We start from the raw sequence: 115343 nt of genomic DNA, 5'->3' as shown, positions 1-115343 counted from the left end.
GACGCGCCCTAACCATCTGGCACAAGAGGTGGTTGATAACAGCGTGGATGAAGTATTGGCAGGCTTTGCAAGCAATATACGTGTCACACTTCATGAGGATGGTTCTATTGAAGTAGAAGATGATGGTCGCGGTATGCCAGTCGATTTACATCCACAATTAGGCTTAAGTGGTGTTGAAGTCATTATGACTCGCTTACATGCTGGAGGTAAATTTTCTGATAAAAATTACAGCTTTTCTGGTGGATTACATGGAGTCGGTGTTTCTGTAGTAAATGCCCTTTCTGAGCGTCTTGATGTCACAATTAAACGCAATGGAATTATTTATCAAATGTCTTTCGCCAATGGCGATAAATTGTGCGAATTAAATGAAGCCGGCCTTACTAAAAAAAGGGATACAGGTACAATTATCCGCTTTTGGCCCAATGCCAAGTATTTTGATACCACCCGTATTTCAGTAAAACATCTTACTCATGTGCTTAGAGCAAAAGCCGTGCTTTGCACTGGTTTGGCCATGACTTTTGTCAATAAGACAAGTAATGAAGAAATGCATTGGTGTTATGAGCAAGGACTTATTGATTATTTAAATCAATCATTACCCGATGGAGAGTACTTGCCTGAAGAACCCTTTACAGGCGAATTCAAAAGCGATGAAGCAACTGTTGACTGGGCTTTGGTTTGGTCTAATGGTGCAAACAGCAGTTTTAATGAAAGTTATGTGAATTTAATTCCAACTGTTCAGGGGGGTACTCACGTCAATGGTTTACGATCCGGTTTATTTGATGCCATGGCGGAATTTTGTGAACTAAGAAATCTACTGCCCCGAGGAGTAAAACTTACCGCAGATGATCTGTGGGAGCCCTGCCAGTATGTATTATCAGTTAAAATGAAAGAACCTCAATTCGCAGGCCAAACTAAAGAACGCTTAAGTTCCCGTCAAATTTCAGCCTTTGTCAGTAATGTGGTTAAAGATGCTTTTGCATTGTGGCTCAATCAACACCGCAACCAAGGTGAAGCGATTGCTTCTTTGGCAATTGACCGTGCACAAAAACGTTTAAGACAAGCAAAACAAGTAGCACGCAAGCGGGTAAGTCAAGGACCCGCTCTCCCAGGTAAATTGGCTGACTGCTTACTTACTGACTTAAGCCAAGCTGAATTATTTTTAGTAGAAGGCGATTCGGCAGGCGGCTCAGCAAAACAAGCACGTAATAAAGACTTTCAAGCAATTTTGCCCTTGCGCGGAAAAATTCTTAATTCCTGGGAAGTGGATTCATCACAAGTCTTGGCATCCCAGGAAATTCATGATATTTCCGTAGCCATTGGGGTAGATCCTGGTTCTTCTGATCTAAGTGGGCTTCGTTACGGTAAGATATGCATTCTCGCGGATGCAGACTCCGATGGAGCACACATTGCAACATTGATTTGTGCCTTATTTTTACGCCATTTTAAACCCCTGGTTCTATCAGGACATGTATTTGTTGCCATGCCCCCACTTTATCGAATTGATGCAGGCAAAGACGTTTATTATGCTCTGGATGATGAAGAGAAAAATCGCATCCTCAACCACTTGGCACAAACAACCCGAGCTAAAGCAAATGTTCAACGCTTCAAAGGCTTGGGTGAAATGAATCCTATCCAATTACGTGAAACAACCATGGATCCCAACACCAGACGCTTGATTCAATTAACCATGGATGATGAAGAAGGAGCTGAAGCAATTATGGATATGATGTTAAATAAAAAAAGAGCAAGCGACAGAAAAGTCTGGTTGGAGTCTAAAGGAAATTTAGCTGAAATTTAATTTTTCCTAGGCATAATTCCTATTAGTAGCCTTGGTGTCTGAGAAATCGGCAGCAAAGCAATACAAAAAGATATTAAAGTGCATAGGCCAATTTTTTGTTAAAGAACAAAGAATTTCAGGAAGAAAGCTTCTTTTGCTGTTATTAACTGTTCAATTTCTATGGTTGACTCAATAACCCCATGAGTCATTGTAATTTTCTTTTTATCTGCTACTATTTCGCCGCCTTAATAATCATTCATTACGCAGAGACTGCAAAATGCCCTTAACCACCCAAATCAGAACCTCCTCTAACCAACCAGTTAATTATAGGATTCATAAATTCTCAGGAGAGACATTACTTGGTCCACGCACAGAGGTGAGGGTTTTTGTAAATGGCAAAGAGATTGGTTATATGAAGTATTCTATCCAGGAAAATTGCCTTTATATCCATCGTATGGATAATTATACGATTAATTCTGATGCTCCATATAAATATGTTGGTTCTCTTTTGTTTGAATATGCCTTTCACAAGAGTATCCAAGCTGGTAAAGATGGTCGTATCGAGCTAGATGCTATTGATAATTCACCAGCCGCCTATTTTCATATGGGACTAAGGAAAAAAGGAACCGGGGCTATGTGGTTACACAAAAAAATATCTGAATATCAAATTACTAAATCACCCGCTATAAAACGTGAAATTGAAAAAGATTCTTTTTACCAGTCCTTAAAAATAGATGCTGAGACATTTGCCAGGAAAAAGGGTTTAACATCACTTTCTTTTGAAGAGATATTGAAATATGGTGATTACAGTGCCCAGAATGATGAGTTTGCTAACAGAATTGCCAATGCTAAATCTTCCGGTAAAAAACTAACCAATTTGGACTCATTACAATGTTACATGCATGGCCTCATGTATCTACCTCCTGAGATCATAGCCGCCAAAAAATTAGAACTATGCCAATTTAAGCCCATTGGGAGTAATACGTTTTTTAGCAAAGACTGTGCTCGCGCCAGAGTAAAAAACTCCACACTCATTGAACTGGTCAATAGCGGAAAACTCGACTCATCTAATGCCGTGGAAATTGATGCAAAACTATCAGACAATCCCAAACTTCAACCATTAGTCAACCTGCTCGTGTCACCTCGTGGCTTAAAAATGATGAAAAAAAACTACATCTCAGGTTGGTTTGCAATAATCTACTTTAATAAGAGTTCACTGGAGCATATTATATCCGCCAATGGTTTAAAGTTGTTTGAAAATAACTACATTAATTCCATGAGGCAATTAACTAATCTTCATCCTTCATACTATCCAAAATTGTTTAGTGATAGCGGATTGAAAGCCTTTGAAAGTGGAGAATTATTGATGTCTGAGGCAGGCTATTTAAAAGATGCCCAAGAAGAATTTTTAGATAATAGTCAATTTGAATTGTTACTTGAACGTGTTGCAGCAAAGGATAGTATTTTTCACCCAGTTGCCAATAATTATTCATAACCACCTTTTCTCTAAGACTTTTACTTGTTTGAAATTAGGATTAAAACTCATTCTCAAATTGATTTTACAAACTGCATACTGCATAACAGATCCGCATAATATTTTGGGAAATACTATGCGATCATAAACCTCATGCAGTCAATAAACCACGCTCCAAACTCCCCTATATGAGCAATAAATAATAGCTACCACTTGAACAATGGGATTAAGTTAGAATAATCATCCGTCCATAAAAACTGCTCGTCACTGGTATTAAAGTGCCAATGAGTCCCTTTCATAATTTGAAAAGCCAGATTTTCATTAGAAGTCAAAAAAGCCCACTGAGAATCAAACTGACCTAATGACAGAAGGCCTTTATTATTTAAATAAAGCACCTTCAACGCCAAAGACCTACCAGCAGCATTGATCACAGCGAATAATTTCATATGCCGATTACTTAAATGAATCAATATGCCCCCGTCTTCGGTAATTTTTTGTTGATATAAAGTAAATGCTTCAAGAGTTAATAAATGTACAGGAATTGCATCTGAGCTAAAGGCATCAATGACTAATAAGTTTTGGGAATGATCCGGTAATTGTTCTACAGCCAATCGTCCATCATTTTTTATAATGGAGACACGTGGCGCACAATTATGTAAGTAAGTAAATAATTGGGGATTTTTTGCGAGATCAATGACCTGATTATCAATCTCAATTACTTTAATCTGATCTTCTTTTCGAAATTGACAGATCATAGTACCAATACCTAAGCCTATAATTGTTACGGATAAAGAACTCCATTTTTGTTGCATGGCATCCACCAGGGGTTTAACCGCTCCATAATAGGAAGTCAGTCCAGTAGGTTTTTTCTCTCCTGAAGCCTGCAATCCATGCACTGTAGACTGATTGATCAGGACATGTGTTCCCTGTTTATTTATTACTTTTTTTACCCCATAAAAATTGCGTACCTGGATTAAAATTGAGTCATTTTGCAAGAGTGGTGAAAAAATAAACCCAAATAAAATGAATAACGATAAAATCAAACTGGTTTTACTTTCTTGCCAGATAACGATAACAATTAATGCCAAAATAGCGCAGATCTGAAAGGATGAAAAACCTCCAGGCCAATAAATACCGCGAAGAGTGTAATGAAGAAGCATAAGAGCCAGGACAACTACAGGAACCCACCAGCCATACTTTCTTGGGACTTGAGGTAAAGCAAAAAGACTTAGGAGGATTGCCAAAGGATATTCATAAATCTGGTTGAACCAACGGGGTGCTAAAATTCCATTGAACACCCCCGCCATTACCCCCCCAAGAGCCAAACAAAAATAAAATAAAGTAAGAGACTGGGGTTTAGGCCTGCTGAAAAATAACTGACTATGGCAAAGCAATGCTAATCCGAAGAAACTCAACAAATGAAACAAGATACCTTGCCAAGCCTTTATTTGTCCTGCATTTAAAATAAAGCCAATAATTGGAAAAATGAGAAAAAATACACTATTTCGTGCTATCCAGGGAAATGAAATTAGGGGTTTGTTAGTAAACACAAGCACAAAAGTAAGCAGATACAAAGCCAAAGGCAATACCCAAAATAAAGGGGTTGCTGCGATATCTGTAGTAATATACAAAGTCACTCCCAGCATTAAACTGCATGGAACAAAACTAAAAAAAATCCAATACAGTATTTTCTGCCAAGACCAGACTGCAGCGAATTCATTTTGTTTTTCAAGCGGCTGATAACGATTAGCAATGAGAATAAAAAACAACAGAACTACATAGACTACATAACCTATGTTCCATAAATAAAATTGATTTTTTAACCCTATAAAACGTTCTATTACCCAAGGATAAAGTAATAAAGACAAGAGACTACCCAAATTAGAAGCAGCATATAAAAAGTAAGGATCTGTGGCGCCTTTTTCTTTAGTCTGGCTGTACGCAAACTGCAATAAAGGTGCTGAAGCACCAATAACAAGTAAGGGCAATCCCAATTGGGTGAATAAATTAGATAAAATGCTCCATTCAGGAGATTCATGAAGGATCAAGGGTTGAAATACAAGCGGTAAAGTAATAAAACTCAAAAAAACAAATGCGGCGTGCATCATTCGCCATACACTTGGTTTATTAAAAAAACCAAGCACCACGGCATATCCATAAGCAATCAGCAATACAACCTGAAAAAAAAGCATGCATACGGTCCAAACTGCCGGTGTTCCACCATAAACAGGTAATAAAGATTTAGCAACCATAGGTTGAATGCTAAATAAAAGAATGGCGCTTAAGAACAAACTAATAGGAAATAAAAAACGCACTAAGCATCCTTGGCTAGAAAACTCCACCTATAAAAATCCATTGTAAGATTACCAAAACGGTTATTCAACTTATTGTGGCAAGGTCTGTTAAAAGATGTAAGCAAAGGTTATATTTACCGTTATTTTCCATTATTTTCGGGAGTAGCTATGGATGGTTTTCCTAATGTAAGTGTAAATAGTTATGAACAAATAAGAGATACTATCAAAACGGGAGATCTCCTATTTGCTTCGGGAAACTCCTTAATGTCTACTATGATTAAAGGGGCAACAAACAGCGTGTGGAGTCATGTTGCATTTATTGTGCGCCTGGAATCCATTGATCGAATCATGATTATGGAAAGTGTTGAAACCCTTGGGGTACGTACAGTGCCCTTAAGCAGTTATGTACGTAATTATAATGGAAGCGGTCAGGGATATCCTGGAAGGTTAATGCTGGCTCGTCATCAGGATTTCCCTACAGACTCTCTTGCAAATCTCTCAAAACAAGCAGTTGATTTACTTGGATATCCTTATGATACTGAGGAAATACTCAAAATTGCTGCGCGAATAGGAATGAGTGCTTTTGGTTTTGACAAAACAAGTCCCGAGGTTATCTCACAACATGCATTCATTTGTTCTGAATATGTCTTCATTTGTTATAAATCCATTGGTATTACAATAAACTACAATCCAAAAGGCTTTATTGCACCGGCAGATTTTGCGAGTTCACCCAAAGTGAAACCCATGTCGTATATTGTATCGTAACCGCTCACACTATTGAAATAATTAGCAAGTAGATTGGATCAAAATGATCTGAGTGATCGTCAGTTTTGAGAAACCCCCACTAAATTTTTCGCCTACCTACCGCGCTTAATTTCTTCGTCTACGTACCGCGCTTTATGCGCGGTATCCAGGGGATCTTGCTCTAGAAATGCTCAGCGGCATCTTAAAATATCGTTCTGGATACCGCGCATAAAGCGCGGTACGTAGGAAAGCAGTACGTAGAGAAACTTAAGTGGTACATAATAAATTTAAAAAACTGACGATCGTTCAGGCATAAAACACGGTATGTAGGCGAAAAAATTAGTGGATGTTTCTTATCAAAAAACTGACGATACCTCAGGTCAAAATGACCCAATCTTGCAACTCTCCAAGGAAGACTAAAAGCCAAAGCGCGCACAGCGAATGTAAATTAAAAAAGAACACAGCTGAGAGTGTCATTCCCGCGTAGGCGGGAATCTATCCATCATATTAATTCATTACTTTGTTTGTGAGATGGATTCCCGCCTGCGCGGGAATGACTGGGATTTAGATCAAAATGTATTGTTACTATTAATATTGATTATTAGAAATTCTTGTGTATAAAAAAATGCAAGACAGTTGCACACCATTTATCAATAAGCGAGAACAGAGTTACATTGTATCATTACACTGATCTATCTTGATTCATTCTTATTGGATGACTCGCCAATTCGTTTAAAATCTTTTTCGCCAAAAATGGCCGAGCTAAATAGATAATATTTAAATTCCAACAAATTATTGCTGGGATCTTTCAAAAAAAAGGATAGATGTTCAATTCGACTTCCACTAAATCGTGTTTTCAATGGAATTTCAAAAGAAACCTGCTCCCTTTTAATTTTTGTCAAAAAAGCCTCAAACTCATGTCGCTCGAGAAAAATTAAGCCGAAATGTCTTGGGTAAATACCTTCTTGTGAAGGAAGGATGGTATCCACTTTATGTGCCACAATTTGATGATTGTCGAATTCTAAAATCAGTGCATGCTCCGATTCACGTCCTAATGAAAAACCCAATTTATGGTGATAGAAATCTTTTGCGAGAGCAAGATCATGCACTGGGAATGCGAGATGAAATAAAGTATTCATGAATTTAATTTCTTAATCGTTTTTTGTTTTTTCCATATTCCATTCTTCTGAGCCATACATACTCCTTGTATTGGTCTATTCTATAAGAATAGCAAAAGCAGGCACGCTGGAGATATAAAATTTATATTAATTAAGAAATAAGTATGTAAGAATATTTACTTTATTTAATCCAATTTCAATATAAAATGCTTTTAAACACTATTTTTGATTATATTATTCATATTGATGTTTATCTAAATGCCATTGTTTCAAACTATGGATTTTGGACTTATTTGCTTTTATTTGCAGTGATTTTCTGCGAAACCGGACTTGTTGTGACCCCTTTTTTACCGGGAGACTCGTTACTTTTTGCTGCAGGCAGTATCGCAGCGCAACCTGGGAACCCATTAAATATTTCAATTTTGTTGCTGCTGCTTTTTCTTGCCTCAGTTTTGGGAAATCAAATCAATTTCTTGATTGGTCGTTTACTAGGTCCTCGTATTTTTTCTACCGATAAATCCTGGCTGCTTAATAGAAAACACTTAGAGGAAACCCATGCATTTTATGAAAAACATGGAGGTAAAACGATAATTTTTGCACGTTTTCTTCCAATCATACGTACTTTTGCACCTTTTGTTGCAGGTATAGGGACAATGCGAATTGTTCATTTCTCATTATACAATTTGATTAGTGCCTTAATATGGATCGTCAGCTTGTTGAGCTTAGGTTATTTTCTCGGCTCCATTCCATTAGTCAAAGAAAATTTCACTGTAGTAATTTACGGGATCATTTTTATTTCAATATTACCCCCCCTTCTTGCTTTATTAAGTCGAAAACGAGCCTACTCAGATGAATAAATGCCGCCTTACTTCATAAGGTATTTGTGACTCTTAGTAGAACGTCAGATTTGCGCTGAGGTTGAACGAACAAAATATGGCGTTCCAGCGTGGACGCTTACAAAGAAATTACCAGTTCATCAGGAATTAACTCCTCTTGAAACTCCTCTAAAAGTACTGAATAATTTTTAGAAACATATTTTAAATCTTTTTTATGATGCGGGTCATTTGCAGCTAATAACCCTTGTAATAACATAGTCCTGAATGAATGAGGATGAGTATTGCCGTTTTTACTATCTTCTAGAAAATCCATTAACATATTCTTGGCCTGCTCAAGGTCTTCAACTAAGGAAAGCTGTTCATCAAACTTACTGGCTCTTGTCCTCCCGGATGCGCCATGTCTGTGAAAAAGTGAAAAAATAATTCCATCACTATAGGTACAATATGCTATTACTGCTCGATGGACTATATGAATTAATCGATTTAATTCTTTTTGATCTTCCTTTGAACTCATTGACGTTAAAGGTATCTCATCACTGTGATTAAAAAGAGTTTGGTTATAAATAGAGTATTGAGGCTGTCTCTTCATTACTTGAGGTTGAGTTTTCTTTTGCGTACCTACTTCTGTTTTTTGGAAATTTTGATCTTGGATAGGTGATTTTTTTGTAACAGTATCTTTTTTAAGTGGCTTAGGTTCTGTTTCTAACTCAATTATTTTCTTACTGCTTAAACCGGGTAGCGAACTGACCTCAAGGAGTTTAGTGGGCTTTGCTAAAGCTTTTGACATTTTTTTAACTATTGTCGCTTTTGTAGTCCAATGGATGTTACTCTCGTTATATAAGGTAATCACAGGGTAAGAAGGTTTATCACGTCCATTCACCTTACCGACTACATGGAGATTTACATGAAGTTGATCTGCAATTTCTTTCAAGTCATAATGAGTTGCCCATCTTCCTTTTTCTTTAATCTTTTCAACGCCTTTTAAAATAACTGAATCCGGATTTGCTTTCCTGTCCACTACTACGTCTTTTAGTAATGCCTCTTTGACATGAGTATTTTGTATTCTTTTTGCTTCCTTCTCGCTTTTATCTGTTATCAGTGGTACTAGCGATTGAGCAGTTTCTATTGCCAACTCCTGGACTTCACGAGAAAAAGCTAATTCGTTAAACTGGCTTATCTTGGCAAGTGAATCGCCTTTTCCTAAGAAAAAATCTACCAATTCCATGAACTTACAAAATATTGGAGTGGCTTCAATATTGGCTCGCCCATCTTTTAATACGGCTTCTGTTATTATTCTGTTAATGGGTTCGTCTTTATAGATATTACAGGCAATAGTTCGTAAAGACATTTGTAACTTGAACAGGAGCTCTTGGAGTTCTTTCCTATAATTTCCACGTGAATGATATAATTCATTTAAATCAATGCCAAGAATCTCTTGAAAACTGATGTGATAACGACTTTGGATCTTCCATTGATCATAAGTTTTGCTTGTTCCGGTAAGTGCATGCTCTTTTTGAATAATATCGATTAAACCTATAGCAAAAGCATAAAATCCGCAATCACCACCACCTGGATTATCGATTATCCTTTCTTGCACTTCCACAGTAAGAGTATCATCGGAGACTTCGGAGCTCGGATAAGTCATGGATGGTCCCTTGTCCATTTCAATTTTGGTTCCAGACATTGATATGCTCCCCGGTTGCACTTTATAGAATTTGACCTCTTCGGAAACTCTACTGTAGCGACGTCTTGCTTCGTCGATACGGTGCTCGAATCCTCATGTACTTGCTTGCGTGTACACTCCAGTTTTGCGACGCTCCATGTCTCCTCGCAACTCCCCTCTCCAGCGAGTTTCCAAAGAGGTCTAAAACAAAAATGTTCACATATTATGCTACGAGAGAATTTAACTCGCAATAGGAAGTATTTATTTGAAAAAAGCAACTAATCGGCAATCAATAATTGCGATAGCATACCATTTTGAATCCAACCTTTGAGAAAAGAAGCAGCCTTCATCCCCACCTCTTCCGGCTTTATCCACTGACAAAGCCCTTCGCAAAGTGCACCAAAAGACAGTCTTTGTGTTAAGTTGTCTAAAGCCCAACCTTCTTCATCAGACAAGCTATAAAATTGAATTATATATTCTGGTGAGCGCCATAAAACCCAGGATGTAGGTATTGAGTTTTGTTGCAATTCCGGAAGCTCTCGTTCGTGAGTTAAAGCCTGCCAAAGAGGAATTGTATTTCCCAAATAATTGGCTCGCTGCAGTGATGGGTGGAGAACAAATTGAAGATTGGGCCAAGCCTCAGGTGGAATAACTGCCATATCCTCAACTCGTACTATCTGTTCATCAGCAGCATCAAATGCCAAACCCATTTTCCACTCAAAATCAGCAAGCTCATATAAATACGGATATTGTGGATAATTATGTTTAATGAAATCTGGTAATAAATCACCAAACCAACGAATGGATCGATAATAAGAAGGATGAGCATCAAGGTAATAAGTTGCTAACTTATTAAATTCTTCAGTTCCTAAATAAGCATACAACGCCGGGAAATTAGTACTCAAACTTTCAATAAGCCGAAGTTTATAAGCATCACGATAAATGCCTAAACGAATATCCACTGATACCAAATCGGTTTGTACTATAGATCCATGAATCGCAGCGTGCCCTGATAATAAAAATTTTTGAAACTGATCTTGTAACTGAGAAAGCGTGATCATACAAATACCTCTTCAACCAATATTGATTCCGCAATTCGCCGTGCGCGATTGATTTCTGCGAGCAACTCTGAGAAAGGAGGCATATTGTCATCCCGTTCAATCATAGATGATATTGGTCCCAAACGTTGTAATGCTGCAGCGTAAAGATCCCAAACAGGTTGAATTACTGGTGCATCATGCGTATCAATAATGTAATTTCCATGATTTGAATGACCAGCTAAATGAATTTGGGCTACACGCTCAGCGGGCATGGCCATAATATAATCTATAGGATTAAACTGATGATTTACAGAACTCACATAAATATTATTTATGTCTAATAAAATATAACAATCCGCTTGTTTTACAATTTCCTGGATAAACTCCCATTCAGTCATTTCAGATTGTTTGTAAGTAAGATAACTGGAAACATTTTCAATTAAAATGGGACGTCCTAAAAAATCCTGTACTTGCTGAATTCGTGATGCAATGTGGTTTACAGTTTCACGTGTATAGGGAACGGGTAACAAATCATGGGCATTAATGCCGTTAACCCCAGTCCAGCATAAATGATCAGAAACCCATACTGGCTCGACACGAGCGACCAAAGCGTTTAACTGATTTAAATAGTCTCGATCTAGAGCATCTGTGCTTCCTAATGAAAGAGACACCCCATGCATCACTACAGGATAGTGGGCTCGTATTTGATCAAGATAATAAAGTGGTTTGCCGCCTGGAACCATGTAATTTTCGGTGAGTATCTCCAACCAATCCAAGTTGGGTTTTTGTTCTAAGATTTCTTCATAATAATCAGGTCGTAATCCCAATCCAAAACCTAAAAAAGGCATTTTTTCAGTTACTTTATACTTTGGGATATCCATATTCAGTCCGGGGAAAAATGTGAAACCAGGCATGCAAACATGCCTGGAGTTACGCGAAATTCAGATGAAATTTATTGAACAACAGTACCACCAGCTTTTTGGCAGTCTTCTTGAGACATTTCAGCCACACCTTTGCCTTTACAAGCGTTTTGGCCTTTACAAGCGTTATCTGCAGTTTTGCAAGCGCCTTGTCCTTTACATGCATTACCACCTTGGCATTTTACCATGCCAGCAGAAGTATCAGCAGCAAAAGCAGGGGTCAAAGCAAACATAGAAGCAGCACCCATTGCAAGAGCAACGCCTGTTAATTGTAATTTGTTCATTACTAAATTCCTTTTAGAGTTAGTTAAATATAGCTATAAGGCAAAATATAATTTAGCCCTTCGCATTTTAGAAATTTATATTTAATTTTGTCAAGTTCACCTTTGAAAAATAATGGTTTTCCTTAGTGTTTAGCCAAATCGCAGGAATAACGGCAATAAGCGGCCTCCACTCATCCCTACTCCCAAAACAAAGTCTATAATAGAAATAATTAATTTAATCTTGATTAACAATAAAATATGGATCAACCCTTACTTACACCCAAAGAAATTTTTGAATTCATTAAACAGCATGAGCCTTTTAGGTTTATGAGCGATGCATGCCTTGCAAAACTTTCTCGTGTTTTGGAAATCGAGTCTCGAACCGGTGATTCCCTTTTGATAAAAAAAGGGGAAAATATGAATGATCTTTACATTTTAATTAAAGGTCGTCTTTACTATCAGATAACCGATATTGAAGGAAATATAACGTTTCAAGGCGAGTTACATGAAGGGTCAATTATAGGCGAAATGGCTCTTTTATCTGATTTACCACGCTCTGCGAATGTCTATACCTTACGCGACAGCATTATATTAAAATTATCGAAAAAAAATTTTTTGAAATTGTGCAAAACTTTTCCTGAACTACTGAATAAAATAACCCAATTCACCATTCAACGACTAACCAATTCACTGCAGGGAATTCATAGCGCTGCTGCACGTGATAAATCCATTGCTCTAATCCCTGTAAGACCAATACAAGACCTCGAATTTCAATTGCAAGAAATGATTCGTCGTTTCTCTTATGGAGAAAAAATTCTTTTATTAAACAGCAGTTATCTGGAAAATAAAACAAATCTGCTGGATGTAAATGGAAATATGAGTAATGAAGGGATTTTATGGATTAACCAACTAGAAAAAGAATACTCCTTTATTTTCTACCTAGCCGATGAAACAATAACAAGCTGGACTAAATTTTGCGTTCGTCAAGCTGATTCGCTCGCTTTTTTAGCGCTTGCAGAAGAACATGATCCTGCGTTATCTGAGGTAGAAAATTACATCTTAACGATGCAGAGTAATTTTATTAAACGAAACGTATTAGTACTTCTTCATCAAACTGCAAACCCACCAAACAATACGCAAAACTGGTTAGAAAAACGGCCCTCTGTCAACAGTCATTTCCATGTTCGAAATAATACAGAGGAAGGTACTTCTCGAATGATGCGTATCCTTACTGACAATACTATTTCCTTAGTACTCAGTGGCGGCGGAGCACGAGGTCTTGCCCATATAGGGGTTTATCGCTTATTAGAAGAACGAGGAATACCTGTAGATTACATTGCCGGAACAAGCATGGGGGCAATGCTCGCGGCTGCTTTTGCCATGGGATATTCCTCCAGTGATGTTTTGAAATATGTGGAAGAGCATTTAATTAAAGGCGCCAAGATTGACTTTACCTTTCCCTACATCGCGATTGCTACAGGCAGAAGAGCCACAGACAGTCTTATTGAGCTCTATGGTGAAAACAGTCAAATCGAAGATTTATGGCTTAACTATTTTTGCGTATCAACAGATTTAATCAGCAAAAATTTATATGTCCATGATAGAGGACGATTATGGGAATCCATTCGCTCCAGCATATCCCTGCCTTTTATTTATCCGCCAGTGTCTTTTAATGACAAACTTCTGATTGATGGCGGGATACTCAATAATATCCCTACTAATATCATGAGACAGTACTCTCATAGCAGTAAAATTATTGCTTCCAATATCAGCATTAACAACATATTTAAATTAACACCATTACCCTATTCACTTTCTGGTTGGAAACTGCTGTACAATAAATTTATGGGGAAAGAGTCCATATTACCTATTAACCTAGGTGAGTTGGTATTGAGGCTATTAACCATAAGCTCTCATCAAAATACTTCGAAAATGATGGCCATGGCAGATTATGGTATTACTTTAAAAATAGACCAATACGGCATTCTGGATTTCAAAAAATACAAAGAAATTGCTGAAGCGGGTTATGTACAAGCAAAAGCTCAGTTTACTGCTCAAAATTTAGCTGAACTATTACAAAGCACTCCTCAATATGATGCGGATAAACTCATATAAGGTAATCTTTAAAGGGTTATTTTTTATTCTTTCGTGCCATAGCCTGATCAAAGAGAGCTCTTTTCTCTGGAGGTAACGATTCTCGTCGTAAAGCCATCATTTCTTCAACTGTACCTTGTATGCAATCTGGAGTAAGTCGATCGATAATTAGAAAGCCATTTAAATGATCAATTTCATGTTGTAAAACCCGAGCATAAAATCCTTCTTCAATTTGTTGATGAAAATCGCCTGACTCATCATAATAACTCACCGTGATTTGCTCATAACGAGGAACTTTCCCAGATTTGCTGGAAACAGAATAGCAACCTTCAAAATCTTGGTGCATCCCAGAAGCTGCCATCGGTTCGTAATTTGGATTAATCATAATATGCATAGGATAGAACTTTTTAACATTATCACGCAATAAAGTCGCTTCTTCGGGAATATAAACAGCAATTATTTTTTTTGCACAGTTTACCTGGGGCGCGGCCAAGCCAACCCCGCCCAGTTCATGCAATTTCGTCTTCATTGCAGCAATTAACTCTTTATCTTCCTGGCTTAAAGGAAACTGGACTTCTTGAGCCTTGCTCTTTAGAACCTGGCGGTATTGAGGTTGTTCTACAGTTACTATGTCCATAGCCATACTCGCGGTACTCCCTAGTAAGAAAAAATATAATGTGAGCCCCAAGCACACCTTATCCATAGATTTAACTCATTTTCTTTATATTTGCTGTTTGAACTGCAAAATAATCTTTAGCCTGATAAATATGATCCGCATCAATACCAACGCGTAGCGCTTCGACCAAATCCTCTTGGTGCTGGCTAATAACACGAAGTTCTGAAACAGGTACATCTGTAAATTGTTTCGTAACCAAATAATTGAGTAACGACATCGTTGAGCTGGGATCAACCGTTTGGTTTTCCTCTTGTGTTTTAAATAGTTGGTAACGGTAAGATAAACAAAGAAATATGCCCGGAGCAATTTCAACCGGCTCTTTGTCTTCCTTAATACTTAAATCAATATTTCGATAAAATTTAATGGATGGATAGGCTTTTCGCAACATATTGAGAATCTGTAACACATGCAATTCATTGGTGTTCGCAATGAAATAAATAGGATCTCTTTTAGGCTTAGACTCAACTGCTTGTGAAACTTCTGCATTTAAATCGCTTCCCTCCGCTTCATGAATTAATGCTGAGAGATAATCTGCCTTTGACTCATCCCATTCAACTTGTGAATTCCAAGCATTTTCTAAAAGCATCCTTGCAAAAGTATTGGAATACAACTGCTTGCCTTTTAACTCCTCCATCTCCCCTTCTTCAGGAGTTGCATCCTCAAGAAATGAAAAAATCTTCAATAAACGCTCCAGAAACTGCTCTGTGGTGAGCTTGCCTAAGCGATAAGGCTGAATCAATTTAGAGTCATTTCTACCCAGTTGATACATAAGCCAAGCATAATTTGTCCATGATTGAAAGAAACTGGAACAACAACTGAAATACCCAGTAGAATAACGATCGCAAATATCTTCAAATGCTCGAACACAGGTGCTGATGGGTTTCAAGGCATGTATGGCTGATAAATTGACAATAAGTGGCATGAGTTCAATTACCTGGGTATTTTTTTGCCGATTCTATCCCAAATAATAAAGTGATTCAAATGAAGAACTTACTTTGCAATTCAAACCAGTTCCGTCGTATTTGCAAACTCCAGGTAAACCCTAAACTCCTAAATGATAACTGTGATAATATGTTCGCTTTCTCAAACATCTATACTTATGCAAACACCAAATACAATACTGCTGCGTACATTAAGTCAGCATGATGAAGTCAATTTTCTCCTGAGCATGCAAAAAAGCCGGGACTTTCACTATCCTTTTGTTAAGGCGCCCCAAACTTCTGAGGAGTTTCAAGCCTATTTCCAAAAATATCAGCACGCGGATCGCCGATGTTTTTTAGCATTAAACCAAAATGAAGAGATTATCGGTGTATTCAATATTAATGAAATGATACACGGTATGTTTCAAAGTGCGTATATGGGTTATTTTGCATCGGTAACCTATGCTGGCCAAGGACTAATGAGTCGAGCATTAAAACTGGTTTTAAAAGAAATTTTCTTAGAATTAAAACTGCATCGCATAGAAGCAAACATCCAACCTACTAATACGGCATCCATTCATTTAGCCACCCAAAATGGCTTTCTTAAAGAAGGATTCTCCCCAAGATACTTAAAAATAAACGACGTATGGTGCGATCATTTCCGCTTTGCTTTAACCTATGAAGATTGGTTAGCAAATCAATAAAGCCGCGCTCAAAGCCTTGTCTTCTGAGTGAATGTAGCGGAACCAGAAGTTTTAGCCCATGGATTTTCCCTAATTTTGCTACGTTCCCTGGCTATATGAATACTCCTTACCAGACTCTAGCCAATAACTGTCTATAGCCTGTAATGACTTTATCCGCAATTAAAAACTGATGTCTGTCATAGGTTGTCATCAAACCAATTACTTGCATCCCTGCCACTTTAGCTGCTTTGACTCCATGTAATGTATCTTCGATGACCAAACAGCGTCCAGGAGCAACCTTTAAACGTTTGGCTGCTAGCAAATAACCTTCAGGGGATGGTTTGCCGCTCTGCACATCTTCTGATGTAACAATGGTATCAAAATAAGCCTGTAATTTTCCCTTTCTTACTTTAGAGAGTACCGCGGTGATTTCGGGGCGGCTGGATCCGCTACAAATGGCAATTTTATTAATTTTAAAAGAAATTTTAAAAATAAATTGCTCAAAATCTACAATCAGAGGTATGGAATCTCGATGATGAATAATATTGATATAGGCCATGGCTTTTTGCTGGATCAACTGTTTGATTTCTTTATCCGAACAACGAACTCCCTCATTGTGCAATAACCTTGGAAACATGTCTTTATCAGAAAAACCCAAGTATTTTTTCATATATTCAGAATAGCTTATAGTTATCCCTAATGACTTAAGTACATGACAGCATGCTTCATAGTGAAGAGGTTCGCTGTCTAAAATAACTCCATCAAAATCAAAGATAATCGCGTCATACATGATAGTTCAGCTCCATTTTATCTTCTTGTAGTTCATAGGGGATTGCTCATTTTTTATTATATTTAACCTTTACAATTAAAAAAATATAATAACTCATTTGGTACTGAATGTATTATAAAATAGTCACTAAACATTGATCTGCATGCAAAAGAACTTCTTTACCAAGAGGTAATACACATCGCCTAGAAAAATGTCCGTACGGAAAATTTTTAATACAAGGTACGTTCATCCGCAATGACCATTCTTCAATCACATCCTCAACAATCCCATCACGCTCCGGAAAATATTTTGCGACGCAGCGAGCAAATTGTCCAAAAATAACACCATTAACTTCCCTAAAGACTCCAGCCATATCAAGCTGAGATAAACGGCTATCTACCTGATAAGGCTCTGCACCTACGTCTTCTAACAATAAAATACAGTCCTTTATTTCGGGTTGATAAGGTGTCCCCATTAATGAAATCAAGGCCTCCAAATTGCCACCAATCAATCTCCCTTTGGCGATACCCGGTTGCACTGTTTGCCCTTCTTTGATTTGAAATGATTCTCCTGCAAGACATGTCCATAGAGTCTGCTCAATTAAAGAATCGAGTGGACCATCTCCTAAATCACCAAATACAAATCCTGTACAAGAAATCATTCTCGCCTTCTTAAGTAAAGCCACGTGTAAAGCGGTAGTATCACTAAACCCGCATAAATATTTGGGCCGAGTTCGAATAAGATCATAGTCAAGAAGAGGTAGTATTCGTTGCGCTCCATAACCTCCGGCAATCGCCATGATCACTTTAACCTCATCATCCATAAAAAAACCCATAACATCTTTTGCCCGGAATTCGTCTTCACCGGCTAAAAAACGATCAGTAGCACGCACATACTGTCCCAGCTTCACTTGAAACCCTTTTTGCTGTAGGTAGGAAGTACCAACTTCCAATATGCCCGGGATCATGGGACTGGATGGAGTAATCAGCCCAATGGTATCTCCAGGTTTTAGTGGTTCAGGGTAAAAGTAACGCATCCTTACTCTCCGGCAGGCTCCTTCCAAAAATGCTGCTTATACGATTATCTTGGTTATTTCAAAATAACCTCCAAAATAATACTTTGTTTTTTTCAATCAATCGAGCCTGATTTGATAAACTTGACAAAGCGGGAAGATGAACCAAAATTTAAGAACCATAAAAGGGGAATTATTTTGATGTTATGAAAAAACATCCATGCCTATCATCTACAACCAATTCATCGCCCCAGAAAAAGGAGTTCTTATGTTGGTCATGAAAAACAAGCACAACAACCTCGAAGAAATCGTATTAAAAAATGTGTTATTTTTCTTGTGATTGTAAGATCACAGGGTTTAAACGGAGAAAATTATGGCTACTTCAAAAAAACCTAAGGAAGAAAAAGCCCTAATGCACGAAATTGAAATAATTTACAAACGCCGATCCATACGTAATTACACATCAAAAAAACTTGATCCGACAACCATTAATGCATTACTTGATGCCGCAGTTCAAGCGCCTACTGCCATGCATGAAGAACCATGGTCTTTTGCTGTAATTCAAGATCAGGATACATTAGATCGTTTATCAGACAGTGTGAAAGCACTCATTTATTCAGAATCCCTTAACTATTCAAAAATACAGATGAAATATCTGCAAGAACTTATAAATGATCCTGATTTTCATGCATTTTATAATGCAAACACCCTCATCATTATTTACAGTAAATATCATGGCCATTTTGTAACTGCAGATTGTTGGTTGGCAGCCGAAAACTTAATACTCGCTGCGTGTGCTCAAGGACTGGGAACCTGTGTTATCGGCCTTGCGGTTTCGGCATTAAATACCCCTGAATGGAAAACAAAACTGAATATTCCCTCTGATATAACAGCAATTGCCCCCATTATTGTAGGGTTTCCAGCTGCCCCTCAACCGGTAGTACCGCGCAAATTACCAGAAATTCTCGTATGGAAATAAAAGTATAAATATTGTTACCGAAAAGTATACTAAACATACCTGTACTAGCTGTATTCATCTGCCACAGTTAAGGATGAAGAACAAATAACGGACTTTGTAAAAGCCCATAAAAAGCTTCCTCCGTTTCCCATTAAAGTGCTCAAATTTCCCATTTATTGTGAGCTCTCTTTAATCTGCAAGCAAATCATGAGTTGCTTTTTGATAAGTATTTAAAAAATCATCTTGAACAACTACAGCCATATGATCAATCGCATGTACTGCGCCCGCTTTCTTAAGAATCCCTGTTTTAAATTGCCAATGGGCAGGCAACTTCAGTTTTGCACCCAACTGAGCTAGAGATTGTTCTGTTTGTGGTACTTTTTGCACACTATAGGATTGCATGACAAACACATTGCCTTTGGGGTCAATGAGTTCATAAACAGGTTTTCCCGCATCATAAATCCACGTTGTTGTTCGAGCGACATCCCGCAGCTTATAAGGGGCATCTAATAATACATCCCTTAAACGAATATAGAGTACTCCCGCTTCGCGCATAGCCAACCCATTAAATGTCATGATATCCGGATTAACTAGAGCAGAATTTTGCATTCCATCAATTGTCCAGTAACGAGGACCATTCAAGTAAACATGGGTTGATCCTGTAGCTTTTTCTACATCCTTTGGTGTTATCTTATCCCAAATATTTTGTGGGCAATTATTAAGTCCAATCGTATTATACACTGCATAATAACCAATACTTTTAGAAAAAATAATCTCGCAATAACGCATATTCCGCAGATTAAATTTTTGTGCTGCTGAAGAAACAGCTGGGATAATCAATAAAATCAATAAAACAGCAATAAAAGCGTTTGAATAACTCATTCGACAACGCATAGTTACTCCTCCCTGTAGCTTAATTTATTAGAAATCTTCCTACAAAAAAATGATAAATATCTCTAACCCATAATGTAACCCGTTCAAAAATTCAAATAACATCTCAATTTTAAATTTTATTTTTTGTTGTCCAAAGTAAGCAAAAATGGCAGATCATAACGCATACGAATCCTACGAGACCTCCCAATATAACGTGAGTAAAGCGCTCTGAAGCAATACTCACTGAATGAGTCGCCAATATCACAGCTGTTGTAACAAAGAAGCACCGAAAAGTATATGCAACTGCATAACGACGAAAAGCCACTAAAGTTAAAAAAACACCACACACGTTAAACGTCAAATCAAAAGGGGTATTGGGAATGAACTGACCTAATAAAATACCTAATGGTACACCAATGGAGACTCCAGTAACGCGTTGACGTAATTTTTGTGGGGTTGTCGTTATATTACCGGTCACAACACTTGCCGCCCCCCAAATCATCCATTGCCCGTTTTCCATTTGCACATACTCAACTAAAAATGCAGAAATAAAAACAGCAAGTGCTATAGCGATCATGCTTTCAAGATAAGGCTTTTGTTCTCCGAAATCACCTAACCCTCCTAATCGCAAGGGATGATAATGGGTGATACGCTTTTTATAAAATGCTCTCATTTTATCAATCTGCGCAATCAATAAAGTAGGAATTAATGCAAACACTAAATACGGTAAGAATTGAGGCGCTTGATAAAACATTGTTGCGGGCTTAGTCTCAGCTGCAAACTCCGTAGCAAGAATAATGGCAGGAATAAAAGTCCAACTTCCCAAAGGACGCAACTTCTCTCCTTTTATTGTTACCCAGATCACAATCGTTGCCGCAAGGGAACATGAAACAACATACAGCATAGGCGTTATTTGGGTTAAAAAAAGCAAATAAAACATTGCAATAATCATACTGCCATGGAGTAACACACCTAATGCAGTCAGCGCCAGTCGTTCTTCGACAATTAGGGTCGCCATAGTCAAAACGGACGACTGGAGCCAACGTGGATTATTGGTGCTCAAATAAAGAAATGCGAAAGGCAATACTACACTAATACCTCTTAACAACGGCCATATCAGAATCTCATCTTTTATTGTTTGTATTGTCTTAGAAATAACCTGCATCAAATCCCTTTTAATTCATTTACCGTTACAATTTGTGCTATTTTTTGCATTAATTGGATGGAAAATTGATGTTCCTCCTGATTCGCCGCTGCACAAATATCTTCAACGATACACACATTATAATCACGATCATGGGCATCTCGGGCAGTGCTTTGCACCGCCCAAGAGGTGCTTACTCCTCCGATAATAAGCCGTTCAATTTGATTTGCTCGCAATGCTGCATCAAGTGCCGTTCCATAAAAGGCACTAACTCGAGGTTTTACAATGACTAAACTATCACCAATTTGCAATTCCGGGTGAAATTCAGTTCCTTCAGAACCTAACTTAAGTGCACCCAATTCATGAACTTTACCAAAAATAGGAGAGTGTTTCGGTTGCTCCATATAATGTGCACTAAAACCTACTTTAACCATTATGGGTAACCAATTTTTTAGTTTTGCAATTTCCAGAACCTTATTTACCTTTTTAATTACATCTCGCTCCTGTGCATGTGAAGCGGAACGCGCGATTTTACCTTGAGGATGCATGATATCAATAATATAATCCAAACCGATAAATGCAGTACGCATAGTATTACCTCCATCAAATACTTTTGGATATCAATAAAACTAGAGCAATATTAATCTACTTACTTATGCTTACATATAGGGCATACATAGCAGCACATCAAATCACATCATTTTGGGCAAGAAGACTGGAATTGTTCTACACGTCTAGTTTTTTTATCAAATAACAACCTATAGAATTATTGGCATGGTCGGATCGTTCATAACTCTATAGAAAAACCCAATTTTTGGTACCAGACACATGCCGGCCAATCTTTTAAAGTAAAAACTGTCATCATGTTACATCCCTTATTTTTCGCCCATTCTTCTGCTTTAGCAAGTAGTGCTTTTCCATATCCTTGATTTCGAAATCGCTCATCGACCTACAAGCCACCAATTTCAGCTGGGCCAAAATTATCAAATCCCGAGATTGCAGCAATAATATTGTGATGCGCGTCATACGCTGCATAAAAATAACCACCTGTTCCTGCAAGACCAATTTGGGCGGCGTACTGATCTATCCCCTTGCAAATGGCGCCGTGATCCTCTTCACTTGGATTTTCTATAAAAACGATTGGATGCATTTATTAATTCCTAAAACATTCATTTTTACCCATTGATTCATATGGGAAAATCCCTCCTTTAATATATTGTTCTTCTGCAATAAATCAGACATAATTTCATCAATTATCGAAGAGTAATGATTTAATTATGCCAAATAAATATACAAAAAAGAATAATCATCCCCCATAGCACAACAGGAGCGCTGAAAAACTCAGGTTAATTCCGTACATTTCAGTTCAGCAGGCAATAGAAGATATCACTCTGAAGTAACTACTAGAAAGAGATAGGTTTTAGAAAGGACAACTTTTTATGCAATGGAAAGTAATACTGCATTTTTGTTTTAGCTTAGCATTCTTATTGGCTGCTTCCTCAGTACTTGCTTATGATCAACCCGTTGTTAACCTGGGTTATACCAGTTTTTATGATGGGAGTCCTCCTTCCGGCCCAGGTTTTTATTTCCAAGATTATTTTCAGTACTACACTTCCAATCGGTTTAATGATAACCAGGGTAATAAGCTTCCTCTGCCACGTACTGAACTTGATGTTGTTGCAAATGTGACTCAGTTCATCTATGTAACGACAAAAAAAATATTCGGAGCTAATTTAGGTTTTGCCACACTTTTGCCTTGGGTAGTTAATGCCCGTGTGGATGACGGATTAGATAATAGGATTCTAAAAGCTGAAAATGGTCCTGGAGATTGGTGGGTCGGGCCTGCGCTGCAATTTGATCCAATTATGCGAAAAGACGGCAAAGGGCCTTTATTTGTTCAGCGCTTTGAACTGGATGTAGTTATACCAACAGGACGATACAGCAGTCTCAATGCAATTAATCCCGGGAGCAATTTTTTGTCGTTAAATCCCTACTGGGCTTTTACGTTTTGGATGACGCCTAAATTATCCGCTGCGGCACGCCTGCATTATCTATGGAATGGTGTCAATCATAGTCCTAACGTTGCTTTTGGACCTAATGTCCATTCCACCCAAGCAGGACAAGCGGTTTTTGGGGATATTGCAGTAGGATATGCGGTAATAGAGAAGCTCACTGTGGGCTTAAATGGCTATTTTTTCAATCAGATTACCGACACTCTGGTAAATGGTATTGATGTTCCCGATCGCAAGGAGCGTGTTTGGGCAATTGGTCCAGGGATGGTCTATAGTCTTAGCAAAAACCACTTTATTTTTTTAAATGTGTACTCTGAACAAGGTGCCCGAAATCGCGCCCAAGGTACAAATGGAGTACTGCGCTTTGTGGCACATTTTTAATAGAATTCGCGCCAAACTGTAAAGAGACATGATCGAAGAAAAAATATTGGAAAGCGCGCGGTATATACTAATAGTACTAAGTTAACGAGTAAAATCCTTTTCATCCACGTCCGCGGCTTTTCCGGGGGATCCAGGATCCGGCAGAATAGATCGCCTGGATTCCGCGAACAAGCCGCGGAACGTCGAAATGAGTACCATTACAGTGTACATGGTTTTTGAAGGCATTTTTTTGCAGCTGGGGTTATCGTTTACCAAATCCCCCGCCTCCAGGCGTTTCAATAACGAAAACATCACCTGGATGCATTTCTATACCTGCACAACTCCCTAATTCTTCTACATGACCATTTGCACGTTGAACCCAATTGTGTCCAGGTTTACCCGAAGCCCCTCCTTGCACCCCATAGGGAGGAATGACACGATGACTGGAAATAATATTTGCAATCATCTTCTCTAAAAAACGAATTCGTCGAACAACACCGTCCCCACCACAATGTAAACCGCCCCCCCCGCTTCCTGTGCGAATGGAAAATTGCTCGAGCAGAATTGGGAAACGCAACTCTAGAATTTCTGGATCGGTAAGATACGTATTCGTCATATGAGTATGGACTGCAGAAGCTCCATCAAAATCAGGTCCAGCTCCAGCCCCGCCACAAATCGTTTCATAATATTGATATTTTTTATTGCCAAAAGTAAAATTATTACACGTTCCTTGGGATGCAGCGACTACTCCTAATGCACCAAACAAGGTATCAACAATGCATTGGGAAGTTTCAACGTTACCTGCAACAACCGCAGCAGGATAACTTGGATTTAAAATACTTTTTTCAGGAATAACGAGTTCAATCGGCACAAAACAACCACTATTTAACGGAATATTTTCAGCAATCAGGCAGCGTAGAACATATAAAACAGCAGCCTTACAAATTGCTGTGGGTGCATTAAAGTTGCCCGGATGTTGATTGCAACTTCCGGTAAAATCAATATGCATCCGTTTTGTTTGTTTATTAATACTCAATGCGACCTTAATTGGGCTGCCATCATCTAATGCATAAGTAAAATGACCATTACCCAGCTTACCTAATAAACGCTCTACTGATGAAGTCGCATTATCACGTACGTATTTCATATAAGCATGCACTACGTTCAAACCGAACTGCGCAATTAAATCCAATAAACTCTGTACACCCGAGGCATTTGCTGCAATTTGAGCCTTAAAATCCTCTAAATTTTGATGAGGGTTACGCGCTGGATATTTTGCTTTGGTGAGCAGATTTAATGTGGCCTTTTCTAAAAAACGGCCTTGATCCATGATTTTAAAATTATTGATCAGTACCCCTTCTTCCTCGACAATTTTGCTTTCCGCAGGAATCGATCCAGGAGTAATCCCGCCAATATCTGCATGATGCCCGCGTGAACCAACTAGAAATAACAAATTACTTCCTTGTTTATCAAAAACAGGAGTGATCAAAGTGATGTCCGGTAAATGGGTCCCGCCATTGTAGGGGGCATTCAAGACATATACATCATGAGGATGAATCCGCGGATTGTCCTTTAAAATGGATTTAACGCTCTCGCTCATTGAGCCTAGATGTACCGGAATATGAGGCGCATTGGCAACGAGCTCGCCTTCCTCATCAAAAATAGCGCAAGAAAAATCGAGTCGTTCTTTGATATTAACCGAACTTGCTGTTTTACGTAAAACCTCGCCCATTTGCTCCGCGATACTCATGAAGCGATTATTAAATATCTCTAATAGGGCAGGATCAATTTGAGTCGTTACTTCTTTAGCAGCCGGGGTTTGATATCGTGTTAATAATAAGTATTTTTGTACAGTCACTTCAGCCTGCCAGCCTGGTTCCACAATGGTGGTCGCATTAGCCTCGATAATGACGGCGCAACCTTTAATGCAATCCCCAGGAATTAATTCACCTCGATCATATACGGAAGCTTTATGGTAAGAATTCTGAGTAAAAATTTTAACGGTTTCACGTTGTGGAATTTTATTTTCAGGACGGTGCTTAAATGGTTCTTCAGTCAATTCAATAGAGGTTTTACTAGGAACGGCACATTCCAGAGAAATTGCTTCAGCAATCAGTTTTTTTCTGGATGAGGCAAATCCAAAAGTTTTACGATGTTGCTCTATAAATCTCTGCCGCATGGATTTAATGGTTCCAAATGCAACGAGTAATGTAGTATCTGAGCCTTCATAACGTAAGTGCACTTGCCGTTTGCATGCCACAGCTTTATTGGTTAATCCCTGGGATTTTAATGCCCTATGTGCCTTTTGCTCTATTTTTTTAAAATTTGAGCGCAAAAAAGAAAGAATACCGCGCTGCAATGCTCTTTCAATTGCTTGTTCATGCATGACGCTGATTTCTGCCAATCCCATTCCGTAAGCAGAAAGCACACCTGCCAGGGGATGAATTAATATCTTTTGGATTCCTAAGTTATCAGCAACCATGCATGCGTGCTGTCCTGCAGCCCCACCAAAACAATTTAATACATACTGCCGCACATCATAACCACGTTGTATGGAAATTTTTTTTATCGCATTCGCCATATTCTCCACTGCGATGTTGAGATAACCTTCTGCAACTTCTTCAACTGTTTTTTTCCTTCCCGTTTCTTTTTGAATTTTTTCTGCTAAAGCCTGAAAATGCTCATTCACTACGAGCGCATCAATTTCTTGATTGGCTGCAGAACCAAAGATTTTAGGGAAAAATTGAGGTTGTATTTTACCAAGCAACACGTTGCAATCAGTTATAGTGAGCGGACCACCCCGACGATAACAGGCAGGCCCTGGATTTGCTCCTGCTGACTGAGGTCCTACAGTATAACGTTGGCCATCAAAATTAAGAATTGACCCTCCCCCGGCTGCTATAGTATGGATAAGCATCATTGGCGTTCGGATATGTACACCACTGAACTCATAATCGTAGCTGCGCTCATATTCGCCTGCGAAATGAGAAACATCAGTTGATGTTCCCCCCATGTCAAAGCCAATAACCCGATTAAAACCAGCAAATTGGCTGGATTTAATCATACCAATCACTCCTCCGGCTGGACCTGAAAAAAGACTGTCTTTACCCCGAAAAAGTTTTGCATTCACTAACCCCCCATTGGATTGCATAAAAAACAATGGGATTTTTCCTAACTTATTTTGCAGGCTTTGAATGTAGTGTTGTAATACTGGAGAAAGATAAGCATCAACAACAGTAGTCTCGCCACGACTTACCACTTTCATTACGGGTGCGACTTCATGACTCACCGAAATTTGGGTGAATCCTATTGCCTCAGCAATTTCCCTTAATTTTTTTTCATGCTGATTAAAGTGATAGGCATGCATCAATACGATAGCAAGCGTGCGATATCCTTGAGCAAAAGCTTGTTCCATTTTTTTTCGCGACGCTGCTACATCTAAGGGCTGTAAGACTGTGCCTTTTGCATCAATTCGCTCCTTAATTTCAATCACTTCTTCATAAAGTAAGGTAGGTAATCTAATATTGAGTGCAAAAAGTTCGGGGCGATTTTGATACCCAATCCGCAATGCATCAGCATAGCCTTGAGTAATCGCTAACAGGACTTGCGCTCCTTTTCGCTCAAGTAAGGTATTCGTTGCTACTGTTGTTCCCATTTTAATGAATGCAATGTCATCCGCTGGAATAGAAGTGCATTTGAGGATGTCTTGAATTCCCTGAACGGCCGCATCTGGATAGCGTTCAGGATTTTCAGAAAGTAATTTATGGCTACTTACACGCCCTTCAGGACTGCACGCGACAACATCGGTGAACGTGCCGCCTCGATCGATCCAAAACTCCCATTTATTTTTTTCCATCTTGCCGCCTAGGTCCATGGCCGCTCATTGTTATTAATTATACTACACAACATCCTATACAGTGCCCTGGATTTAGGAAGTGATTTTAAAAAAGCAACGGAAAAACCGAATAACACTACTACAATCTGGATGACATGAGTAGAAATAAGCAGAAAAGCAATTATTTGAATGTTTATTTTGGACATCTCATTTTTCCCCGCCTAAAATTACAATGATTGCATCGTTTTAAGCCTCGATAAGGACAAATTATGTGTCGATTCGTAGCTTATATAGGAAAAGAAAATATTTTATTAGCGGATCTTTTAATAAAGCCGAATAATTCGCTTATAAAACAAAGCCTCCTTGCCCGTGAATCACGTACTTTGACTAATGGTGATGGGTTTGGATTAGGGTGGTATACTTCATTCTCTAGAGCACCGGCTTTATTCACATCGCTTTACCCTGCATGGAACGATCAAAATTTAACCTATTTGGCAAAAAAGACCCAGTCGCATTTGTTTTTTGGCCATATACGTGCAGCAAGTACAGGAGGGATCTCTCAATTTAATTGCCATCCTTTTATATATAAAAAATGGTTATTTATGCATAATGGGTGGATACCCTACTTTGAAAAAATTAAACGTCAAATTCATAATTTATTGGACAATGATATTTATAATTGGATTAAAGGCAATACCGATTCAGAATTGATTTTTGCATTATTTTTGCAATTAGCAAAAAATGTAAAAATAAAAAATGCTTATGATATATACGATACGTTGCTAAAAACATTGAACATAATTAACGAATTAGTAAAAAAATATCATGAAAAAGGAGTATCCTATTTTAATATTTGCATTACAGATGGAAAAAGGATCGTTGCGTTTCGTTCATGTACTTCTCCATGCATTAAACCTGAAACGATGTACTTCTCCGTAGGAGAAGATCCTGTACAAAAAACAACAAATGAAACCATTTACAAATACATCATCATTGCTTCTGAAAAGTTATCAACCAATAATGGATTTAGATGGCAAATTATTCCGGCGAACCATTGTTTCATGGTTGAAGCAAATTTAAGTATTTCATTACAAAAGCTTTAGTTGTAAATACTAAGGACTATGCAATGCGCATTAAAAAAATTGAAAACTATAAAATTGATTGTGAATTATTTGAAAAAAATTTAATTGCTGAAACCCAGCTTTTAGAACAATGGTTTACAAAAAATTATTTTAAATCTGAACGGATGAATGCAGGCGCAGAAATTGAATTTCTTATCTTGGATAAAGAATATCAATTAACGCCTCATAATATTCTTTTTACTAAAAAATTAAAAAATCAAGACCTGGTAAGAGAAGCAGGAGGTACTCAACTGGAAATTAACACTCCAGTTTTTCACTTAAGAGATAATTTTTTATCTCTACTGCATCAAAATATTTTAACTACATGGAATAAATGTTGTGAAGTCGCGCTTAATACCCAGCATCACTTGGCGCTCATAGGTTCAATACCGCAAACAAACCCTGCACTTTTTCGATCTTCCTATATTACGCCTAAGAATGCTTTTCTTTTAATGAATGAGTTTGTAACCAAATATCGCAAAGAAGAGCCTTTATTTATTCATATCAAAGGAAATGAACAGCTCCAGTTATCTCCAGAATCTTTAGCTATAGAAGGTTTAATATGTGCTTTGCAACTTCATATCGAAGTTCCCCAAGATCAATTAGTTCATTATTTTAATATTATTCAAATATTATCCGCTCCCTTATTAGCCCTGAGCAGTAATTCGCCTTACTTTTGTGGGAAAAATTTATGGAGCGAGACACGAATTGGTATTTTTGAACAACTTTATACATTTCCTTATCCATTGCAAAAAACCGTTTTTTTTGAACCTAGTTATATGCAAGAAACTCTATTTCCTATTTTTGAAAATAATTTAAACAATTTTCCTTATCTCTTGCCTTTAGCAGCTTATGAAGAACCCATTGATAATATGTTCCATGTCCGATGTCAAAATAGTTGTATTTTTCGGTGGAACAGACCTATTTTAGATTTTAATAAACAGAATGAACCTTATCTGAGAATAGAACACCGGGCATTATCTACAGGCCCAACTGTAATCGATATGATAGCAAATGCTGCGTTTTTTTATGGCATCACTTATTATTATGCAAACACATCACCTTCTTTGACCTCTTTAATAACTCATGAATCTACTTTAAAAAATTTTTATGCGTCAGCCCGTTATGGATTAGAGGCGAGATTAAATTGGAATACAGGTAAGATTAAGGCCAGAACCCTTTTAAAAAACTTATTACCCCTGGCTTTAAAAGGACTTGAAGATTTAGGAATAAGCTCTGTTGATGCTCATTTTTATTTAGATATCATTAAAACCAGGCTTTATAAAAATCAAAATGGAAGTATCTGGCAAAAGAATCATCTTGCAAAACATAAAAATGATTTTAATTATATGCTGGAACAGTATATTAAAAATCAATATTCAGAAACACCGGTTGCTGATTGGAACTTGAATTAAAAATACCTTTATTCCGGTTGCGTGTAACTATCTTTAGCCACGCCCCTCGTAAGCCGGGGGACGTCGAAATAGAGTTGGACTGATTCTTCGGGGATGTGTATCGGATTCAATTTGCACGTAACTGGGTTACCCGCGCAGAAATAAACAAAAATCTATTTTCCTTTTCGCAAAACTATGGCAAAACGTAAGAACGTATCGTTTTTTTGAGAAATCCAATGACCTTTCCATTTAAGATCGTTGACATGACCCATACACTTTCGCCAGAAAGTCCCTCTTGGGATATAGGCTGCGGCTTTAGTCATAAAACAATCCTAAATTATGACGAATGTTCTACTGCAGTACAATTTAAAGTGCAAGAAATGAGCATGCCAGCAGGAATTGGCACCCATATTGACGCTCCAGCCCATTGCATTAAAAACGGGCTTCACGTCGCCGAGCTCGATCTTATCGACCATCATTTAATTACCCAATGTGTGGTGATTGATGTAAGTCATCAGTCTCATGAGCGCTACAGTATCACCGGGAAAGATATCCTGGATTTCGAGAAAAAATATCGAACAATTTCCGAACATTCATTTGTAATTTTTTATACTGGCTGGGAAAAGCATTGGCATGATACCCAGCAATATAGGAATAATTTGGTTTTTCCCTGTATTAGTGAAGAAGCCGCACACTTAATTCTGGAACGAAATTGCGCAGGTATCGGGATTGATACCTTGTCTCCGGATAGGCCAGAAAATGACTATATCGTTCACCAGCTGATGCTCGAAAACAACAAATATATTGTTGAAAATGTTTTTAATGCAACAAAATTACCTGCAGTAGATGCCTTCAGCATGATTTTACCTATGAAAATCGCTGATTTAACCGAAGCCCCTGTGCGTTTAATTGGTCTTTATTGATTTTGTTTTGTTACTTTATATAATCCATCGTATTCATTCAATTTCCTGGAAGGAATTACATTGAAAATCGCTATTATTGGAGGTTCTATAGCAGGTTGTACCTTAGCCTTATTATTGAAAGACCAGTTTCCGGTCACTGTTTTTGAGCGAGAACCTGATTTAAAATCACGTGGGGCGGGTATTACCCTCTCTATTGAATTACTCAACACCTTAATCGCCCAAAATATTATTGACCCAGATACATTAGCTCATACATTCACCACTCGCAGTTTTTATTGCCAAGCGGACAATGAGCCGGTTTATGGAAAATTTTTATGGAAACAGGGAATTTCCATGGCAAGCCTCCACTGGGATACTTTATTCACTAACTTAAGAAAAAGATTACCCAACTCGATATATCATCATGGAGTAAAAGTCATTGATGTGCAACTCCATGATAAAGGCCCAGCTCAAGTCACTTTAGAGTCGGGGGAAGTACTGTACTTTGATCTCATTGTTTTTGCTGATGGCGTTCATTCACTGGGAAGAAAACTGATATCCAATGTGCAGCCGGAATATTCGGGTTATGTTGCATGGCGTGGAACACTGGAATTGGAGAGGATAAAAAATAAAACTCTTTTCAATGATCAGGGGCTTTATTACTGCTATAACCAAGGACATTTATTAACTTATCCGGTATATCATCATCAAACGAATAAGTTAAACTGGGTTTTTTATGAAAAAATGGCGAGTGAAAATCTTGAGAATTTAGGGTCAACCTCTTTAATCGACTTTTCTGCAAAAGCAAAAGAACATCTACACCAATTAGCTCGTAATCAATTACCTGAGGTCGCGGCACAAATAATTCTTGATACGCCATCTCCTTTCATGCAGAAAATTGTTGATGTTTGTGTCAATCGTCTTGCAGTTCCGGGAGCTCTCTTATTGGGTGATGCAAGTGCAGTATTACGCCCTCATGTAGGAAACGGTGCTTCTTTAGCCATTCAGGATGCGCTAAGTCTTAGTGAACATCTCATGAAATGCGATGATTTTCAGCAAGCAATTGCAACATGGGAAAAAGATTCCCTTCCTAAACGTCTTGCCATGTATGATTTATCAAAACGAATGGCTGATGCTTTGGTATTACATCCTGTTGAATGGCACGAAATGAATGAGGAAAATATGTCTGCCTGGTGGGAACAAATTATTCTTGGAGAAAAATGGTATACAACTATCACTCCAAAAAAAAATCTTTAAAGAATTCATATGGATATGATGTTGATTGATTTAATCCCCAAATCCCCCCTGCAAGTGAATTATTTCATTTACCAAGTGATACAATATCCACAAACCTATCGGTATTAGATCGGATTAATTCTCGCCATAGTAAATCTGACCTGAGGTATCGTCAGTTTTTTGATAAGAAAACTCCACTAATTTTTTCGCCTACATACCCCCCTTAATTTTTTCGCCTACGTACCTCCCTTAATTTTTTCGCCTACGTACCTCCCTTAATTTTTTCGCCTACCTACCGCGCTTTATGCGCGGTATCCAGGGGATGTTGCTATAGAAATGCTCCGCGGCATCTTAAAATATCGTTCTGGATACCGCGCATAAAGCGCGGTACGTAGAGAAATTTATGCGGTATAGAGTAATTTATGCGGTAGGTAGAGAAATTTAAAATGAAAAACTGACGATCCCTCAGGTAAATCTGCCCCTCAGTCCCCAAAGTAACATGCCACAGACAATAACCATTGCAAATGACAAAGAAATTAATCCGGATTTGATCAGTATTTCTTGCCAGCCAACCCCATGAAAATCCCCTCCGGCAATTGGCATCATGTCTGCGCCGATGCCCCAAATCCCTGCGAACAAAGTGGTTGCCCAATTGGTATAGGTTCCAAATAGAGAAAGAACGAAACCCCAATTCAATGTACGTTGTGATAAATGTAATTGAGGCCATATTAATCCTAATAGAACTAAGAACATACCATTGAGGATCCCTTCAAGATGGCTGGAGAGACCCATTCTAGGATTATGCATTAGAGGTAATGTAAAGCCGGTGAGTAATCCTAACAAAAAGAGAAAAATACCATATCTTATCAATTTGCGACTAAGTTTTATTCCAGTATTTTTGTTCAATATTATCCTCTCAGGTATAGAGTCAACCATTTTTAATAGTTCAACTCCAACTATAAACTATTGGGTCAAAGTAGCTCTTTCTTTAAGGGGTAAAAGAAAATTAAGCCTTATCAAAATCCGCTGGATTGCTCTTGTTCCATTGACTCCATGTCCCTTGATACCCTTTCAAAAGCTGCTGAGCAAACTGATAAAAATGTGAAAGAAAATGAAGCCTCTGTTCATAATAAGGGGTAAGGAAAGGATCAGCTCGATTCACTTCAAACAAATTATAATAGGGCGGTATTGAGGCATGTCGCGCAACAATTTCTTCAAAACTGACTTTGTCTGCATTTTTTAACATGTCGTACATTACAAAAAAGCTTGTTGTCCTGCCTTTTCCTCCCCGGCAATGGATATGAAACCACGTATCTTTAGGTGCTTTTTTAATTAGGGTCAAAAACGCATCAACTTCTGAATCAGAGGGTGCAGCATGATCGGTCACATAGAGCCGATGATATTCAAAACCTAATCTAGAAACTAAATCTTTTTCATTTTTTACTACTTTAACAGGGATGGTTTTACCATTGGAATATTCCTTAGCGGCAAACTGTTGTGAGGATAAAATTCCTCTTATCTTGTTCTGAACTCTTAATGATTTAAGCCAATCTTCCTGATCGCTAAGACTTTGGCTATTGCTTTTCCCTTTATTTATCCAATCATATTCACTCACTAACGTAATCGCTTTACCATTAAGATAACCATGGCTCTCCTGACGCAAGTCCAATACCAAAACAGGTTGATTCCTTGAATTCTTATGCCTGGAAATATAATCAGAGATATCTTTCCATCCCTTTTCACTTGGTTCTTCACTACCAGAAATGGCCAGCTCTTTAATGCCTGCTGTATTCCCTTGGTAGGCATCGGCAATCATAGAGGCATGACGCAATAGCTTTAATGGAGAAAAAGAATACTCAGTATCCTGCACAATACAAGGATTATGCATGCTTGCATCGCATATCCGAGTTTCAGTATTTGGTTTTGCTAAAACCAATCCCTGAGCCAACGATAGACTGAGGGAAGCTACAATAGGCTTCAAATAGGTCATCCATAACCCCTTAACAAGAAACATAATGCATTCTATGTTACTTTTTTTTCCTACCGCAAGATCTATTGGATCAAAAAAAGTTACCCAAATTAACGTTTTGCAGCGTTTTGCATGCTAGGGACACAATACGTATTAATAAAATGAATAACGATTTGAGCAAAATGTTCATCCCATAAGTTATGATGCCCTCTATCAGCAAATTCAATCCATTTTTTTGGCTGGTTTGCCTGATTGAAAAGGGCTAAACCCTGATCGTAAGGTACAACCTCATCCAATTTTCCGTGCAACATTAAGACGGGAACATGAATGTTTTGAATACGCGATAAAGAATCATACTTATCAATTACAGGCATGAGCACCCAGGAATAATGAAATCGAGCCATAGCGGTTAATGAAGTATAAGGGGATTGCAAAACTAAAGAGCAAACAGGAAATTCTGTTGCCATTTGTGTCGCTATCCCAGTTCCTAATGACTCTCCATAAAGCACAATATTATTTGCCTGAATGCCCTGTTGTTGTAAAAACTTCATTGCCGCTCGAGCATCCTGATACAATCCTGATTCGGTTGGCTTTCCTGGATTTCCCCCATATCCACGATACTCAAGTAATAACACGCCAAACCCTTGTGAAAGGAACTGGCGAGCCAAATTCATACGATAACCAATATGCCCCGCATTTCCATGTAGATAGAGGATCGTCGGCTTATTATCCACTGCGGGTTTATACCAAGAACTTAAAAGCAACCCATCAGCAACAGGTATCTTGATGATGTGCATGTCTTCGGCTTGAAAGTTACTCAAATCCGGTTTTTCAGCGGATGGGAAATAAATGAAATGGCGTTGAAAAAAATACGCTAGAGTAACCAGTAAAATAAAAAGAAAAAGAACCAGTAATAATTGTTTGTGCATCATCTTATTTGTCTTCATTCATTCGAGGATAATCAGTGTAACCTTTTGTACCACCACCATATAGAGTCGCACGATCTAATTCATCCAATGGAGCATTTTTTTTAAATCGCCTAACCAGATCCGGATTGGAAATATAATATCGCCCAAAAGCTACGAGATCTGCATAACCACTGCTGACCGCTTCGGTTGCCATTTCTAATGTATAACCATTATTTACCATCCAAGGTCCGTTAAATTCTTTTCGTAACGCGGAGAAATCAAGACCATAATTCTCTCTTGGTCCTTGCGTTTCTCCTTCTATGACATGAATATAAGCCAGATCGAATCGGCTCAATTCCCGTACAAGCGGGAAAAAAACAGCAGCAGGCGAAGTATCTGAAACTCCATTGGCATGACTTACTGGAGCAAGACGAATTCCCGTTCGATTTGCACCAATTTCAGATACAATAGCACTGGTCACCTCAAGTGCAAAACGCAACCGATTAGCAATCGAACCACCGTATTGATCGGTGCGATGATTTGTTCCATCACACAGAAATTGATGAATAAGATATCCATTGGCTGCATGAATTTCAACACCATCAAATCCGGCTAAAATGGCATTTCTTGCAGCTATTCGATAATCTTCAATAATACTTGGAATTTCACTAAGCTTTAAGGCACGCGGATTTCCAACTTCGACAAAAGTCCCATTTTCAATAAATGTGCGCTGCCCTGTTGCCGCAATAGCAGAAGGGGCTACGGGAGCAATACCTCCTGGCTGCAGAGAAGGATGTGAAATTCGTCCTACATGCCAAAGTTGCAGATAAATAACCCCGCCCTTTGCATGGACTGCGTTTGTTACTAATTTCCATCCGGCTATTTGTTCTAAGGAATAAATTCCTGGGGTCCAAGCATATCCTTTTGCAGTCGGTGAAATTTGTGTCGCCTCGGCGATGATTAAACCTGCATCTGCTCGTTGCGCATAATATTCCGCATTAAGTTCTGAAGGAGCATCCATTCCATGAATGGAACGATTCCGCGTTAGTGGAGCCATCACGATGCGATTTTTTAAAGTTGAACCTCGCAAATTAAATGGAGTAAACAGAATTTCATTATTCGTAGTCATTCTTTGCCTCATGCAATTTTTATACACAAAAAATAATTCATTGTATTTTTTATAATTAAAAACATTCTATAGGGTCTGCGGTCAATTCGCTAGATTAATCAAAATGATGTGATTTTAGAGCATAGAAACGCAAGCGGATTGGCAATAGCCCTAGGTTTCATTCTAGATTATAGGTAAGATATTCCAGAATGTAAGGGTAAAGGCATCTAATTTTTGAACATAAAAACCGCTCTTTGGGCCTACTTGCCGCGCTTTATGCAGGGCATCCAGTCAATCGTGCATGAAGACCGGAGCTGTATTCCGTATTAAGAGCGGAATATAGGCCTTTTGATTTAAATGCGTTTACCACTGGAATCAATTTACTTTCATAAGGAAATAATAATGTATCATAATATCTTAGTTGCAATTGATGACAGTACTACATCAATGCAAGCCTTCCATGAAGCCATTAAGCTGAGCAAAGTGCATCAGGCAAAATTACGCATCGTACATATAGCAAACGAATTTTATGCTCCTTATGTTGGAACCGGTGTTGATTATGAGAAGTTGGAAGCTTCATTCAAAGAATATGGTCAAAAATTTCTGGACAAGATGCTAACCATTGCACGCGAAGACCATGCAGATTGTGAAGCACATTTACTTGAAATAAATCCTTCTAAAGAAAAAGTGTCCGAGAAAATCATTGACGCAGCAAAAAATTGGCCAGCCGATTTGATTGTCGTAGGAACGCATGGTAGGCGAGGCTATCAGCATTTATTACTTGGTAGTGTTGCAGAAGGGGTTATCCGTAATGCACCGATGCCAGTTCTCCTTATCAGAGGCAAACAATCCTGAATGAATGAACTTTAGTAAACTAAGAATTATAGCGAAGGATTACCCATATACTGGACGCTCTTTCGCTGTGCTTCGTTTTAGCATTCTACTTAAATAAGATTTCCTCCTTTTTCAATACATCATCCTCTCATGAGTTTGTTATAATGCAATAAAAAATTACTTATTGGATTTATTTTAATGCAAAAACTGATTCATGATTTTCATGAGATGGAAAGATGCTTTTTCTCTCTTATAAGTTTGAATTGCCTTGATTATCAAACAATAACTGCTTTTGAAACTGGAGTGCTTGCGACGGGTTTGAACCCTGCTTTTGCTATCAAGACAGATACAGATAAGGAATTTTTACATGATCTCGCAAAGTGCAGATCATACTTTGCGCAAAAGAATTTACCATGGGCAATTATTGTTGCAGAAGATACACCAATTTTTTCAGAACACGATAATCAATTACGCCAAGATTATGAATTAACTGATACGGGCGTAGGTATGGCGTTCAATCTTATGGCGAATTCGCTAAACATTCCGGATAACCCGCTTGAATTTAGGGAAATGAATGAGGATTTACCTACCTGGAGTATCCCCCTTATTCATGGGTTTCAATCAACACCGGAAATTACCCATGTTTATACCTTAAGACATGATGAGGCATTGAAAAAATCGAATGACATGTATCATTTTTCAGGTTTTTTTGCAGGAGAAGCAGTTGTATCGGTAACCTTAACCGTAAAAGACAATCTTGCCCGCATCGATGACTTAGCTACGATACCGAGCTTTCAAAAACGCGGCTGTGCCAGCGCAATGATGGTTTATGCCTTGAAAAAAGCTTTGGATTTAAAAGTTCAAACATGCTTTTTAGAAGCCTCCGCAGCTGGCCTTAATCTTTACACACGCATTGGCTTCCAATCCCTTTTCACAAACCATTATTATGAGCTAAGTACGATGTAGCCCGCTACATTCAGATTACATATATTTAGATAAGGATAATCATGTTGTACTGCATATTTGTTTTTTTATATCTCTTATTTTTTCCTGGTATTTTATTTGCCAATCTTGATTTAATCACTTGGAAAGGAATTTATTATCAAGCAGTTCCGAATAAAAAAGGAGTCACAAAAAAATACTGTAAGGAACATAACCCTGGCACCTTTATTCACACCATAAATGATGGAATTGATAAGCCTCTAATTACCAATAAGGGGATTAAACTAAAACAAATATCATTTAAAAGTGATAAAGTAGACCGTATTTATCTCATTCACGGCAGTTTAATTGCATCGGGGAAGACAGCAAAAAATTCCTGGCATGATCAGATCAATTATTTTTTATATAAATACAGTGAGGCAGGAATTACAAAAGGCATTTGGTATAGCACGCAGTGCAAAGGATTATATAAAGGGGTTGTTTTAAATAATATGAATTCGACATAAAAGGCATGGGAATGTCGTGTAGGTGCATTTATTTATATGGGATCCAGTTCTAAACAGAAAGAGCATATGCATAAAGTGCTCTGCTGCCAGCCAGGACCTATTTCGTTTATTAAAAAATTGTTTGTTTTATTTTGTGTGAAGCAGATAAATCCATTAGCTCATATTCCTCTCCAATCTCTACTATCGCATCAAATCGTTCGTCAATAATCGCTTTCAGGTTATCACGAGAGGATAGCGTTTTATCATTGTATTGCATCAATTCTTCGAGAATTACAGGACTCGTTATCTCGTTAACCACTTTTTCAATTGGTTGTAAAATGCCTGAGTCAGCAATCAATCCTCGCAATCGTTTCAGTAATAATTGGCTTATTGGCACTTCTTCTTCAACTTCAGCCTTTTCATGTAAACCGTTCCATTTGGTATTACTGGTTGTTGTCGAAGCAATTCGCATGCTCGAACGAGATAAAGTAGAAATCACATCTTCTCTTCGTTCCGCCTTTACACACGCTTTGCATCGTATTAATTCCTGAGCATCTTCATAGGATTGGTCAATGAATTGTTGAAATTTATAATGTTCGCCTGATGAAATTTCAATAAGTTCAGCTTGATTAAGCACAGGAAGTATTCCAAAGACCTTTTGCACTTGCTGTGCTTGTTTTTCGGTTTTAGCAATAATCCGCAAAGATAAGGTATTCTCTGCATGCCATAAAAAACCAACATCTATTTTAGGATCCGATGGCGTATTATGCTGGTTCAGTAAAAAGGACATATTAGGAAAAGTAACAAATTTATAGGTTGGTTTAATTAACAACATCTCTCTTTTTTGATTGTATTTAAACTCAACGGTTTCCATTAATTTTAAAAGTTGTTTGGGCATAATACTGCAGCTTAATCCTTCATCGCTGTGAACACACTCAAGCGCAAACTCCTCTTTCAATTGATGGGCAATTTTTTTATTCGTTGTAGTTAGGGTATAAGTTCCATTCTCTTCTTTTTTTAATTGAAATGGAATTCTGCCACTTTGTGGATCAAGACGCATGGTACGTAAAAAAACTGCTCCATCATGCGACATGACTGATGTAGGTGAAAAATATTTTTCTAATTTATCGATTAAATCGATTTCCGGTGACATTAACACCATTCGTTTTTGGAATTTAGCCAATATCTGTTGATTGCTGTTATGGGCTGTTGCTGCCATATCATTAATAAACCCTAGATATCCCTCAAGTTCTTCATAAGGCATGTCATTTTTTATGCCCATTTCGATTAAATCAATTTTTATTTTAGTAAAATAAAGATCAAAATTTGATAATTTTCCTGTCCATATTTTCATAATATCGGTATCGATTAGAGCCTGTAATTGACTTCCTTCTCTACAGTTCCTCCTAAGTCCTCCTAAAGAGCCTAATAATTCTTCATAGGAAGGGGTACTTTTTTCAATACGCTCTAATTCCTGTCTAAGCTCTGGATAACTTTCAATCACTTCGTCACTGGGGTTTTCACCAGTGATCATCTTTCTGAGCAAATGGAACCCAACCATGCGTTCAGACAAGGTAGTATCATAAAAAACGCTGTAGTTTCGATACATAAAGTGGCGGGCAAAACCAATTGTTGAAGAGCTTCTAAAGAGGGAAGGTGCTTTAGCGAAACTGTCCTCAAATGAAAAATCGTCACTTAAGCTTGAGCATACGCCTTCGCCTTCATAAGGTTTGCCATAATCAAAACCGTAAAATGCATCGTCCGCAAAACCTTTATTTTGCGCATCCTTACCCATGCCATCTCGATCACCAATTGCAATGCCAAAAATTAAATTTTTAGCTAATCCAGCAATGTATTTGGAGCGTTTGATTGAGGCCTGCTTATCCTCTACCAAGACACCATTATAATCAGGCTCAGAACCGCCATATAGAAAACTTGTTAACTCCCGCAAACCATTTTTCCAGCCGCACGCTAATAATGCATGAACCCCTTTTGAACCATTTTTTACCCAGATAAGTTCCTGCTTTTGATTTTGCGCACTAAAAATCCCGGCCAAACGGGTGCCAACAAACTCTCTTATTGCTTCTTTGTTGGCTTTAATTCTGTCTTTTTGCCCTTCGGCATAATCAAGTTTATACATCCAAGCACTTAAGCCATTGTTCTTGGCAACAGCTTCTTTTATTTCATTGCATAGCCATTGAATGCCAGGAACCACTGTGCTTTCAGGATGGGGACCTTTTATATGCGAATTGATAAAAACTGAAAATACAATTCGCTTTTGCTCCACACTTTTTACATTCTTTAAGTCATCTCTTAATTGAATAAGTTTTAATCGTTCTTTATCCGGGACTCGCTCTGAAGAGGGCAAATGTTCTGCAGCTAAAATTGAATCCAGTTCCTGAAAAAATAATTTATCTAAATCGATCGCCCTAAATCCTGGCTCTACACCACTAGGTTTTTTTGCATAACAAAACTGTTTTGCACCAAACATACTGCCTAATCGAGTTAATTCTTTAGTTTTGCGAACGGTGAATTGGCCTATTTCCTCTGTCTCTGTGTCGAGAATACTTAATGAAGAAGATACTCTGGGCCTTGACTCCATTTGCACGCTGAGTATTGGTTCGCTCTTTGAGACAGAACCCAATTCGGTTGTTCTCCTTCTGATAGGTGGCAGCAAACTTTCTTCCTCTATCTCCTGGGACTCAGCTCTTATCTGATCATTAAAAATATGCATCATTAAACCATCTGGTTTTATACGATATAGAGGCGCTTTACCTAATTCGACACCAAAATTTTTTGAGCAGAAATTTTTAATAAGAGTACCTAATTCACTGTATGAGCCCCCAAATGAATTTAAAATAACAGCATATTCACTCACGAAGACATCCAAAAGTGCCATAATTTTTGCATCAGAAGATAGAGAATCATTTTCCTTTATTTTAATTATTTCTTGACTCATGCGATTCAGGCGCGGGGTATCCATTTGCAGCCCCGAAATTTTTTCGATGAGCTCTTTATATTCCTTAACAAAATGATCTGTTGTGATACCTACAGCGTTGTGTTTTTTTAAAATTTCACTTTTAGATATCATGTCATCTTCCTCTTTAAAGAGTAATGATTGGAGTTGCAGTTAAAAATAAGAAAATTTAATTCTTCTTCATTAATATTTTTTCTTTCCTCCTTTAACTTTATTCCTTTAAAATTAAGAGACTATTAAGCAGTTTGTAAAAATAATGCAAAGGTATGTTGCATTAAATAAAAAAAGTAACTAATTTTTCAGGAGGCTTCATGTCACTAATTAAGAGTATTTAGTGTTTTCATTTTTGACACGATTTGAGCACTAAAATAGTCCCTATTAAAAAAGGCTTACGCTTTATGACAAATAAAGAAAAAGGGAAAAAACCCCTGCCCTTTACCTTATTTCCTGTACAACAACGACAGGGTTCAATTGTGTACTATGTCTCTGATTTTTCTGAAGAATTAGGCGATTCTGTTTATAGGGGGTATCAGTGTACTTTAGTCAACGCAAATCCCATTCATTTAAAACCGCGACATGTAAAAAAAGAAGAATTGAAAATTGACCACAATAGCCCGGTAGCCATAAAGCTCTATGATGGCAAGCACCATCCCTCCCCTTTTCAATTTTATGCTTCAGAGATAGCTGTCTTAGATATTAAAGGTAGAGATGTGCTCATCATGGATTACATCGACGGGTTCCATATTTATCCGGATGCTCGCGATAATCCTGAACTAAATCAATTAACTTTTTTGCAAGTGGTAGAGATCTCTTGGCAATTAATTCTTCAGCTTAATACGCTTCATTATAGGAATACCAGCGGTCCTGCGATCGTTCATGGCGATATTAAAGGGGAAAATATCAAAATAAAAATTAAAGAAATTGAGACTCCTGAGGGGAAAAAATATAAAGTCGACGTGTCATTCCTGGATCTCGATTATGCCAAACTCATCACTGATATGCCGCAAATCCCTCAAGGAACCCCAGAACATGTTGCCATCGAAATATTAAACGGCAACTACTCGGAATCGAGTGATTTTTTTGCATTGAGCCCGCTTTTATTAAGTCTATTTGGTGCACATAACCCCTTAAAAAAAATTATTGAATTCAGAAATAACAACATGCATATGAAGCGAGATGAACTAATAAGAACATTTCGCGACATTGGTTTTTGCACTGAGGGCCTTTTTGAACATTTTAAAGAAAAACCTGACCTCTTTGTTTGTGAATTAGTTAAAAAGTTCATCCTGAATATGGGGAAAAAAAACAGGGAGGATCGACCTTCGCCCAATGCCATACTTGAATTTTTTACTGCATTAAGGCAATTAAGCCTACTCGAGGAGTCCAATAACTTCGATATAGAAAAGAAGAGCTACTTTTTGCGTCTTTCCATAGCAGCACAAGAAGAACATTGGTTAACCGAGAAAAAATATCAAACATTATTTTTCCATTTGGATGAGCATTTGCAAAATAGATTAATTACCTTAATGAGTATGAATCAATGCGTTCTATTCTACAAAATTGCCCAAGAAAGCAATGCACCCGCACCACTGATAAACCAATTGCGAAGAGCTGTTGCGGACCATCTGGCGGAACAAATTTGTTTTTTAAAGAAACCTTCATGGACGACTTCCTTTTTTTCTTCGCCACCAACATCAAAAGACATACAATGGTTACTCTACTGCTATGAACATAATGATTCTGCTGATTTTTATTCTACTTCACATGAAAAAACACGAAAAAAACTCGAGCAATGCAGCAAAAAAAGCTTAGCACCTTTAATTTCAATTATTACAGAAGGGCTAACCCAAAAGATAGATTCACCGCTCTCCTCAAACTTAAGCAACTGAATTCATGAACAATAAATCACTCGCTCTTCTAATTCAAAAGATGTCTTAAAATCCTGAGAGCATTGAATAAGATTGTTCATCATCCATTGACACTCTTCGTTACTTGCGTAGTGCAATTTGAAATTTTTTCTTATCATTGCGACTAATTCCAATTGCGTCAATCGCAAATTTGGGTCAAAAGAGAAAAAATACATCAATGACAAATCACTTTTAAAGTGCTCCCAGCCACTGATACCCTCATAATCATTAATCAAATCCCCACAACCATAAAGAATCAAGCCCTGATTGTGCCATTCAATACCCATTGGGTGATGTGAGGAATGACCATGGATCACATGAACACCTAATTCATCAATGAGTGTGTATGCAAATTGCTGATGTTGGGCGGGAATGTTATAACCCCAATTTCCTCCCCAATGAATACTAACGATGCATAAATCTCCAGTTTTTCTATAATACTCAATAACTTCCTTGACTCGCTTTATGGAGTCTTCACTTAAATCAGTCAACAACCATAACCCAGGTTGTTCCTGAGTGGCAGCCCACTCATTTAAAATACCGCTGGAATAAAGCCCCATCGAGAACACGAGAACTCTTCCTTTAAAACCTGGAATAAAATGAATTGCAGGTGCAGTCGCTTTCTGAATGTTTTTTCCTGCACCTGCATAAGCTATTCGAGCATTATCCAAAGTCAACAATGTCTCTAAAAACCCCTCTCTTCCCCAATCCAATATATGATTATTTGCTAAAGCACACACATCAATATGTGCCGAAGTAATAGCATCTATGTTCTCAGGATGCATGCGATAATTAATCCCCTTAAATGGCCATGGAGTATTGCTGCGGGTAATGCTTGTTTCCAGATTAATTAAACGGAGATCAGGGTTTCTTAGTTTTAATTCGATTAAACCATCACCCCATATATAGGCTCCTTTGTTGCCCAGCGGAATCGTGCCATTAATCCTTTCAGCAAGCCAGACGTAATCACGTGCATCTTTAACATAGGATTCATAAATTTGCGGCTCACACGGATGAGTTAAGATTTGATCAATCCCTCTCCCCGTCATGACATCACCACATAAAAAAATATGGAATTGGGGTAATACTGATGACATGAGCCTTCATCCTTTAATTAACCTGAAAAATAGTTCATTTTTTTCTACTAATAATAGTCGTAAATTAAAGAATATGTGACAATAAGCGATGGATGTTTCGCGCGCTGAATATTGATTCTGCGCGCACTTTCTCTATTGTTCAAAAAATATTTTTTGGGTTTGAGACTCATCCTGCGGCAGCGATGTTTCAGGCTCAGCTTTTCTTTTTTTGCTCTCGTCTGACTCATCTTGCGGCAGTGATGTTTCAGACTCAGATTTTCTTTTTCTGCTATCGTCTAAAGTACTTAGAACTCCCAAGCCACTGCTCGATAAAGTTGGTGTGGTTGTTTTTTTTCTCCAGTCGAAAACATCAATTTTTAGATCCTTTTGTAAATCTTGGGAAATCTTAAATTTAACAAAATGAGGAGCAACTTTTTTACAATGATTTTCAAAGGTTTCACGACAAAATGGATCGGTTAAATCCATCGCAAGGTACTCTGAAGGGTCATCTTTTAACTGTTCAAGCCGTTCTTCCTCCGTCTTTTTGAACCAATTTTCTAATGACTCTTTATTTGCATGAAATTCTAGTGGATAAAAACCAAACTTATTATAAACGGTAAGTGATTCTGCTGAAGGAGCGACGGCCATATTTTTCTGACCGCTATTTATGAAAAAATCCAGAGCATAGGCCATCATTAAATTACTAAGCCCTTTACGACGATATTTCTCACTTACGAATAAACTAAATAACTGAGATATGTTTTCTGTATCTTTAGTTAGTCTTAATTCAATAAAACCAACGACTTTTCCATTGTCACGTAAAACAAGCATTAAATCACATCTATTGTTCTTGTTATGTAACAATTTTCCATTATTTTTAAATAACAGAATCGTTTCCTCATCTAATTTTTCAACATCATTTTCAAAATAAATTTCAGCCATCGCATCTTCGTGCCGGACATAATTTAAAAAGTCAGATAAATCATCTTTATTAGGATAATCAAGAACATAAGATTCGTTAGGAAGTGTGTTAGTCGTACTCTCTACAGCTTGATACATGAATTAATGCCCGTTACGGATCGATAGCCTAATTATAATTAAAAATGAATCAATATTCAACAGTATGTGCATTTTTAGAAAATTAGATTCAGTTAAGCTGAGTTTATCCTTCTTCAGCAGAAGCACAGCCTGAAAATATGGAAGGGGCTAATACTGATGACTTGATCATTCATCCTTTGGTATATACTGTATAAAACCAGTTCGTTTTTTCTACTAATAAAAGGATGGCCATAAATTGGGGGAAGTGGTGGAAAACAAACAATGGCAGTTTTCGCTCTGGTATTTTTTGATAATTTTCTGGATTATCATCTTATTCCAGAACTTTTTTTTCGCAGCCCACCCTGTAAATATTGCTTACAGTGATTTTATAAAACTGTTGAAAGCCGATAAGTTAAATAATGTCTTACTTGCTGAAAGCTACATTACCGCAGATGTAAAAACTGAAGGTTTATCAGGATTACTCACTGAAGATAAATTTAATGAAATAAAAGAATATGGCGGCAAAAATCCCCAAGTCACTACGGTCCGCATTAATGATCCGTCCCTTATATCTACTTTGGAAGCAGCAAAAGTGAAATTTAATGGACAAGCTGAAAACAAATGGTTAACCCTGATATTATCCTGGATTATTCCTGCATTGCTCTTTTTTGCTCTGTGGAGTTTTTTACTAAGACGCATGGGTTCTACAGCTGGGGGAGTTTTGGATGTTGGAAAAAGTAAAGCAAAAATCTACATGGAAAAAGAAACACATGTCTCATTTCAAGATGTTGCAGGAGTAGATGAAGCAAAAGCCGAGCTTATGGAAGTGGTTGAATTCCTTAAAAACCCGCAACATTATACTCGTATTGGCGCTCACATACCTAAAGGCGTACTTTTAGTTGGCCCACCTGGAACAGGAAAAACATTACTTGCACGAGCTGTAGCAGGCGAGGCGGGAGTACCATTTTTTTCAATTAATGGTTCAGAATTCGTAGAAATGTTTGTTGGCGTTGGTGCTGCACGAGTACGTGATCTGTTTACCAATGCCCGAGAAACCGCTCCAACAATTATTTTTATTGATGAACTTGACGCCTTAGGCAGAGCACGTGGTGCTTATCCTATTGGCGGAGGACATGATGAAAAAGAACAGACTTTAAATCAGTTGCTTTCGGAAATGGATGGCTTTGATCCCAGTGAAGGATTAATACTCCTTGCCGCTACCAATCGACCGGAAATTCTTGATCCCGCATTATTACGGGCGGGACGTTTTGACCGCCATATACTTGTGGATCGACCTGATAAAAAAGGCCGGATAGAAATTCTCAATGTTCATCTGAAAAAAATACAGCAGGGTCCTGATATTGATCCGGAAAAGATTGCGGCCTTAACACCAGGTTTTTCTGGAGCCGATTTAGCGAATCTGGTCAATGAGGCAGCCTTGCTGGCTACGCGTCATAATGCCGATTCTGTAAGTATGGATGACTTTACCAACGCTATTGAACGCATGGTGGCGGGGTTGGAAAAAAAGAATCGCTTACTCAATCCTGAAGAGCGTAAAGCAGTAGCTTATCATGAAATGGGACATACCCTGATAGCACTGTCCTTGCCTAATGTAGACCAGGTACACAAAGTCTCAATTATTCCCCGCGGGATAGGTAGCTTGGGTTATACCATTCAACGTCCTACCGAAGACCGTTATCTTATGACAGAAGAAGAATTAAAAAATAAAATGATGGTTTTGCTCGGAGGTAGAGCAGCTGAATTTGTTGTTTTTGGTCGATTCTCAACGGGGGCAGCAGATGATCTTGCCAAAGCTACTGATATTGCACGGAATATGGTCATGCGTTACGGTATGGATAAAGAACTTGGACCTGTAACGTACCAAAAAGAAAACTCACCCTTCCTGGAAGCTCCTATAATGCACCACGAACGTGAGTTTAGCGAGGAAACTGCATGTGAGATTGATGCAGCAGTTCGCAAAATAATTCAAACTGCCTTTGATGATGCTGTGGATATCATCAAAAAGCGCATTAAAATTTTAGAGAAAGGTGCGCAATTATTATTAAAAAAAGAAACCTTAAATGAAGAAGATTTAATTGCATTAAATATCAAGTAAAAAACCTAGTAAAAGTAGCCTGGATGCAGGCTACCGTTTTACCTTATTCATGAGTCATGAGCGGCTCTTAACTTAAAGGCTGTAAAGCACTTGTTTTATCAAAATGAATCAGCCCATCAAATTGATAAGGCAAATGTGTAAAAAAATAATGGCTAAAACGTTCCGTCGCCGGAAGATAAACCACACCTATAGCCCGTTGTAAGCGAGGAATGTTTAAATAATGTTCCAATTTCTCATTATTTAATAAATTCAAGAAAAAATTCTTGTGCTTCAGATGATGAAATAACTCCTCATAGCTTCCTTGCATCCCTGGTTGCACTGATTTTTTCTCTCCAGGCATTCCCCAATCGGATGCAGCCATTACGGTTCCTTCATAAGTAGAAAAACCAAGAGAATAAGAATGTTGTCCATATTGCTCGCGTACTAATTGACCCAAATTAAATTCATTACGATCCCCCATCTCCGTAGCACGTGAATCCCCAAGATGCGAGTTATGCGCCCAAATAATAATTTTAGCAGGTTGATTAAATCGCATTTCCAAATGATCAGCGAGTACATTGAGTGTTTCCATCATATGACTATCCCGAATATTCCATGCAGACACCCTCCCTTCTAACATGGAACGGTAATAATTTTCTGCATTTTTTACCAAGCGAGCATTTTGTGTTGCAAAAAAATATTCATCTTCAACAGTGACTCCGTCACGATGAAGATACTCAAAAGCACGATGCTGTAATTCTACTAATTGTGCTACCGCTTCATGAATACAGGCCTTTTTAATCCCGGCATTAATTAGATAACCATACATTTGAGGATCCTGATTTAAATGATCAAAACAGGCATAACGTTGTGCGGCACGTTGTGCTGCTTCAGGATCGATTTTATTTAAGAAATCAATAACTGCCTGCATCGAAGAGTTTAAACTGTATAAATCAAGACCATAAAATCCAATTTTTTGTGCTGCAGGCAAGGCATCATTGTGTTGACGTAACCAACTCAGGAATGGAGGAAGCGTTGAATTACGCCACATCCATACTGGAAATCGCTGAAAACCATTCAAGGCTCGCTCACTGTCGGTTACATTGCCTTTCCCTTGTAAATAACGATGAACACGATGTGCATCAGGCCAATCCCCTTCAATAGCAATAGCCATGAATCCATGCTCTTTAATAAGACGTTGCGATATTTCGATGCGTGTTTGATAAAATTCGTGCGTTCCATGAGTTGCTTCGCCAATCATCACAAATCGAGCATCTCCAATTTGTTTGATTATTGCATCATAATCTTCACCATCAGGTTTAAGTGAAACTATTGCACCATTGAGTTCATCTATTAGCTTTTGCAAAGCATCCTTATTCATAAAAGCCTCCTTACTATCCAGCACAATACTCATCAAACCATTCTTTGGCCAAGTTTGAGACCTCATGTAATTTTCCAGGCTCCTCAAATAAGTGAGTTGCTCCAGGAACTATTTCCAAATGTGTGGTACAACTCATTTGGGATATCGCTTGCTGGTTGAGTCCTATCACCACTTCATCATCACCGCCCACAATAAGTAAAGTGGGCGTCTTGACCTGAGGCAAATAGTTTCCAGCCAAATCTGGCCTGCCGCCACGCGATACAATCGCATTGACTAACTTAGGTTCCTGGGCTGCAGCTACAAGTGCGGCACCCCCGCCAGTACTTGAACCAAACAAACCAATTGGAAAATGAAATTCTGCAAATTCTTTTGTACACCAATGAATGACATCAACAAGTCGAGAAGCTAATAAATGAATATCAAAACGATATTCGCGAGTGACATTATCAATAACATCTTCTTGTGAGGTAAGCAGATCAAAGAGCAACGTAGCATATTTCCCTTCATTCAAGGTGCTTGCCACATATTGATTGCGGCTGCTGAAACGGCTGCTTCCGCTGCCATGCACGAAAACGACCATTCCTTTAGCTTTTTCAGGGATAAATAAAAAACCGTTGAGATAAACATTTTTACTGGGGATAGTTACTGGATGTTCAATGTCTGGTGTATAGGTATTCATGGGTATTCCTTTTTCCTGAGCCTATCATTCTTCCAAGTATAGACTTATTCTTGAGGTTATAGCTGAGTCTTAATCCTGCTGTATAACTCAGGTAACATGAGTTGGGATTGTTGCATAGTAAAAAAAGAGCCTATATGATTAGATTGCCTTAAAATCATATCAATTTGATGTTGTAAATGAATAACTTAGGGATAAGGAATTACAATGGGCAAAAAGGATAAGCAGAAAACTTCAATTGAAAAAGGGAACAATTTTGGTATTCCTACAGGATTAGTTGCTCAAAGGAGGGCAGAATTAATTGCCGCAAAAGAACGTTCTCGTTTGAGTGCGATATCTCTTAATACAACTTACCTTGATACGATACCTCTTAATGCTAATGGGATACCTCATAATCCACCGATACCCCTTAATCCAACATCGATTAATGCGATACCTCCTGGTAAAGCATCCCTGACTCATGTTACCAAATCAAGGCCCAAAATTGAGCATAGAAATCCTTCACGTCCCCAACGCAAATCGAACTCATTCCCGCAGGATTTTTTTAAAAAAAATGAGCCAAAACACAGTGAATCAATTGATGCAGACTTAACTAAAGACTGGCTCAACGTGTTGAAGAAGACAATAGGAAATGCACAGATCGCTTACAAAAAATACTATGAACTAGGTATCAATACTCGCCAACCTAATGGATGGTTTAGTTGGTGGCGCCACGGGCCTGATGGGCAAAAAAAAGCAGAACTGGTTAAAGCCGAAGCGGAAGCAAGCCCAAACATTGATGCAATTATGCAGCAAATGCAGCGGTTTTTCGAAGATCCTGATACTCGATGTGAAAACCACTCTTTCGCCTCTTATTTATTTGCAGAATTCAATTGCCTAGTGCAAGGAGATGAATATAAACCACAAGAAGAAACAATCTATGACAAAGAGTATTGGTATACCGTTGCGAAACAATTGCGCCTATTAATGGATAAAGAAGAATACGCGCATGGCCCATCTCTACCAGGGCTGTGATACTCAGTTTAAAAATCGGGTAATAACTACAAAATAAGAGTGCTATTCATGCAAAATACAAATCCCTGGGCTTTAGAACTCCCCATTGATACCTTTTTCTTTGATTGCGACGGGACACTCTCTCTAATTGAAGGCATTAATGAATTAGCAACCATGAATGGGGTTGCCCAACAAGTACATGAAATTACTGAACGATGTATGGGGCAAACCGGCATGACCCCTAATGATTATCAGCAACGTTTGAGCTATGTTCAACCTACACGAGAACAAATAGAAGAGCTGGCCGAGCGCTATAAACGCAATATTGCTCCCGGAGCACAAGAACTCTTTCAGTTATTGCATCATTTTAATAAAAAAATCTATATCATTTCCGCAGGGATTAAAATGGCCGTAGTTCCCTTTGCTGAGGATCTCCGAGTTCCCTCAAGTAATGTGCTTGCAGTAGAAGTGTATTTTGATAAACAAGGGAACTATCAAGACTTTGATAGACAAAGCAATATGACTCAGGGCAATGGTAAAACATTGGAAATTGCCTCAATACTTAAACCAGGTGAACGATCCCTACTGATAGGTGATGGAGTAAGCGACTGGGAAGCTCGAGAAACAGTAACACGATTTATTGGTTTTGCTGGTTTAAATCCTAAAGAATGGGTGAAAAACCATTCCGATTTCTATATCACCAATACCAGCTTTTACTCAATAATCCCTTTAGGATTAACTCAAGATGAGTTGAAACAATTGCCCTCACAATATTATGCTTATTATGAACAAGGACTTGCAGAGATTTATAATTCTATTGTTTTGATCAAGGGAGATGCGCATGTTCACCATTCAAATTCTTGATAATATATCTCCTCAGAGTTTGAGCTTGTTTCACCCTGACGTTTATCAATTAGGTCTTAATCCCATCGACCCGGATGTTATTTTGGTGCGCTCCCATAAATTACATAATCATCCATTTTCAAAAAACTTAAAAGCAGTAGCGCGGGCAGGAACAGGTATTGATAATATTCCCATCGATGTGCTGACCAATATGGGTGTCCCGGTATTTTATGCACCTGGAGCAAATGCCAATGCAGTGAAAGAATTGGTAATGGCAGCCATGATAATAGGCTATAGACATTTAGATGAAACACGCTCCTTCATTACTGAATTAGCAAAAGAAGATAACCAACTATTTCATCGAGAAATAGAAACGAAAAAAAAGAAATTTGTTGGCCATGAAATTTCAGGTAAAACTTTGGGCGTTATAGGTTTAGGTAATATAGGCGTTAAAGTGGCTAATGCTGGATTAGCCTTAGGAATGAAAGTATTAGGTTTTGATACCAATATGACTCTGACAAATGCTCTAGCATTGATGCCCGGAGTTGAAAAAGTCATTGATATGAATGTATTGCTTGCCCACACAGATATTATTACGCTGCATATTCCTTTAAATGCAACAACCACCCATTTAATCAATGAAGAAAATATTGCCCTAGTGAAACCCCATACCCTGTTACTTAATTTTTCACGCGAACAAATAGTAAGTGAAGCAGCTATTTTACAACAATTAAATAATCAGAAACTCATGGGTTATATTACAGATTTTCCAACAATTAACTTGGCTGATCATCCTAATGTTTTGAGCTTTCCTCATTTGGGGGCAAGTACCCAGGAGGCGGAGCAGACCGCAGCAGAAATGGTAATTCGCAATATTTGTAATTATTTAGAACATGGGATCATTGAGTATTCTATTAATTTTCCAAATATCTCCCTTTCTACTACTCAAGTCCCTAATTGTTACCGTATATTGGTTATCAATAAAAATACTCCAGGAGCGATGGGTAAGATCACCCAGAGCATATCAAAGCTAAAATACAATATTGAACAAATGGAAAATAAATCACGTGGATTAATTGCAGCGAATCTTATCGATATATGCGGTCCTCAAGAATCACTACCCCAGCTTTGTGAGCAATTAAAACATATCTCCAATTTAATGGCTGTGCGGCTGATTTCGGATCCTCAAAAACAATAGAGTACGTTTTTTTTTGAAAAACTCGATTTTCTCTACTAAACTTTCAAATGTTATTCCCTTATTTGGATATTTCTAGTCTATTTAATAAGGATTGCTGTGCATAATATCGAGCTACTGGCCATCCGCCATCAAAAAACAAATGGAATGGCCGTTTGTTTAAAGCCAAGAATTCCTTACATTATCACTCCTTCTCTGGTGCTTGAAATTCGTAAGCTGCAAAATCAAATAGCAGAGCAGTACTACAAGAACCCATGGGATGGAATTTATTATCTTCTGTGGTACTTACATTCCGATACCACACCCTGGAAAGGCCTTGATTTTCATTTTATCCATAAAGCATTGCTAAGCCATCGTGAGCACGCAATAGAACATTATATTGAAAATTTATTTGAATTGCTTTTTATTAATTACGTAGGCTTTGGCCTTCCCGTAATTAACTGCTCTATCGTAAACAGAAAACTAAGTGGAATCTCACAAGATTTTTTCTATCTAAATCAAATCAACTTCATAAAGCGATACAAAGAATTGAATTGCTTCAGTCAAAATAAATTGCCTTTTAGTAAATTAAATTTTAGCCCCGAAATAAGAAAAACATCATTCCCTTTTAAGATTTACACCCGCAATAATTTTTATGTCTTTGATTCTATTAATTTGAACTCAATGAGAAAAATACTTGGCGCCTATCGGTATTCCCCTATATACCTGCCTCAACAAAATGAAATAAAGCTTATTTTCAAGCAAAAAAGACAGGAAACGATTGCAAAAATTTATCAGCTGGCCTCAAAGAACATCAATTTAATAGAGCGTTTTGCCTTAATTCAGTCTTTAAACGGCTCACATCACAACAGCAAAAAAGCTTTGTAGCCTGGAAGTACCGCATTTCTATAAAGCCTCTCAAATTCCGAGTTATGGTTACGTTCTTCACTAAGCTATAATCCCAAAGATTCGAACAGCGCATTCCATAGAATAAAAATAAGAGGAGAGGCTCACATTTTAAATGCAATAGAGTATAATATGTAAAATTTTTATACAGCCAGAGGATAAATAGATGTTCGGCATGAACGACAGTGTAGGAAAGTCTTTTTTTAAAGAAGCAAAGCCGGACGAGCTTTTTATTACCAGTCGTTTTTTTACCTTGCAAGGAGAAGGACCTTTTCGCGGCCATCCAGCCTATTTTATTCGTTTGGCCAAATGTAATTTGGCATGTTCCTTTTGCGATACTTACTTTGATACTGGTGAATGGAGAAGCTTTAAATCATTACTCGAGGAAGCAGATAGCGTCATTGCTGCGTTTTTTCAGAGTCGTAATCTTCCAACGCCCTACTGGGCAAAAGGCCTGGCAAAAAAAATGGTCCTCGTAATTACAGGGGGAGAACCTTTATTGCAACGAAATTTATCGTTATTTTTAGAAGAAGCCAAGTCGTATTTCCAAGACACTCAAATTGAATCGAATGGTATTTCCATTCTAGCAGACCTTCCTAAAAGCACCACCTTGGTAGTTAGCCCCAAGTGCCTGGAAAAGGATGGGAAAGTTATTCGATACCTGAAGCCGAATGCAAAAATGTTGGAACGTGCTGATTGCTTGAAATTTGTCATGTCAGCCCCCGAAGAGAACAAGTATGTACCTTATAGTGAAATACCAGCCTGGGCACATAAATGGGCCGAAAAAACAAAGAAACCGGTATTTGTGAGTCCTATGAATAGATACCAAAAAGAGCCTCAACGTGTTAGCACAATTCGTGATAAAGGACGTGATCTTACTTTAGCAGAGCGTTCTGAAATCAATGAAGTAGTCAGCTTTTGGGAACCGGGGCTTTTAGATATGGAAAAAAATCAACGTAATCATGAATATGCAGCAGAATATTGCATGAAATATGGATTTATTCTTAACTTGCAAATCCACCTGTTTGCAAGCTTGCCCTAGAGCGATTTGTCAGAAACTGCTGCTTCATGCTTGAATGGCAACCTGTTTGCAAACAACTGACTCTTGATCACATCTCTGCATACGTCCGCGGGGTTCGGTGCTCATTAGCGCAGATCTTCTGCGTCTCGCGGACACCCCTGCGAACAAGTCGTGGGGGCGGGACGTAGGGGGAGCGATCGACGTTTTTTTCAGCGATGTGTGAAAGATTCGCTAAAAACTTTCAATTAATCCGAGCTTACCATATCGTGACCACAACATGTTGGTGATTTAATTTGTCCACACCCATTAGGACATTTTGCTACTTGAACCTTCCCATTATCGGTTTTAACAACATCACTAACCAGTAGTGCATTGCATTTGCTACACATTAAGTTTTTCACTCCCATTCCACATTTATGGCATTTGTATTCCATTATCTTTTTCTCCTTGTAAAATAAATCTGTTTCAACCTAGAAAAAAACAGTTGAGGCCGTAACGAACAAACTAAAAGTGTTATAGATCTTGGTTAAATATAGGGACAAATTATGGACTTGTAAATTGCGGTTTATTAAGGGTTTACCTTAGTGCCGCACGCAATGCTTCTTCAATATGGTTTTCATCAAATATTTGAATGCCATGCTCCATTAATAATGCGGCAGTAACGCCTTCCCCTTGCATCAATGAACGCGTAAATGTTCCATCATAGATTGTATTCGATCCGCAAGAAGGACTTCTGGTTTTTAAAATAGCAACACGTATGTGATGCTTCTTTACGAGTTCCAGTGCTCTTTGGGCACCTTCAAGAAAAAAGTCAGTAACATCTTGATTGTTCTTGGTTTTGACTAAAGCATTTTTCTTTAATACATCGATGCCTGATTTTCTGCCTTGAATCTCAGCAGGGGGTCTGGGGGTAGGTAATCCTCCTGCCATTTCCGGACAAATAGCAATTATTTTTCCTTCTTTAAACCATTGCTGTAAAAGCGGATGGTTCTGCAAACAATCGCCTCCATCATAACGAACTTTTTGACCAAGAAGACAGGCACTCATGAGTATTTTAGACATAAAACCTCTGTATCAACCAAATAAAACGACACTATAGTTTATAGCACCTGTTGAAACCAGGCAGTCTTATAGCCTGACTCTCCTTAATCTAAGTGCATTAATAATTACCGAAACAGAACTTAATGCCATCGCTGTTGCGGCAATAATGGGATTAAGCAATAATCCCATCACTGGATACAATACTCCGGCAGCTAAGGGCACACCTAATCCGTTATAAATAAAGGCAAAAAATAAATTCTGACGTATATTGCCCATTGTCGCTCGAGATAGATGATATGCTTTAACGATGCCACGCAAATCACCATGCAGTAAAGTAATTCCAGCACTCTCAATGGCAACATCAGTACCTGTACCCATTGCGATACCAATATCTGCGATAGCCAAAGCGGGAGCATCATTCACCCCATCTCCTGCCATTGCCACAATAAAGCCTTTATCTTTCAACTCACTCACTATACGACGCTTATCCTCGGGCATAATTTCAGCAATCACATTTTTTATACCTAAACGACTTGCCACTGACTCTGCAGTTCTTTGACTGTCCCCAGTGAGCATATATACTTCAATCTCATTTTTTTGCAATTCGAGGATGGCATCAGGCGTACTCGATTTAATTGGATCTTCAACTGCCAGGATGCCAATGATTTCATCGTCGACAGCCACAAACATTACAGTTGCTCCCTGAGCTCGTAATTCATCAGCATTCTCGTCGAGCGATGTATTATTTGCCCCATATTCTTTCATTAATTGCCGATTCCCAAGTGCAACTTTTGAACCACTAACCTTACCTATAATACCTTTCCCTGCAATTGCTTTAAAATCCGTTGCTGTAGCAAATGACAGCTGTTTCTCTTTTGCCGCAGTGATGATTGCGTTGGCAATCGGGTGCTCGCTCTGCTGTTCCAATGCAGCAGCTAAAGCAAGTATTTCATCAGCTTCATATTCTTTTTCAGAAATAATTTGAGTTAGTTTTGGATGGCCAAGCGTTAGAGTACCCGTTTTATCAACAACGAGTACTTTAACTTTCTCCATGTGCTCCAGTGCCTCAGCATTTTTAACTAAGACTCCATTCTGAGCACCTTTACCAACACCCACCATAATGGACATCGGTGTTGCCAAACCTAACGCACAAGGACAGGCAATGATCAGCACGGATACCGCCGCAAGCAAACCATAACTAAATGAAGGTTGTGGACCTAAGAAAAACCAGACAGTAAACGCCGCTAGTGCAATCAAAATCACCGCGGGTACAAACCATCCTGAAACTGTATCAGCTAATCGTTGAATTGGGGCTCTACTTCGTTGAGCATCACTCACCATTTGTACAATATGAGAAAGTATGGTGTCACTACCCACATGTTCAGCTTTCATTATAAAACTGCCATTCTGGTTTATTGTCGCTCCAATCACTTTTGAGCCAGCCACTTTATTTATTGGCATCGATTCCCCAGTAACCATGGATTCATCCACATTACTGCCTCCCTCGAGTACCTCACCATCTACAGGAATTTTTTCGCCAGGACGGACACGAAGCATATCCCCTACCTGGACTTGATCCAGAGTTACGTCTTCTTCATTGCCCTCCTGATCAATTCGACGGGCGCTTTCAGGAGCTAAATTCAATAAAGCACGAATGGCTCCGCCCGTCTGCTCTCGTGCTTTTAACTCCAGAACTTGTCCGAGCAAAACCAGAGTAGTGATGACTGCAGCTGCTTCAAAATAAACATTGATTACTCCTTGGTTACGGAAAGCAGCAGGAAAGAGTCCAGGAAACAATAGAGCTATAGTACTATAAACCCAGGCAACCCCTATCCCCATAGCGATGAGTGTAAACATATTCAGTTGACGGGTTTTCAGTGAAAGAAAGCCGCGCTGAAAAAAAGGCAAACCACACCATAAAACTACAGGAGTTGCTAATACAAATTGAATCCAGGCAGAAGTATTGGCCGCAATGAAATGGAACAGATGACCGCCCATTTCTAATACAGCTACAGGGATACTCAAAATCAGTGCCACCCAAAACCGGTATTTCATGCTTTTGTATTCAGGATTTTCTTTTTCTGCGGAAACGGTTTCCGGTTCTAAAGCCATGCCGCAAATAGGGCAATTTCCTGGATCCGATTGGCGAATCTCTGGATGCATAGGACATGTATAGATTCCGGTCTCAGTTCGATGATCATCCGGATGACTAGGAAGCTGCCTATGCATAGGATGTTGATGACAGGCCTTATGCGCATTCATTGGTTCTGGTGGCGTTTTTTTATGCTGTTCGCGATCACAATGCCCATGTTTCATAACTCACTAATCCCTATAATTTCGTAACGTTACACGACCTGTCTTAGATTGAAATTGAAGGGTAATGGATTTTTTTTCAATCTAGATATACATCATTTTAAACAGATTATATAAAAATTATACTTTTTGTTTTAAAGAAAATCCACCTTTAATTGTCTATAAGATTGGCCTATTATTGAATTAACTCATCAACTGTATACTCATCACTTTCTAGTAACTTAGCAAGAACCTGATTAAATTCATGAGCAATTAAATCCTTGCACTGAGTTGTTATCGGCCCATTAATCGAAATTAAATACTCACCTTCCTGATTTTTTGAAAACAAAACCCATAAAGAGCGACTGTTTACCGGACGATCCTCGCTGCCAAAATGATTGGCATATCGATATTTAAGATGGGTAACACTCATATCCCGTACTGCTTTACTGAAAAAAGAAGGGGTAATATTTACAAGAACTCTTAACCGCTCTGGTTTTTGCAGAGGTATATTTAATTTAAATAATTTATTAAATTTTCTTTTGAGTGACGTATTAAAACCTAGTGCTTCTGCCCAACTTAAGTACTTGAGATAAAAATCAATCATCACTGAATTAAGCTTGCTCTTTCTAAATTGCTTGGTTAACCACAGTTTATTCCACCTATAAAACAAATAATGGCTCACTGTGAATCCCGAGTCTTTAAACTCACTGTTTTTAATTACATGAGAACATTTTTGAAAAGAAGCTGTTTTTAATTGCTGCTCTTCAATGGCCTTAATAAAATCAATGAAAGTATATTGGGTATCTAAAGTAATATTGAGTCGTTTATATTCCGAAAACAAACCGACAATAGAATTATATTGGCTGCCTTCCCTACCACTATGAATCTGAATAAATGGTATTTTCTTTTGGCGGCTGAGTTTGTAAAAAACAAGATGGCATGCAGCAATTAATCCGGTACTTACATTGATATTTTTAGCTCTATGCCATTCAATAAATTGTTCTGCTCGCTGCGAATCAATAGGATAATGAAATAAATATTTTTTTTGACGTTCTATGGACATAAAGTATTTACGTCCGAGATACAGCATTTTAAAACCTTTATTATAATTCTGCCAAAATTTAATTTTATGTTTTAAATTCGCTGTATAAAGATGATTATTTTTTTTGACAAAGTTAAGAAATGAATCTTTTTCTGGTTCAAGAATCAATTGTTTGCCTTGAGCAAGCATTCCGTAGAATTTTTTAAATTGGCTCAATATAAGATCGCATGAAGGTCCATCAACGATGATATGAGGAATAATTAGGTGCAGTTCATGCAGATCACTATTTATCTTATAAAGAGATACCCTAATGAGTGGCTGTTGTGTTAATGGAATCTCCCACATCATATTATTTTGAAACTCTTGATTGAGCACCTTCTCTTCGTTATTTAAGGAGATGTCTTTATAGATTAATTCAAATTGACCTTTTTTCTTCAACACTTGAATGGGTACTTCCGTCTCGAAGCTCAACCAAAAAGCACTATTCTGTTTTACTACTGCATCAAATGCCTGGGCTACATAATCCTTATTCAACTTGCCTTGAATCTGTAACTGCGTGCCAATATTATACGGATAATCTTGCCTGTTGAGCACCCAAAAAACAAATTGAAAATCACATAAAGGGACTTCTTCCCCAACTATGTTTATCGCTGCCTGATTTGCAGTTTTATGATCAAAATCAAATAAATTGTGTAATTCATTCGTGATGTTTTTAGCAATCTTGCTAATACTTGGCTCATTAATAAAGTATTCTATTGATAAGTTCAGGGTGGGGCTTTGTAATTTATCATGAATGCGATTGCGAATTTCTATAGCCATCAGGGAATCCAGGCCCAAAGAGAATAAACCATCATCCAACTTAATCTGCTCTACATCATCTAACCCTAAAACATCTACGGCAATTTCGCGTAAAACCTGACTCAGTATGGTGATACACTCTTCCTTGGTGTGTTGGCGAAGAGAGTTTAAAAAGTGCTGATCGGCTGGAAGCGTATGCTTCATAAGCTCCACTAGCCATGCCTGTTTCGGTGAATATTTGAAATAAATATCCCAGTTAATAGGACATACAGCAATTTGCGCCAACTGAGTTCTTAACAAAACATCAAGAACATCAATGCTGTCCTTGTCTAACAAAGTAAAGCCGCGTTGTTGAATTGCCTGGCTCAGATTTGCAGTCATTCCCATTGAATGAAAAGGTCCCCAATTGATTGACAATGCGGGAAGTCCTTCGTGCTGACGCAGATAGGCTAATCCATCTAAAAATCCATTGGCTGCAACATAGTTTGCTTGTCCTCTAGCACCTAATACAGAAGCTGAAGATGAAAATAAAACAAAAAGATCCAGTGGAATATTTTTGGTTAACTGATGCAGAATCAATGCACTTTCCATTTTTGCACTTAATACACTTTGCATCTCTTCGTCATTTAAATTGATCAATAAACCATCTTGCACAATGCCGGCGAGATGAAATACGCCTTGAAGTGTCTCGGAACTCTGTTCAATTTCTGTAATGACATGTTCCATTTGCTGATAATTACTGGCATCAGCCTGATAATGTTTAATGAATACGTGTTTTTTCCGGGCGAGATCAATCAGAGCTTTAGTATCCGCAGAGCATTCAGACCTACTCGTAATCACAATATGGTGTACCCCTCGGTGAATAAGGTACTCAATTAATGTTTTTGCCAAACCGCCTGTACCGCCAGTGATCAGGTAAGTTGCATCACTTTTAAATAACATCTCTTGTTGTGCAAGAGTTGCCGAGAGCTGTGCTTTCTTTAATCTGGGAATATAAATCGCATCTCTGATGGCGAATTGATTCTCAACACAGTTGGCAGCCAAAAGGTACTTTAAAATCTCTGATAAGGCACTGTGGGTGCCCAAATCGATGGTGTAGTTTTTGGTAAGTTCAAGCTCATTGCTAAAGGTTTTCCAAAAAGCGCATGCCATAGTGTGGTAAGGATTTACCTTATCAGAATCCTGAATCGCATATGCATTTTCTGTGACCAATATGAAGCAATTAGGCCGTGACTTAAACATTTTTTGACAACAATAGAATAACTCGTTGAATTGATCCTGACTGTATAAAAAAATTATATTTTTATTTTCAATATGCTCCAGCTCATCCAGATCGCGTATCAGCCGATAATCCACATCACCCAATACTGTTTTTGCCTTATCCGGTTCATTTGTTATCACAAACAACTCGGGCAACTGCTTTTGAGTGAATAAGTTCGACTTAAATGGGATCCAGCGAATTTGATACAGCTGTTGGAGATAAGATTCATAAGGAATGAAATGACTTTGGGTCACTCTTCTTAGCTTCAACTTCTCAATTGCACCAATCAATAACCCTGAAGTATCATAAAATTTAACATCAAAACACAGTTCACTCTCATGCTCTGAAATTCTTTGAATTAAATGAACCCACACACTTCGTGGTGCTTCCTGAATTGTAGTCATCCGTGCAAATGTATAGGGCACATAAGTAGAATGTTCAACCTGATTGCCTCTGAGCAACAAAATACTTTGCATCACACCATCAAGCAAAATAGGGGGATAATAATAGCTAATGCTCTGAGTGCTTTTAGTCATTACCTTCGATAGAACGTTGTCGGCATGAATATAACTCTCTTGTAGCACTTGGAATTCAGCGCCATAAAATAGAGCCTGCCTTTTAAAATGTTCATAAATTTGTGATAAATCAAATCGACGTTTAAAAGTCGATTTTAAATGATCAATATCAATAGATTCAGCTATTGAGGGTGATTGCAAATTAATTTCCATTTCCGAATACAATTGCCAATTATCATCTTGTTTTGCAAAAATATTGATTTTGTATTGTTCTTCATTTTTCGGTTTGACTTGAACCTGAAGCTCTTGATCGTGTTTCGGGTAAAACGGACGTTCAATATGAAATTTTTCAATAGAAAAAGTATTGCGCTTCAATACAAGTTTGGCAACCGCCAAACCCGACTCAATAAATGCTGTTGCCGGGAAAACAACCTTATTAAAAACAAAGTTCTGGTTGATATAAGTTAAATTTTCTAAATCCAGCTTATTACTAAATAAAAATTCATTGCCAGGGAGTGAAAACATCTGTCCTAAAAGAGGATGGAGAACATCTGCAGGGGTCCGGGTAGAGGTTTTTTTATCAATCCAAAATTCAATGGGATCAAATACATAATGGGGTACGTTGACTTTGTTAAATTCAAAACCACTGTTTTTATAATATAAGCCCCAATCAACTTGTTTTCCTTGCATATAGTCTGCCAATACTGATTTAAGCGCAGGATCATTCTGTATTTCAAGTGCATTCATTTTTCCATGAGATAATGCAAACTGCCCTGTTTCTAATAGTTGGCATGCTTCTTGAGCATCCTGAGCAATTAAAGCCAATCGATAAGTATACTGCTCGCGGCAGGTAGCTGCAGTAAAACAGATATCTCCAAAATCATCAGATGTTGTTGCCAAATACTGTTGATAACTTTGAGCTAAATGTTCCAGGGCTGTTTGCGAATTCGCAGAGAGAACCAACAGTTGAATTTTAGAGGGCTTAGTTGCCTTATGCTCTTCAGCTTTGGGAAATTCTTGTAAAAGAAGATGAGCATTAGTGCCGCTAAATCCAAAGGCATTAATACCGGCACATCTTAATTTGGAATCGGGGTTCCAATCAATTTTTTGCACTGCCAGGCGAGTATCCCCCAGATGAATATGGGGATTTAATTTGTTGAAATGAAGCAACTTATAAATTTTTTTCTTTTGCAAACTGATAACCGTTTTAATAACACTTGCTACTCCAGCAGCGCTTTCAAGATGGCCAATGTTGGTTTTGACTGCACCAACATATAAAGGATTATCCTGAGTACGCCCCCTTCCATAGATTTGATTGATTGCATGAACTTCTATCGGGTCACCCAAAGGTGTACCTGTTCCGTGTGCTTCAATATAGCTAATGTCATTACTGGATAAATCGGTTTGGCTTAAAGCCTTTTGCATCACTTCTTCCTGGCTTTTACCATTGGGAACGGTCAAGCCCGCTGATTTCCCATCACTATTTACCGCGGACGCTTTAATGACTGCTAAAATGGTGTCTTTATCGCGTAGCGCATCGGATAATCTTTTAAGAAAGAGTATGCCGCAGCCTTCTGCACGGGCATATCCATCGGCTTGCTCATCGAATGTTTTGCAGTAACCATCCGGAGCTAAAGCTTTGGCTTTGCACAAAGTAATATTTGCTTCAGGCAATAACAGCACATTGACACCGCCAGCCAATGCATAATCAATTTCCCGATTTTTTAAACTTTGACATGCATAATGAATGGCAACCAGAGAAGACGAACAGGCGGTATCTACACTAATTGATGGGCCTTTAAAGTCAAAAGTATATGCTACACGACCAGGAATAAGATTGGACACATTTCCGGTAATCGAATAGACGCTGAGCTCTTCGTTAGAAAAACCGGACTTCTCCAGTTGCGCATAGTATTCATTGGGGCCTACACCTGCAAAAACTCCCGTCAAACTACCCCGTAATGACTCAGGCAAATAATTTGCATTTTCTAATGCCTTATAGGAGCATTCTAAAAAAATTCGTTGCTGAGGTTCCATCAATTTTGCTTCACGAGGACTAATGCCAAAGAAGTTCGCATCGAAACATTTAATATTTTCGATTAATCCAAGTTTATTGACATAAGATTTTCCTGGAGCGTCCATATCGGGATCATAATATTTTCGATTATCCCATCGATCGGATGGAATTTCCTTCATGCCACTTTTGCCTTCTTCAAGCAGCATTTCAAAAGCAGTAACATTGGGAGCATTAGGAAAAGTACAACTCATACCAATAATAGCAATTGAATCATCAGTCTTTTCTGCCACTGGTTTTGGCGATTGCTTGATAACTAAATGTTTATCCAATTCAGATTCTATATACCGAACCAGTTTGTTAATTGATGGGTAATCAAAACCTATGGTGGCGGTCACTTTAATCATTGGTGCCAGCTTTTCTTTAAGTTTGGTTGCCATTTCAGTGATCATCAATGAATCGAAACCAAGTTCAAAAAATCCTTCATCTGCATCCAGATCCTCTGCATCGGTTAGTTCAAGGATCTCATTACAAATAGCGCACACCATATCTTTGCAGGCTTGGAATCGATTCTTTTCGTCAATTTCCAGGTAATCATTAAGCCATGATGACAAATTCTTATCAGCAACTTTTTCTGTTATTGCCAGATCATCTGCTAAATATTTATGAAAAGCAGGTACAGGTTTAGGAACAAAATCAAGCATGAATTTGAGGTATTCCGGTGAAATAATGGCTACATGGCTTAATTGATCATTAATAAGAATTTTAATAAATGTCTGGCCTTGTTCATTACTGACTAAAGATTGTTTCAAACTTTGGTCTTGAGATCTTTTTTTGGCCATCCCAACCTCACCCCAAGGCCCCCACTCAATCGCGGTTCCCACTAAGCCCAAACGTTGACGTTCAGCAATCAAAGCATCTAAGAAACTGTTTGTACCACTGTAAACTGACTCTTTATTGCTTCCAAAAACTGAAGAAATCGAAGAATAGACAACAAAGAAATCCAGATCGAAATTTTTACTTAACTCATGCAAATACCAACTGCCTTGGACTTTGGCAGAAAATAAATAATCTACATCCTCGTTTGTATGCTCCAGTAATGGGGCTTTAAGCGCCGTACCAGCTGCATGAATAATGCCTTTTAACAACCCATCAGCATTCAATTCAAGAAGCAAGAGACGTAATTTTTCTTTGTCAGTAACATCCAAACTCACAGGACTAATGGTGCGGCCAGTATAATTATATTTAATTTTTTTAATTGCTTCTTTTACTGCAGGTTTATCCACATTTCTTGAAGTGAGGATAACTTCTCTGGCACCGGCTGAAAGCAAAGCTTGTGCAGTGACTAAACCTAAACCGCCGCAACCACCGGTAATTAGATACCGACCTTCACCATATAAAGATCGCCTCCTATCCACCAGTTTGGCTTTCTTCAGCCGTGCAACGAAGCGTTTTCCTTCACGATAGGCAACTATATGCTCATAGCATTGATCAAAATTATGCCGGATTTCATCCACGATTTGCCCAGCATAGTCTTCATCTTCCGTTTTTCCCGTATCAATCAAAATAGTATTTAATTGCGGTAGCTCTAAAACCAAAGTTCGGCAAAATCCAACAAGCGGGCTATTACTCAGATTGAGTTCACCTGCAGCAAGTTCAGCGATTGCATTTACAGTAAGTACAATTAATTGCAATTTTGCGGCTTCATTACTCAATTCTTTAACCAGAGTTAATAATTTCTTGAGTGTTTTCTTTTGAAAATCGATGCTGGATTCAATATCGGTTGTTAAAGGGTTATCGAGTCCCATTGCAAAAATAATCCCATCCAGTTGCCCTAATGGATAGTTTTCATCCTCTAAAATAATATCTAATCCCTGGGCACTAAGCCGGGGGGCTAAATGTTGGGCTCCTATAAGTAGCCAATTATTACCCTGAGTTTTGCGATTATTTCGAGTACAAAGTTGCTGCTGCCATTGCAATTGAAAACTCCAATCTTTAGGAAAAGGGGCATCTTTGAGTTTATCTTTCGTTTCAAACCAATGCTCTTCGCGAGCAAACTCATATAAAGGGAGTTTAACTTTTCTAAACTGGGTATTTAGGGAACGATAATAATCGCTCCAATCAATAATAACTCCTGCTTGATAGTCCTCCTGTAAGTGCACCAATGATCTGGGTTGTTGCAAAGTCATAGGATTGTTTATTTCTTTTTTAATCTGATAGATCGTATAGTTATTCTTTTCAATAACTGCAGCGGCTTCTTTTGTTGTCTGTGCCTTAATCGTTACACGAAATAAGAAATGACTGCGACAGGTTGCGGCGGTATAGCAGATATCCGCAAATTCCTCCGGCGTATTCGCTAAATACTTTTGATAACTTGCTATAAGTAATTCAAGAGCGGGCTTACTTTTTGCTGAAAGCACTAATAAGGATTCTTGTGGGAGTATGCGCTTTTCTATTTTTCTTATAGGGGGTGCTTCTTGCAATACGACATGCGCATTGGCTCCACTAAACCCGAATGAACTAACGCCAGCACATCGTAACCCCTCTTCTTTAGACCACTCCATAGTGCTCAAAGGAATTACCGTATTTTTTAACTCGATCGCAGGATTTAATTTTTTGAAATTAAGATGCTTAAATAATTGATGTGTTTGTAAGCTTAAAACGGCTTTAATTAAGCCGGATACACCCGAAGCACTTTCGGAATGGCCTATATTCGTTTTTACTGAGCTGACGTACAGGGGCCTCTCTGTGCTGTGAGCTTCACTAAAAATTTTCGTCAGCGTATTTACTTCGATTGGGTCAGCTAATGGTGTACCTGTGCCATGTGCTTCGATGTAATCAATATCCACGGGCAATAATTTTGCTTTAGCAAGTGCGCTGCGAATTACTTCCTCTTGAGCAGTACCATTAGGAACAGTAAAACCACCGCTTTTACCGTCACTATTAATTGAAGTGCCTTTGATTACTGCAAGAATCATATCATTGTCTTTTAAAGCAGTGCTTAACCGTTTTAAAACAACAACACCACATCCCTCGCTGCGTGCATAACCGTCAGCATCCTCACTAAATGTCTTACAGCGACTTTCGGGAGATAACATTCTGGCTTTTGAAAGGGTAATGTTGGAATCTGGAGCCAGCAAAATATTCACCCCTCCCGCAAGTGCCATATCACAATCACCATTTTGCAAACTCAAACATGCATCGTGAATCGCGGTCATCGATGAGGAACATGCTGTATCAATGGCTTGTATTGGTCCATGGAAATCAAATGCATAAGCCACTCGGCCAGGTATCGCATTTAACACATTTCCAGTTGCAAAATAAATGTTTAGATCTTCTAAACCTACACCAAGACCCGCTAATAACCGTGGATATTCATTCGTACCACAACCAACAAAAACTCCAGTTTTACTGTCTTTAATCGAAGCTAGAGGTAAGTTTGCATCTTCCAAAGCATGGTAGCTAGTCTCCAGAAACACCCGTAATTGCGGCGACATGAGCTTTGCTTCACGTGGACTAATATTAAAAAAATCTGCATCAAAATTTTTTATATTTTCAATTAATCCAAGTTGTTTAATATAGAGTCGACCCAAAGCATTCACATCAGGATCATAAAACTTCTCATTATCCCATCGCTCTAAAGGGATATCAGCCATACCGCTTTCGCCGCGTTCCAATAAGGATAAAAATTCATGGATATTCTCTGCTTTGGGAAAACGACAACTCATTCCAATAATTGCGATAGGTTCGTTGCTGAGTACATTCACTATAGGTTGGCGAGAAACGGGTTCTGGCATCTGAATTTGTTGTATGTGTCTGGCCAACTTATCCAAAGTTAGAAAAGCAGGAATGGACACTTTATAAGAAAAGAGTTCATAAACGATCTGCTCTAGTTCGGTCAGTGACTCCTGATTGAAACCCAGAGAACCGAAATCCTGATGTTCTTCTAAGTGTTCTCTTTTTAAAAGAGATTGTATTTGAGCGGCAAGCCTCTCCTTGATTGCTTCTACTTGCTGCTCTTTGGGTTGCAGGCATAAAGTATTTAACCCATTCTTTTTTCTGGGCTCATGCCAATAAGGTTTTCTATCAAAATAATAAAGGGGTAAATCTGTTTTATTGAATTGAACATTATTTGGATCGATTTTTATATTAAATCCTGCAAGATACGCCTCATAAATCTGATGTGCATCAGGGGTTATTTTTTGAATCTCTTTTTTTACCGTGATCTTTTGCAGCTCATAATCGCCAGACTCAATCTTTTTGATCAATGTTTCTTTATCTTGAGTAACAATGGCACAACGATATTTATAATGATCCCGACAATTGATGAGTGTAAAACAAATATCATGCAAACTCGCCATACTCTCGCGAAGATACAGTACATAACGTGCTAACATCTGCCTTAATGAATACTCACTATTTGCTGAAACAACAAAACATTTTGTTTGCCCATCATCTAATGGTACCGAGGGTAATGCATCATTGTCTGCTTCTTCAATGATCGCGCTTACATTAGTACCCGTAAAACCGAAATTAGATATCTGCACATGTCTCTTTTTATTTTTTTGCTTCTTAAAAGCAATTGCTTGTATTGGTAAAAGCGCGGGTATGCTTTCAGGATCTATCGTTTTGTTCGGTTGTGTATAATGTAAATTGGCTGGAATTGTTTCATGTTTCAATGCACCGATTGCTTTAATCAGTGAGGCAACTCCAGATGATGAAATACTGTGCCCTATGTTACTTTTTACTGCGCCAATAATCAGAGGCTTAGCTTGGTTATGATGGCCTTTATGTATGTGTTGGATCGCATTAAATTCAACTGAATCACCCACAATTGTACCCGTTCCATGAGCTTCAATATAATCAATATCACTTGGGGCTAAATGAGCTTGTGCCAGCACTTCGTGGTGCATTGCAATTTGTGCCTTAATATTTGGAGCAACCAAAATCGTTCCATCATCACCATCCTGATTCATGACAATACTTTTGAGGACCGCATGAATTGTATCCTGATCTTTAATGGCATCACTTAAGCGTTTTACAATAACGACACCACACCCTTCGCTGCGAACATAACCATCCGCATTGATATCAAAACTTCTGCATTGGTCCTGTGCAGATAACATTTTTGCTTTAGTCACACTGATAAAACTTTCAGGGCAAAGACTAAGGTGAATCCCACCAACAATGGCCATAGAACATTGCTTCATTCTCAACGAGGTTGCCGCAACATAAAGCGCTGCCAGTGAAGAAGAACAGGCTGTATCTACAGCCATACCGGGTCCCTTTAAATTGAGAAAGTGCGACAGTCTTCCTGCTGCAGCACTGCTGGCTGCACCAATCTGGGTATACGCATTAAATTCGATATGGTCTTTATAATTGAGTTGGCTGTAATCCTGCGTTGAACTACCAAAGAATACTCCGGTATTTGAATTATTTAATGAGTCCAGTGGAAGGTTGGCATGATTTAAAGCACGAATCGCTACCTCTAAAAAAAGACGATGTTGCGGATCCATTTGTTTGGCTTCGACTGTAGATATTTTAAAAAAAGATGCATCGAATAACTGAGGGTTATTAAGAAAACCTCCTTTACGACCAATTATTTTATCGGTTTTCTCACGATCAGGATCATAATATTCATCAACGTCCCAACGATTTTTTGGCATTTCCTTAATAGGCGAAAGTCCCTTGAGCAGCATTGTATAAAATGCCTCAACATCTTCTATATCCGAATCAACCCCAGGAAATTGGCAATTCATTCCAATGATTGCAAGAGGTTCATTAAGAATGTCTTTTGGATTACGTTCCTGGTTTTTTTTCACCACTTTAAAATACTCCCATACCACCAGAGACAATACCATGAAGTTAAGAAACCAAGTGCCTTACTTACGTTCCGTGCTTGTCCGAGAAATTCAGAAACTCGCGACATTTCTGGATCCTGCGGAACCCCGGAGCTGGCCGTGGAGACAGGACGTAGGATAAAGGGCCAAAAGTCATTAACTTAATGGCAGTGACCACCAGAGGTAGTACACAAAATTAAAATAAAAAATAGCAATAATAAGGACTTATAACAAGACACAAATTTTTTGCGTGACGGGACCCACACCTTGATTTTGTTTATTACTGAATACCATGTTCTTTTATGTGCTTATTCACCATATCCCCACTACCTTTATTTCATATGAAAACAATAAGGTCATAGCCCAAAAGTTTATTTACAAAGTGACTCGAAAGGGCATCATGACACTTATACTTATTTAATAGCACAAAAGATTCAATAGAACAAAAAACGAGGCAAGATTACTTCTTCATTTCAGTATTGGCGGGTACTGCATTTGATTAATACAACACTCCATGCTACGTTATTTATTATGCATTTAATCACGGAAAATAACATTAAGACGTACGGCCAGGCTTTAAAACAACTTCGTTCATTATTGAGACTAGGGAATCTTCATCCCTCAGAAGTAAAATTGATTAAAAATCAGGTTCAAGAGAGCTATAAAAGTTTTGCACATATTATTTTTGATAAATCCTTTTTGAATTGGGGTTTATGGAATAAACAAGTATATAATGAATATGCTGCATTGAACTTTAATTTTTCAAAAATATGTAACATACAAGATATTTATTCTCCCTTACTTCTCTATCATCTGATAAGACCGTTAGTAAGAATGCAATTTTTTGATAAAAAACTGCTTGAAGTTGGGTGTGGTAATGGTATTGGGTTAAAAGTTAGTTCCGAATTACTCAAAACAAAATACGCTTTAGGTGTTGATTTAACAAAAGAATTAGTACAACATGCTCATCATAATTTCTACAAAGAAAACAAGATCAATTATATTCAATCCGATGCGGAATATTTACCTTTTGAAAATAACAGTTTTGATATTATAACAAACCTTGAGAGTTCTCATCTTTACCCACAAATTGAGCTATTTTTCACAGAAGTAGAGCGTATTTTGTCTCCTAATGGTTTTTTTTGTTATTCTGATATAAATATTAAAGATAAATTACAAGCAAAAAAATTAGAAGAATATCTTAAGACAAGCAAAGCTTTAAAAATAATTCAAAAAGTAGATATAACTCGAATGGTTCAATCGGCTATTTATCATCGCTTAATCGTAAATGAGAAAAAAATATTACCCTATATTGATTCGATGATGAATGATGATGAAGAACTTCCAGATTTCGTTAGTTCCATGGGATTAGCTTTTCTTCCCTGGTGGTTTTTTCTGTTTAAAAAATCAGCTCTACGCCATATTGCAAAAAAAGAGCGCAAAAAAACCCTTCTCTACGGTAAAAAATATTATTTTTATTATTTAATTCAAAAGGTCAATCAATGAAGATAAGGGATGTTAAGACCATAGATTATTTTTATGGCGACGAAGAGGAAATCAAGAAAATTCTATACAAATCTACGGAGCCCCTACTCATAAAAATAAAAAACTTTAGGGGTAACTTTACTTTAGATTATTTTGAACAACACATTCATGCAGACACCACCTATGCAACTTTTGAAAATAATCGTCGCGTCGCACATCAACCTGCTGATTTTGGTACAATAATAGCTAAAATAAAACAAAATATGCCCTACCGAATCTTTGGCCAAATTCTTACGGAAAAACAGTCTGCTGAGATTGAAAAGCATATACCCCTTTGGCAACATATTCCCTTAAGACCTAGATACTTTAATAAAACTTTAAAAGTAATCTATTTTTTTGGTGGCCAAAACACTCATACATATATGCATTATGACAGAGAGCATTGCTCCAATCTTCATGTATGTTTAAGCGGGAAAAAGAGATTTTTATTATTTACTAAAGATCAGAGCGAAGCGCTTTATAAACTTCCTTTTGTGAGTGATACCTTGATTGATTTTAGCACTCCTTTAGAAGAAATTAATAAGCAATATCCAAGAACACAACAAGCTGAAGGGTACAGGGTTACCCTGGAAAAAGGGGATATGCTGTTTATGCCAAGAAATTGTTGGCACTATACTGAATATCTCGAACCTTCTTCTTCTGCATGTTATATTTTTTATCCTAAAAAAATACTGCAGATTTATGGGTATTTTACAGGATATTTTTTCCTCGGGTTTAAAGAACCAACCGGTTTTTTAATTAGTAACTGGCCGATTGTTAAAAAGTTTAGTGAACGTTATGCTTTATCGACTGGAGTTAAAAAATATCTGATGAGAATGATTGAATTTATAATATTTCCAATCATATTACCTATTATAAGTATACTTGCCCTTATTGCTCATAAGTTAAAACCCCGCCGTGTTTATTAATGGAAATCATTGGGCATTCAATGAAGGGGTAATTTCGGGAAAAGCAGTCGTGGGCTCGTAGCAAGCAAAAGGAGCTGTGGTTATACCTCTATAGGTCAGAATGAATTTCAGCTAATTGCTTTCTAAGATCCTCTAATTTTTTACCAATTGGCAAAATACATTCATCATCGCCATTTGCTCGACATTCGTAGGAATAGTTTCAAGTAAAAAAGGAGAATAAACAACAATTGCCAGACACTGAGCTCTTGAAACCGCAACATTTATTCTGTTTTTATCAAAAAGAAAATTAAGCCCTCGAGGAGATTCATCTGCATTGCTCGCACACATGCTCAAAAAAACAATGGGCGCTTCCTGTCCTTGAAATTTATCCACACTTCCTACTTTAGCCTGTTCACCCAGTGCCATTTTCAGTTTATTCACCTGATGATTGTATGGGGCGACAAAAAGGATATCCTCCCAACTGATTGCTTTTTGCGACCCATCTTTTGCCTTAAAAGTCCGACCTAAAAGCTCCCTGGCTAATAAGACAATTTGTTCTACTTCCTCATCGCTGGATTGCGTATTTCCCTCATGCATGACTGGTACAGAAATAATTCCGGCTTCTTTATTCAGCACACCTTGATATCCCTTTGGGATGCTTATTGCTTGATGGGCATTTTCAGGAGCAGTTTCCAGTTTTCCCTCATAAATCGCATCACTAACCAATTGATTTACCGCGGGATGCATTCTATAGGTAGTCCCTAGAAAAACCCCCATGGAATCTGGAATTGTTGGCGTTGTATGTAACAAGTATTCTAAGATAGATAAACCACTTTCTTCTGGATGGCTTCCTTGGGAAGGCTGACCCAACTGCATTTGATCACCCATGAGTATCATGTTGCGGGTTGAACGACTCATGGCAATCAAGTTTGCAACACTGACTTGTCCTGCCTCATCAATAAAAAGATAATCAAAAGCATCAACGAGTTCTTCTCTGGTAAATCCCCAAGCTGTAGCCCCTACAACACATCCCGGTTGAATAAAATCAACAATTTTTTTATTCTCCAAAACTGTAATGTTTAAAGCTTCAATTTCTCCATCTGTATTACGAGCGCATGCAAAATGTCCCTTAATCCCTTCCTTATGGCAATAGGTAACTGTATTCAGCAATAAGTTATTGATTGCTTTATGACTATTGGACGAGATACCCACTTTTTTTCCTCTCCGAATGAGTTCTGCGATTAAATGCTTTCCAGTATAGGTTTTACCTGCACCGGGAGGACCTTGAAGAGTAAGATAACTATTATTTAAATTTAAAACAGCACGAATAATTTCAGTTAATCGTTCTTCAGGATGATGACTTGGCGCAATCGCGAATCCTTGAGGATGATCTTTAATTCGCGGATATGATTTGCTCAGAAAATCCAATATCGCAGTATTTTCAAGCATGCCTTGCTCAAATAATGCAGCCTGTTTTGCAATCGCATCAGGAATCGAATGGGGATCTACATATTCATTAGGAATTAAAGTAATTGGATCAGCCAATTCATTTTTCATTTGCAAGACAATAATCCCATGCTCCAGATCGCTGTCTTCTTCATAATAATTTGCGGTAACCGTCTTACCGTCTTCTGTTTCTTTATCTAAAATGAAATATTGCTTGGCAGCTCCTTTAAACTCCTGTTCCGGATCAAAAAAATACTCATAGGCCATATTGCGTGATTTTGGCGAGGGCTTGTAGGGTGGTTTAGCGGTTCGTCGGCAATAGGCCAAACAATCAATATCATCGAGTAGATCCTCTCCAGTTAGCCCCAATCGCTCAAACATACGCCAAAACACCGGTTTCGCTTCACGTCGGTGAAATTCTATAGACCATGCAAAAATCAAATGTATTTTCGCTAATTCTATGTTCCCTTCAGACTTTAAACGTTCTGCTTGTGCCAATAATCGATCGCGCAATTGAACACGCTCACTGACCTCTTCCTTAATCTCAAGCTCAACACGCTCAGTTTTACCTAAGTAGTATATACCTTCTTCCTTTTGCCGCGCCCTTAGCCAATCCACCAGTTCCTGAGTGGAATTACAATCATCCATATTATAAACGCGGATGTCATTTAATATTTTGGACGTGTGCCAACTTGCCCCATCTGGATTTTCCCGCCAATGTTCATAAACAACGACTGAGTCGCCCCCGGACCCCACCTCTGTATCTCGTTTCCCTCGATATAAATGCTCTATATTTTTGATGGAATAGCGTGGCTCGCCAATAATTAGAGATGTTTTAACAATTTTATATAAATCAACAAAAACTTCATTACGTAAGAGCTGATCCACTTCATCCTCACAAACACCATACCGCCCCATTAATTTGCGGCAAGCAGAAATTTCATAATTGGCATAATGATAAATATGCATGTGTGGATCTTCTTGCCAACGTTCATAAGCCCACTTCACAAAAGCTTGAAAACTTTCTTTTTCCTGCTCTGCATCATGAGCCCAAAAATCCTTATATTGGCGCTGGCCATTTTCATCAAAATAAGCAATACCCCAAAGATATTCCAGCCCCCCTTCCTCAAGAGGAAAACCTTCAATATCAAAAAATATATCGGACAGTGATGCAGGAGGCAGCAGCGCCAAGCCTTGCTTTTGTCCCGGGACATGAGGAAGTATCTGATATAACGGAGTATCTTTGCCGCTACTTTTCTTTTGGATTTTAGCTTGTGCTTGCAAACGTGCAAAACGTTCCGGTTTAATCCCTTTGATCCAGGAACAATTTGCATGAGCCAATGCAGTCATGGTTTTAATTCCTGCTTGCTGCAGTTTTTTGATTTGCCCTGAGGTAATGGTTGCGACCTGGATCAAATGATCTTCTTTAGCTAATAACTCCTCAGCATAAGTACTCCATCTGCCCCAACTTTTAGATACAGCAGGATCAGGGCAGGCATTAAGAGCAAAATTTTGATGCGCCAATAAAAACTGTTGTTTCAGATTTTGATAAAAATAAAAATAATCGGCGGTACGAAAGCGTCTTTTTTCCTTATTACCTAAAGTTATCGTAATGTATTCTGTTCTACTGCCCTGCATTGCTTCAAGCATTTCCGCATAGCAACATAATTGCAGCAGAAAACCTGGTTTTACCGATCGGGAAAGCTTAGTATCCCAAACTTCATAGTAATAATCACCCAATCGACTTTTACCTGCTTTCTTTATTAGAAAATCAGCGTATCCCTGAAATGGAGGCAATTGCAAATGCGCCTGATATATCACATCTACTCCATCATTCATGGCAGTTAGGGTTGCATCATAAGAGTTGGGATGTCGATGCAAATTAGCAACGGATAATCCCTGCTCTTCAAATAATGCCAAGAGTTCCAATTCGTGCTGGTTTCCCAAATGTTGCAATACATCAATTAATTCGTCTTTTGCATCGGGTTTAGGCAATAAATCAGGGTGCACCACTGCAAGATGTTCTATCCAAGATACAAAAGGACTCTCCATAAATTGGGTAAGATCGGATGGCGAGAAAATTAATTGGCCGGATTTGATGTACATGTCACACAGATTTAATATTGGATTCATCTAAAGTATATCAAAACATTCGTTCTGTGAAATAGATTAACCTCTCTGATCCCAAGTCCACACGCAATAACAAATAATGAATTGAAATTAATATAAATTTTATTCATAATGCCACTTTTATTTATTAACTGGGTACTAATAATGAAATTTGAAAGAATTGAAGCATTTCTTAATAAGGCAGGGTTCATGTTTATGAATCAAGGAGCAGGAGTTGGAATAGTAGAAGGACGTCCTTCTTACCTATACCAAAAGAATATTACAGGAAGCAGATCGCAAATGATTCAATTAGCTGTTTCGAGAGAAAATAAAGATGACATACACCTAATCTTTAGTAATAACGTGCCTAGACAGGTTCGTGACTCAATATATAAGATTATCAATGAGACCACATTAGACAGCGAAAATACAATAAACATCGGTCTTTAAATATTTGGTTAGAAATGAACTCCAGTAACGAGCCAGATGATATAAAATCAAAAAGGCTACATTCCGCGTTTTTATACGCGGAATCCAGCTCCGCTCTTCATGCGTAATAGAACCCTTTATCCCGATCATTCCATGGCTAATATCCATACCCTCTTAATTTGTCGTTAATGTTATTCATTTATAATAGTACAATAATTATACAAATAAGTGCTTGACGCGCATACCCCACAGATTTGTTTCAGGTATCTTATTAATTTTCGAGACAGTAACTTTTAGATAGTGAATAAATGAAACCTGAGATACAACTGATTATAGATGCTTTAAATGCAGTAATTGACGAGACCGAAGATTTTGGTTACTACCAAGATAAAATAGAGTTTTTAGAAAATGAAAACTGTCTTTTGATTTTTAGCAAAATTGAGCATGGTAATGTTGAGGCAAGCAGGATCAATAAATATAGATTACGCGATAATTTCTTTAAAAAGTATTTAGGTGTTTCAGTAGAAAATATAGACGGCAATTTTGCGTTTAAGATCCCTATCGATGAGTTACTCAAAGTAAAGCTCATCACCCATCAAATAAATGCCTTGCAAAATCCCCCTGTAAAACAAGATCCCCCAAAAAGCTTTGAAATGAGAAGAACCCAACATGATTTACAGACATTAGTAGACATTGTGACCCCCTCACAAAAGGTATTATCCAGGTTTGGAAGTGAACTTCATTTCATTCGTCTTAAGAGTCCGTCTGATGTGATACCCAAAGGACGGGACTTTATAACAAAAGCCGTTGATGAGGTGTTTAGGGACAACACACATGCTGTATTAGCCGAATTAAATACGCAACATAGGCTCGACAATACATTGTTTATAAACTTTACCGGCCATGAAGCCCCTGTTGCAAGCGCATTATATATGAATGGTGTTGATTGCATTTGGCAGCTATCCATAATGAATGATCAAACTTCCCAAACACGGATAATGGATCAGCTACAAGACGCTTTACCGCGTGACCAACTGTTATCACAATCACCTACATCACATGACGCTTCATTAGGTTTAATCCTCGAACCCAATCATGGATTCACTGCCATTGACGCTACAAAACTACCAACATTGGGGCAATTAAAAGAATTTGGAATCAAGCAGGTGGTCGTATTAACCGAGAAAAACTATAACCAGGGGAAATGTATTTATCCGCTTGAGGATAACTACTTCAGACGCGAGATGACATTTTATCACTGGCTTCAATCATTATCACCAGATTTGAATCTGTTAATCGCTGGAGTATCTAACTTCGAGCAAGCCCAGGAAGAAAATTGCCAATCTATTGAGAACGCTCTGCAAAAAAAAGATACCGTTTCTGCATCAACCTATAAACTTCCGAATTTTTATACTCTTTTTAAAAATGTACAGCAGTATGGTACTCATATTTCACCATTGGGTTTCAATGGAGTCAGAATAACAACTAAGAAGGATGATACGGACCAAAACTCTTTGGAAGAATCGAACAGCTTGAATTAAGCCAGCGAGTCTACCAGTAATTACATCACTATGAATCCAATTTTGTTGCGATAAGAAATGACTAGGGGTAATAAATTTGTATTGGGTTTTTCTTTCTGTCTACCACCGCAAAGGAAGTTAATTGATGAGGATTCGCAGTGGTTTTGTTCATAATATCCCAAACCGCATAATCTCGAATCAACTCTGCATCAGCAATAAGCGAGCGATGACATCGCCAGGGCACTGCTTCAGCGCACAGGATCGCCACCTTAGTGCTCTTCTTAATTAAGTTATTTAATTCACTAAGGCCTTCGAGAAACCTCTCAGTTTGCATGTAATCAGCAAATCCTCTAAAACTTTCATTTTTCCACCCCATATTGATGGAGTTTTTTTCAACTTTACGTAACCCTCCTAATTTAGGTAAGTGTGTATAAGCAATTTTTTCTTTTTCAAGCGATTTCTTGAATTCCTCTTTATTAAACCAAGGAACCTTGCGCGATTTGGGTATGGTTCGCACATCAACAACATGAGTTATTTGATGGGCATGGATTATTTCAAAAAACTCCTGCAAAGTATGCGTTGAGTGGCCAATCGTAAAAAGCTCAGACATAATTATATCTTCCTTCTGGATTGCTTTTTCCTCTAAATATCGCGAACAAGATGCTGTTCTAATTGCTTAGCTCCCGACCATCTTGGGAAAAAGGGACCTAACTTTTTAATAAAATCATAGGCCATGAATAATGCACCTAGAGCAAATACGACATCTCCGGGCAATCGCAACCATTGCCATAACAATGTTGTATTATAAAATTCAAGGCTTCTTGCATGGGCAAAGCCATGTTCATAAACATCCATTAATTGCGCCCAACCAATAGGAAAGAAATTCAACACAATCCATAAAACAAGACCTAGGTTATACAACCAAAATGCCCAAGTTCCTAAACGATCACTCCAAGCAAACCGATCACCAGCCGCATAGCGCAAACAAAAATAAATTAAACCTAGGCCAAGCAAACCAAATGCACCAAATAATGCGGTATGCGCATGGTTTAAAGTAAGGAATGTCCCATGCTCATAATAGTTTATAAGTGGCGCATTGAGTGTCCCCCCACCAAATACTCCTGCACCAACAAAATTCCAAAAGGATGCTCCCAAAATATAGAGAAAAGCCAAATTATAAGTAAATGCACGTTGGCCCTTAATCAATTGATGATGTTCGATGGCATCAATAATGAGGAGAACCAAAGGCAATACTTCAATAAAGGAAAACATAGTTCCTAGTGGTACCCAGATATCCGGCGTCCCTGTCCAATACCAGTGATGGCCAGTTCCAATGATCCCGCCTAAAAAGATTAAAATTGTTTCAAAATACATTGTACGTTCTGCTAGAGAACGTGAAACCAATCCTGTTCCCATTAAAAGATAAGCAGTGGCGCACGCAGCAAAAAATTCAAATGACTGCTCCACCCAAAGATGAACTACCCACCAGCGCCAAAAATCAGTGATTGTGAATGATTTTTCAATTCCCGTTAAAGGGATCATTCCAAAACAATACAATACAGCAATATTCATCGTGCTTGCCCAAAAAAGATGCTCTAAACGAATACGCCCAGTCCAAAACTCAACAGTAGCAGTTTTTAAGCCATGCCAGGTAGGCCACATACCACGAAAAATAATAAAGCTCCACAGAAAAAGCCCTAAACAAAATCCAATTTGCCATAAGCGACCAAGCTGTAGATAGGACAATCCCTGATTGCCGATCCAAAACCAGGATTCATTCACATAACCCATAATCCCCAAATAATTGCCAACAAGCGCTCCGCCAACAATAAACAAGGTGACCCAAAACAAAAGATCAACTAAAAAGCCTTGTCTTTTCGCTTCCTTTTTACTGATGAGAGGAGCCATAAAAACAGCAGCGCTCACCCATGAAAGAGCGATCCAAACGATTGGTGTTTGAATGTGTACATCGCGCAAGAAATTAAAAGGTAAATAATCATTAATATTAATTCCATAAAAACCCGTTCGCTCTGTATAGTAATGCGCCATAATCACACCCACAGTGATCTGGATCAGTAAAACAAGTGCAACGACAACAAAATACTGCCCTACCTTACGCTGACTTGGTGTCAGCGGCTCAAACCCTAAAAACACGGGAGTTCTCAATGCATCATCAGGCACACTCAAATATCGATGATAAATATAAAGTATTGCTCCAAACCCCAGAAATACAAAACAAAACGATACCCAAGTCCAGTAAAAGGTATTGGCTGTTGGCGTATTTCCCATGGTGGGTTCATAGGGCCAATTATTGGTATAGGAACTATTTTGCCCGGGTCTATGCGCAATCGTAGTGAGCGAAGAATAAATAAGGAAATCTGCCGTTTGTAAAGCACTTTGCTCATTTAAGCTATAAGCTTTGGTCCAACCTGTTTCTGGATCATGATTAAGTAGATTGTGTGAAATTTGCTTACGCAGTTGCACAATTGCATCGGCTACTGGCTGTGACAAAATACTGATTGGCTGACTCAGATCAGTTTTCTGCAGATCCTGTTGCATCGTTTGACGCACGGTGTATTGTTCTCCTACAGTCAGACTCATGAAGGGCTTACCGAAATGTTGTTGTGCTATTTTATCTTCGGTGAGTCTACCAAGACTGACTAAGTATTTTGCAGTATAATCTTCTCCAAAATAAGAGCCCATTCCATAAAGACTTCCATAATCCATAAGGTCAGCGCGTTGAAAACCCGCTTTACCAGCCACTATATCCTCTGCGGTCATCACGATTTGTCCAGAAGGGGATTGAAATTGCTGCGGTAAAGGAGGGGCAAGCTGATAGGTTTTATAAGTACCCCAAATCAGCACGATGAAACAGATAATTGCAGTAATTAAAAGAATCCATTTTAAGACATTAGATACTTTATCAAAGTTCGTAGATTCCATTGAGCTTTGAGGTTTATTATTCATTCACATTCCTTATGCGCTTTTTAATTTACTCACGAAACTGATCTTGTACTTTTATAAAAAAAAATTATTATAAAACAAAATTTCTTTTAAGTATGGCTATTTTAGGATTCTTTTATCATACAAGCGCTGTAATAATAAATGGAAATAAACTAATCCTGCGTAGGGATGCCATTTGGCAGTAATTTCCGCTGTTTTCTTATAATCAGGTTTCTTATCAAGATGCAGCAATTGGTATAAATTATTCTGTGCACCAATATCGTCGCCAGGAAAAGTCTCGATCCTCCCCAAACCACGCAACAAAACATATTCTGCAGTCCAACGCCCTATTCCTTTAAAACGGCATAAAAAATCGATTACCTCTCCATTTGCTTTGTTTTCCAAAGATCCAAAACTTGATTCTTCTTCCATGATTGCCACTGCTAATTGCCTTAATGTTTCACTTTTATGGGTGCTATAGCCTATTTTCTTTAAATCAGAAACAGTGCAATGAGCAACTTCTTCTGGTCTTGGAAATGCATAGAGAATGCGCTCCTTTTCCTTTATTCTCATGCTCAGAAATTCAGCCAATCGATTTTGAATGTGCAATCCTGCATCAAGGGATATTTGCTGGCAGGAAACCGCATTAACCAGCGCTTCAAAAAGAGAAGGAAATCGCGGTGGTTTAACTCCCTTAAATTGAACAACAAGTGGATTTAATTGAGCATCATGTTGTGTCAGGTGATAAAAATCGTTTAGATCCCATTTTATACCCAGCATTTTCTCTATTTGAGATGCGATTTGATTTTGAGATACCTCGTTTTGGCTGTCAATGGATAAAAGTAATTCTGGTTTATTAATTTCTTTTTGCTCAACGACGACTTTAACAAGCACATTCTCTATGACCAATAATCGCGTATAACGGTGCCCATCCCAAAGATCAACATTATTTTTGCTTCTTCGACGCAACGCAAGGACTGTATACTCCAGCTGGAATGGAGCTACTGGATGTAAGCTAAACGTGGTCTTCATCTCAAAATTAACCTATTAAATAAAGTAGCCTTACTCATAATTGGAGCAAGAAACAACAAATAATACTTAATCCTTTTAATACACTATGCAAATAAAGCTATAATTTCAACTGAAAGGGATCGTACCCACTTATTCTGACATGGAGAAAAAAGCATGACTGCTTTTTATGAGGACCTGATTTGTTATAAACAGTTGCAAATAACTCATGATGGGAAACTCAAATTTTTCCTTGAAAAACATAGTACTAAAGAGGGAACTTGGGGCAAGTTGCAAATTAATACTGGTGAAATTGATTTTCTTTTTCTTGATGGAAATGGACAGGAATTATCTCGCCACCATTTAAATGAAAAAAATAATCACCTCGTCATTCCCCCCGCATCCTGGCACAAAATAATCCCCATTAGCGCTGTTTTTAATGCATCTTTGGATTTTTATTGTAAACCACATCGCTATTTTGATAAGAAATACAAATTGGGTAATGTGCATACCGATTTATACTATGTTTATACCACCTACCTCCAGAAAAAGGATAAGTTAAAAGTACTCGATATAGGCTGTGGTTCAGGCCGCAACCCACTTTTCCTAGCGCTCATGGGGCATGAAGTAACAGGAATAGATCATAATGAAGCAGCAATAAAGAAAATGCGTCAAATCGTTCATGAGGAAGAAATAACGACACTGACTCCCATAGTTCATGATCTCCACACCCCTCTATCCCTTAAAAGAGAGGCTTATAATTTGGTTATTGCAACCGTATCCCTGCAATTTTTAGATGCTGCACGAATTCCATCTCTTTTAAAGGAATTACAGGAGGCAACAGTAGCACAAGGAATTCATTTTTTTGTCTTTCCAATCCGCTCAGAACAATTTGAATTACCTACATTCTTTACTTATTTGGCAGAACATGAGGAGCTCTACCATTATTATCAAAACTGTGGCTGGTCCATTTTGGAATATAAAGAAGTCGTGGGAAAATTGCATAAGCTTGATGAATCTGGCAAACCCATTCAGGGTCTGTTTGGAATTTTACTTGCTCAGAAATGTTTCTAATCAAATAGGAACACCGAAACGGAACATACATAAAGTATGTGAGTATCGGAGCGCATAAAATCGCAGCATTCTGACCAAGAGAGTAGAATTGTAAACTATAACCAGGGTCTGATTACAATTCGCTATCTTGAGTCAAAATGTTGCGATTTTAGAGCACCGAAACGGAGCATACATAAAGTATGTGAGTATCGGAGCGCATAAAATCGCAGCATTTTGGCCAAGAGAGTAGAATTGTAAACAGACCCTATCCTTTAATACAAACAATCGGTGCAAGCCTTGCAACTTTTTGGGTTAAACCGGATGCTTGCGCGGCATCCACAACAAAATCGACATTCTTATACGCCTCGGGAGCTTCTTCTGCTACACCACGGTAGGAACTGCTGCGAATGAGAATCCCTCGTTGCGCCAGTTGTTCAATGATTTCACTGCCACGCCATTTTTTGGTTGCTTGATGTCGACTCATTGCACGTCCAGCACCATGACAGGCTGAACCAAATGATTTATTTTCAGCACTCGCCGTGCCTACGAGAATATAAGACGCAGTTCCCATACTGCCGCCAATAATCACTGGTTGCCCTGCCTGTCTAAAGTCTTTTGTTAATTGAGGGTGGCCTGGGCCAAAAGCTCGAGTTGCCCCTTTACGATGAACAAATAAACGCATTGTCTTACCATCTACCTGATGCGTTTCTTCTTTACAGGTATTATGGGATACATCGTAAATAAGTTTTATTTGGGTTCCTGGCATTTCCTTCTGAAAAACTTCACGCATGAAATGGGTAATGATTTCACGATTTGCCAGAGCACAATTTATTCCTGAACGCATAGCACCTAAATAGCTTTCGCCCATTGGTGAACGAATAGGCGCACAAGCTAATTCGCGATCCACGAGTTGAATACCATGCTGCTGAGCATAAATTAACATGGAGCGCAAAAAATCAGTTCCTATTTGATGGCCCAGACCACGCGAACCGCAATGGATACTCACAACCACATCTCCCTGTGCTAAACCAAATGCGGCAGCGGTTTTTTCACAATATATCTGGCGGACCTCTTGAATTTCCAAATAATGATTCCCTGAGCCTAAAGTACCCATTTCATTTTTTTGTCGTTTTTTTGCATGCTCTGAAACATGCTCAGGCAATGCGCCTTCTACACGACCATTATCTTCAATTCGCTCTAAATCTTCCCGTTCGCCATATCCTTGTTTTACAGCCCAAACCGCGCCGCCACGTAACATATCATCCATTTGCTTCATGGTGAGGTGAATACGACTTTTGCTGCCTACGCCTGCTGGAATATGAGCAAACAGTGTATCTGCCAGACGTTCCTTATACGGTTCAAATTCTTCACGTTTAAGCCCTGTGGATAACAGTCTTACCCCGCATGAAATATCAAAACCTACACCGCCAGCCGAGACAACTCCTTCATTGTCAGGATCAAATGCAGCAACACCGCCAATAGGAAATCCATATCCCCAATGCGCATCAGGCATGGCAAATGAACCGTGAACAATACCAGGTAAAGTTGCCACATTCGTGACTTGTTCGTAGACTTTCATGTCCATATTGAGTATCAGCTCCTCTGAGGCAAAAATCACCCCTGGTACACGCATTTTCCCATGTTTTGGGATTCGCCATTCAAAATCACTAATTTTTTCTAACCGGTTTAACTCCATTGATTTTCTACCTTATCTCCAAGAGCTTATTTTAAAAATTAAGGAATACAGGATATGAAAAAGAAATTACACGTCCACCACACATTGAGCCACCCAGGTGCCATCACTTTGATAAACTTTTAACTCCGTGAACGTAGCACCTTTGACCTCTACTGCAGGTTGATGTCGATTGATATCCACAAGCTCTCCTGCAATTATAGCAGTTAACTTCTGCCTCTTAATGGAAACATCGAATTGACTAAACAGCATATTGTGAATTGCCATGTTATAAATAATGGCATTTAACCAGTCGACAAATAAAATCTCCTGATTCGGTGCCTCACACGTTATACGCAGCGTCTTGTGAGGTTGGATTAATTCTGAGCTAGTAATCACATTGGTCAGGGCCAAAGCGCCCATTGCAAAAGCCTCGGCTATTGTAGATCCGCACCCCCTCACCCCTATGTCTGATTCATGAGAAAAATGCTCCCATTTTTTTTGTGCAATCATTAGATTCCTTCTTAATATCGGAGAAAGGCCTGGATTAGATAGATAATAAGAAAATACCAGGATCTATGGTTTTTGGGAAATTTTGACGTGCTTTGTGCTGGTTATCAACCATCATCTGTTCTTCAAGTTGCGACTCAAGATTGATAAACTCCTTTGTTCTTACTTCACATAATGTCTCTATGGCGGCTAAATCCAGGTCGGCCACAAACACACTCAGCATCCCAGTGGGAACACGCCCCCACGCGCCCCCCGACCCGCACGTCGTTTGCCGCGCCTTATATATTGCAAAATCACTACCCAATTTAGAATTATCCTCAAACCAATTTTCCATCTTTTCAGTTATCCAATTATAAAATTTCTTTGATGATTTTGGCCGGGAAGTAAATTCAGGCATAGGATAAAAAGGCATATCAGAGCAGTATTCATAAACAACATGCATAGGAAGGTTCTTTTGTGAACTACCAACACCTTCTCTCCATTGCTTATCAATGGCAACCCAATCCTTATCCCCAGGTGCATGTATAGAATCGACTTGCATTTGCAGTTCTTTAATGATGGTGTTCTTGAAATCAAAATGACTCTCTGTGACTGTTTCTCCATTAAGCCTGTAAGTTACCCCTTTTGTATTTACGTTATGATATTGAGAAAGTAGCATTGCTAATATCTTTTTACCTTCTTCGTTTTGGGGTAAGCATTCAAGCATCATCGACCACATATGTTTATCCAAGGCCCAAAGTGCGTATTCAAAGGCGCTAATATTTTCAAAGATTCGACCAGAGCAATCGGTCACTCTGCCTCTTTTAAAAATTAAACTCCTATCGTTTTTTAATATCGATTGAACCGAATCGTACTCACCGCGTACAATATGGTTTAATAATTTACGGACATTCAATATGGGCTTAAAAAAATCCCAATGCTTCTTTGATGCCATAGTAAAATTTACTAAATCAGGAGTTGATAAACATTGTGCTATTTCTCTTCGGATTTCTGGGGGCAATTCATTAAATAATTCGAATTTGGCTTGCACGCTTTTTACAACTCGAGTGAATTAGAAAAAAAGGGATTATTATACTTGAATAATGGGATATTAAAACGACAAATTGATATTACAAAGATCATTAATGAAATAAGTCCTTACTGTTAATGACTTATGTATTAATGCGAGGTCACACCCTCCTGATCTGAAAAAAATCATCTAATAAAGCAAATGGCTCATAAAATTATCTGCTCTACCGTTTTGCATATACAGCAATAGAAAGAATAACCATGCCCATCCCGATAGCCTGTCCGGGAGTTAAATGCTCACCAAGCAACATCCACGCGATGAGCACTGTAGCTAATGGCATCACAGCAGTTGATAATGAAGTCATTACACCATCCACCCTCTGACAACCAAAACTCCAAAAAACGTAAAAAAGACCCGAGCTTAAACCTAAAATGATCAAAATAAGCCAGTCTAAAGGCGGGATGGTTAAACTTTTCCAGGTACTAAAGCTCAGGCAAAGTAATAATAAAAAAGCATTAATTGCATTAAGCAGAGAAGAAATTAAAAATACTGGAAGAGAATTTTTATGCATTTTACTTAAAATATAATAAGTTGCTTCAGGCAAAAGGGAGATTAAAACAAGCGCATCCCCCCAAAAAGAATGATTTACCCGCACGCCAGCTAATTTATCGCATGCGATAACAACTAATCCCAGTGTAGCAAAACCCACACAAATGGCTTTCTTCCCTGAAATTTTTTCCCCAAGAATAATCCAGGACATCATCGCAATAATTGCAGGTAAAGCACTGGTAATAATGCCTGCCACATTGGCATCAGTGTAATTTAATCCCCATAAAATAAGGAAATTAAACAACACCCCTGCAGAGATTGCCTGGGCACCAATAAAAATCCAATCTTTTTGCTTTAATTGGGAAAAATAATAACGAACCGGTTTGCTTTTGGCAGGTGTCAGCCAATGTAAGGGTAATAAAATGAGTGTTGCCAAAGTAAACCGAAGCGTTAATAGAAAGAGAATGGGAATTGAGGAAAGCACGTACTTGGAAAAAACAATATTCACGCCTACCATAATTTGCGCCAGGATAAGAAAAAGCATGCCTTGCAGAAAATAAGCGTTGGATTTTTTCATTATAAATCACTTCTTTAAATTGAAAAACGAATCAGTAGTTTATCAATTTTAAAATCAGTATGAGTTATCTGGTTCACGCATTTTATTTGCTGATAACGCTTTTGTTCTCCATTGAGAAGGCGACTCACCAAATACTTTACTGAATCGTCGACTAAATGCAGGTAAATTTTCATAACCCACTGCAAAAGCGATGGCTTCAATAGAAAGATTTTTTGAAGACAACAGTTGCTTTGCGTGGTGTAATTTTTTAAATCGCCAATACTCGGCCATGCTGGATCCCAAAGCATGTTTGAACCGACGTTGTAATTGACTTACGCTCAAATGACAGTGCTGTGCGACTTTACGTACATCTACAGCATCCGCAAAATACAGATCAATCCAGTTTTTTGCCTTAATTGCTATTGGATCCGACTCGGGCGAAAAAGATTTTGTAGTAAAATGAATAAGTAATTGATTAATTAAAGAATCAGTAAAGAAATCTCCTTCTTTAGCTGCTAAATAATGATGTGTAAAATGTAACAGTTTTTTAACGCCCGCAGTTAAATTAAACGCATGCGATCTGCGATCTTCAAATAGATGATTTTGGGCAGCCACATCAACCACTAAAAAAAGATTTTTCTGACTTCCTGCAAAACAATGCCGTTCATTAGGTGCAATAAATGCACCTACATGCGTATCCACCACACCCGAATAAAGACCTGACTCTAACTCCATGGAGCCTGCGAGAGGTAAAACCAATTGCGCAAAATCATGAGCATGACTACAACTTTCGGTATGATAAGAACGAAGATCGATACGATTGGAAATCAATTTAACTACTCGCTCGGAAAACAATAAAAATAGTCTTATTATACCACATGAAGTGAAGCATATTTCAGTAGGTTTCTCTCTTCTTTTATTTTGAAAAAGCCTTTACAGTTGAGCAAAATTACTACATAATGCTTGATTATTTTGCTCAATGCGTGAGCAATTTATCCATCTAATTCTATTTTTGGAGTCTATTGTGCAAAAAAAAATTGATGTAACAAATCAACCTGTATTTTCTTTAGATGCTTTATTTGAAGAGGAATTAACCGCAGATATTCCCCAAGTCAGTTCGACAGCTGCCTCAGCCATGAAAATATTAATGTTACGCAAACAACAAGGCTATATCAATGAAATCAATCAATTGGCGGATATATGCGCTCAGTTACTGAAGCAAGGGACTCCTGTTGACTCAGTAGTAAAAGCAATTAAATCGGGTATGGCCACTTCCTATCAACAAGCACTGGATAAAGTAACCAGTGAAATAGGACTAGGGCAATTTCAATTGAATCATACTAATCCTCAAACAGTTGCTGGACAGAATTTGGAAAAACACGTTAAATCCATGAGACGCTATAAAGAAACCCCTTTAATCGATATTATGGAAGCCGTTACTACGGATACCCTGGTGCAAGCAAGCGCAAAATTTGGGGCTGATCTGGGGGATATCGACTTTTTAAACTTTAAATCTAGGCTTGCTACGTTATAAAGCGTTCAATTGTCTATCCTGGGTGAAATATCCGCGTAGCCCAGGTTATACTTCCTGTATCTTCTACACATCGCTGAAAACCAGGCCAGCTCTACTCCGACGTTCCGCCCCCACGACCTGTTCGCGGGGTTGTCCGCAGAATTCTACAATCTAATTGTTAAAACATCTGTAGGATGAGAAAACAACTGATTCTCTGCAATAACTTCAGCCCCGGCATTTTTATAAAATCGATTTAGTGAAGGTTTTAATGTATCCAGCATGATAAATTCCGCTTTTTGTGTTTTAGCAATTTCTTTGGCCTTTTCAATTATTTGTGTGCCAAAACCTAATCCGCGATAAGGCTTATCCACATAAACATACATTAAGTCACTTATAATAGGTGCTTTAAACTTCTTTTCGTTAAACTCAGGAGCCATTTCTTTGGGGAATAAAGCAAATAAGGCAACCGGTGTACCATTCAAAGTCCCTATATAGACATGCTCCTTCAAATTATTGAGAACACCCTTACGAAATTCAACTCCTTTATTACGAATATATCCCCATTCTTCTTCTGCCCAAGTTGCAGCCAGCGATAAATACTCCATGCGTTCTGATAGTGGTTTAAAATTCAATTTATGTTTAAACAACGCAGCACTAAAAAGCAACATTTTACATCCTCATAACGAGCAAGCCCAACCTTGCCATTGATTTTGAATCGAACCTGTAATCGGCTGGTCTAAAGAGTACCATTAGACCTCTTTAGAATCTATAATCTTATTCAATGAAGCTTAAGCAAAAAATGGAGATCGTTTCTAATGTCCCTGTGGAAAAAATTTAAAGCGTTTTACAATGCTTCGCCAGAGAATAGAATAGGATTTTATAACGTTCTTGCTTTTCTTGTTATCCCTATTTTAGGCATGGCCACTTTGTACGTTTTAGTGCGTATTTTTTGGATAAATGCGTGAATGATCTAGTCTTAGATAATGCCCCATAGTTTAACTATGAGGCTATTAAGATCTATTTGGCTTGTTCAACTTTTATTGATCGCACACCTGATTTGGATTCTAATTTTTTAGGTAAATCAACCCAAAGCATTCCTTTTTTAAATGTTGCTTTTGCTTTAGCGAGATCAACTGTTGAAGGTAACGAAATGGAACGTTCATATTTTCCATAACTAATTTCTCGGGATATAAATTTTTTACCCTCATTTTTCTTCGCACTGGACTTTTCACCACTTATAGTGAGTACATTGTCAGCTATAGACACTTTAACGTCTTTTTCATCCATGCCAGGCATTTCTAACTGAACACAAAAATGCTCTTTGTCCTCAACAACGTCCATTGAAGGAGAAAGATCCAGCTTTTCAAATTGTCCCAAATTGAATTTAGATGTAGGTAAAAAATCATTAAAGTCTCTAAATAATCTATCTACTTCATTTTGCAGACTTAAAAAAGGATTGTGCGTACGATTAATTTGAATGGAAGATCCTTTAGAAGGAGATCCTTTCTTGAATTGAGTTACTTTGCTCATGACTCACCTCCATAACTCGATGGGTATCTATAAATTTTGGTAATAAAAAGCAACTTTGTCAAATGAAGCTTCACCTGAAAAAAAAGTAATAAATACCAAGGAATGACGTGTTTTATCTGAACCCACTCACCTATCGGGCAAGCGGGTTGCGATGGTGAAGCCAGAGTAATAGAAAAGCGACAGCAGGCATTAGAATATCAGTCCAAAATATGGTCCCCGCATTACCGGGTTCGAAATTATGGGTAGTCATCATTTGATAAAGATGAACGCCAGCAGCCCCCCATAAGAACATGGCAGGAACAATAATCGTTGCGGCACGAAAAGCAATTTGGCTTCTAAAGCTAATTATCACATTCACAGCAATTCCCAAACTTGCAAAGCCAACCTCCATTTGAAACGGGCTTTGCGGCCAGCCAATAAACTGTGCTGTAAAATAACCGAAGAAGACATGCATTACAAAATTAAACAAATAAGCCAAGCCAATATTAAATAATAAAAACCAGGAAAATATAATTTCAATAACCTTGGCTTTTTGCATTGGCCTGGATTTTATCAACCATTCTATAAAAGAAAACACCAGGCCTAAAATAAAACAGGTCAATGTAAAATTACGAATCGCCAAAATAATCATGTCGGCCATAATACCATCCATGTAAGAATCTGTTTTATATATATCAAATTACCTGAAAAAAAGTGCAAACACAATTCATGATAAGCTGCAAAAGACTGAATCAATTGACCGTTTCAAAGCGCGCTACCTGTACTGTACTGCAATGCAACATCAGGAACATACTAAAAAATTACAGACTTGGATTTGGTGTTCTTTTACGTCGTTGATGAACTATATAGTACAAACCCGGTAAAACCAGTAACGTCAAAGAAGTTGAAGAAATTATTCCACCAATGACTACCGTTGCTAAAGGTCTTTGAACCTCTGAACCAGTGCCTGTTGCCAATGCCATAGGCACAAACCCCAAAGAAGCAACCAGTGCGGTCATCAGCACGGGTCTAAGTCTCGCCAAAGAACCTTGCATTACTGCATCTTTTAAATAGAACTTTTTCTGTTCGTATAATTTATTGATAAAAGTAATCATCACCAGGCCATTTAAAACCGCCACCCCGGATAAAGCAATAAACCCTACCCCTGCAGAAATGGACAATGGAATACCTCGCCAGTACAAAGCAAAGACGCCTCCAGTTAGAGCAAGAGGAATACCTGAAAAAACTAAAAGTGCATCGCGGGCATTCCCAAAACTCATAAAAAGCAATAGAAAAATACCTAATAAGGTAACAGGTACTACCAGTTGTAAGCGTTGAGATGCAGAGAGTAATTGTTCAAACTGGCCTCCCCAAGTAATCCAATACCCACTGGGTAATTTAACACTTTGTTCGATGCGTTCTTTGGCTTCATTAACAAACGAACTTAAATCCCGGTTCCTAACATTTGCAGTAACCACTACTCGACGCTTACCGCTTTCACGACTGATTTGATTCGGGCTTTCGCTTCGTATCGTTTTAGCCACTTCACTCAATGGAATGAAATGAAGCTCTCCATCTTTTGCCGGCGGTAATGGAACAAAAACTTGTCGTAACACTTCAGGGCTGGAACGTAAGGATTCTGGTAAACGCACAATTAAATCAAATCGTTTATCCCCATCAAAAAGTTCTCCCCCTTTCTTTCCTCCTGTTGCAATAACAATAGCGTCTTGAACTGCGGCTGCTTGCAAACCGTAACGAGCGAGCGTATCCCGATTTATTTCAATAGTAAGCAGAGGCAAGCCACTCACCTGCTCTACTTTCACATCAGCTGCTCCTGGGACTTCTTTAAGTTGCGTACTAATTGATTCTGCAATTTCTCTTAAAGTATTCATATCATCACCAAATACCTTCACAGCTACATCACTGCGTACACCTGAAATTAATTCATTAAAACGCATTTGAATGGGTTGGGTGAACTCATAATTATTTCCTGGGATCTGTGTTACGGCCTGTTCGATTTCTTGCACGAGTTCTTGCTTTGCTTTTTTAGGATCAGGCCATTCTTTACGTGGTCTTAGCATGATAAACGTATCAGCCACATTAGGTGGCATAGGATCGGTAGCAACTTCGGCCGTGCCCAATTTAGAAAAAACAATCTGTACCTCAGGGAACTGCTTAATCCGTTGTTCAACCAAATCTTGCATGGCAATCGCCTGAGTTAAACTGGTACCCGGAATACGCATTGCATGCATGGCAATATCGCCCTCATCAAGGCTTGGAATAAACTCACCACCTAATCGAAAAGCAATCAGAAGACTGATGAGCACTAATACTACCGCCGCCCAAATCACCCCATATCGAGCATGAAAACTATGCCGCAAAATTCGCGCATATCCTAATGAAATACCATGCACCAACCTATTTTCTTTCTCTTGAATCCGTCCTTTTAGAAAGATAGCCACTGCAGCTGGAACAAAAGTTAGAGCAAATAACATTGAGGCCATCAGGGCAATAATTACCGTTTCAGCCATAGGCAAAAACATTTTTCCTTCCACACCGGTTAAGGTTAAAATTGGAAGATAAACTACAGTAATAATGAATACCCCAAAAATACTGGGTCTGATGACTTCGGTCGTTGCATAGGCAATAACTTTTAAACGTTCTTCATGGGTTAAAATACGCTGTAGCTTATGCTGTTGCTCTCCTAAATGCTTCATGCAATTTTCAACAATAATCACCGCGCCATCAACAATCAAACCAAAATCAAGCGCTCCCAAACTCATCAGATTAGCGCTGATTTGATTACTGACCATCCCCGTTATGGTCAGTAACATCGATAAAGGAATAACCATAGCGGTAATCAGCGCTGCACGAATATTTCCCAAAAATAAAAATAAAACAACGCAAACGAGCAAAGCACCTTCAAGTAAATTGTTCTTAACAGTATTAATCGTGGCATTAACGAGCGCGGTTCGGTTATAAACAGTAACAGCCTCAACTCCCTCAGGAAGAGATTTATTAATTTCCTTCATTTTAGCCGCAACACGTTTCGATACAGTGCGACTGTTTTCTCCCATCAGCATAAACACCGTGCCTAAAACTACTTCCTTACTGTTTTCAGTAGCCGCTCCAGTGCGTAACTCTTTCCCTAAAGCAACATCCGCTACATCACGGATGTGAACTGGCGTACCCTCAAAACTGGCAATGACAATATTTTCAATATCCGCTATATTTTGTACCTGACCGGGAACGCGAATGAGATTTTGCTCGCCATTGCGCTCAATGTACCCTGCTCCTACATTATTATTGTTGCGCTGCAAAGCCTCGACCACATTATTTAAACTTAAGCCATAGCGAACCAATTTGCTCGGTTCAGGTGTAATATGAAATTGTTTTTCATAACCACCAATCGTATTGACCTCTGCTACTCCCTCCACATTACGTAATTGCGGTTTAATGATCCAATCCTGAAGTGTACGAAGTTCTGTTGGATTATAACGTTGTGATTTAGGGACATTAGGTTTATTCTTCACAACGTACATGAATATCTCACCAAGACCGGTAGAAATAGGTCCTAATGTCGTTTCTGCCTCTGCAGGGAGTTTATCTTTAACCTCTTGTAACCGTTCATTAATCAACTGACGTGCGAAATAAATATTCGTCCCATCTTTGAATACTACAGTAACCTGAGACAACCCATAACGTGATAAAGAACGGGTGTAATCTAAATTAGGCAAGCCACTCATCGCCAATTCGACAGGAAAAGTAATGCGCTGCTCCACTTCAAAAGGTGAATAACCTGAAGCTGCGGTATTAATTTGCACTTGGACATTCGTGATATCCGGCACAGCATCAATTGGGAGGCGCTGAAAATTATAGATCCCCAGCGCTGCAATAATCATTGTGAATAAAAGGACAAACCAACGATGTTTTAAAGAAAAGCGTATCATTTTTTCAAGCATCTTTATCCTTAATGCTCATGGCTTGCGCCTTCCTTACCTAATTCTGCTTTGATATAGAAACTGTTTTTACTGACATAACGTTGCCCTGCATCAAGCCCCGAAATCACCTCTGCCCATTGTTGGTCCTTTTCTCCTAAAAGCACAGGAGTTGCCTCAAAATAATCCCCTTGTTGGACAAAAACCACATCGTTTCCATTCATTTTCTGAATGGCAGAGAGGGGAACAGCGACAGAAACTGTTTTTTTGTTGATGATGATCGCCCCATTAATATACATACCAGGCAACCAGGAGCGCTCTTCATTAGGAAGAATGGCACGTGCTAAATTAGTCTGACTGTCTTCAATGCCTAAAGGGGAGATATAAGAAATGGTACTCAAGGATTCAGGTTTTCCTTCGTCCCCCGTTACTATGACTTCCATTCCTTGCTTTACAAGAGGAGCATCTTTACGATACAAGGTAAAATCTGCCCATACATTCGCTAAATTCGCCACTTCGTAAATCGGTTTGGTATTTTGCGTCAACTCACCATTCGTAGCATTCTTTTGTACAATAGTACCGGTAATCGGGGCTGTAATCGTGTAATTTTGTAAACTTTCATTACTTTCTACCGTGGCTAATGTTTCTCCTTTCATGACCTCATCACCCAAATTTTTAGTCATGGATTTTATGATGCCAGGATAACGTGCATAAATAGGTGCCATTGTATCGCGGTTAGGGAGAATTTTTCCCACTACGTTTAATCGAGCCTTGATCTCATGACTTTGTGCTGTTGCAGTGTATATCCTGGCAGCGTTAAGGACCGTTGGGCTCAACTGAACTCGCCCTTCGTACGAGGCATAATGCCAATTCATCTGCTTTCCTGAGAGCTCTAATTGAACTGTGACATCAAAAGAATGCGGCTCTTTAATCACTTCATTGCTTTGTAAAAAAGGATTGGCGGGACTAAAGGTAACCGCCTCTTTTTTACCATTGAATCGTGTTAATAAAAGGGATAACTGTGCTTTGTGCGGGGAAATCAAGTCCCCTTTCTTATAAAGATAAGCGCGAAAATGAGGAGGCATTGCCCGTTCAAATATTAAAAGCTCGAGTGCCAGATCACCCTCCTTAAATAAACGACCTTTATGCGGTCCTATTTCCCAAGTCTCTTGGTGAACATCATCCGTCGCGTGCGTTAGCCAGAAAGTCAAACTTAGCCCCAACAGAAGAACAAACAATAATAGAAAAGAAACCCATGGTCTTGGAAATTTCATTTACTCTCCTTAGCAGGATGAAGTCCTAAGAGTCCCGTAAGCTGAATTAATGCTTTATGATTATCCGCATGGGCTTGTTGATAGTGCCGTTCTTCTTCGTATAATGTATTTAAAGCAAGAGATAATTCAATATAGGTGTATCGGCCCATTTGGTATCCATCTTCAGCAAGTTTAATTGATTTACGGGCTAAAGGTAAAAGTGACTCAGTAACTAAATTCGCTTCGTAACGACTTTGCTGCGCCTGTAAAAAAACATTATAAACATTTTGCCGTACATCAAGCCGTGCTCCTTGATATGCATGGGCTGTTTGCGTAAATTGTGCCTCTGCCGTCAGGATCTTTCCCTGATTTCGATCAAAAACAGGCACTTGTGCAAAAGCAGAAATTACTGCTGCATTACTTCCATCATCGGAGAAATGACGCCCTCCTAGTTGAATATTTAAATCGGGCCAAACTGATTTTTTAACCGCTGTAATTGTTGCCCGTTTTGCTCGAAGTTGCAGTTGCATTTGCATTAATTGCGGGCTTTGTGGTAATTTTTTCAAGAGAAATGACCAATCTAATACAACATCGGGTAACCCTTTATCTACCAAAGCCCTGTCGATCCTCAATCCATCTCCTAATAAACGGGCAAGTTTTGCTCGTTGAGAAAACGCATCTCGCATCGCTTTTTGTGCTTGAATACGCGCCTCGCCTAAACGTCCTTGGGCTAAGCGTAAATCCAATTCAGTACCCACCCCGGCTTTTACCCTGCGTTCGATCGCTGCCACAATACTTTCATTCAGGCGAATTAATTTTTTAGTCACTTGATGCCATTGACCGGCGTACAAAGCATCAACATAGGCCACCCCAACCGATACATAAAGTACTGCTTTTTGAACTTTAATCTGGGCCAAAGCAGCCAAATAATCTGCATAGGTTGCGTTTTTCAGATAAGCAAGACGATGCCCTAAAGGAATAGGCTGAGTTACAGATGCCGTGGTTTCCGCAGCCTCATAACTAGAATAGCTGCCTGAGCCGCCAAAATTTTCAGCAGTTAAGGTCAGTTGGGGATTGGGATAGAGGCCGCTTTGGATAAAATAACCGCGCATTGCTTGTGCTTTATCCATTTCTGCTTGCAAATCGGGATTATTACGATAGGCAATTTCTAATGCCTCTTTAAAAGTAAAGGGAGCAGTCGCCAGCGCCCCATCACTCATGAAGCTCATCAATAACACAATGATGAAACCAATATAATGCATTCCTTACCTTTAACTGTTCCCTGATACTTTTCAAAGTGTAACCTGATTCACTTTTGTTTTATACCTTCTCTGGCATAAACATAAATCCTATACTATCAACAGTTGCATCTTCATTCGCCTTAACCACCGGTAATGTAATTCCAGTTCCAACTAAGGTTAACCAGTATAAACTAAAGAAACTATATAAATTAATATGGATTTGTGTTAGATGTATGGCGAGTAAAAAATGGTTTATCCCAGCATGCTTAGTTTATTTAGGGTATGTAAATTGTTGGGTAAGGAAAAATGAAAAAAATAAGGAAAGACGATTCGCAAGATCAATATATTTCAGAATTGATCCATGAATTAAATCAACCAATAACAGCAATTAAAGCCTATTTAGGAGGTTGTGAACTCAGAATACAAAAAAACAAATTAAGCCTGGAACAAATACTAAGCGTCTTGCAAAAAATTAATGAACAGGCTGATTTCTTGAAAAATAAAATTGATTCCTTGTATGAGCACATATCTCAAGAAAAACTCATAGAAAAGTCTGCTGACGTCCATAGCGTTATTACAGAGATTATTTCACTATATTCCTATGAAATAAAACATCACAAGATTAGCTTAATCTTAAATTTTCAAAGAGATTTTCCTAATTTTCACATTGATAGTTTTCAGATCAGACATGTTTTATTTCGTTTATTGAAACAATGCATTCACACGGTAGAAAAAAATAAGCTTCACAGAGCGAAATTAGAAATCCAAACTTACATGGATAAAAGCTCGATGAGAATCACAATCAAAAGTAATTTTTTAATAAAAGAAGAGGATTTTAAAAATGAACTTACCTATTGCAATACTTTTCTTGATCAAGAGAGTGGTGTCTTATTAGCTGAATTATGTGCTCATAGTATTTGTTTTCAACTTACAGCGTTTCAACAAAGGTAAAGGATATGCCGTTTAATAAAACTGTTTTTGTTGTTGATGATGATCCCGAAATATGCAAATCATTCCGGTGGTTATTTGAGTCAATCAATCTTCAAGTTCAAACCTATGAAAACGCCGGGGATTTTCTTGATAGTTACACTAATCAACCAGGATGTTTAATCATTGATGTACGCATGCCTATAATGAGTGGCTTAGAGTTATTGGAGCAATTAAATTCCTCACCAAATAAATTACCAGTAATCGTAATCACAGGTTATGGTGATATTTCAATGGCCATACGAGCTATGAAAGCTGGAGCCGAGGATTTCATTCTTAAGCCCGTTAATCATCAAAATTTATTAGAAGCCACACAAAAATGCCTTAAAAAAAATAATAATACTATAATCTCCCAGTCTAATGTTCATGAACGAATAGATAGTTTGACCCGACGTGAAAAACAGGTTATGGATTTGGTGGTTAATGGTAAATTAAATAAACAGATCGCTTATGACCTTAATATATCCATATCGACAGTGGAAGTTCACCGTGCTAATGTCATGAGAAAAATGGAGACAAAATCTTTAGCTGAGCTTATAAAGATTAATCTAATTTATACCGGAGTCATTGATTCTACAGAATGAATCAGTTTGATTTTGTGTAAGGATCGCATTCGCTCGATAGGCAGCAGGAATTAATCAAACTTACACGACATAGAAAAACGGGGATTCGTTGAAACCGGGGCAAATGAATTTTTTACTTACTGCTAATTGATTCCATGGAACTAGATAAGAAAGAGCAATTTATTTTATTAATCGAAGATAACAATGCTGTAAGTGAAGCTTTAGTTTGGGCTTTAGACTATGCAGGGTATATGACAGTGACGGTTAGAGATGGCCAAGAGGCATTAAATATGCTTGAAAAAGATCCCCTGCCGGCAATTATTTTTTTGGATCTCATGATGCCCGTACTGGATGGTTTTGAATTCCGGGAAAGAAAAAAAACATCTCAACGGATAAGAAATATCCCCACAATTATTACTTCTGCTAAAACGAATTTGGAAAAAATGGAAAAAATGCCGCATGAAACTTTTTTGTCCAAACCTTTCGATTTAAATGATGTGTTTCAAATTCTAAATAAATATAGTAAATGTACCTGAGTAAAGCTTATCGTATCTCTTTGTTTCATTAGTTAACACATCATCAACAATTTTCTTTGATTTATTACGGGTCATCATATTGTTTCCAATCCCACAAAAATTATTCCTCGATTTGCAAGACACCTTTTCGATACCCGTGAATACCAGTGCCCCACATAATAACATCACCAGAAAAAAGTGAACGTAGATCATTTAAATCGGGTTCATTGTTTTAATTGCATTGAAAAATCTATTTTTTCCGAAGAGTTGCGACTTGCTCAGCATCTTTATCAAAGATAAAACAAGTCGCTACATTTAGGTTATAGAGTAACTTGGCAACGGAATAATAACTTAGCAAAAATCTAAAAATGTTGATTCAGCATATTTATGCACATTTGTAACAACTCAACTCCCTTTTCAAGAGTAACTGTACGAACTTTTTTTAAAAAACACCATTATGAAATACACGCGCTGAATTACGGGTTTACCCTATATTTGAATTAATAAATTTGGTATATAGTTAAACATCTTAAAAGAAGCGAGTATTGTTTATTCATAACAAATAATTGCTTAACGAAACAATTTAATGAAAATAAAGAAAGCATTATTACCAATAATATTTTTAAATCAAACCTAAAATTAGATAGAAACAAGTTAAAGCATTTCTTGGAGGATTTTCTTAACAAGCAAGAAAATTATTCTCAAGGAGAGCTCGAAGCTGACAATGAATCTATTTATAAAATAACCGTTCAAAAAATTTTGGATTTTGTATTATTGATATTGTTTAAAAAAGATTCATTATAAGTTCTCAATGATAAGCAAAATGTGAACCCAGGATAAAATGGACATTTTGTTATTTAAGGATATTCATCGAGCTCAAGAAAAAACAATTTGGGTGAACACTTTTTTAATTTCAATTAACTGGAAGTAAATGAAATGAATTCAAAAGTCATTAAAGAATCATCGCTCCAAATACCTGAGGAAATTAAAAAATTACATGAACGACTCTTATTCAAAAAAGATAGGTTAAATGAAAAAGAAGAGGAGATTAATTTTCTTAATATAGAAATTGAGGAATTAAAAAATCAATTGACTGAATTTTATGATTTTAATTCCTCTGCTTTTTTAACTATTGATAAAAATTATTCAATACAAGCTGTAAACTTTCAAAGCTCCTTATTAATGAATTATGAACGTAATGAATTGATTAATAAAAATTTCTTTAACTTCGTCAGTACTTTTCAACACAATACGCTTAAAAAATGCATTCACGATCTCATCGAGAAAGAAGTGAAACAAGATTGTGAATTGGAATTATTAGTAAAAGGTGGAACACGAAAGTATATAAAGATTGAATGTCTCTTTACAAAGGATAAATTAATACTGCTGCTTCTTAGGGACATGACTTATGTGCGTCAATTAGAATCACAGCAAATCCAATTAAATCAATCATTAGAGACAGTTACCAATTTATTACAAAATGTTTCCGATGCGATAGCTACTTTAGATAAAGAATTTTATTTTAAAATAATAAATCCCTCTTTTATTAAATTTTTTTCCAGAATTTTTGCAATAAAAATTCAAACCGGAATGAATTTTCTTACGCTCATTTCTGATCTTTCAGAATACAAACAACAATTAATTACAGCGTGCTACCAAGCTCTTTTAGGAGAGGAAACCACCATTTTAATTGAAAATTCGAGTGAATTAGACGAAGCGAGTTTTTGCTTTGAAATAAATTTTAATCCCATCTATAACCATTCCTTTCAAAAAAATGAAATTATTTTGCTTATTAAAGATCTCACCGAATTTTATTTACAAAAAAAATTAAAAATGAAAGAGCAAGCAAAATTAGCTCATGCAATTCGATTAAATACAATGGAAGGAATGGCATCGGCATTAGCTCATGAAATTAATCAGCCTTTAACTGCAATTTTTCTTTATAGTCAGACGTGCCTTTTACAAATAAAAGCACATGTTGAAAAAAATAAATTAGATCCTGGTCCATTAGTCTTGTTGAATAAAATTATTTCACAGGCAAAACATGCCAGTGAAGTAATGAGTCGTATGAAAAGCTTTATTTATCAAGATGTGCATTTTCCCGAAAAAGCAAATATCAATCTATTAATTCAAGACACTATGATTTTCTTAGATTATGAGTTAACTCATTCAAAGTTAAAGATTAATTTAATTTTAGAAGAGGAGCTCCCTCAATTAGATATTGATAGAATTCAAATAATGCAAATTATTATCAACTTAATTCGAAATAGCATTGAAGCAATGCAAGAGAATATAAACCAAGTCCCTGAACTAACCATTCAAACAAAGAATAAAGATGAATGCATTGAGATTCATTTCCATGACAATGGGCCAGGCATCATTCCTGAGCACAAAGATAAAATTTTACACTCTTATTTTACGACTAAAGCTCAAGGAACTGGCTTGGGGCTTACTATTTGTAGAAACCTCATTGAAGCTCATGGCGGCAAACTTTATGTGCAGAATCACGATGGCACAGGCGCCTGGTTTATTTGTACTTTACCAAAGCAGCCGGGTGCAATGAAACATTAAGATCATTTAGAATCACCCATACGATTACTCCATGTGCACATAATAGCCCAGCTCCCTGTGATTGTTTACTCGTTTCTCTGATTAGGGCCTGAGCACTTATTATTAAAATAGGATTTCAAATATGTTAACTAGATTGTCAAGAACAATTATTTTGACCGGCTTTTTTTCAGGAATTTTTATCAATTCAACATTTGCCCATTCTCACCACGAAGCAAGTTCCATAGGAAGTCCAGTGAAGGCAACAAAAACCACCAAAACAATTAAAGTGACTGCTTCAGATGATATGCGATTTAATTTTTTACAACCCCCCAAATTTCATGATGGTGAAATTATAACATTTAAAGTGACCAATAGAGGGAAAGTAGTTCATGAGTTTTCTATAGGTGATGAAAAAGAACAAAAAGAACATCAAAAAATGATGCGTGCCATGCCAAGTATGGTGCATGAGGAGGGTAATACCATCACAATTAATCCTGGTGAAACGAAAACATTGACTTGGCAATTTAAATCAAATCCAAAGCATGATGTTGTATTCGCCTGTAATCTACCGGGTCATTTTGAAGCGGGTATGTATATGAAAGTAAAAGCTGTCAAATTGGATAAAAATTCTGTGGTCATAGGTATTAGAGGAGCAATAAGATAGGTGCTTTTCCACTCAGGAAATTGGAAAATCAATGCATCCCTATTTTCCTTAGTTTTTATAAGTAAGACCACGATTGTTAAAAAAAGTATATAGAAATTAAAATTGCCCATTTCTGATTAGAAATTCAGTCAACTCTTTTTCAGGAAAACTAGGAGCTATTTACATTTAGAAAACAGGTTCTGCCAGGGTTTGTTGACAAATCTAGCGAATTGTCAGTAGCCAGACATACTTCCCATCTCGATGAAGGCATTGAGAGCAATCTAATGAATGGAGTTATTATGGATAATAAAAACATAGAGCCGTTGTTTAAAGAAATAGATGAACAAATAGATGGAATTGTATTGCACCTGTTAAAAAAATATGCACTGAAAAATGAATTTTCCCCGAAGCTTGATGCCCATTTGAAGGAAGAAAATGAAGTAGAAACTCTTGCCTCATCGATTTAGTTATAAATATTAAAGTTTCCACTACTCATAATAAGGATATCGTGATGAAAATTGATCAACATACAACATGGATTCTGACTGCAGACACAAGCACTTGCAGAATCTATAAATCGACCACCAAACCTTATCAATTTTCATTGGTCAAAGAATTTCTCCATCCTGAAGGTAAGCTTAGAGATATTGAGATGACATCAGGTAAAGCAGGTCGCTTCAACACCGGAACCACTACTCAAGGAACGTATACACAACAATCCGATCCAAAAGAAATAGAGAACGATGATTTTGCAAGAAAAATCGCAGAAGAACTGGATAATGGTAGAAATAATCACGATTATGACCGACTCATTATCGTTGCACCACCGCATATGAATGGGCTTTTATTACAGCATACAAACAAACATATCAATAATTTGATAACTTATAATATTAAGAATGACGTGATTCATTTATCAGAGCAAAAATTATCTGATTTTCTGCGAGAACATTTGCCAATGTAATGTGACTACAAATATGAGAAATTCCACGGACCAATCCGCGGAATTCGAGTGGGTAATCATTAACTATCAAATAACACGAACTTACTCACATCCATGAGCTTAAACCACTTGAACATCTTCTGCTAAGAGACCTTTTTGCCCTTTTCCTTGCTTAAATAAAACGGACTCACCTTCTTTGAGAGTCTTAAAGCCACTACCTTGAATGGAACTGAAATGTACAAAATAATCCTGGCCATTACTTTGGATAAATCCAAAGCCCTTGCGTTCGTTAAACCATTTTACAGTTCCGTTTATCTTCTCTGGCATTGTCATTATTCCTTTATTATTGCAGTTCAGAACCTAATATTTCTTAGTTGAAGATGCGCTTGATGAAACGACTTCAAGCACTTCAAATGACTATAAAAGCAAGGATGATTTATCTTAATTTCCAGGTATTCTTTACGCAATTGAGGATTTTGCTTATAAACACTAAGGGAAATGGGCATTAATCATGATGAGGATAATTTTTGCTATAACTCTGATTTATTTCATAATATCGCTACTGTCACAAATTTTTGTCGCAAGAAAAACCCGGTGCAACATAGCACCGGGTTGAGTAAATGATTACCTTATTCTGTAGGTTTTGTTTGCAATTCACAGGTAATTTTTGTGCAGTCACGACAATTTTTTAAAGCAAAATCAAAAGCAGAACTTCCACTGGCTGCATGTTTAGACATTTGTTCATCAGCCTGCTCATCAGGTGAACCTGAAGTTGGACTGCTCGCATTGGTAGTACATATCCACATGCCTGGATGCGTATTTGCTGCGGGTTGGGTGGCAGTTGTCGTATTTGCTGGAGTAGAAGTAGCGTTATCCGCCATTACATGGCTTGATACCACAAACATACTACTTAAAACAATCATTTTCATTATTCCTTTCATGATCTTCTCCCTTGTTAGATAAATTTTTTAGGAAATATAAACGGACAAACAAATCATATTATAGACAATATTTTTAAAATAAAGTCAGATTTCCTGTGCTTGTAAGCTCGTTTATTTTTGTAGTTCAAATTTTAAAGCATCTTTTATTCGATATTTGCATAAGAGATGCTTTAATATTGATAGATTGTTTGATCTAGGATTATTACTGATTTACGACTGTAACACTTTTTCCATATTCAGGATCAGTTTTTGCTAAATAATCCTTTAAACCATCTGGAATTGCATCGTTCAGATTATTTTCTTTAATAAAATCAACTAACGTCGCACCATCTTTATCAGCAAAAAAGTCGCCCTTTCCCAGAACTCTTTCAAATAATTTACCGAGCTTGCTACCCTTATAAACTTTACCTTCTTTACCAAACATTTCTTCGTGAATAATTTTATCATGAACTAAACGTATTGCTTGGAGCCGAATCGATTCACTACACTGGGGATGTTTTGATATTTGATTTAGAAATTCAACTTCTTTGGCTCTGTCGCTCTTTTTAAACTTACTTTTAATCCATCGCCAAAAGGGATTATGCTCATCCTCATATGCTTTATCGTAGACTGCTTTGATATGAGGAATGACCTCATTAAGCCTTACTTTCTCTCCTTTTTGGATATTCCTTAATTGGTGATCTGCTACCGCAAATGCAACCTCTTCTACCTTCTTTTTATATGAAGAAATGTCATCTTGAAGATGCGTAAACTCCTTTTCTTCAGTGGTCATCAGTCGGTTTGAGTGCTTTGCTATATGCAACTGACAGTCAGTAAAAATCGTTAAAGCGCTATAATACTGATGAGTTAATTGGGCAAATTCATTTTTTTTACTTTCAGAAAAATCCCCTTCAATTATCTCTCGTGCAGCTCTCTTAAAATTTATCTTGATGCGTTCATACTCTAGTGTAAGCTTTATATATTTCTCATCATCTTTTTTATTTATAATCTCATTCTTCAAATCAAGCATTGCCTGTGTGGAAAGAGACTGAAGAAAAGCTGTAGATACGCCTTCTCTTATTTTTGGGGGTGCCATTTTTTTAAGAGAAGTGGATTCTTGTCCAAGACCATTTATTAATTTTTCCCGACCCATTTCTTTTCTCCTCTTTGATTGATGTATTATCAAACCCCCACTAATATTTAATTATTCAGTGAGTGAGAATATAAAAAACTGACAGCGTTAATATTTTAATTATATGTTATTTTTTGTATTTCAATAATACAGAATGAATCTTATTTTATCTCAAGGATTGAATTTGATGCGCCCCTTACTTTTTTACCAGTATAAAACAATGCTGCTTAAGGATTGATTAACAAATCAAGTGTAGTTTGGGAATTGAGCTCAGAGCGGGTATAGATCCGGGCATTTTTAGATTTTATGAAGTGCTCATTTTTTTCATAATCATAATAATCAAGAGGAGCAATAGAAGAACCGGTGTAATAAAAAGCATCATTAACGGCCACAAATTAGACCCTGCAAATAGAGCAAAAACAGTATAAATCAATAAAGGAATACTAAAAAATAGAGGAATACAAGCGATTTTCCGCCATGTACCAGACCATTTCCATAACGTGAGGAGCTGCAAAATCCAATAGATAGGAATGGACCAAAAAAGAAGTTTTATGAATAAAATATCCCAAGTAGAAAGAGGCTGCTGCTTTGCGGTGACGCTTGCCTGTTGCTGCTGATTCAGCTCATTGACCCAGGGAGCCTTTGGATGAGCCACCTTACGGTAATCTTCTTGCCAAGTTGCTGAAAGCGAAAGGGATTTAGTTTCTAAAGCCCGCCAATTAGCGTTATATACAGTCACCTTCACTGAATCAATTTCTGTGGGCTTATAATAAGATACCCAAGCAATAGCTTGCCCTTCACCTGCAGGGTATGCTTGGGAAGGATTCATACGGGCATTGGTCTTGATCTCCGCTCCAAGATATGTGCCAATGGCCTGGAAACGCAAAGGCTGCTCACTTTGATAATGAATAAGCACATAGAGCGCTTCATCTTGATGTAATACTGCAGGTGATGCTGGGCTTGTTTCACCGAGTTCCACCTTCAAGGCCACAGCTATGGTGCTATAAGATAACAAAAATCCGATTAGAAAAAAGAAACGTCTCCATACCATGTGAATGTCCCTAATAAAATAGAGGTTTACAGAAGATGCCTCAGGGCCGCCCCTAGCCTGCTACGAAAAATTGAATAACACTAAACCATTATTATCGTTGCCATTACTAATTCTGCAAAACCAATCAACAACCAATTTTTGCTTTTTCAAAACGGGATCAAAGAAATCCACATGCAGTGTCGCAGTATTATCTTCAAAAACACTTAAACGACCAGAGAATGTTAAGAATTCCCCTGTAGGTTTCTTTATAAAAATTTTCATGGACGTGGTTACTGTATCGATTAACTGATCATCAATATCTTCTTTACCATGGAAATACTGAGTAAAATTAAATCGAGTTGTGGCTCCGTTTAATTTTCTTTTCACTTGGGTCGAAAGTTCAGGACCTGTAACATCACAGTTATCAAAATGAATAATTGCGCGGACATCATTACCACTCTCAACAGCTTGTACGAGTTGGGGAAAATCAGTGATATTACTTGTAAGTGAATTAGCATGACTTAAGGGAAACAGCAAGAAAGTTGCGACGATTGATTGCCAAATTCTCATGTATGTCCTCCATGACTCTTTTCCTCATTTGGAGCTCCCTTAACCCGCAATAAATCATATGGAGCTAATTAACCACGAGGCCTCAGATACCTTAAGTGTAGAACGACTTATCATTTTTTCCATTTTTTTGCCTATAATTTAAAAAGTTTTAATGGTGTAAAAAATGTTGGTCAGCCCAGTATCCGAAGCAGTTACTCTATTAAAAAAGCATTAAAAAATAAAAAAATTAACAGCGACCTATGGCCATTGGTTTAGCTCATGAACTTTGCGACGCGTATCAATACCTTAGGAATATTATTGATCAATTTTTTACCCGACGTTGCTTTTGTATGCGGATTATGATTTGATTTTGGTAAAGGAATAACCGATTCGTAACATGGAATACGTCGTCTATGTGCTTTTCTTAATCTCTCTGCTGATTGTAGTAGTACACCAGCTTAAGCTCATACCATTGAATCAGTTAATCCCTGCTTTATCAAGACAGAATGCTTTAGAGCATGAAGATTTATTGACTCTTTTTGATAAATTTAATTACAAACATGAAGACGGCGTTTGTCATGGATTTACATTAACCTGGGCTCAAGAAGCAGCACTTGGATTAGATTATCAATTTTATAATCGGCTCAATCTGATTAAGCGTGAAAAAAGAACATTACCCAATACGTTACAGGCTATTAGTGAGAAAATAAGATCGAGTCAAACTCTCTCCAGAAAAGAACAAAAACGAAACGAAATAAAACCTTTCCTTGAAGCCATATGCCTGGCTCAATCCCCCGACGATTATCATGAGATTTATGCTCAAGCGATTCAACAATCTAATATTGATACTATCTACAAGATGATCCAGCTTAATCTCTGTAGAAATCAAAACACCGTTAAGAATCTGTTTAGTAAAACAATAAGCTTGGCATCCCCCCAAAACGTCAAGGAATTTTTACAGCAACTACATATTATCCTCCCGGCTAAAAACCATGTTGTGGTGGTTTGTAGTAGCGAAGAACATACGATTGGCTTTAAAAAGTATAAAGACAATACATGGTTGTTCATGGATATCAATCACTTATATGAACAAAGTGAAGAATACCCTTATCAACTATTAACCAGCGAGGAACTCTGCCCCATACTTTATAAATCCCTTTTTGAATCCAGTAAGCGTTTGGTATTTCACTGCTCTTTCATTGCACAGTCGGGAAAACGGAACTTAGCACAACAAATACGGGCGATTGATGATTTATATCCTGTCAGTTCAGAGAATATTCAAATCAGTAATTGCCGCGGCTATGGTGCGCTTGCTTTGGCAGTTCAAAATGATGATAGAAGTACGGTCTGGAAAATACTGCGATTACATAATAAATCACCGGTTATCAGCCAATCTGAATTAGAGAGTGCACTCTTTTATGCGGCAGCCTGCAATCGGTCGAATATTATGAATCAACTAATAAATATTCCCAAAATAGATATCAATAGTCCTTGTAGTCATGACGACGACTCCCCGCTGGGAGTTGCTTGCAGGTATGGCAATGAAAGTGTTGTACAATTGTTGCTTCGCAATGCCAATATTAATGTGAACATGCAAAACGCCAAAGGAATGACTCCCTTAATGCTGGCATGTAAATCATCTTATACACAAAAAAAACCTGCATTATTTAGGCTGCTTTTAGAAGCCAAAGCCAATGTCACCCTCATTAACATCGATGACGAAACAGCGCTTGATATTGCAAAGAAACACGATAATCAGGCAGCGTTGAATATTATGATGCCTGCCAGTTCCAAAACTGCCCCTAAATGCAGTTCTAATTTATCACCTAGCAGACCTTCTGGAACAATACCAACCTCGGGTACTTTTTTAAATCACTCTTTTTTTGATAAACCCGATAAGTCTATGGAAAGAGCTGCCCAAGGAGCCCTTCAAATTGCTGGAAATGCAAAAATTAAATAAATGAGCTGTTTGTCTATCATTTCGCTAAGTTACTATTTTTTTAAAAGTTTGAATAAGGACATCACTCATGCAAGATTCTGCCACATCAGAAAAATTAATGACGTCTTTCTCGCATATAGCCCTTATTTACAGCAGAAAAACAATAACAGCAGTGGGGTAATCCTCCCGGCTGAAAAAGTTTTCATTTGATACTGACGCATATTTTGCGTTATAAACACATAGTGGATCATTGAGCGGACATTGGAGTCATCATCATGAATAAAATAATATTAGTTACCGGAACTTCTTCCGGCCTAGGTTTAAGCGTATCGATTAAACTTGCAGAGCAAGGTCATACTGTTTATGCAAGTATGCGTAATCTAGATAAAGCAGATCAAATAAAGCAAGCCATAGCAAACAAGAATCTCAATATTCATTTAATTCAGATGGACGTTGAGTCCACAGAGAGCGTTGCCTGTGCTGTTTCAGCCATTCTTGAGCAAAACGGCCGTATTGATTGCCTGATCAATAATGCAGGAATGGGTTTTGTAGAAACCACGGAGAACGCCTCGGAGGAAAAGATCAACCAGGTAATGAATATTAATTTCATGGGAGTTGTCCGCACAACTAAGGCAGTATTGCCTGCAATGCGCCAAGCCAAATCAGGACAAATTATTAACATCACCTCAGTTGGTGGTTTAATTGGACAGCCATTTAATGAAATTTATTGTGCGTCCAAATTTGCAGTAGAAGGCTTGACTGAAAGTATGGCAAGTTACATACAGCCTTTTTTCAATATTAAATTCACAGCCATTGAACCAGGGGGTATTGTTTCAGAATTTTCTACAAATGTTATTAAAAACAGTACGATTGATTTCTCAGAAAATGACGAATATGCTCCAATTTTCAAACGGTATTTTGAAGAGGCGCGGGAGCGTTTAAAAAATGCGTCCACCCTTGATGTTTATCAAAGTAGTGACCAGGTTGCGGATTGTGTCGTTGACGTAGTGAACAGTAAAAATCCTCCATTGAGAATCAGAACATCTGAATGGGCAGAAAATTTCTGCAAACTAAAAACACAAGCTGATCCTATGGGAACCAAATCCGTTGCATCGGTTTATAAACTATTTTTGGCACAGGAAACTGCAACAGATAAATCGGTTATTTAGAATAATTGAGCACGTGTTGGGTCAAAACCCAACATTTCATGGCCTGGCTGCTTGCAGCTGAATTTTCTATACATCGCTGAAACAACAACTCCGCTGCTACTCCAATGTCCCACCGCTTGTCCGCGGGGCGTAGGGGCAGATGCGGTTAAGAGACGCTGCTTGCAGCAAGAATGATAGCCCTGAGGAGCTTGACCTCAACACGTTAAGGTCTCCTCATTAGTTTAAGCGCACATGCGCAAACTTATATTTTTCATTTTTTAATAACGAAAATACAAAATAGGAGAATGATAAAGTTATGAATTCCAAAGAATATAGTGTTCAAAAAATACTGAAAGATGTAAATCTCAAAATAAATCAACAAGATTTTGAAGTAAAAGGAGTTTGCAAAAGCTCTTTATTTACAAGCTCAAGTCTTTACAAACATAAAAGGAAACAACCCTCATGAACGAGAGTAATAATCAACAACAACTGCGCTCAAACGAAGAGCTTATTAATTTCAGAAAAAAACACTTTTTACCAACCGCTGGTTTTTACCATAAAGAACCCATTCAGCTTGTCAAAGCACAGGATGCTTATGTATGGGACTCTGAAGGAAAACGCTACCTTGATGCCATAGGCGGAATTGTTTGCATCTCAGCGGGACATAATCATCCCAAAATCAAAAAAGCACTTATTGAAGCGATAGAAAATGATGGAATTCAACACACAACCCTGCTTTATTTAAACCAGGCACCCGTAGAAACTGCAGAGCGTTTACTCGAAGAAGCACCCAATGGTATGGACAGAGTATCGTTTACTAACTCGGGTTCAGAGGCTAATGAACTTGCCATAATGGCAGCTCGCCATGCGACTGGCGAAACAATGGTAGTAAATGTACGCCACTCTTATCACGGAGGGACTTCTGCCGCACTTGCCTCATGTGGCCATTCAATCTGGAGATTCAAGGCACAGCCAGTTTCCGGTGTAACCTCGGCGCTTGAACCCTACTGTTACCGGTGTCCGTTTAATCAAAAACCAGACAGTTGTGATTTATCCTGTGCAAAAAATGTTGAAACAACCATTCAGAATTCAACTCATGGAAAGATTGCAGCGTTTATACTGGAACCTGTAATGGGGGTAGGTGGTTTTATTACCCCTCCTGATGATTATTTTAGCGAAGTTGCCCGTATTGTTCATAATTACGGCGGTAAATACATTAGTGACGAGGTACAAACCGGAGCGGGTCGCGGTGGTGGTGATCTGTTACTTACCAAAACCCTAAATATCGATGCCGATATGGTCACTATGGCTAAAGGATTTGGTAACGGCGCTCCAGTTGGGGCAGTGCTTATGAAAACCGAAGTGGCTGAAACAATGACTGGCAAAACGTATTTTAATACCTTTGCTGGCGACCCCTTACAAATGATTCAATCCAAACTCACATTGGAAATTATTAAAGAGGAACAGCTGGTTGAAAATGCGCGCATCATGGGCGAACTACTAAAAGACGGATTCCAGCAACTGCAAAAGAAATATCCCATCATTGGAGACGTTCGCGGTCGCGGTTTGCTTTTAGGGATTGAACTCGTCAAAGATCCTCAAACAAAAATTCCAGCGTCTGATGAAGCATTTCAATTAATGGATTTGTGTAAGGATAAAGGGTTGTTAGTTGGAAAAGGAGGACAATTTGGTAACGTCTTCCGAATAGCTCCGCCACTCACAATTAATCGAGAACACGTCAATTTCATCTTGGAAACACTCGAACAATCCTTATCGGAACTGGCACGATTGCATACTCTATAAATAACCATGTTGGGTCAATTCTGACCCAACATGAATTTATTTTTGCGAGAGAATTTTAGGGCATGTTGACAATTAAGAAATAATAACCTTCATATGAACAGCGGGACATACATTGTATTGTTCATAGTGTTGGAAATGTACCGCATTACACTCATCTGTTCTGACAAAAACTTTTCATTATGTCATTTCGATTATCTGGTCAAAATTGCCTGAACATTCTTCTGATTTGGCTTACATATCGAAGCACACCTTCCAAATATATTACTATTGCATCATATAGTAAAATTTGAAGACAAATAAATGGAATCAAAAAAGAATAGCGACTGTTACAATCATTCAAATAAATAGAGGGGGAGTTGTACCATGTACTTCACGTACCAGAGCCAACCATGCTTTTGCAGCATCAGAAAGATACGCATTACGGCGCCATGTCATGGCCATATTCCACTGAAACTCCTCCCCTTCAAGTAATGGAAACCGAACTTGTGGGTTTGATCGTTCATGGGCAATCATTCGTGGTAAGAAGGCAACGCCAAGACCTGCAGCAACAAGTTCTACCATAAAATCAATCTGACTGGTTTGGGCTACCACTTTGGGTTCGAAACCTGCTCGACGCCCCGCATCCAGTATCATTCGATATAAGGCAAAATCACGGCTAAATAAGATAAACGGCGTCTCTTTAAGCTCCAGCAAGGAAATTGAACGCCGCGTTGCCAAAGGATGACCTGACGCCAAAAGTGCAACAAGAGGCTCACTACGGATTAATTGACAATCAAACTCTTCAGAAACAACAGATAATAATGTTCCAGCAAAATCAATTTCACCTGCCCGTAAACATTCCGCAAGCTTAACACTTCCATGTTCAATGAGTTCCACCTCGATGCCTGGATAGCGCTGGTTATATTGCGCAAAAAGAGGAGCAAATAAAATACTACTCCCCACCGGAGCAATACCCAGACGCAGATGTCCCTGCTTCAAACCACGGATTGCATCAAGCTCTTTGAGAAGATCGTCACGATCAGCAAGCAACTTAACGCCTCTGCGATAAACAATTTCACCCGCAGTAGTTGGTACATTATATTTTTTAAATCGATTAATAAGAGCAACGCCCAGTTCATCTTCAAGCTGCTTTATCGCTTTACTCACCGTGGACTGAGTAGCAAAAAGAGTTTCAGCAGCCTTGGAAAAACTGCCTTGGCGCACAACCTCGATAAATGCACGGAGTAGTTTAAATTCCATAATTATTCCATTTTAGAATGATCATTAGTCTATAAATTCATTTTATTCATATTATAGAAAAGTGTAAAATACACTGAAATGGGAATGAACACAATGAACAGATATTTAACATTAAAAATTCAGAACAATTCGGTACTTCAAGTGGGGTTAGTGTGCCTATTTTGGCTTTCTAGCGAACTTATTGTCCATTTTTTAAAACTTCCTTTTTCTGGTGGAATCTTTGGCCTAGGAATGGTTTTATTGCTTTTAGCAACAAAACGCTTAACACTGAATCTGATTAAGAATGGAGCTGAATTAATCCTTGCAGATATGTTGCTTTTCTTTATCCCAGCCGTACTTGCAGTACTCGAGCATCATGAGCTTATAGGTCTCTTAGGCCTTAAAATTCTCTTTGTTATTTTACTCAGTACGCTCTGTGTGATGCTTGTCACTGCGATTGTTGTGGATTATTTTTATCGGAGAACTAATCGTGCTAAGCCCCATTCTCTTTAAACCAGTAGCACCAGCACTTTTCTGGTCCTTCATAACAATAAGCCTGTATTTTATTACCAAAAATTTATACAGACGGTGGTCATTTTTTGGGTTAATGCCGCTTATTTTAACACCAGTAATTATTGCTGGTCTTATTCTTTTACTGCATGTAAGTTATCAGGATTATGCTCATGGAACACAATGGCTAGCTCAAATAATTGGACCGATAACCGTCGCTTTCGCAATTCCCATTTATGAAAAACATGCACTCATTCGCCAACATTGGCTAGTACTTTTAGTTGGCGTACTTGTCGGAAGTTTCACTGCAATATTATCGAGTTGGTCATTAGCAATACTGGTAGGCCTTGATGAAAATATACGGTTAAGCCTGCTTCCCCGATCGATTAGCACGCCCTTCGCGCTGGAAGTGTCACACAATATTGGTGGTCTCCCTGAACTGACGGCCATATTCGTGGCGATTACAGGTATATTGGGAGCTATTATGGGGGAATCCATTCTAAAACGCTTTTCGTTTCATTCGACCCTGGCCCGAGGTGCGCTCTTGGGCGCTGGAGCACATGCCGCGGGGACTGCACAAGCCCATAAAATAGGGCATGATGAAGGAGCTATTGCGAGCCTGGTCATGATTTTATCAGGTCTTTTAAATGTGCTGCTTCTTCCTATGATGAGCCATCTGCTGAAATAAATGAGCGGCATTTTTCGGATTTGGATGCTGCCTGGTACTCTAAAAATGCAGACTGTGAAAATTTTTTTGACGCATAAATCATTGATAGCAAAAAAAGTTTAAGAAGTGAGTAAAAATAGATTCCATTAATATGAAAAAAGTTTTAAATTCTATTTTCCATTCATAATAAGAACTATTTCACTATGCATTTTAGATTGCTTTTTTTATTATTATTATTTTTTGCTCATACTGCGCTTGCAAGTCCATGGTTTACAGGACCTCTACTCGCACCAGCTGGAAAAACAATACCAGCAGGCCATATAAACTTTGAACCTTATGCATTTTATAGTGGCTATCCCAAAGGATTTAGAAATTTTGAAGTCGTTCCCATTTTAAGCATAGGGATTCTTAGTTTTGTAGATTTACAAACTTCTCTGCCTTATGATTACAGTTGGGATGATAGGCAACATGGGAATGGCATTGGCGATTACAGCTTGGCTTTAGGATTTCAAGTTCTGCGACAAAAAGAAAATTCATGGCTTCCTGACCTCCGGGTAGTTGTGCAAGAGGTTTTTCCCACTGGACGCTTTGAAAACCTGGATCCTCAAAGATTGGGTACCGATCAAACGGGTTTAGGTGCTTACCAAACCTACCTTGGTTTTAACTTTCAAAAATTGCTTCAGTTCCATAATGGACGTTACTTACGAACACGTTTGAGCTTGGTTGGCGCGAGGTTTAGTGAGATCACCGTACATAATTTGAATGTTTTTGGCGGCACCTCCGGAACCAGAGGTAAAGTAAAACTGGATAATAGTTACTCTGCTGACTTGGCATTTGAGTATACCCTAACACAAAACTGGGTTCCCGTTTTTGAAGTGCTCTATGTACACAGTCCGGGAAGCCACTTTGATGGTAATCCAGGATTTACTCCGGGAGGAACTCTTGCAGGTCTGGGAGGAAGGGCAAATGAACAAGCCTCGCTGGCCCCTGCCGTCGAATATAACTTTAATTCCAATATCGGTCTTATTGGCGGCGTTTGGTTTTCTGTAACCGGACCGCATGCAGCTAAATTCGTGACCGGAGCCCTTGCACTTAATTGCTATTTTTAGATCTCGACTGCTCCTTATGCTTAAGCAGCAGGAGCAGCTATTATTCGAGCATCACTCTCATCTTCCGGTAACTCTTTAACAAGCCAATCATCTTTTAATTCCACTTCTCTATCTGTTTTTATATCACCGAGGTAACTACTGAAAAAGAAATTCTTATTTAAAGCCAAACGCCCTAGTCCTGCCAGAAGACCCAAAACCGTAACTATCATGATTATATCAGCAACCAGGCGAATTCCATCATGTCGCTGTTTAAACTCAGCATTGGCAACGTCAATTATTTTTTCACCCTGTTTTTTTAGAGGAAGTCCTGATAAGCGTATGTCTAAGGTTTTTGCATAAAAATCATTAATTGATTGATCATATTCACTACCATATTTTTTCTCGGCACTTAACGCAATTTTTTGATCTCGGAACTCTTTGAAGGTAAATAAATCCTGAACCAATGCTGAGGTGAATTTTTTAATGCCTGCGTTTTTTAGAAGAGCATTTTTAAAAACTTCATCTTGGAGTGCTGTTTTTACTAATTGGCTGTGCAGGGGCTCTTTAATTGCATCAAGTATTGGTTCCAGCTGATTTAGAAGTGTGTCTACAGCATTGCTTGTACCTTCCTCTTGAATAACTTTTTCACGTAAAAGTGTTTCGTAGATCGCTTTCGCCCTTGTTATTTGTTTATGAACTTTTTTGGCACATTCAGAGGTCAGGTCATCTCTTATATTTTCAAAATTCTGTACGGTGGTAGCAAATAATTCATTATTGAAAATTTGTTGCTTGTCAGTTACTAAAATCGCTGTTCTTAAGCGCTCTTGTAATGCGTATAAACTGTCCTCTTTTTGTTTTACCTCATGTTCATCCTTAAATTGTTCTTGTGACTCAACACGCAGTTTTTCAAATAATTGATGGAAGATTTTAAAATATACTTTCCTCTCATCAATTGTTTTTGATGCATTGATTTTCTCAAAGTAAAACTGGCAAGTAGCCTCCCTCGCCCTAAGCAATTGGGGTGCATAATACTCTTGTTCATTTTCGGCAAGCTTCTGATATCCTTGCTCCAATAATTGAAGTGCTGCGTACTTATCTACTTTATTCGCTAAATCTCGCAACTGTAATAAGAAGTCTTGTAATAGTGCGTATTCCGTCTGAGCCTCTTTAATGGCTTCCTCAGCTCCAAAA

General features: G+C 38.1%; 91 protein-coding genes and 1 pseudogene (2 of these 92 running past the window's edge). 41 read left to right on the top strand and 51 right to left on the bottom strand.

Annotated features, from left to right (window positions below; genetic code table 11):
• Both parE and LXO92_RS07015 read left to right on the top strand, forming a co-directional pair.
• Positions 1-1798 carry the 3' portion of a DNA topoisomerase IV subunit B gene (parE, locus tag LXO92_RS07020; RefSeq protein ID WP_182351956.1) on the top strand. The gene continues 86 nt to the left of window position 1, outside the view, so the window shows 1798 of its 1884 coding nt (coding positions 87-1884); its start codon lies off the left edge, out of view; it ends in the stop codon at positions 1796-1798.
• A 391-nt stretch (positions 1799-2189) separates the two neighbouring features.
• Entirely contained in the window at positions 2190-3272 is a 1083-nt protein-coding gene (locus LXO92_RS07015) for a hypothetical protein (RefSeq protein ID WP_232890680.1), read from the top strand.
• 185 nt (positions 3273-3457) lie between these two features.
• On the opposite strand, the gene LXO92_RS07010 is transcribed toward LXO92_RS07015, so the two are convergent.
• The gene (locus LXO92_RS07010; RefSeq protein WP_232890679.1) at positions 3458-5566 is read right to left on the bottom strand and encodes a spermidine synthase; all 2109 of its coding nucleotides are present in this window, start codon (positions 5564-5566) and stop codon (positions 3458-3460) included.
• A 147-nt stretch (positions 5567-5713) separates the two neighbouring features.
• Between LXO92_RS07010 and LXO92_RS07005 the strand changes: the two genes are divergently transcribed.
• On the top strand, positions 5714-6310 hold the full coding sequence (locus tag LXO92_RS07005) for a YiiX/YebB-like N1pC/P60 family cysteine hydrolase (protein ID WP_182351953.1): 597 nt from the start codon (positions 5714-5716) through the stop codon (positions 6308-6310).
• 671 nt (positions 6311-6981) lie between these two features.
• On the opposite strand, the gene LXO92_RS07000 is transcribed toward LXO92_RS07005, so the two are convergent.
• Positions 6982-7428: a VOC family protein gene (locus LXO92_RS07000; RefSeq protein WP_182351952.1), complete on the bottom strand. Its 447-nt coding sequence runs from the start codon at positions 7426-7428 to the stop codon at positions 6982-6984.
• A gap of 185 nt (positions 7429-7613) precedes the next feature.
• Here LXO92_RS07000 and LXO92_RS06995 point away from each other — a divergent pair, with 185 nt between their 5' ends.
• Positions 7614-8264, top strand: a complete 651-nt coding sequence (locus LXO92_RS06995) for a DedA family protein (RefSeq protein ID WP_182351951.1) — start codon at positions 7614-7616, stop codon at positions 8262-8264.
• Between the two features lie 97 nt (positions 8265-8361).
• On the opposite strand, the gene LXO92_RS06990 is transcribed toward LXO92_RS06995, so the two are convergent.
• The 4 genes from LXO92_RS06990 to bufA2 form a co-directional block, all read right to left on the bottom strand.
• A complete protein-coding gene (locus tag LXO92_RS06990; RefSeq protein ID WP_182351950.1) occupies positions 8362-9927 on the bottom strand; it encodes a hypothetical protein in 1566 nt (521 codons plus the stop codon).
• 257 nt (positions 9928-10184) lie between these two features.
• Positions 10185-10967, bottom strand: coding sequence for an HvfC/BufC N-terminal domain-containing protein (locus LXO92_RS06985; RefSeq protein ID WP_182351949.1), 783 nt, complete (start codon positions 10965-10967; stop codon positions 10185-10187).
• Complete coding sequence (bufB, locus tag LXO92_RS06980) at positions 10964-11827, bottom strand: MNIO family bufferin maturase (protein WP_182352763.1); 864 nt, start codon at positions 11825-11827, stop codon at positions 10964-10966. Before bufB ends, LXO92_RS06985 begins: the two co-directional genes overlap by 4 nt.
• A gap of 71 nt (positions 11828-11898) precedes the next feature.
• A complete protein-coding gene (gene bufA2 / locus LXO92_RS06975; RefSeq protein WP_019233847.1) occupies positions 11899-12150 on the bottom strand; it encodes a BufA2 family periplasmic bufferin-type metallophore in 252 nt (83 codons plus the stop codon).
• A gap of 237 nt (positions 12151-12387) precedes the next feature.
• Between bufA2 and LXO92_RS06970 the strand changes: the two genes are divergently transcribed.
• Entirely contained in the window at positions 12388-14244 is a 1857-nt protein-coding gene (locus LXO92_RS06970; RefSeq protein ID WP_182351948.1) for a cyclic nucleotide-binding and patatin-like phospholipase domain-containing protein, read from the top strand.
• Between the two features lie 16 nt (positions 14245-14260).
• On the opposite strand, the gene LXO92_RS06965 is transcribed toward LXO92_RS06970, so the two are convergent.
• Both LXO92_RS06965 and LXO92_RS06960 read right to left on the bottom strand, forming a co-directional pair.
• Positions 14261-14866, bottom strand: coding sequence for a peptide deformylase (locus tag LXO92_RS06965; RefSeq protein ID WP_232890677.1), 606 nt, complete (start codon positions 14864-14866; stop codon positions 14261-14263).
• Positions 14867-14930: 64 nt separating this feature from the next.
• Positions 14931-15821 (bottom strand): hypothetical protein, encoded by an 891-nt coding sequence (locus LXO92_RS06960; RefSeq protein WP_182351946.1) that lies wholly within the window; start codon positions 15819-15821, stop codon positions 14931-14933.
• Between the two features lie 177 nt (positions 15822-15998).
• Here LXO92_RS06960 and LXO92_RS06955 point away from each other — a divergent pair, with 177 nt between their 5' ends.
• Positions 15999-16523 carry a GNAT family N-acetyltransferase gene (locus LXO92_RS06955; protein WP_182351945.1) on the top strand — a complete coding sequence of 175 codons (525 nt, stop codon included), beginning with the start codon at positions 15999-16001 and terminating at the stop codon, positions 16521-16523.
• A gap of 106 nt (positions 16524-16629) precedes the next feature.
• On the opposite strand, the gene LXO92_RS06950 is transcribed toward LXO92_RS06955, so the two are convergent.
• Together LXO92_RS06950 and LXO92_RS06945 are read right to left on the bottom strand one after the other, a co-directional pair.
• Positions 16630-17292: an HAD family hydrolase gene (locus LXO92_RS06950; RefSeq protein ID WP_182351944.1), complete on the bottom strand. Its 663-nt coding sequence runs from the start codon at positions 17290-17292 to the stop codon at positions 16630-16632.
• A gap of 112 nt (positions 17293-17404) precedes the next feature.
• On the bottom strand, positions 17405-18307 hold the full coding sequence (locus tag LXO92_RS06945; RefSeq protein ID WP_232890676.1) for a S66 peptidase family protein: 903 nt from the start codon (positions 18305-18307) through the stop codon (positions 17405-17407).
• Between the two features lie 349 nt (positions 18308-18656).
• On the opposite strand from LXO92_RS06945, the gene LXO92_RS06940 reads away from it, so the two are divergent.
• Positions 18657-19262: a nitroreductase family protein gene (locus LXO92_RS06940; RefSeq protein ID WP_232890675.1), complete on the top strand. Its 606-nt coding sequence runs from the start codon at positions 18657-18659 to the stop codon at positions 19260-19262.
• 168 nt (positions 19263-19430) lie between these two features.
• Here the strand turns inward: LXO92_RS06940 and LXO92_RS06935 are convergent, their stop codons facing one another.
• From LXO92_RS06935 to LXO92_RS06920, 5 genes and pseudogenes are all read right to left on the bottom strand, one after another.
• Entirely contained in the window at positions 19431-20135 is a 705-nt protein-coding gene (locus tag LXO92_RS06935) for a hypothetical protein (protein WP_232890674.1), read from the bottom strand.
• Between the two features lie 109 nt (positions 20136-20244).
• A complete protein-coding gene (locus tag LXO92_RS06930) occupies positions 20245-21279 on the bottom strand; it encodes an FUSC family protein (protein ID WP_182351940.1) in 1035 nt (344 codons plus the stop codon).
• The gene (locus LXO92_RS06925) at positions 21279-21848 is read right to left on the bottom strand and encodes a cysteine hydrolase family protein (RefSeq protein ID WP_182351939.1); all 570 of its coding nucleotides are present in this window, start codon (positions 21846-21848) and stop codon (positions 21279-21281) included. Before LXO92_RS06925 ends, LXO92_RS06930 begins: the two co-directional genes overlap by 1 nt.
• A 197-nt stretch (positions 21849-22045) precedes the next feature.
• Positions 22046-22195 (bottom strand): annotated as a pseudogene (locus LXO92_RS17270) (GNAT family N-acetyltransferase); the annotation flags it as partial.
• A gap of 12 nt (positions 22196-22207) precedes the next feature.
• Positions 22208-22408, bottom strand: a complete 201-nt coding sequence (locus LXO92_RS06920; RefSeq protein ID WP_182351938.1) for a hypothetical protein — start codon at positions 22406-22408, stop codon at positions 22208-22210.
• 289 nt (positions 22409-22697) lie between these two features.
• Between LXO92_RS06920 and LXO92_RS06915 the strand changes: the two genes are divergently transcribed.
• Complete coding sequence (locus LXO92_RS06915; protein ID WP_182351937.1) at positions 22698-23651, top strand: SphA family protein; 954 nt, start codon at positions 22698-22700, stop codon at positions 23649-23651.
• Between the two features lie 241 nt (positions 23652-23892).
• Here the strand turns inward: LXO92_RS06915 and LXO92_RS06910 are convergent, their stop codons facing one another.
• Positions 23893-27486, bottom strand: coding sequence for a hydantoinase B/oxoprolinase family protein (locus LXO92_RS06910; protein ID WP_232890673.1), 3594 nt, complete (start codon positions 27484-27486; stop codon positions 23893-23895).
• A gap of 248 nt (positions 27487-27734) precedes the next feature.
• Here LXO92_RS06910 and LXO92_RS06905 point away from each other — a divergent pair, with 248 nt between their 5' ends.
• The 4 genes from LXO92_RS06905 (at position 27735) to LXO92_RS06890 (ending at position 32139) form a co-directional block, all read left to right on the top strand.
• Positions 27735-28568: a class II glutamine amidotransferase gene (locus tag LXO92_RS06905; protein ID WP_182351935.1), complete on the top strand. Its 834-nt coding sequence runs from the start codon at positions 27735-27737 to the stop codon at positions 28566-28568.
• 23 nt (positions 28569-28591) lie between these two features.
• Positions 28592-30001: a glutamate-cysteine ligase family protein gene (locus tag LXO92_RS06900; protein WP_182351934.1), complete on the top strand. Its 1410-nt coding sequence runs from the start codon at positions 28592-28594 to the stop codon at positions 29999-30001.
• A gap of 215 nt (positions 30002-30216) precedes the next feature.
• Positions 30217-30903, top strand: a complete 687-nt coding sequence (locus tag LXO92_RS06895; RefSeq protein ID WP_232890672.1) for a cyclase family protein — start codon at positions 30217-30219, stop codon at positions 30901-30903.
• Between the two features lie 60 nt (positions 30904-30963).
• Positions 30964-32139 (top strand): FAD binding domain-containing protein, encoded by a 1176-nt coding sequence (locus tag LXO92_RS06890; protein WP_182351932.1) that lies wholly within the window; start codon positions 30964-30966, stop codon positions 32137-32139.
• A gap of 444 nt (positions 32140-32583) precedes the next feature.
• Here LXO92_RS06890 and LXO92_RS06885 read toward each other — a convergent pair whose 3' ends face one another.
• From LXO92_RS06885 to LXO92_RS06870, 4 genes are all read right to left on the bottom strand, one after another.
• On the bottom strand, positions 32584-33024 hold the full coding sequence (locus LXO92_RS06885; protein WP_220471052.1) for a hypothetical protein: 441 nt from the start codon (positions 33022-33024) through the stop codon (positions 32584-32586).
• A gap of 100 nt (positions 33025-33124) precedes the next feature.
• Positions 33125-34108 (bottom strand): phosphatase domain-containing protein, encoded by a 984-nt coding sequence (locus LXO92_RS06880; protein ID WP_232890671.1) that lies wholly within the window; start codon positions 34106-34108, stop codon positions 33125-33127.
• 89 nt (positions 34109-34197) lie between these two features.
• A complete protein-coding gene (locus tag LXO92_RS06875; protein ID WP_182352761.1) occupies positions 34198-35016 on the bottom strand; it encodes an alpha/beta hydrolase in 819 nt (272 codons plus the stop codon).
• Between the two features lie 4 nt (positions 35017-35020).
• A complete protein-coding gene (locus tag LXO92_RS06870) occupies positions 35021-36124 on the bottom strand; it encodes an alkene reductase (protein WP_182351930.1) in 1104 nt (367 codons plus the stop codon).
• 381 nt (positions 36125-36505) lie between these two features.
• Here LXO92_RS06870 and LXO92_RS06865 point away from each other — a divergent pair, with 381 nt between their 5' ends.
• From LXO92_RS06865 to LXO92_RS06855, 3 genes are all read left to right on the top strand, one after another.
• The gene (locus tag LXO92_RS06865) at positions 36506-36958 is read left to right on the top strand and encodes a universal stress protein (RefSeq protein WP_182351929.1); all 453 of its coding nucleotides are present in this window, start codon (positions 36506-36508) and stop codon (positions 36956-36958) included.
• A 177-nt stretch (positions 36959-37135) separates the two neighbouring features.
• Positions 37136-37903: a GNAT family N-acetyltransferase gene (locus LXO92_RS06860; protein WP_232890670.1), complete on the top strand. Its 768-nt coding sequence runs from the start codon at positions 37136-37138 to the stop codon at positions 37901-37903.
• Positions 37904-37944: 41 nt separating this feature from the next.
• Positions 37945-38385 carry a hypothetical protein gene (locus tag LXO92_RS06855; RefSeq protein ID WP_232890669.1) on the top strand — a complete coding sequence of 147 codons (441 nt, stop codon included), beginning with the start codon at positions 37945-37947 and terminating at the stop codon, positions 38383-38385.
• A 109-nt stretch (positions 38386-38494) separates the two neighbouring features.
• Here the strand turns inward: LXO92_RS06855 and LXO92_RS06850 are convergent, their stop codons facing one another.
• Positions 38495-41455 carry a hypothetical protein gene (locus tag LXO92_RS06850; protein ID WP_232890668.1) on the bottom strand — a complete coding sequence of 987 codons (2961 nt, stop codon included), beginning with the start codon at positions 41453-41455 and terminating at the stop codon, positions 38495-38497.
• 284 nt (positions 41456-41739) lie between these two features.
• Between LXO92_RS06850 and LXO92_RS06845 the strand changes: the two genes are divergently transcribed.
• Entirely contained in the window at positions 41740-43230 is a 1491-nt protein-coding gene (locus tag LXO92_RS06845; RefSeq protein WP_182351925.1) for a protein kinase domain-containing protein, read from the top strand.
• 2 nt (positions 43231-43232) lie between these two features.
• Here the strand turns inward: LXO92_RS06845 and LXO92_RS06840 are convergent, their stop codons facing one another.
• Both LXO92_RS06840 and LXO92_RS06835 read right to left on the bottom strand, forming a co-directional pair.
• Positions 43233-44345 carry a CapA family protein gene (locus tag LXO92_RS06840; protein ID WP_182351924.1) on the bottom strand — a complete coding sequence of 371 codons (1113 nt, stop codon included), beginning with the start codon at positions 44343-44345 and terminating at the stop codon, positions 43233-43235.
• A gap of 132 nt (positions 44346-44477) precedes the next feature.
• Positions 44478-45383, bottom strand: a complete 906-nt coding sequence (locus LXO92_RS06835) for a GNAT family N-acetyltransferase (protein ID WP_232890667.1) — start codon at positions 45381-45383, stop codon at positions 44478-44480.
• Positions 45384-45630: 247 nt separating this feature from the next.
• Between LXO92_RS06835 and ftsH the strand changes: the two genes are divergently transcribed.
• Entirely contained in the window at positions 45631-47478 is a 1848-nt protein-coding gene (gene ftsH / locus LXO92_RS06830; protein WP_232890666.1) for an ATP-dependent zinc metalloprotease FtsH, read from the top strand.
• Between the two features lie 67 nt (positions 47479-47545).
• Here ftsH and LXO92_RS06825 read toward each other — a convergent pair whose 3' ends face one another.
• Together LXO92_RS06825 and LXO92_RS06820 are read right to left on the bottom strand one after the other, a co-directional pair.
• On the bottom strand, positions 47546-48838 hold the full coding sequence (locus tag LXO92_RS06825; protein ID WP_182351921.1) for an erythromycin esterase family protein: 1293 nt from the start codon (positions 48836-48838) through the stop codon (positions 47546-47548).
• A 13-nt stretch (positions 48839-48851) separates the two neighbouring features.
• Positions 48852-49517, bottom strand: a complete 666-nt coding sequence (locus LXO92_RS06820; protein ID WP_182351920.1) for a dienelactone hydrolase family protein — start codon at positions 49515-49517, stop codon at positions 48852-48854.
• Between the two features lie 204 nt (positions 49518-49721).
• Here LXO92_RS06820 and LXO92_RS06815 point away from each other — a divergent pair, with 204 nt between their 5' ends.
• From LXO92_RS06815 to LXO92_RS06795, 5 genes are all read left to right on the top strand, one after another.
• Complete coding sequence (locus LXO92_RS06815; RefSeq protein ID WP_182351919.1) at positions 49722-50528, top strand: hypothetical protein; 807 nt, start codon at positions 49722-49724, stop codon at positions 50526-50528.
• A 48-nt stretch (positions 50529-50576) separates the two neighbouring features.
• The gene (locus LXO92_RS06810) at positions 50577-51371 is read left to right on the top strand and encodes an HAD-IB family phosphatase (protein ID WP_182351918.1); all 795 of its coding nucleotides are present in this window, start codon (positions 50577-50579) and stop codon (positions 51369-51371) included.
• On the top strand, positions 51349-52548 hold the full coding sequence (locus tag LXO92_RS06805) for a 3-phosphoglycerate dehydrogenase family protein (protein WP_182351917.1): 1200 nt from the start codon (positions 51349-51351) through the stop codon (positions 52546-52548). Before LXO92_RS06810 ends, LXO92_RS06805 begins: the two co-directional genes overlap by 23 nt.
• Positions 52549-52644: 96 nt before the next feature.
• Positions 52645-53412: a hypothetical protein gene (locus LXO92_RS06800; RefSeq protein ID WP_182351916.1), complete on the top strand. Its 768-nt coding sequence runs from the start codon at positions 52645-52647 to the stop codon at positions 53410-53412.
• Between the two features lie 184 nt (positions 53413-53596).
• A complete protein-coding gene (locus tag LXO92_RS06795; protein ID WP_182351915.1) occupies positions 53597-54472 on the top strand; it encodes a 7-carboxy-7-deazaguanine synthase QueE in 876 nt (291 codons plus the stop codon).
• 224 nt (positions 54473-54696) lie between these two features.
• Here LXO92_RS06795 and LXO92_RS06790 read toward each other — a convergent pair whose 3' ends face one another.
• The 4 genes from LXO92_RS06790 to LXO92_RS06775 form a co-directional block, all read right to left on the bottom strand.
• A complete protein-coding gene (locus LXO92_RS06790; RefSeq protein ID WP_232890664.1) occupies positions 54697-54885 on the bottom strand; it encodes a hypothetical protein in 189 nt (62 codons plus the stop codon).
• A 142-nt stretch (positions 54886-55027) separates the two neighbouring features.
• The gene (locus LXO92_RS06785; RefSeq protein WP_182351914.1) at positions 55028-55513 is read right to left on the bottom strand and encodes a 2-thiouracil desulfurase family protein; all 486 of its coding nucleotides are present in this window, start codon (positions 55511-55513) and stop codon (positions 55028-55030) included.
• 66 nt (positions 55514-55579) lie between these two features.
• Entirely contained in the window at positions 55580-57808 is a 2229-nt protein-coding gene (gene copA / locus LXO92_RS06780) for a copper-transporting P-type ATPase (protein WP_182351913.1), read from the bottom strand.
• A 172-nt stretch (positions 57809-57980) separates the two neighbouring features.
• Positions 57981-69242 carry an SDR family NAD(P)-dependent oxidoreductase gene (locus LXO92_RS06775; RefSeq protein ID WP_232890663.1) on the bottom strand — a complete coding sequence of 3754 codons (11262 nt, stop codon included), beginning with the start codon at positions 69240-69242 and terminating at the stop codon, positions 57981-57983.
• A gap of 648 nt (positions 69243-69890) precedes the next feature.
• On the opposite strand from LXO92_RS06775, the gene LXO92_RS06770 reads away from it, so the two are divergent.
• On the top strand, positions 69891-70763 hold the full coding sequence (locus LXO92_RS06770) for a class I SAM-dependent methyltransferase (protein WP_232890662.1): 873 nt from the start codon (positions 69891-69893) through the stop codon (positions 70761-70763).
• Positions 70760-71710 carry a cupin-like domain-containing protein gene (locus LXO92_RS06765; protein WP_182351911.1) on the top strand — a complete coding sequence of 317 codons (951 nt, stop codon included), beginning with the start codon at positions 70760-70762 and terminating at the stop codon, positions 71708-71710. Before LXO92_RS06770 ends, LXO92_RS06765 begins: the two co-directional genes overlap by 4 nt.
• 132 nt (positions 71711-71842) lie before the next feature.
• On the opposite strand, the gene LXO92_RS06760 is transcribed toward LXO92_RS06765, so the two are convergent.
• Positions 71843-75241: a TM0106 family RecB-like putative nuclease gene (locus tag LXO92_RS06760; protein WP_182352759.1), complete on the bottom strand. Its 3399-nt coding sequence runs from the start codon at positions 75239-75241 to the stop codon at positions 71843-71845.
• Positions 75242-75409: 168 nt separating this feature from the next.
• Between LXO92_RS06760 and LXO92_RS06755 the strand changes: the two genes are divergently transcribed.
• Together LXO92_RS06755 and LXO92_RS06750 are read left to right on the top strand one after the other, a co-directional pair.
• Positions 75410-75694, top strand: a complete 285-nt coding sequence (locus LXO92_RS06755; protein ID WP_182351910.1) for a hypothetical protein — start codon at positions 75410-75412, stop codon at positions 75692-75694.
• 287 nt (positions 75695-75981) lie between these two features.
• Positions 75982-77214 (top strand): hypothetical protein, encoded by a 1233-nt coding sequence (locus tag LXO92_RS06750; protein WP_232890661.1) that lies wholly within the window; start codon positions 75982-75984, stop codon positions 77212-77214.
• A gap of 61 nt (positions 77215-77275) precedes the next feature.
• On the opposite strand, the gene LXO92_RS06745 is transcribed toward LXO92_RS06750, so the two are convergent.
• The 3 genes from LXO92_RS06745 to LXO92_RS06735 form a co-directional block, all read right to left on the bottom strand.
• The gene (locus tag LXO92_RS06745) at positions 77276-77803 is read right to left on the bottom strand and encodes a DUF488 domain-containing protein (RefSeq protein ID WP_232890660.1); all 528 of its coding nucleotides are present in this window, start codon (positions 77801-77803) and stop codon (positions 77276-77278) included.
• A gap of 32 nt (positions 77804-77835) precedes the next feature.
• Positions 77836-80160, bottom strand: coding sequence for a nitric-oxide reductase large subunit (locus tag LXO92_RS06740; protein ID WP_182351908.1), 2325 nt, complete (start codon positions 80158-80160; stop codon positions 77836-77838).
• Positions 80161-80256: 96 nt separating this feature from the next.
• Positions 80257-81168, bottom strand: a complete 912-nt coding sequence (locus LXO92_RS06735; protein ID WP_182351907.1) for a DNA-3-methyladenine glycosylase family protein — start codon at positions 81166-81168, stop codon at positions 80257-80259.
• A gap of 153 nt (positions 81169-81321) precedes the next feature.
• On the opposite strand from LXO92_RS06735, the gene tehB reads away from it, so the two are divergent.
• Positions 81322-82218, top strand: coding sequence for an SAM-dependent methyltransferase TehB (tehB, locus tag LXO92_RS06730; RefSeq protein WP_182351906.1), 897 nt, complete (start codon positions 81322-81324; stop codon positions 82216-82218).
• 244 nt (positions 82219-82462) lie between these two features.
• Here tehB and LXO92_RS06725 read toward each other — a convergent pair whose 3' ends face one another.
• The 5 genes from LXO92_RS06725 to LXO92_RS06705 all read right to left on the bottom strand — a co-directional run bounded on the left by LXO92_RS06725 (position 82463) and on the right by LXO92_RS06705 (position 87324).
• Entirely contained in the window at positions 82463-83893 is a 1431-nt protein-coding gene (locus tag LXO92_RS06725; protein WP_232890659.1) for an RtcB family protein, read from the bottom strand.
• 66 nt (positions 83894-83959) lie between these two features.
• Positions 83960-84382: an archease gene (locus tag LXO92_RS06720; protein WP_182351904.1), complete on the bottom strand. Its 423-nt coding sequence runs from the start codon at positions 84380-84382 to the stop codon at positions 83960-83962.
• 34 nt (positions 84383-84416) lie between these two features.
• Positions 84417-85409, bottom strand: coding sequence for an F-box protein (locus tag LXO92_RS06715; protein ID WP_182351903.1), 993 nt, complete (start codon positions 85407-85409; stop codon positions 84417-84419).
• A gap of 202 nt (positions 85410-85611) precedes the next feature.
• Positions 85612-86514 carry a DMT family transporter gene (locus LXO92_RS06710; protein ID WP_182351902.1) on the bottom strand — a complete coding sequence of 301 codons (903 nt, stop codon included), beginning with the start codon at positions 86512-86514 and terminating at the stop codon, positions 85612-85614.
• Positions 86515-86568: 54 nt separating this feature from the next.
• Positions 86569-87324: a helix-turn-helix domain-containing protein gene (locus LXO92_RS06705; RefSeq protein ID WP_232890658.1), complete on the bottom strand. Its 756-nt coding sequence runs from the start codon at positions 87322-87324 to the stop codon at positions 86569-86571.
• A gap of 193 nt (positions 87325-87517) precedes the next feature.
• Between LXO92_RS06705 and LXO92_RS06700 the strand changes: the two genes are divergently transcribed.
• Complete coding sequence (locus LXO92_RS06700) at positions 87518-88027, top strand: hypothetical protein (protein WP_182351900.1); 510 nt, start codon at positions 87518-87520, stop codon at positions 88025-88027.
• A 143-nt stretch (positions 88028-88170) separates the two neighbouring features.
• Here LXO92_RS06700 and LXO92_RS06695 read toward each other — a convergent pair whose 3' ends face one another.
• The 6 genes from LXO92_RS06695 to LXO92_RS06670 all read right to left on the bottom strand — a co-directional run bounded on the left by LXO92_RS06695 (position 88171) and on the right by LXO92_RS06670 (position 95968).
• The gene (locus LXO92_RS06695; protein WP_182351899.1) at positions 88171-88674 is read right to left on the bottom strand and encodes a GNAT family N-acetyltransferase; all 504 of its coding nucleotides are present in this window, start codon (positions 88672-88674) and stop codon (positions 88171-88173) included.
• 349 nt (positions 88675-89023) lie between these two features.
• Positions 89024-89536 (bottom strand): Hsp20/alpha crystallin family protein, encoded by a 513-nt coding sequence (locus tag LXO92_RS06690; RefSeq protein WP_182351898.1) that lies wholly within the window; start codon positions 89534-89536, stop codon positions 89024-89026.
• Between the two features lie 130 nt (positions 89537-89666).
• Positions 89667-90176 (bottom strand): DUF6790 family protein, encoded by a 510-nt coding sequence (locus LXO92_RS06685; protein ID WP_232890657.1) that lies wholly within the window; start codon positions 90174-90176, stop codon positions 89667-89669.
• 160 nt (positions 90177-90336) lie between these two features.
• The gene (locus LXO92_RS06680; RefSeq protein WP_232890656.1) at positions 90337-93477 is read right to left on the bottom strand and encodes a CusA/CzcA family heavy metal efflux RND transporter; all 3141 of its coding nucleotides are present in this window, start codon (positions 93475-93477) and stop codon (positions 90337-90339) included.
• Between the two features lie 8 nt (positions 93478-93485).
• The gene (locus LXO92_RS06675; protein WP_232890655.1) at positions 93486-94727 is read right to left on the bottom strand and encodes an efflux RND transporter periplasmic adaptor subunit; all 1242 of its coding nucleotides are present in this window, start codon (positions 94725-94727) and stop codon (positions 93486-93488) included.
• Positions 94724-95968, bottom strand: a complete 1245-nt coding sequence (locus LXO92_RS06670; protein WP_370529183.1) for a TolC family protein — start codon at positions 95966-95968, stop codon at positions 94724-94726. The genes LXO92_RS06675 and LXO92_RS06670 overlap by 4 nt, the downstream gene beginning before the upstream one ends.
• A 285-nt stretch (positions 95969-96253) precedes the next feature.
• Here LXO92_RS06670 and LXO92_RS06665 point away from each other — a divergent pair, with 285 nt between their 5' ends.
• From LXO92_RS06665 to LXO92_RS06635, 7 genes are all read left to right on the top strand, one after another.
• Positions 96254-96898: a HAMP domain-containing histidine kinase gene (locus LXO92_RS06665; RefSeq protein ID WP_182351894.1), complete on the top strand. Its 645-nt coding sequence runs from the start codon at positions 96254-96256 to the stop codon at positions 96896-96898.
• A gap of 5 nt (positions 96899-96903) precedes the next feature.
• Positions 96904-97518: a response regulator transcription factor gene (locus LXO92_RS06660; RefSeq protein WP_232890654.1), complete on the top strand. Its 615-nt coding sequence runs from the start codon at positions 96904-96906 to the stop codon at positions 97516-97518.
• Between the two features lie 134 nt (positions 97519-97652).
• Complete coding sequence (locus tag LXO92_RS06655) at positions 97653-98033, top strand: response regulator (protein WP_182351892.1); 381 nt, start codon at positions 97653-97655, stop codon at positions 98031-98033.
• A gap of 915 nt (positions 98034-98948) precedes the next feature.
• Complete coding sequence (locus tag LXO92_RS06650; protein ID WP_232890653.1) at positions 98949-100583, top strand: PAS domain-containing sensor histidine kinase; 1635 nt, start codon at positions 98949-98951, stop codon at positions 100581-100583.
• A gap of 121 nt (positions 100584-100704) precedes the next feature.
• Positions 100705-101226: a cupredoxin domain-containing protein gene (locus LXO92_RS06645; RefSeq protein WP_182351890.1), complete on the top strand. Its 522-nt coding sequence runs from the start codon at positions 100705-100707 to the stop codon at positions 101224-101226.
• A gap of 278 nt (positions 101227-101504) precedes the next feature.
• On the top strand, positions 101505-101672 hold the full coding sequence (locus tag LXO92_RS06640; protein ID WP_182351889.1) for a hypothetical protein: 168 nt from the start codon (positions 101505-101507) through the stop codon (positions 101670-101672).
• A 44-nt stretch (positions 101673-101716) separates the two neighbouring features.
• Positions 101717-102169: a host attachment protein gene (locus tag LXO92_RS06635; protein ID WP_182351888.1), complete on the top strand. Its 453-nt coding sequence runs from the start codon at positions 101717-101719 to the stop codon at positions 102167-102169.
• A 99-nt stretch (positions 102170-102268) separates the two neighbouring features.
• On the opposite strand, the gene LXO92_RS06630 is transcribed toward LXO92_RS06635, so the two are convergent.
• The 5 genes from LXO92_RS06630 to LXO92_RS06610 form a co-directional block, all read right to left on the bottom strand.
• Positions 102269-102475 carry a cold-shock protein gene (locus LXO92_RS06630; RefSeq protein WP_182351887.1) on the bottom strand — a complete coding sequence of 69 codons (207 nt, stop codon included), beginning with the start codon at positions 102473-102475 and terminating at the stop codon, positions 102269-102271.
• A gap of 302 nt (positions 102476-102777) precedes the next feature.
• Positions 102778-103089, bottom strand: a complete 312-nt coding sequence (locus LXO92_RS06625; protein WP_182351886.1) for a hypothetical protein — start codon at positions 103087-103089, stop codon at positions 102778-102780.
• 202 nt (positions 103090-103291) lie between these two features.
• Positions 103292-104221 carry a hypothetical protein gene (locus LXO92_RS06620; protein ID WP_232890652.1) on the bottom strand — a complete coding sequence of 310 codons (930 nt, stop codon included), beginning with the start codon at positions 104219-104221 and terminating at the stop codon, positions 103292-103294.
• A gap of 283 nt (positions 104222-104504) precedes the next feature.
• On the bottom strand, positions 104505-105251 hold the full coding sequence (locus LXO92_RS06615; protein ID WP_232890651.1) for a hypothetical protein: 747 nt from the start codon (positions 105249-105251) through the stop codon (positions 104505-104507).
• 60 nt (positions 105252-105311) lie between these two features.
• Positions 105312-105800: a hypothetical protein gene (locus tag LXO92_RS06610; protein ID WP_182351883.1), complete on the bottom strand. Its 489-nt coding sequence runs from the start codon at positions 105798-105800 to the stop codon at positions 105312-105314.
• A gap of 376 nt (positions 105801-106176) precedes the next feature.
• Here LXO92_RS06610 and ankG point away from each other — a divergent pair, with 376 nt between their 5' ends.
• The 3 genes from ankG (at position 106177) to LXO92_RS06595 (ending at position 110669) form a co-directional block, all read left to right on the top strand.
• On the top strand, positions 106177-107739 hold the full coding sequence (gene ankG / locus LXO92_RS06605) for a Dot/Icm T4SS effector AnkG/AnkZ/LegA7 (RefSeq protein WP_232890650.1): 1563 nt from the start codon (positions 106177-106179) through the stop codon (positions 107737-107739).
• A gap of 254 nt (positions 107740-107993) precedes the next feature.
• Entirely contained in the window at positions 107994-108887 is an 894-nt protein-coding gene (locus LXO92_RS06600; protein WP_182351881.1) for an SDR family oxidoreductase, read from the top strand.
• Between the two features lie 441 nt (positions 108888-109328).
• A complete protein-coding gene (locus tag LXO92_RS06595; protein WP_182351880.1) occupies positions 109329-110669 on the top strand; it encodes an aspartate aminotransferase family protein in 1341 nt (446 codons plus the stop codon).
• Positions 110670-111005: 336 nt separating this feature from the next.
• On the opposite strand, the gene LXO92_RS06590 is transcribed toward LXO92_RS06595, so the two are convergent.
• Entirely contained in the window at positions 111006-111908 is a 903-nt protein-coding gene (locus tag LXO92_RS06590) for a LysR family transcriptional regulator (protein ID WP_232890649.1), read from the bottom strand.
• Between the two features lie 93 nt (positions 111909-112001).
• Between LXO92_RS06590 and LXO92_RS06585 the strand changes: the two genes are divergently transcribed.
• From LXO92_RS06585 to LXO92_RS06575, 3 genes are all read left to right on the top strand, one after another.
• Entirely contained in the window at positions 112002-112400 is a 399-nt protein-coding gene (locus LXO92_RS06585; protein WP_182351878.1) for a CidA/LrgA family protein, read from the top strand.
• Entirely contained in the window at positions 112378-113085 is a 708-nt protein-coding gene (locus LXO92_RS06580; RefSeq protein WP_182351877.1) for an LrgB family protein, read from the top strand. The genes LXO92_RS06585 and LXO92_RS06580 overlap by 23 nt, the downstream gene beginning before the upstream one ends.
• A 182-nt stretch (positions 113086-113267) precedes the next feature.
• The gene (locus LXO92_RS06575; RefSeq protein WP_232890648.1) at positions 113268-114173 is read left to right on the top strand and encodes a hypothetical protein; all 906 of its coding nucleotides are present in this window, start codon (positions 113268-113270) and stop codon (positions 114171-114173) included.
• Between the two features lie 20 nt (positions 114174-114193).
• Here LXO92_RS06575 and LXO92_RS06570 read toward each other — a convergent pair whose 3' ends face one another.
• A protein-coding gene (locus tag LXO92_RS06570; protein ID WP_182351875.1) for a LepB GTPase-activating domain-containing protein crosses the window boundary here: on the bottom strand, positions 114194-115343 show its final stretch. The gene runs 2525 nt beyond the window's last position; 1150 of the gene's 3675 nt are visible here — the last part of the coding sequence; its start codon lies off the right edge, out of view; its stop codon occupies positions 114194-114196.

Origin of the sequence: Legionella resiliens, from assembly GCF_021344005.1 — a bacterium.
GTDB lineage: Bacteria > Pseudomonadota > Gammaproteobacteria > Legionellales > Legionellaceae > Legionella > Legionella resiliens.
This window is presented reverse-complemented; position numbering and strand designations above follow the sequence as displayed.

What these genes read in the sequence shown, in the direction of transcription:
- LXO92_RS07015 (WP_232890680.1), top strand. Translation starts at nt 2,190, where the DNA reads ATGAAGTATTCTATCCAGGAAAATTGCCTTTATATCCATCGTATGGAT.
- LXO92_RS07005 (WP_182351953.1), top strand. Translation starts at nt 5,714, where the DNA reads ATGGATGGTTTTCCTAATGTAAGTGTAAATAGTTATGAACAAATAAGA.
- LXO92_RS07000 (WP_182351952.1), bottom strand. Translation starts at nt 7,428, where the DNA reads ATGAATACTTTATTTCATCTCGCATTCCCAGTGCATGATCTTGCTCTC.
- LXO92_RS06995 (WP_182351951.1), top strand. Translation starts at nt 7,614, where the DNA reads ATGCTTTTAAACACTATTTTTGATTATATTATTCATATTGATGTTTAT.
- LXO92_RS06990 (WP_182351950.1), bottom strand. Translation starts at nt 9,927, where the DNA reads ATGTCTGGAACCAAAATTGAAATGGACAAGGGACCATCCATGACTTAT.
- LXO92_RS06985 (WP_182351949.1), bottom strand. Translation starts at nt 10,967, where the DNA reads ATGATCACGCTTTCTCAGTTACAAGATCAGTTTCAAAAATTTTTATTA.
- bufB (WP_182352763.1), bottom strand. Translation starts at nt 11,827, where the DNA reads ATGGATATCCCAAAGTATAAAGTAACTGAAAAAATGCCTTTTTTAGGT.
- bufA2 (WP_019233847.1), bottom strand. Translation starts at nt 12,150, where the DNA reads ATGAACAAATTACAATTAACAGGCGTTGCTCTTGCAATGGGTGCTGCT.
- LXO92_RS06970 (WP_182351948.1), top strand. Translation starts at nt 12,388, where the DNA reads ATGGATCAACCCTTACTTACACCCAAAGAAATTTTTGAATTCATTAAA.
- LXO92_RS06965 (WP_232890677.1), bottom strand. Translation starts at nt 14,866, where the DNA reads ATGGCTATGGACATAGTAACTGTAGAACAACCTCAATACCGCCAGGTT.
- LXO92_RS06960 (WP_182351946.1), bottom strand. Translation starts at nt 15,821, where the DNA reads ATGCCACTTATTGTCAATTTATCAGCCATACATGCCTTGAAACCCATC.
- LXO92_RS06955 (WP_182351945.1), top strand. Translation starts at nt 15,999, where the DNA reads ATGCAAACACCAAATACAATACTGCTGCGTACATTAAGTCAGCATGAT.
- LXO92_RS06950 (WP_182351944.1), bottom strand. Translation starts at nt 17,292, where the DNA reads ATGTATGACGCGATTATCTTTGATTTTGATGGAGTTATTTTAGACAGC.
- LXO92_RS06945 (WP_232890676.1), bottom strand. Translation starts at nt 18,307, where the DNA reads ATGCGTTACTTTTACCCTGAACCACTAAAACCTGGAGATACCATTGGG.
- LXO92_RS06940 (WP_232890675.1), top strand. Translation starts at nt 18,657, where the DNA reads ATGGCTACTTCAAAAAAACCTAAGGAAGAAAAAGCCCTAATGCACGAA.
- LXO92_RS06935 (WP_232890674.1), bottom strand. Translation starts at nt 20,135, where the DNA reads ATGCGTTGTCGAATGAGTTATTCAAACGCTTTTATTGCTGTTTTATTG.
- LXO92_RS06930 (WP_182351940.1), bottom strand. Translation starts at nt 21,279, where the DNA reads ATGCAGGTTATTTCTAAGACAATACAAACAATAAAAGATGAGATTCTG.
- LXO92_RS06925 (WP_182351939.1), bottom strand. Translation starts at nt 21,848, where the DNA reads ATGCGTACTGCATTTATCGGTTTGGATTATATTATTGATATCATGCAT.
- LXO92_RS06920 (WP_182351938.1), bottom strand. Translation starts at nt 22,408, where the DNA reads ATGCATCCAATCGTTTTTATAGAAAATCCAAGTGAAGAGGATCACGGC.
- LXO92_RS06915 (WP_182351937.1), top strand. Translation starts at nt 22,698, where the DNA reads ATGCAATGGAAAGTAATACTGCATTTTTGTTTTAGCTTAGCATTCTTA.
- LXO92_RS06910 (WP_232890673.1), bottom strand. Translation starts at nt 27,486, where the DNA reads ATGGAAAAAAATAAATGGGAGTTTTGGATCGATCGAGGCGGCACGTTC.
- LXO92_RS06905 (WP_182351935.1), top strand. Translation starts at nt 27,735, where the DNA reads ATGTGTCGATTCGTAGCTTATATAGGAAAAGAAAATATTTTATTAGCG.
- LXO92_RS06900 (WP_182351934.1), top strand. Translation starts at nt 28,592, where the DNA reads ATGCGCATTAAAAAAATTGAAAACTATAAAATTGATTGTGAATTATTT.
- LXO92_RS06895 (WP_232890672.1), top strand. Translation starts at nt 30,217, where the DNA reads ATGACCTTTCCATTTAAGATCGTTGACATGACCCATACACTTTCGCCA.
- LXO92_RS06880 (WP_232890671.1), bottom strand. Translation starts at nt 34,108, where the DNA reads ATGACCTATTTGAAGCCTATTGTAGCTTCCCTCAGTCTATCGTTGGCT.
- LXO92_RS06875 (WP_182352761.1), bottom strand. Translation starts at nt 35,016, where the DNA reads ATGCACAAACAATTATTACTGGTTCTTTTTCTTTTTATTTTACTGGTT.
- LXO92_RS06870 (WP_182351930.1), bottom strand. Translation starts at nt 36,124, where the DNA reads ATGACTACGAATAATGAAATTCTGTTTACTCCATTTAATTTGCGAGGT.
- LXO92_RS06865 (WP_182351929.1), top strand. Translation starts at nt 36,506, where the DNA reads ATGTATCATAATATCTTAGTTGCAATTGATGACAGTACTACATCAATG.
- LXO92_RS06860 (WP_232890670.1), top strand. Translation starts at nt 37,136, where the DNA reads ATGCAAAAACTGATTCATGATTTTCATGAGATGGAAAGATGCTTTTTC.
- LXO92_RS06855 (WP_232890669.1), top strand. Translation starts at nt 37,945, where the DNA reads ATGTTGTACTGCATATTTGTTTTTTTATATCTCTTATTTTTTCCTGGT.
- LXO92_RS06850 (WP_232890668.1), bottom strand. Translation starts at nt 41,455, where the DNA reads ATGATATCTAAAAGTGAAATTTTAAAAAAACACAACGCTGTAGGTATC.
- LXO92_RS06845 (WP_182351925.1), top strand. Translation starts at nt 41,740, where the DNA reads ATGACAAATAAAGAAAAAGGGAAAAAACCCCTGCCCTTTACCTTATTT.
- LXO92_RS06840 (WP_182351924.1), bottom strand. Translation starts at nt 44,345, where the DNA reads ATGTCATCAGTATTACCCCAATTCCATATTTTTTTATGTGGTGATGTC.
- LXO92_RS06835 (WP_232890667.1), bottom strand. Translation starts at nt 45,383, where the DNA reads ATGTATCAAGCTGTAGAGAGTACGACTAACACACTTCCTAACGAATCT.
- LXO92_RS06825 (WP_182351921.1), bottom strand. Translation starts at nt 48,838, where the DNA reads ATGAATAAGGATGCTTTGCAAAAGCTAATAGATGAACTCAATGGTGCA.
- LXO92_RS06820 (WP_182351920.1), bottom strand. Translation starts at nt 49,517, where the DNA reads ATGAATACCTATACACCAGACATTGAACATCCAGTAACTATCCCCAGT.
- LXO92_RS06815 (WP_182351919.1), top strand. Translation starts at nt 49,722, where the DNA reads ATGGGCAAAAAGGATAAGCAGAAAACTTCAATTGAAAAAGGGAACAAT.
- LXO92_RS06810 (WP_182351918.1), top strand. Translation starts at nt 50,577, where the DNA reads ATGCAAAATACAAATCCCTGGGCTTTAGAACTCCCCATTGATACCTTT.
- LXO92_RS06805 (WP_182351917.1), top strand. Translation starts at nt 51,349, where the DNA reads ATGTTCACCATTCAAATTCTTGATAATATATCTCCTCAGAGTTTGAGC.
- LXO92_RS06795 (WP_182351915.1), top strand. Translation starts at nt 53,597, where the DNA reads ATGTTCGGCATGAACGACAGTGTAGGAAAGTCTTTTTTTAAAGAAGCA.
- LXO92_RS06790 (WP_232890664.1), bottom strand. Translation starts at nt 54,885, where the DNA reads ATGGAATACAAATGCCATAAATGTGGAATGGGAGTGAAAAACTTAATG.
- LXO92_RS06785 (WP_182351914.1), bottom strand. Translation starts at nt 55,513, where the DNA reads ATGTCTAAAATACTCATGAGTGCCTGTCTTCTTGGTCAAAAAGTTCGT.
- copA (WP_182351913.1), bottom strand. Translation starts at nt 57,808, where the DNA reads ATGAAACATGGGCATTGTGATCGCGAACAGCATAAAAAAACGCCACCA.
- LXO92_RS06765 (WP_182351911.1), top strand. Translation starts at nt 70,760, where the DNA reads ATGAAGATAAGGGATGTTAAGACCATAGATTATTTTTATGGCGACGAA.
- LXO92_RS06760 (WP_182352759.1), bottom strand. Translation starts at nt 75,241, where the DNA reads ATGTACATCAAATCCGGCCAATTAATTTTCTCGCCATCCGATCTTACC.
- LXO92_RS06755 (WP_182351910.1), top strand. Translation starts at nt 75,410, where the DNA reads ATGAAATTTGAAAGAATTGAAGCATTTCTTAATAAGGCAGGGTTCATG.
- LXO92_RS06750 (WP_232890661.1), top strand. Translation starts at nt 75,982, where the DNA reads ATGAAACCTGAGATACAACTGATTATAGATGCTTTAAATGCAGTAATT.
- LXO92_RS06745 (WP_232890660.1), bottom strand. Translation starts at nt 77,803, where the DNA reads ATGTCTGAGCTTTTTACGATTGGCCACTCAACGCATACTTTGCAGGAG.
- LXO92_RS06740 (WP_182351908.1), bottom strand. Translation starts at nt 80,160, where the DNA reads ATGAATAATAAACCTCAAAGCTCAATGGAATCTACGAACTTTGATAAA.
- LXO92_RS06735 (WP_182351907.1), bottom strand. Translation starts at nt 81,168, where the DNA reads ATGAAGACCACGTTTAGCTTACATCCAGTAGCTCCATTCCAGCTGGAG.
- tehB (WP_182351906.1), top strand. Translation starts at nt 81,322, where the DNA reads ATGACTGCTTTTTATGAGGACCTGATTTGTTATAAACAGTTGCAAATA.
- LXO92_RS06725 (WP_232890659.1), bottom strand. Translation starts at nt 83,893, where the DNA reads ATGGAGTTAAACCGGTTAGAAAAAATTAGTGATTTTGAATGGCGAATC.
- LXO92_RS06720 (WP_182351904.1), bottom strand. Translation starts at nt 84,382, where the DNA reads ATGATTGCACAAAAAAAATGGGAGCATTTTTCTCATGAATCAGACATA.
- LXO92_RS06710 (WP_182351902.1), bottom strand. Translation starts at nt 86,514, where the DNA reads ATGAAAAAATCCAACGCTTATTTTCTGCAAGGCATGCTTTTTCTTATC.
- LXO92_RS06695 (WP_182351899.1), bottom strand. Translation starts at nt 88,674, where the DNA reads ATGTTGCTTTTTAGTGCTGCGTTGTTTAAACATAAATTGAATTTTAAA.
- LXO92_RS06690 (WP_182351898.1), bottom strand. Translation starts at nt 89,536, where the DNA reads ATGAGCAAAGTAACTCAATTCAAGAAAGGATCTCCTTCTAAAGGATCT.
- LXO92_RS06685 (WP_232890657.1), bottom strand. Translation starts at nt 90,176, where the DNA reads ATGGCCGACATGATTATTTTGGCGATTCGTAATTTTACATTGACCTGT.
- LXO92_RS06680 (WP_232890656.1), bottom strand. Translation starts at nt 93,477, where the DNA reads ATGCTTGAAAAAATGATACGCTTTTCTTTAAAACATCGTTGGTTTGTC.
- LXO92_RS06675 (WP_232890655.1), bottom strand. Translation starts at nt 94,727, where the DNA reads ATGAAATTTCCAAGACCATGGGTTTCTTTTCTATTATTGTTTGTTCTT.
- LXO92_RS06670 (WP_370529183.1), bottom strand. Translation starts at nt 95,968, where the DNA reads ATGCATTATATTGGTTTCATCATTGTGTTATTGATGAGCTTCATGAGT.
- LXO92_RS06665 (WP_182351894.1), top strand. Translation starts at nt 96,254, where the DNA reads ATGAAAAAAATAAGGAAAGACGATTCGCAAGATCAATATATTTCAGAA.
- LXO92_RS06660 (WP_232890654.1), top strand. Translation starts at nt 96,904, where the DNA reads ATGCCGTTTAATAAAACTGTTTTTGTTGTTGATGATGATCCCGAAATA.
- LXO92_RS06655 (WP_182351892.1), top strand. Translation starts at nt 97,653, where the DNA reads ATGGAACTAGATAAGAAAGAGCAATTTATTTTATTAATCGAAGATAAC.
- LXO92_RS06650 (WP_232890653.1), top strand. Translation starts at nt 98,949, where the DNA reads ATGAATTCAAAAGTCATTAAAGAATCATCGCTCCAAATACCTGAGGAA.
- LXO92_RS06645 (WP_182351890.1), top strand. Translation starts at nt 100,705, where the DNA reads ATGTTAACTAGATTGTCAAGAACAATTATTTTGACCGGCTTTTTTTCA.
- LXO92_RS06640 (WP_182351889.1), top strand. Translation starts at nt 101,505, where the DNA reads ATGGATAATAAAAACATAGAGCCGTTGTTTAAAGAAATAGATGAACAA.
- LXO92_RS06635 (WP_182351888.1), top strand. Translation starts at nt 101,717, where the DNA reads ATGAAAATTGATCAACATACAACATGGATTCTGACTGCAGACACAAGC.
- LXO92_RS06630 (WP_182351887.1), bottom strand. Translation starts at nt 102,475, where the DNA reads ATGCCAGAGAAGATAAACGGAACTGTAAAATGGTTTAACGAACGCAAG.
- LXO92_RS06625 (WP_182351886.1), bottom strand. Translation starts at nt 103,089, where the DNA reads ATGAAAGGAATAATGAAAATGATTGTTTTAAGTAGTATGTTTGTGGTA.
- LXO92_RS06620 (WP_232890652.1), bottom strand. Translation starts at nt 104,221, where the DNA reads ATGGGTCGGGAAAAATTAATAAATGGTCTTGGACAAGAATCCACTTCT.
- LXO92_RS06615 (WP_232890651.1), bottom strand. Translation starts at nt 105,251, where the DNA reads ATGGTATGGAGACGTTTCTTTTTTCTAATCGGATTTTTGTTATCTTAT.
- LXO92_RS06610 (WP_182351883.1), bottom strand. Translation starts at nt 105,800, where the DNA reads ATGAGAATTTGGCAATCAATCGTCGCAACTTTCTTGCTGTTTCCCTTA.
- ankG (WP_232890650.1), top strand. Translation starts at nt 106,177, where the DNA reads ATGGAATACGTCGTCTATGTGCTTTTCTTAATCTCTCTGCTGATTGTA.
- LXO92_RS06600 (WP_182351881.1), top strand. Translation starts at nt 107,994, where the DNA reads ATGAATAAAATAATATTAGTTACCGGAACTTCTTCCGGCCTAGGTTTA.
- LXO92_RS06595 (WP_182351880.1), top strand. Translation starts at nt 109,329, where the DNA reads ATGAACGAGAGTAATAATCAACAACAACTGCGCTCAAACGAAGAGCTT.
- LXO92_RS06590 (WP_232890649.1), bottom strand. Translation starts at nt 111,908, where the DNA reads ATGGAATTTAAACTACTCCGTGCATTTATCGAGGTTGTGCGCCAAGGC.
- LXO92_RS06585 (WP_182351878.1), top strand. Translation starts at nt 112,002, where the DNA reads ATGAACAGATATTTAACATTAAAAATTCAGAACAATTCGGTACTTCAA.
- LXO92_RS06575 (WP_232890648.1), top strand. Translation starts at nt 113,268, where the DNA reads ATGCATTTTAGATTGCTTTTTTTATTATTATTATTTTTTGCTCATACT.